This window comes from Sorangium sp. So ce385 (assembly GCF_051474135.1).
Taxonomy (GTDB): domain Bacteria; phylum Myxococcota_A; class Polyangia; order Polyangiales; family Polyangiaceae; genus Sorangium; species Sorangium cellulosum_D.
Window position 1 is genome coordinate 3,705,687 of the sequence record NZ_CP150337.1, and the last position, 115,343, is coordinate 3,821,029.

General features: G+C 72.1%; 78 protein-coding genes (2 of these 78 cut by a window edge). 37 read left to right on the top strand and 41 right to left on the bottom strand.

Annotated features, from left to right (window positions below):
• From WME83_RS13870 to WME83_RS13890, 5 genes are all read left to right on the top strand, one after another.
• A protein-coding gene (locus WME83_RS13870) for a hypothetical protein (protein ID WP_437319756.1) crosses the window boundary here: on the top strand, positions 1-1,700 show its 3' portion. The gene continues 2,275 nt to the left of window position 1, outside the view; only the last 1,700 of its 3,975 coding nucleotides appear in the window; the start codon falls outside the window, past its left edge; it ends in the stop codon at positions 1,698-1,700.
• Positions 1,701-1,825: 125 nt separating this feature from the next.
• Positions 1,826-3,526: a phage tail protein gene (locus tag WME83_RS13875; RefSeq protein ID WP_437319757.1), complete on the top strand. Its 1,701-nt coding sequence runs from the start codon at positions 1,826-1,828 to the stop codon at positions 3,524-3,526.
• A gap of 34 nt (positions 3,527-3,560) precedes the next feature.
• The gene (locus WME83_RS13880; RefSeq protein WP_437319758.1) at positions 3,561-5,642 is read left to right on the top strand and encodes a phage tail protein; all 2,082 of its coding nucleotides are present in this window, start codon (positions 3,561-3,563) and stop codon (positions 5,640-5,642) included.
• 30 nt (positions 5,643-5,672) lie between these two features.
• Positions 5,673-8,735 carry a DUF6603 domain-containing protein gene (locus tag WME83_RS13885; protein ID WP_437319759.1) on the top strand — a complete coding sequence of 1,021 codons (3,063 nt, stop codon included), beginning with the start codon at positions 5,673-5,675 and terminating at the stop codon, positions 8,733-8,735.
• Positions 8,736-8,768: 33 nt separating this feature from the next.
• The gene (locus tag WME83_RS13890; protein ID WP_437319760.1) at positions 8,769-10,766 is read left to right on the top strand and encodes a hypothetical protein; all 1,998 of its coding nucleotides are present in this window, start codon (positions 8,769-8,771) and stop codon (positions 10,764-10,766) included.
• Between the two features lie 156 nt (positions 10,767-10,922).
• Here the strand turns inward: WME83_RS13890 and WME83_RS13895 are convergent, their stop codons facing one another.
• Positions 10,923-11,537 carry a response regulator transcription factor gene (locus WME83_RS13895; protein ID WP_437319761.1) on the bottom strand — a complete coding sequence of 205 codons (615 nt, stop codon included), beginning with the start codon at positions 11,535-11,537 and terminating at the stop codon, positions 10,923-10,925.
• A gap of 109 nt (positions 11,538-11,646) precedes the next feature.
• Between WME83_RS13895 and WME83_RS13900 the strand changes: the two genes are divergently transcribed.
• The 3 genes from WME83_RS13900 to WME83_RS13910 all read left to right on the top strand — a co-directional run bounded on the left by WME83_RS13900 (position 11,647) and on the right by WME83_RS13910 (position 15,018).
• Complete coding sequence (locus tag WME83_RS13900) at positions 11,647-12,918, top strand: hybrid sensor histidine kinase/response regulator (RefSeq protein WP_437319762.1); 1,272 nt, start codon at positions 11,647-11,649, stop codon at positions 12,916-12,918.
• 52 nt (positions 12,919-12,970) lie between these two features.
• On the top strand, positions 12,971-14,341 hold the full coding sequence (locus tag WME83_RS13905) for a hybrid sensor histidine kinase/response regulator (RefSeq protein ID WP_437319763.1): 1,371 nt from the start codon (positions 12,971-12,973) through the stop codon (positions 14,339-14,341).
• Between the two features lie 272 nt (positions 14,342-14,613).
• The gene (locus WME83_RS13910; protein WP_437319764.1) at positions 14,614-15,018 is read left to right on the top strand and encodes a hypothetical protein; all 405 of its coding nucleotides are present in this window, start codon (positions 14,614-14,616) and stop codon (positions 15,016-15,018) included.
• A gap of 137 nt (positions 15,019-15,155) precedes the next feature.
• Here the strand turns inward: WME83_RS13910 and WME83_RS13915 are convergent, their stop codons facing one another.
• Positions 15,156-16,145, bottom strand: coding sequence for an STAS domain-containing protein (locus tag WME83_RS13915; protein ID WP_437319765.1), 990 nt, complete (start codon positions 16,143-16,145; stop codon positions 15,156-15,158).
• Positions 16,146-16,151: 6 nt separating this feature from the next.
• Positions 16,152-17,339 (bottom strand): FIST signal transduction protein, encoded by a 1,188-nt coding sequence (locus WME83_RS13920; RefSeq protein WP_437319766.1) that lies wholly within the window; start codon positions 17,337-17,339, stop codon positions 16,152-16,154.
• A 236-nt stretch (positions 17,340-17,575) separates the two neighbouring features.
• On the opposite strand from WME83_RS13920, the gene WME83_RS13925 reads away from it, so the two are divergent.
• Positions 17,576-18,595, top strand: a complete 1,020-nt coding sequence (locus WME83_RS13925; protein WP_437319767.1) for a Uma2 family endonuclease — start codon at positions 17,576-17,578, stop codon at positions 18,593-18,595.
• A 33-nt stretch (positions 18,596-18,628) separates the two neighbouring features.
• Here WME83_RS13925 and WME83_RS13930 read toward each other — a convergent pair whose 3' ends face one another.
• Entirely contained in the window at positions 18,629-19,030 is a 402-nt protein-coding gene (locus WME83_RS13930; RefSeq protein ID WP_437319768.1) for a hypothetical protein, read from the bottom strand.
• Positions 19,031-19,125: 95 nt separating this feature from the next.
• Here WME83_RS13930 and WME83_RS13935 point away from each other — a divergent pair, with 95 nt between their 5' ends.
• The 3 genes from WME83_RS13935 to arfB all read left to right on the top strand — a co-directional run bounded on the left by WME83_RS13935 (position 19,126) and on the right by arfB (position 24,422).
• Positions 19,126-20,646 carry a DUF1990 family protein gene (locus WME83_RS13935; RefSeq protein ID WP_437319769.1) on the top strand — a complete coding sequence of 507 codons (1,521 nt, stop codon included), beginning with the start codon at positions 19,126-19,128 and terminating at the stop codon, positions 20,644-20,646.
• 190 nt (positions 20,647-20,836) lie between these two features.
• On the top strand, positions 20,837-23,770 hold the full coding sequence (locus WME83_RS13940; protein WP_437319770.1) for a DUF2169 family type VI secretion system accessory protein: 2,934 nt from the start codon (positions 20,837-20,839) through the stop codon (positions 23,768-23,770).
• 223 nt (positions 23,771-23,993) lie between these two features.
• Positions 23,994-24,422: an alternative ribosome rescue aminoacyl-tRNA hydrolase ArfB gene (arfB, locus tag WME83_RS13945; RefSeq protein ID WP_437319771.1), complete on the top strand. Its 429-nt coding sequence runs from the start codon at positions 23,994-23,996 to the stop codon at positions 24,420-24,422.
• A gap of 6 nt (positions 24,423-24,428) precedes the next feature.
• Here arfB and WME83_RS13950 read toward each other — a convergent pair whose 3' ends face one another.
• Together WME83_RS13950 and WME83_RS13955 are read right to left on the bottom strand one after the other, a co-directional pair.
• Entirely contained in the window at positions 24,429-25,409 is a 981-nt protein-coding gene (locus WME83_RS13950; protein ID WP_437319772.1) for a Uma2 family endonuclease, read from the bottom strand.
• Positions 25,410-25,470: 61 nt separating this feature from the next.
• Positions 25,471-25,980 carry an NUDIX hydrolase gene (locus WME83_RS13955; protein WP_437319773.1) on the bottom strand — a complete coding sequence of 170 codons (510 nt, stop codon included), beginning with the start codon at positions 25,978-25,980 and terminating at the stop codon, positions 25,471-25,473.
• A gap of 293 nt (positions 25,981-26,273) precedes the next feature.
• Between WME83_RS13955 and WME83_RS13960 the strand changes: the two genes are divergently transcribed.
• Positions 26,274-27,269: an AraC family transcriptional regulator gene (locus WME83_RS13960; protein WP_437319774.1), complete on the top strand. Its 996-nt coding sequence runs from the start codon at positions 26,274-26,276 to the stop codon at positions 27,267-27,269.
• Between the two features lie 12 nt (positions 27,270-27,281).
• Here WME83_RS13960 and WME83_RS13965 read toward each other — a convergent pair whose 3' ends face one another.
• Positions 27,282-28,667: a lipase family protein gene (locus WME83_RS13965; RefSeq protein ID WP_437319775.1), complete on the bottom strand. Its 1,386-nt coding sequence runs from the start codon at positions 28,665-28,667 to the stop codon at positions 27,282-27,284.
• Positions 28,668-29,233: 566 nt separating this feature from the next.
• On the opposite strand from WME83_RS13965, the gene WME83_RS13970 reads away from it, so the two are divergent.
• Positions 29,234-30,202: a hypothetical protein gene (locus WME83_RS13970; RefSeq protein ID WP_437319776.1), complete on the top strand. Its 969-nt coding sequence runs from the start codon at positions 29,234-29,236 to the stop codon at positions 30,200-30,202.
• 6 nt (positions 30,203-30,208) lie between these two features.
• Here WME83_RS13970 and WME83_RS13975 read toward each other — a convergent pair whose 3' ends face one another.
• From WME83_RS13975 to WME83_RS13990, 4 genes are all read right to left on the bottom strand, one after another.
• Positions 30,209-31,033 (bottom strand): hypothetical protein, encoded by an 825-nt coding sequence (locus WME83_RS13975; RefSeq protein ID WP_437319777.1) that lies wholly within the window; start codon positions 31,031-31,033, stop codon positions 30,209-30,211.
• A 44-nt stretch (positions 31,034-31,077) separates the two neighbouring features.
• Positions 31,078-32,124 carry a nicotinamidase gene (locus WME83_RS13980; RefSeq protein ID WP_437319778.1) on the bottom strand — a complete coding sequence of 349 codons (1,047 nt, stop codon included), beginning with the start codon at positions 32,122-32,124 and terminating at the stop codon, positions 31,078-31,080.
• A 58-nt stretch (positions 32,125-32,182) separates the two neighbouring features.
• Positions 32,183-34,099 (bottom strand): hypothetical protein, encoded by a 1,917-nt coding sequence (locus WME83_RS13985; RefSeq protein ID WP_437319779.1) that lies wholly within the window; start codon positions 34,097-34,099, stop codon positions 32,183-32,185.
• A gap of 75 nt (positions 34,100-34,174) precedes the next feature.
• Entirely contained in the window at positions 34,175-35,038 is an 864-nt protein-coding gene (locus WME83_RS13990; protein WP_437319780.1) for a protein phosphatase 2C domain-containing protein, read from the bottom strand.
• A gap of 744 nt (positions 35,039-35,782) precedes the next feature.
• Between WME83_RS13990 and WME83_RS13995 the strand changes: the two genes are divergently transcribed.
• Together WME83_RS13995 and WME83_RS14000 are read left to right on the top strand one after the other, a co-directional pair.
• Complete coding sequence (locus tag WME83_RS13995) at positions 35,783-42,466, top strand: DNRLRE domain-containing protein (RefSeq protein WP_437319781.1); 6,684 nt, start codon at positions 35,783-35,785, stop codon at positions 42,464-42,466.
• A gap of 209 nt (positions 42,467-42,675) precedes the next feature.
• Positions 42,676-42,942 carry a hypothetical protein gene (locus WME83_RS14000; protein ID WP_437319782.1) on the top strand — a complete coding sequence of 89 codons (267 nt, stop codon included), beginning with the start codon at positions 42,676-42,678 and terminating at the stop codon, positions 42,940-42,942.
• 213 nt (positions 42,943-43,155) lie between these two features.
• Here WME83_RS14000 and WME83_RS14005 read toward each other — a convergent pair whose 3' ends face one another.
• Complete coding sequence (locus WME83_RS14005) at positions 43,156-43,845, bottom strand: NUDIX hydrolase (protein ID WP_437319783.1); 690 nt, start codon at positions 43,843-43,845, stop codon at positions 43,156-43,158.
• Between the two features lie 277 nt (positions 43,846-44,122).
• Here WME83_RS14005 and WME83_RS14010 point away from each other — a divergent pair, with 277 nt between their 5' ends.
• Positions 44,123-44,983: an STAS domain-containing protein gene (locus WME83_RS14010; protein WP_437319784.1), complete on the top strand. Its 861-nt coding sequence runs from the start codon at positions 44,123-44,125 to the stop codon at positions 44,981-44,983.
• Between the two features lie 49 nt (positions 44,984-45,032).
• On the opposite strand, the gene WME83_RS14015 is transcribed toward WME83_RS14010, so the two are convergent.
• Positions 45,033-46,538 carry a L,D-transpeptidase gene (locus WME83_RS14015; protein WP_437319785.1) on the bottom strand — a complete coding sequence of 502 codons (1,506 nt, stop codon included), beginning with the start codon at positions 46,536-46,538 and terminating at the stop codon, positions 45,033-45,035.
• A gap of 296 nt (positions 46,539-46,834) precedes the next feature.
• On the opposite strand from WME83_RS14015, the gene WME83_RS14020 reads away from it, so the two are divergent.
• Genes WME83_RS14020 through WME83_RS14030 form a run of 3 tightly spaced genes read left to right on the top strand, consistent with a single transcriptional unit; the run spans position 46,835 to position 48,059 of the window.
• Complete coding sequence (locus WME83_RS14020; protein WP_257792777.1) at positions 46,835-46,966, top strand: hypothetical protein; 132 nt, start codon at positions 46,835-46,837, stop codon at positions 46,964-46,966.
• Between the two features lie 12 nt (positions 46,967-46,978).
• Complete coding sequence (locus tag WME83_RS14025; protein WP_437319786.1) at positions 46,979-47,521, top strand: RNA polymerase sigma factor; 543 nt, start codon at positions 46,979-46,981, stop codon at positions 47,519-47,521.
• Positions 47,511-48,059 (top strand): hypothetical protein, encoded by a 549-nt coding sequence (locus WME83_RS14030; protein ID WP_437319787.1) that lies wholly within the window; start codon positions 47,511-47,513, stop codon positions 48,057-48,059. Before WME83_RS14025 ends, WME83_RS14030 begins: the two co-directional genes overlap by 11 nt.
• Positions 48,060-48,129: 70 nt before the next feature.
• Here WME83_RS14030 and mmsB read toward each other — a convergent pair whose 3' ends face one another.
• The 3 genes from mmsB to chvE all read right to left on the bottom strand — a co-directional run bounded on the left by mmsB (position 48,130) and on the right by chvE (position 52,199).
• Entirely contained in the window at positions 48,130-49,395 is a 1,266-nt protein-coding gene (mmsB, locus tag WME83_RS14035) for a multiple monosaccharide ABC transporter permease (RefSeq protein WP_437319788.1), read from the bottom strand.
• Positions 49,396-49,402: 7 nt separating this feature from the next.
• A complete protein-coding gene (mmsA, locus tag WME83_RS14040; protein WP_437319789.1) occupies positions 49,403-50,935 on the bottom strand; it encodes a multiple monosaccharide ABC transporter ATP-binding protein in 1,533 nt (510 codons plus the stop codon).
• A gap of 139 nt (positions 50,936-51,074) precedes the next feature.
• Complete coding sequence (gene chvE / locus WME83_RS14045) at positions 51,075-52,199, bottom strand: multiple monosaccharide ABC transporter substrate-binding protein (protein WP_437319790.1); 1,125 nt, start codon at positions 52,197-52,199, stop codon at positions 51,075-51,077.
• Positions 52,200-52,503: 304 nt separating this feature from the next.
• Here chvE and WME83_RS14050 point away from each other — a divergent pair, with 304 nt between their 5' ends.
• From WME83_RS14050 to WME83_RS14060, 3 genes are all read left to right on the top strand, one after another.
• Complete coding sequence (locus WME83_RS14050; protein ID WP_437319791.1) at positions 52,504-52,896, top strand: DUF2809 domain-containing protein; 393 nt, start codon at positions 52,504-52,506, stop codon at positions 52,894-52,896.
• 95 nt (positions 52,897-52,991) lie between these two features.
• The gene (locus WME83_RS14055) at positions 52,992-53,402 is read left to right on the top strand and encodes a GFA family protein (protein ID WP_437319792.1); all 411 of its coding nucleotides are present in this window, start codon (positions 52,992-52,994) and stop codon (positions 53,400-53,402) included.
• A 28-nt stretch (positions 53,403-53,430) separates the two neighbouring features.
• Entirely contained in the window at positions 53,431-54,549 is a 1,119-nt protein-coding gene (locus tag WME83_RS14060; RefSeq protein ID WP_437319793.1) for a DUF3089 domain-containing protein, read from the top strand.
• 56 nt (positions 54,550-54,605) lie between these two features.
• On the opposite strand, the gene trxA is transcribed toward WME83_RS14060, so the two are convergent.
• From trxA to WME83_RS14105, 9 genes are all read right to left on the bottom strand, one after another.
• Positions 54,606-55,007 (bottom strand): thioredoxin, encoded by a 402-nt coding sequence (trxA, locus tag WME83_RS14065; RefSeq protein WP_437319794.1) that lies wholly within the window; start codon positions 55,005-55,007, stop codon positions 54,606-54,608.
• Between the two features lie 140 nt (positions 55,008-55,147).
• Complete coding sequence (locus WME83_RS14070) at positions 55,148-55,594, bottom strand: hypothetical protein (protein WP_437319795.1); 447 nt, start codon at positions 55,592-55,594, stop codon at positions 55,148-55,150.
• A gap of 7 nt (positions 55,595-55,601) precedes the next feature.
• Entirely contained in the window at positions 55,602-55,991 is a 390-nt protein-coding gene (locus tag WME83_RS14075) for a DUF4150 domain-containing protein (protein ID WP_437319796.1), read from the bottom strand.
• Between the two features lie 12 nt (positions 55,992-56,003).
• Positions 56,004-56,627 carry a DUF3540 domain-containing protein gene (locus WME83_RS14080; RefSeq protein WP_437319797.1) on the bottom strand — a complete coding sequence of 208 codons (624 nt, stop codon included), beginning with the start codon at positions 56,625-56,627 and terminating at the stop codon, positions 56,004-56,006.
• Positions 56,628-56,689: 62 nt separating this feature from the next.
• Positions 56,690-57,733 (bottom strand): pentapeptide repeat-containing protein, encoded by a 1,044-nt coding sequence (locus WME83_RS14085; protein WP_437319798.1) that lies wholly within the window; start codon positions 57,731-57,733, stop codon positions 56,690-56,692.
• Entirely contained in the window at positions 57,730-60,408 is a 2,679-nt protein-coding gene (locus WME83_RS14090; RefSeq protein ID WP_437319799.1) for a DUF2169 domain-containing protein, read from the bottom strand. Before WME83_RS14090 ends, WME83_RS14085 begins: the two co-directional genes overlap by 4 nt.
• On the bottom strand, positions 60,405-61,649 hold the full coding sequence (locus WME83_RS14095) for a pentapeptide repeat-containing protein (RefSeq protein WP_437319800.1): 1,245 nt from the start codon (positions 61,647-61,649) through the stop codon (positions 60,405-60,407). The genes WME83_RS14090 and WME83_RS14095 overlap by 4 nt, the downstream gene beginning before the upstream one ends.
• 47 nt (positions 61,650-61,696) lie before the next feature.
• Positions 61,697-64,117, bottom strand: a complete 2,421-nt coding sequence (locus WME83_RS14100; RefSeq protein ID WP_437319801.1) for a type VI secretion system Vgr family protein — start codon at positions 64,115-64,117, stop codon at positions 61,697-61,699.
• Positions 64,118-64,212: 95 nt separating this feature from the next.
• Positions 64,213-67,056 (bottom strand): DUF2169 domain-containing protein, encoded by a 2,844-nt coding sequence (locus tag WME83_RS14105; protein WP_437319802.1) that lies wholly within the window; start codon positions 67,054-67,056, stop codon positions 64,213-64,215.
• Between the two features lie 572 nt (positions 67,057-67,628).
• Here WME83_RS14105 and WME83_RS14110 point away from each other — a divergent pair.
• The gene (locus tag WME83_RS14110; protein ID WP_437319803.1) at positions 67,629-68,330 is read left to right on the top strand and encodes a helix-turn-helix transcriptional regulator; all 702 of its coding nucleotides are present in this window, start codon (positions 67,629-67,631) and stop codon (positions 68,328-68,330) included.
• Positions 68,331-68,570: 240 nt separating this feature from the next.
• The gene (locus tag WME83_RS14115; protein WP_437319804.1) at positions 68,571-69,392 is read left to right on the top strand and encodes an NAD(P)H-binding protein; all 822 of its coding nucleotides are present in this window, start codon (positions 68,571-68,573) and stop codon (positions 69,390-69,392) included.
• Positions 69,393-69,412: 20 nt separating this feature from the next.
• Here WME83_RS14115 and WME83_RS14120 read toward each other — a convergent pair whose 3' ends face one another.
• Entirely contained in the window at positions 69,413-73,336 is a 3,924-nt protein-coding gene (locus tag WME83_RS14120) for a protein kinase domain-containing protein (RefSeq protein WP_437319805.1), read from the bottom strand.
• 385 nt (positions 73,337-73,721) lie between these two features.
• On the opposite strand from WME83_RS14120, the gene WME83_RS14125 reads away from it, so the two are divergent.
• Positions 73,722-74,156, top strand: coding sequence for a hypothetical protein (locus WME83_RS14125; RefSeq protein WP_437319806.1), 435 nt, complete (start codon positions 73,722-73,724; stop codon positions 74,154-74,156).
• 17 nt (positions 74,157-74,173) lie between these two features.
• Here WME83_RS14125 and WME83_RS14130 read toward each other — a convergent pair whose 3' ends face one another.
• Both WME83_RS14130 and WME83_RS14135 read right to left on the bottom strand, forming a co-directional pair.
• Complete coding sequence (locus tag WME83_RS14130; protein WP_437319807.1) at positions 74,174-74,614, bottom strand: hypothetical protein; 441 nt, start codon at positions 74,612-74,614, stop codon at positions 74,174-74,176.
• Between the two features lie 314 nt (positions 74,615-74,928).
• A complete protein-coding gene (locus tag WME83_RS14135) occupies positions 74,929-76,494 on the bottom strand; it encodes an AbgT family transporter (protein WP_437319808.1) in 1,566 nt (521 codons plus the stop codon).
• Positions 76,495-76,706: 212 nt separating this feature from the next.
• Between WME83_RS14135 and WME83_RS14140 the strand changes: the two genes are divergently transcribed.
• The 4 genes from WME83_RS14140 (at position 76,707) to WME83_RS14155 (ending at position 84,164) form a co-directional block, all read left to right on the top strand.
• A complete protein-coding gene (locus WME83_RS14140; RefSeq protein WP_437319809.1) occupies positions 76,707-81,725 on the top strand; it encodes an AAA family ATPase in 5,019 nt (1,672 codons plus the stop codon).
• Positions 81,726-81,838: 113 nt separating this feature from the next.
• On the top strand, positions 81,839-82,507 hold the full coding sequence (locus WME83_RS14145) for a methyltransferase (RefSeq protein ID WP_437319810.1): 669 nt from the start codon (positions 81,839-81,841) through the stop codon (positions 82,505-82,507).
• A gap of 17 nt (positions 82,508-82,524) precedes the next feature.
• Positions 82,525-83,340 (top strand): class I SAM-dependent methyltransferase, encoded by an 816-nt coding sequence (locus tag WME83_RS14150; RefSeq protein WP_437319811.1) that lies wholly within the window; start codon positions 82,525-82,527, stop codon positions 83,338-83,340.
• Positions 83,341-83,387: 47 nt separating this feature from the next.
• Positions 83,388-84,164, top strand: coding sequence for an SAM-dependent methyltransferase (locus tag WME83_RS14155; protein WP_437321998.1), 777 nt, complete (start codon positions 83,388-83,390; stop codon positions 84,162-84,164).
• A 75-nt stretch (positions 84,165-84,239) separates the two neighbouring features.
• Here the strand turns inward: WME83_RS14155 and sfnG are convergent, their stop codons facing one another.
• The 3 genes from sfnG to WME83_RS14170 all read right to left on the bottom strand — a co-directional run bounded on the left by sfnG (position 84,240) and on the right by WME83_RS14170 (position 87,954).
• Complete coding sequence (gene sfnG, locus WME83_RS14160) at positions 84,240-85,376, bottom strand: dimethylsulfone monooxygenase SfnG (protein ID WP_437319812.1); 1,137 nt, start codon at positions 85,374-85,376, stop codon at positions 84,240-84,242.
• A 32-nt stretch (positions 85,377-85,408) separates the two neighbouring features.
• Entirely contained in the window at positions 85,409-86,590 is a 1,182-nt protein-coding gene (locus WME83_RS14165; protein ID WP_437319813.1) for an acyl-CoA dehydrogenase family protein, read from the bottom strand.
• Between the two features lie 155 nt (positions 86,591-86,745).
• Positions 86,746-87,954, bottom strand: coding sequence for an acyl-CoA dehydrogenase family protein (locus tag WME83_RS14170; RefSeq protein WP_437319814.1), 1,209 nt, complete (start codon positions 87,952-87,954; stop codon positions 86,746-86,748).
• Between the two features lie 359 nt (positions 87,955-88,313).
• On the opposite strand from WME83_RS14170, the gene ssuD reads away from it, so the two are divergent.
• Complete coding sequence (gene ssuD / locus WME83_RS14175; RefSeq protein WP_437319815.1) at positions 88,314-89,453, top strand: FMNH2-dependent alkanesulfonate monooxygenase; 1,140 nt, start codon at positions 88,314-88,316, stop codon at positions 89,451-89,453.
• Positions 89,454-89,515: 62 nt separating this feature from the next.
• On the opposite strand, the gene WME83_RS14180 is transcribed toward ssuD, so the two are convergent.
• The 6 genes from WME83_RS14180 to WME83_RS14205 all read right to left on the bottom strand — a co-directional run bounded on the left by WME83_RS14180 (position 89,516) and on the right by WME83_RS14205 (position 97,154).
• Positions 89,516-90,676: a sigma 54-interacting transcriptional regulator gene (locus WME83_RS14180; protein WP_437319816.1), complete on the bottom strand. Its 1,161-nt coding sequence runs from the start codon at positions 90,674-90,676 to the stop codon at positions 89,516-89,518.
• Between the two features lie 107 nt (positions 90,677-90,783).
• Positions 90,784-91,350, bottom strand: a complete 567-nt coding sequence (gene ssuE, locus WME83_RS14185) for an NADPH-dependent FMN reductase (RefSeq protein WP_437319817.1) — start codon at positions 91,348-91,350, stop codon at positions 90,784-90,786.
• Positions 91,351-91,849: 499 nt separating this feature from the next.
• Entirely contained in the window at positions 91,850-93,766 is a 1,917-nt protein-coding gene (locus tag WME83_RS14190; RefSeq protein ID WP_437319818.1) for a hypothetical protein, read from the bottom strand.
• Between the two features lie 939 nt (positions 93,767-94,705).
• Positions 94,706-95,455, bottom strand: a complete 750-nt coding sequence (locus tag WME83_RS14195; RefSeq protein WP_437319819.1) for a hypothetical protein — start codon at positions 95,453-95,455, stop codon at positions 94,706-94,708.
• Positions 95,452-96,057 carry an RNA polymerase sigma factor gene (locus tag WME83_RS14200; protein ID WP_437319820.1) on the bottom strand — a complete coding sequence of 202 codons (606 nt, stop codon included), beginning with the start codon at positions 96,055-96,057 and terminating at the stop codon, positions 95,452-95,454. The genes WME83_RS14195 and WME83_RS14200 overlap by 4 nt, the downstream gene beginning before the upstream one ends.
• Entirely contained in the window at positions 96,057-97,154 is a 1,098-nt protein-coding gene (locus WME83_RS14205) for a hypothetical protein (protein ID WP_437319821.1), read from the bottom strand. Before WME83_RS14205 ends, WME83_RS14200 begins: the two co-directional genes overlap by 1 nt.
• 440 nt (positions 97,155-97,594) lie before the next feature.
• Between WME83_RS14205 and WME83_RS14210 the strand changes: the two genes are divergently transcribed.
• The 3 genes from WME83_RS14210 (at position 97,595) to WME83_RS14220 (ending at position 104,721) form a co-directional block, all read left to right on the top strand.
• Complete coding sequence (locus tag WME83_RS14210) at positions 97,595-99,769, top strand: substrate-binding domain-containing protein (RefSeq protein WP_437319822.1); 2,175 nt, start codon at positions 97,595-97,597, stop codon at positions 99,767-99,769.
• A 278-nt stretch (positions 99,770-100,047) separates the two neighbouring features.
• Positions 100,048-103,956 carry a protein kinase domain-containing protein gene (locus tag WME83_RS14215; RefSeq protein ID WP_437319823.1) on the top strand — a complete coding sequence of 1,303 codons (3,909 nt, stop codon included), beginning with the start codon at positions 100,048-100,050 and terminating at the stop codon, positions 103,954-103,956.
• A 39-nt stretch (positions 103,957-103,995) separates the two neighbouring features.
• Positions 103,996-104,721, top strand: coding sequence for a hypothetical protein (locus WME83_RS14220; RefSeq protein ID WP_437319824.1), 726 nt, complete (start codon positions 103,996-103,998; stop codon positions 104,719-104,721).
• 251 nt (positions 104,722-104,972) lie between these two features.
• Here WME83_RS14220 and WME83_RS14225 read toward each other — a convergent pair whose 3' ends face one another.
• The 4 genes from WME83_RS14225 to WME83_RS14240 all read right to left on the bottom strand — a co-directional run bounded on the left by WME83_RS14225 (position 104,973) and on the right by WME83_RS14240 (position 109,227).
• Positions 104,973-106,283, bottom strand: a complete 1,311-nt coding sequence (locus WME83_RS14225; RefSeq protein WP_437319825.1) for an ammonium transporter — start codon at positions 106,281-106,283, stop codon at positions 104,973-104,975.
• Positions 106,284-106,482: 199 nt separating this feature from the next.
• Positions 106,483-106,914 (bottom strand): SRPBCC family protein, encoded by a 432-nt coding sequence (locus WME83_RS14230; RefSeq protein ID WP_437319826.1) that lies wholly within the window; start codon positions 106,912-106,914, stop codon positions 106,483-106,485.
• Positions 106,907-107,227, bottom strand: coding sequence for an ArsR/SmtB family transcription factor (locus tag WME83_RS14235; protein WP_061623556.1), 321 nt, complete (start codon positions 107,225-107,227; stop codon positions 106,907-106,909). The genes WME83_RS14230 and WME83_RS14235 overlap by 8 nt, the downstream gene beginning before the upstream one ends.
• Positions 107,228-107,574: 347 nt before the next feature.
• A complete protein-coding gene (locus WME83_RS14240; RefSeq protein ID WP_437319827.1) occupies positions 107,575-109,227 on the bottom strand; it encodes a 4-alpha-glucanotransferase in 1,653 nt (550 codons plus the stop codon).
• 292 nt (positions 109,228-109,519) lie between these two features.
• Between WME83_RS14240 and glgX the strand changes: the two genes are divergently transcribed.
• The 3 genes from glgX to WME83_RS14255 form a co-directional block, all read left to right on the top strand.
• Positions 109,520-111,862 (top strand): glycogen debranching protein GlgX, encoded by a 2,343-nt coding sequence (gene glgX, locus WME83_RS14245; protein ID WP_437319828.1) that lies wholly within the window; start codon positions 109,520-109,522, stop codon positions 111,860-111,862.
• A gap of 598 nt (positions 111,863-112,460) precedes the next feature.
• Positions 112,461-114,185, top strand: a complete 1,725-nt coding sequence (locus WME83_RS14250; protein WP_437319829.1) for an Ig-like domain-containing protein — start codon at positions 112,461-112,463, stop codon at positions 114,183-114,185.
• Positions 114,186-114,188: 3 nt separating this feature from the next.
• A protein-coding gene (locus WME83_RS14255; protein ID WP_437319830.1) for a PKD domain-containing protein crosses the window boundary here: on the top strand, positions 114,189-115,343 show its 5' end (the start). Its footprint extends 1,206 nt past the window's final position; 1,155 of the gene's 2,361 nt are visible here — the first part of the coding sequence; the start codon lies at positions 114,189-114,191; its stop codon lies off the right edge, out of view.

A 115,343-nucleotide genomic window follows, 5' to 3' on the forward strand; every position in this document is an offset into this window, starting at 1 on the left:
GCTTCTCGTCGATGGTCAGCAGCTACACGGGCGTCAGCCTGCTGACGCCGTCGGCGGGCCTGGAGGTGCGCGAGCGCCTCGTCCACTACCTCGATCACGGCGTCTTGCAGGTCTACTACGAGGAGCACGACGTCCCCGACGACGAGCGAGGCAAGGGCTACCTCGAGCAGCACTTCGCCGAGATCAAGGCCTGGTACCTCGGGCAGACGACGCCGGCGCCGGGGATCGAGGACCCCGTGTTCACCGCGCTGTGGGCCTACGAGGAGCTGGAGCGGGCGCCGTGCCTGGCCCAGTCGCTCGGCAACTTCAACAAGGTGCTGCTCCTCCGCGAGCCGACGATGCAGCTCGGGATCGCCTTGCCCACGGCCCGCGACGACTCGGAGGATCTCTTCTACACGGACACGGCGCGCGACGCGATGGGCCGCAGCATCCAGCGCCGGCCGCTCGCGTTCGATCGCTTCAACCCGCTGCGCGCCGGGGCGATGTCGATCACCGGCCTCACGCTGGTGGACACGTTCGGGCAGGCGAAGGACGTGGTCGACCTCGAGTCGTCCGGCGACGCGAAGGTCATCACCACGACCGACCAGACGCCGTCCGAGGGGCTCCTCTACCACGTCCTGCTCACGCCCCGGCTCTCGCAGCCGGCGCGCCTGCGCTTCGAGTGGCTGCCGGCGGAGCCGCTGGAGGGCGCGCGCCAGCGCACGAGCGAGCACCCGGACACCAACCCGGTGTGTGGGTTCCTGCTGGTGAACACCCTCGACGGCGCGCTCGCGGTCTACGACAAGGAGGGCCGCGCGCTCGGCGCGCTCGACCGCGGCAACACGTGGCGCACCGCGCCGGAGAGCGGCGGCCGGGTGCGGATGGACGCGCGCGGCGACTTCCAGCTCCCGAACGCTCACCTCGATCGGGTCGTCAAGCACGTGCGCGCTCAGGGCCCGGACTTCCTGCGCCTCTTCCTCTCGGCGCAGCGGACGGCGCTCGACACCATCGATCCCGAGGCGAACGCCGCGAACCCGGGCCGGGCGCTGCTCGTGGCGCGGCCCGTGGCGGTGGTGCGAGCCGCGTTCGCGCTGGAGCTCCAGGGGCCGCCGGCCTTCGATCCGAGCGCGGTGGCCGACGTGACGGGCGAGGGCACGACCACGACCCGCGGGCTGGAGCAGGTGAAGATCCCCGTGCGGCTCGGCGAGTTCGCGCAGCTCGACGACGGCCTCGTGGGCTACTTCCTGGAGCAGGACGACGGGTCGTACGCGGAGGGGGTGTTCTACTCGCCGCAGCTCCGCGCGATCGGGCACGACAAGATCCATACCTACGCTGACGGATCGCTGCACATCGAGCGCACGCCCGACGGGCCGGAGCAGCGCGTGACGATGCTGCTCGACCCGGGGGGCCAGGTGCACGCGACCACGGGCGTGCTGCCGAGCTCGCAGCTCCGCCTGGCGCCGGCGCACTACCGCGAGGCGCTCGACGCGATGGAGGTCAGCTTCCTGACGGCGCCGCTGCTCACGGACCAGGGGGCGCTCCGGCTGGAGGTGCCGCGGCAGCCGGGGCACGTGTGGTCGTGGGTGACGCAGGAGGCCGGCGGCGACTGGGCCGAGACGAGCGCGCTCGCGCCGCCGAACGCCCGCGCCGCGTTCGCCGCGCCGCAGGAGCTCCGCGAGGGCTGGCTGATGCTGCGGCGCACCGAGGGATCGGGCGGCTAGGGCGATCTCGACGTCATCATCGAGCATCGACCCCACCTGGCGAACCCGAAGAGGGGCTCTGGCGGGTGCGGTTCGTGGCGAGCGAGCGAGGGGCCGCGCGGCCTTTGGTGGAGAGGGAAGACATCATGACGGAAGAGACCAATAAGAAGATGCCGTTCGGGTTCGAGGTCAGCTACGAGCTGTTCAACGCGCGCGGCGAGCGGCTACGGAACACGCTGCTCCTCGAGAACCCGGGCGCCGGCCACACGCTCCGGCTCGACATCGCCAACCTCCTGACCGACGAGGCGATCGTCCTGTGCCAGCGGCCATCCGCGGGCGAGGTGCTGGGCGCGCACCACTTCCGGCTGCGCTTCGCGGCGGGCGCGCTGGCCGCGCGGGAGACGCGCGTGGTGGGGGCGGACTGGGACATCCGGCGCGTCGACCGCGAGGACGGCTCGACGGACGTGTACGTGGCCTGGCGCAGCCCGGACGTCCGGATCGCGCCGGGAGACCGGCTGATGCTGCTGGTCCAGGGCGTGTACGCGAGCCCCGAGGCCGCCGCCGAGGTGGTCGTGGACCTCTCCTGGCCGGCGCTCGCCGTGCCGGAGGGCCCCGATGATCCCAACGTCTTCCACCTCGTCCCGCCCGAGGGCAGCGCGGGCTCGGACTGCGCCCTGGCCCAGCAACTCGCCCTCGGCGTGCGCGACCGGAGGGGGAGGCCGGACATCCCGCTTCGGGCGTGCTTCGAAGGGTCCAATCAGGTGATCAACTACCCCACGACCCCGAACACCACGCTGACCCTTCGTCTCGTCAACAGCGCTTCGCCGCAAAGCCAGGAGATCCTCCGCTTCCACCACGACCCCGATCCCGCGAAGAGCTCCCGCCTGGTCGTGGCGCTGCCCGTGGGGACCGCCGAGGCGCAGCCATGGGCGCTTGGTTCCGAGTCTTTGCTAGAACGTACGAAGATCACGCTCGCCGACTGGACGGTCTCCGGGCCCACGCTGAACGCTGACGGCGACCTGCTCGAGTGGGAGCTCACCCCCACGAAGGACGTGACGATCGCGCCGCGGGAGTCCCTCACGCTGACGCTGAGCGACATGGCGACGACGCACCCGAGCGGGACGGCGTACCTCGATCTCCGCTACAGCGCCATTCCCGGCTACTCGGACGGGGAGATCCTCTGCCCGATCGAGAAGTCGCCGCTCCGCTTCGGTCGGAGCGGCACCCACGACAACGTCGGGATCGCACATGCCGAGCCGTCCGCTGTGCTCCACCTGCACAGGGGTGACATGCTGATCGATACCGGTGAGATCCAGCATGCCCAGCCGTTGAAGTTCCGGTCCTTTCACAAGACCCTCGACGACAACCCCGTCGCGCAGTTCTTCAACAAAGAGGATGAGCTCCTGATGTCGCTGTCTTTCCTCGGAAGGTTGCGCTTGGGCTCGGTATGGGCGGAGTTCCAGAGCGCGCACTCGCTCACGTTCCGCTCCGGCCTGGCGGACGGCCAGGCCGTGGCCCGCTTCCTCAAGCAGAACGAAGCGGTTCCCCTGATGGAGCTGCTCGGCGACGGGACGTTGCGCCTCCTGCGCGGCCGGTTCAAGGACGCTTCCGGCTTCGTGGTCCCGGTGGGCACCGTCGTCGCCTACGCCGGCACCGCGCCTCCCGCCCCCGAGGGATGGCTGATGTGCGACGGGGCCGAGCATGACAGCAAGGACCACCAGGAGCTGTCTGACCTCCTCGGCACCACCTATGGCGACGCCGCGGAGGGCAAGTTCCGTGTCCCCGACCTGAGCGCGAGCGCCCAGACGCCGACGAACCAGATCCTCCACCACATCATCAAGACCTGACCCCGGCCGGCAACCCAAGGAAGAGGGAACGACGATGACGTCACAGACTGAAAAGAAGATGCCGTTCGGGTTCAAGGTCAGCTACGAGCTGTTCAACGCCCGCGGCGAGCGCCTGGAGAACGTGCTGCTCATCGAGAAGCTCGGCTCCGGCCAGGCGCTCCAGCTCGATATCCTCAACATCCTGACCGACGAGACGATCCTCCTGCGCCAGCGGCCGTCCGCGGGCGAGGGGGCGGGCGCGCACCATTTCCGGCTGTGTTTCCCGGCGGGCGCGCTGGCCTCGCGGGAGACGCGCGTGGTGGGGGCGGACTGGGACGTCCTGCGCATCGACCGCAAGGACGGCACGACGGACCTGTACCTGGCCTGGTGCAGCCCTGACGTCACGATCGCGCGGGGAGACGGGCTGGTGGTGCTGCTCCAGGGCGTGTCCGCGACGCCCGACGCCGGCGCCGAGGTGGTCCTGGACCTCTCCTGGCCGAAGATCTCCGTCGTGGAGCGCTTCGACGCTGCCAATGTGTTCCCCCTCAACCTGCGCGGTCCCGGGCAGGGCGGGGACTACCTCCTGGAAGACACGCTGCGCCTCGGGGTGCGCGACCGGCGGGGGAGGCCGGATATCCCGCTGCGGGTACGCTTCGACGGGCCGAGCCGGGTCCTCAACGTGGACAACCAGACGAACACGTTGACCCTGCGCCTCGTGAACAGCGCCTCGCCGAGGAGCCAGCAGAAGCTCCGCTTCGTCTACGACGCCAACCAGCCGGAGCGGACATCCCGCCTCGTGGTGGCGCTGCCCGTGGGGACCCCGGCGGCGCAGCCGTGGGCGCTCGGCACCAAGGACCAGGTGAACGGGGTTTCGGTCGCGCTCGCCGGCTGGACGGCCTCGGGTCCCACGGAGAGCGCCGACGGCGATCTGCTGGAGTGGGTGCTCACCCCCGGGAGCGCCGTGGAGCTCGCGCCGCAGGAGTCGCTCACGCTGACGCTGAGCAACCTCGCGACGCTGCACCCGAGCGGGACGGCGGACCTCGAGCTCCGCTACAGCGCCGTGCCCGGCTACTGGGACGGGGAGATCCTCTGCCCGATCGAGAAGGCGCCGCTCGTCTTCGGCCGGGGTGACGAGCGCGACCGCATCGGGGTCGGGGGGAACGCGCCGGACGCCAGGCTCTACGTGCGCAACGGAGACCTGCTGCTCGACAGCGGCCAGCTCCAGAACACGGGTCCGCTCAGGTTCCGGTCCGATACGGATAAGAATGGCGAAGACCAGGTCGCGCAGTTCTTCAAGCAGGAGGCGGAGGAGCCTCTGATGGAGCTGCTCAGCAATGGCAAGCTGCGCCTCGGCGTCGGCACGACGGCGCCCGGCAAGCTGACCCTCCACGGCACCAGCGGCGTCAGCAACGAGCCGGTCTTGTGGGCCGACGCCCGCACCGGATCCCAGGCCAGGGTCGAGCTCCCCGGGGACGTCCAGCTGCGCGAGCGCGCCACGAGCAACCTGGCCTATCTCCAGGCATGCGACGAGGGCTCGACGCGCGACATCGGGCTCGTCCTGCGCACCCAGAAAGGGAGCCAGCGCGTCGATGCGCTGCGCCTCACCCCCGAGGGGAGGGCCAAGGACAAGACCGGCTTCCTGGTCCCGGTGGGCACCATCGTCGCCTACGCTGGTGCCGCGGCGCCTGAAGGTTGGCTGCTTTGCAGAGGGGAGGAGAAAAAGAAGAGCGACTACCCGGAACTGTACGCAGCCATCGGCGACACGTACAAGGGATCTTCTCCCCCCCCGAGCGATAGCTTTCGACTCCCCTCCCTGGCAGCCCGGGTGCCGATCGGTGTTCATGGTGAATATTCTCTGGGAATGATGGGGGGAGAGTTCACGCATGTCCTGACCACGGAAGAGATGCCGGCTCACAGCCATACGGCGACTGATTCCGGGCATACCCATCAAATCAATACCGTTTCCGGCGAGGACAACGACGGCAGCGGTTTCTTTCCGAATGCCGATACGGGGCATGGCCAACAACAAACCACACACTCCGGCAGAGCAAACATCTCCATCGCTTCCGCCGGCGGAGGGCAGCCCCACAACAACATGCAGCCGTACACGGTTGTCAACTACATCATCAAATACTGACCCTCAGCCAGCGGACCCAGGAGGCATGCCATGGCCCTTGACATCGTGATCGGCGAAGACGAACTCGCCAGCATCCGGACGCTGCGCGAGGCGCTGCACGTCCAGTTCCAGGTGGACTTCTTCCCCGGCTTCCTGGGCACCCTCGACGAGCAGCTCCCGCTCCAGAGCGCGGAGTTCTACGCCAACCAGCAGAAGAACCAGTACGAGATCGCCTTCGCGGTCGGCATCAAGGTCTCCGAGGACAACGAGGGCGAGGCCCAGCACCTGATCCTCGGGATGAACATCGTGATCAAGCCGGACCCCATCGGAGGGAAGCGCCCCGCCGAGTACGGGGGCAAGATCGATGTCCCGGTCTCCGACGATGTCCGGCTCGTGTTCGAGGGGCAGTTCACCAGCAAGATGGGCGACATGTACGTCGCCCAGCTCAACGTCACCGGCGAGCCGGCCATCCCCCTGCACGCCCTGTTCGGCGGCGTCGCGCCGGGCCTCGCCGCGCTGATCCCGGAGGAGCTCGAGATCCCCCTCGGGGGCAACGTCGTCGCGGTCGTCACGGGGCGCGTCGGCAGCGGCCTGGGGAGCAGGATCCTCGTGGGCGTGGGCTTCCACGCCGGCGTGAACCTCGGGCAGCTGCCGCTCGTGGGCCTGTACTTCGAGGACGGGAAGGCGCAGGCCGACTTCACGCTCGAGCTGCTCGCGACGACGCACGACTGGACGCACAAGGAGCTCAAGGCGCTGAACGGGGTGCTGGAGGACCTGGAGTCTCCGTTCCTCATCCGGCCGTCGAGCTCCAGCGCGCAGGACCTCACGCGCGGGGCGCACCTCGTCGGGTACGCCGCGTTCGGGGACATCCGGCAGACGTGGTACACGCCGCTCCGGCCGCGCTCCGGCTCGTGGAACCCGTTCCTCGCGGCGGCGGGGCGGTCGGCCGGGCGCGCGCCGCGGAGCGCGCCGGACGACGCCCTCGTCACCGTCGGCCAGAACGGCGCCTGGATCGACGTGCAGCGCGCCGTCGGCCCGGTGCACTTCGCGCGGCTCGGCCTGACGTACAGCGACGGGGCCGCGGAGCTCGTCCCGGAGGTCGTCCTCTCGGTGGGCCCCCTCCGCCTGCTGCTGAACGGGGTCTCGGTGCGCCTCCCGCTGCCCGGGGGCGACCCGGAGCTCCGTCTCGACGGCTTCGGCCTCGCCTACGAGAACGACGCGCTGCGGGTCGGCGGCGCGTTCCTGCGCAGCGAGCGCGACGGGTACGAAGAGTACGCCGGCATGGCCGCGCTGGAGCTCCGCCTCAAGGCGAGCGGCGGCAAGCCGCCCGCGTCCATCGGCCTCGCGGCGATCGGGGCCTACGCCTACGTCGAGGAGCGGCCGTCGCTGTTCCTGTACGCGACCCTCAAGTACCCGCTCGGCGGTCCGCCGTTCTTCTTCGTGACCGGCCTCTCGGCCGGCTTCGGCTACGGGCGCTCGCTCGAGGACCCCCGCCTGGAGGACGTCGCGCGCTTCCCGCTGGTGGCCCAGGCGATGGACGGCTCCGGCGACGACGACACGGACGACCCCGGCGTGGTCGCCGCGGGCCAGCTCCGCGAGCTCTCCCGGTACATCAAGATCGCGCCGGACGCGGGCTTCCTGGCGATCGGGGTCAAGTTCACCTCGTTCAAGATGCTCGAGGGGTTCGCGCTGCTGACGGCGGAGCTCGGCGACCGCTTCGAGCTCGGCCTGCTCGGCCTCACGCGGCTGGAGGTGCCGTTCGGCGTCCCGGAGCCCCTCGTCGTGATGGAGACGGCGCTGCAGGCGCGCTTCGCCCCGTTCGAGGGGACCCTCCTCGTGCAGGGGCAGCTCACGGACGCGTCGTACCTGCTGTCGCCGTCGTGCCGGCTGACGGGCGGGTTCGCCTTCGCCACCTGGTTCGCGGGCGAGAGGGCCGGCGACTTCGTGTTCACGATCGGCGGCTACCACCCGTCGTTCAAGGTCCCGAAGCACTACCCCACGGTGCCGCGCGTCGGCTTCGACCTGAGGCTCGGGAGCACGCTGTCGCTCCGGGGCGAGGCCTACATGGCGCTGTGCGCCCACGCGGTGATGGCGGGCGGCAGCTTCGCGGCCGATTTCGAGGCCGGCCCCGCCTGGGCGTCCTTCCGCATGGGCGCCGACTTCCTCATCTGCTGGAAGCCGTACTGCTACGACGTGCACCTGCGCCAGCACTTCAAGTTCGGGCTGGGACCCCTCTCGGCCAGCCTGGGCGCCGAGCTGCACGTGTGGGGCCCGGACCTCGGCGGCTACGCCAAGCTCAAGGTCTTCCTGTTCTCGGTGACCGTCAGGTTCGGCAACCGGGACGCGTTCGGGCCGGTGCCCATCGAATGGCCCGAGTTCCGCGCGTCGCTCCTGCCCGCGGACGAGGAGGTCTGCAGCATCGCGGTGGCCGAGGGCCTGATGCGGCAGGTCAAGACGGTCACGGGCGATGCGCTGTGGGTGGTCAACCCGAAGGACGTCGCGCTCACGATCGACTCGGTGATCCCGATCAAGGAGGCCTACCACCCGGGGGTGAGCTCGCCGGCGAGGGGCAACGCCGCGTTCGGCGTGGCGCCCATGGGCGTGACGGCGGGCAACCTCCGGAGCGAGCTCCACGTCTCCATCTGGCGCGACGGGGTGGGCGTGGAGCGCGACAAGTTCACGCTCACCGCCCTGCAGCGGAGGGCGCCCGCCGCGGTGTGGGGGGAGCCGCGGATGAACGGCGACCGGCTGCGCTTCCCCGACGTCAACGGGACCCCGTTCGTGGAGGGCGCGCTGAGCGGCCTGCGCATCGAGCCCGCGCAGCCGCCGAAGGGCGGGGACACCGACGACGTGGCCGTGAGGCTCCTGCTGTTCGAGCCGGGCGACGCCCTCGGCGCCCACGCCTTCGCGGCGCTGCCCGCGTTCCGCGCGGCCGCGGGGGACGACGCCGCGCGCCGCGCGGCGATCCAGGGCTCGATCGCGGGTCACGCAGGCAGGGACGTGCTGCTCGCCGCGCTGGGCTTCGACCCGGCCGCGGACGTGGCGCTGGACGCGGGCGTCGCGGACACCTTCGTGTTCGCCCCGCAGGTGAAGGACACGAGCGCCGCCGCGTAGGCGGCGCCCACCACGGATGCACGAGGGAGAGCCATGCCGTCTGTCAATTTGCGCGCGTTGCGAGGGTCGGGGCTGCGCGTCCGCGGGTCGCTCCGGACGCCGAGCGAGGACGGGACGATCGAGTTCCTGGAGTTCCACCAGCCGGCGCTGGAGAGCGGGACGTACAAGGTCGAGATCCAGCAGATCCTCGAGGCCGCCGGGAAGATCCCGAGCCACGACTTCCCGAAGCGGCGGCTCATCTTCGCGGTCCTCGGGGAGCGCTTCGGCCCGCTCGGGCCGGAGGACATCGTGGCGATGTTCCCTCCGCCCGGCAGCGTGGGGGAGCACGCGAACGTGCTCCCGCACATCACGCTGAGCCGCAGCACGCTCCCCTGGGAGCGCCTGCCGGGCCTCGTGGACGAGAACCGCTCCTGGATGGCGCTGCTCCTGTTCCGCGCGTCGGACTTCGTCGACGAGGGCGTGGAGAAGCCGCGGGTGCAGACCCTCACGCTGGGCGAGCTCATCGAGACATCCGCGACGACGGCGCGTTTCCCCAAGGGGGTGGCGCTGGAGGAGGGGCAGCAGGCGTCGGACGAGGTCACGGTGATCGACGTGCAGTGGAAGACGCTGCAGCACCTCCTGCCGACCGCGGCGGAGCTCGCGCTGCTCGCGCACGCCCACCAGCGCAAGGACGGCAACGAGGTGCCCGAGGGGGACCTCGACGCGACGGTCGTCTGCAATCGCCTGCCCGAGCCGAACGGCACGAGCACCGTGCACCTCGTCTCGCTGGAGAAGTGCTACCCGAACGGGGTCTTCCATGCTCAGGGCGCCGGGCCCGACGAGTGGATCCGGCTGGTGAGCCTCGCGAGCTGGACGTTCGACAGCGTGGACCCGGAGCAGAGCTTCAGCGAGCTGCTCAAGGGGCTCGACCGGGCGCCGGCCGAGCTGCGGGCGCCTTTGCCGGAGGCGCTGCCGCCGGCGAGCCCGGCGGCGCCGTACCTCGAGCAGGGCTACTTGCCGCTGCCGCACCGGATGCGCCGGGGGAGCAAGAGCGTGTCGTTCTACCGCGGGCCGTTCGCGCCCGGGATCGGCGCGGAGGAGGTCAAACTGCCGGCGGAGTGCGCGGACGAGCTCGTGCGCTACGACCCGGACACGGGCATGTTCGACGTCTCGTACGCGGCCGCGTGGGAGCTCGGGCGGCTGCGGACGCTGGCGAACACGCGCGTGGCGCTGGAGCTGCTGCGCTGGACGCGCGAGAGCGCGCAGCAGCGGCACGCGATGCGGCAGCGGGCGGCGCGGCGGCTGCCGCTGCGGCAAACGCGGTCGGAGCCGGTGGAGATGCCGGAGGCCGTGGCCGAGTGGCTCGCCGACCTGGAGCACCTGGTGGGGCTCCCGTTCAGCTACCTGGTGCCGGACGAGCGCCTGCTGCCCGTCGAGGGGCTGCGGTTCTTCTGCGTGGACCCGGCCTGGGTGGAGTGCCTGCTCGACGGGGCGCGCAGCGTGGGCCGCGTGACGAACGCGGATCTCGAGCACGCGCGCACGGTGCGGGCGAGCCGCTCGGAGGGGCCGCAGCGGGTGAGCGGGTTCCTGATGCGGTCGAGCGTGGTCTCGGGCTGGCCGGCCCTGGTCGTGGAGGGCTACCCGGAGCGGCTGCCGGACCCGAGCGTCATCCCGCCGGCGACCGACGCGCTGACGCCGCTGCGGTTCGACCGGCTCGCCTCGGACGCGCTCCTCGTGCTCTTCGCGGGGGAGGTGAAGACGCTGGACGTGTTCCAGGCGCCGGAGGCGATGCACTACGGGCTCGACGCGCAGGAGGCCGGAGGGCAGGAGTTCACGAAGAACCTGCGGGACCCGTCGGGGGTCAGCCAGCCGGAGGCCGTCGTGGTCCCGTGGCGCCACGCGGACAGGCAGGTGGTCGACATCGCGGGGCTGGCGGAGCGGATGAAGGCGGCGCTCGCGCCGGTGCGGGCGGAGCTGCCCTTCACGGCGGCGCAGTTCGCGCTGCAGATGATCGAGGGGACGGAGCGGGTGCGATTCGTGGCCAGCAGCTGAGGCGCGGGTCGCGGTGGGGACGGGGCTCCCGGCCGTGAACGTGGGCGGCGAGGTCGTGGTCGACAGCAAGGTCGAGTCTCGCTGGATGCGCGCCCCTCGGCGGCCCGTGTGAAGTCGCCGCAGCCCGCGAACCGATCGAGCCTGTCCGCTCGCCGATCACGGCCCCTGGAGCCGATCCACGAGCCGCACGAGCTCCGCCACCGTTTCCACGCCGAGCTTCTCCATCACCCGGCCGCGGTGCACCTTGATCGTCTTCTCCGCCGCGCCGAGCTCATCGGCGATCTGCTTGTTCAGGAGCCCCTGCGCGACCCGCAGGCACACCTCGCGCTCGCGCGGGGTCAGCGCCTCGAAGCGCGTCCGCAGCGCCTGCTGCGCGCCCCGGGCGGCGCGCGCCTCGGCGTCGCGCGCGATGGCGCGCTCCACCGCCGCGAGCAGGTCGGTGTCGTCGCAGGGCTTCGCGAGGAAGTCGACCGCGCCCGCCTTCATCGCCCGCACCGAGCTCGACACGTCGCCGTGGCCGGTCAGGAACACGACCGGCAGCGGGCACCCCCGGCGCGCGAGCTCGTCCTGCAGCTCGAGCCCGCCCAGGCCGGGCATGCGCAGATCGACGACCACGCAGCCCGGCCGCTCCGAGGGGGCGCGCTCCAGGAACGCTTCGGGCGACGCGTACCCCTCCACCGCATACCCCGCCGAGCGCAGCAGCCGCTCGAGGGCGCGCAGCACCGAGGGGTCGTCGTCCACAACGAACACCGTGGGCCCGGTCACGTCCATGGCAGCGCCGCATTCACGCCGAACCCACCGAGGGCGTCAACCGCGGGCAGGCGGGCCGAGCAGCGAAGCGCTTGACGCACCCGACGGCGCGCTGGCATCTGCTCTCCCCATGGCGTCGGACCGCCGCGCGCTCGTCTTGCTGGTGGATGACGACCCCAGCAGCCTCAAGCTGCTCTCCGAGGCCCTCGCGGGCCAGCCGATCACCCTCGCCGTGGCCATCGACGGGGAGATGGCGCTGCGGCAGATCCGGCGCGAGGCGCCCGATCTCGTCCTGCTCGACGCCGTGATGCCTGGCCTCTCCGGCTTCGAGGTCTGCCGCCGGCTCAAGGAAGATCCGGCGACGCGCGCCGTCCCCGTCCTGTTCATGACCGTGCTCTCCGACACGGCGAGCCGGGTGCGCGGGCTCGAGCTCGGCGCGGTCGATTACGTGAGCAAGCCGTTCGTCCGCGAGGAGCTCGTGGCCCGCGTGCGGACGCAGCTCGCGATCCACGCCGCCGCGAGGGCGCTGTCCGAGAAGAACGAGGAGCTCGCGGCCGCCCGGGCGTCGCTGGAGCTCGACGTGGCGCGGCGGACGGAGGAGCTGCGCGCGGCCAACCAGCGCCTGGAGCGCGAGCTCGAGCTGAACCGGGCCGCCGAGCTCAAGGTGCGGAAGGCCCAGGAGGAGCTCGCCCACCTCAACCGGGTGTCGGCGATGAGCGAGCTCGCGGCCTCGATCGCGCACGAGCTGAACCAGCCGCTCGCCGCCATCCTGAGCAACGCGCAGGCGGCGCAGCGGCTCCTGGGGCAGGCCCCGCCGGACATCGCCGAGGCGCGCGCCGCGCTCGACGACATCGCGGCGGACGGCCGCCGCGCCGGGAAGGTCATCGAGCGGATGCGCGCGATGCTCCGCAAGGGCGAGCTCAGCGCGGTCGCGCTGGACCTCCGCGAGCTCGTCCGCGAGGTGGCCCGGCTCCTGGCCAGCGCGGCGCTCCTCGCGGGCGCGACCGTGCGGATCGAGCTCGCGCCGGGCCTGCCGCGCGTCCGGGGCGACGGCATCCAGCTCCAGCAGGTGCTCCTCAACCTCCTCGTCAACGCGCTCGACGCGGTCTCCCGCCGTCCGCCCGAGGCGCGCCTCCTGGTGGTGCGGGCCCGCGCGGCCGACGGCGGCGGCGTCGAGCTCTCGGTGGCAGACTCCGGTGCGGGGGTCCCCCCGGCGGACCTCGAGCGGATCTTCGAGCCGTTCTTCACGTCGAAGGTCCAGGGGCTCGGCGTCGGCCTCGCCATCAGCCGCTCGATCGTCGAGGCGCACGGTGGCCGGCTGTGGGCCGAGTGCGGCCCCGGCCAGGGGGCGACGTTCCGCTGCACGCTGCCGGAGTGGCGCGAGGGCGAGGGCGCGCCCTGAGACCAAGGTCCCATGGTCGACGGCGGGGGAAGCGTGGCACAGACTGTCTGTCATGGCAGCACCTCGATCCCGCGCTCAGGTCGCCGAGGGGGTCCAGGGCGGCGACGCGCTCGACGCGCGCGCCGACCCGCTGGCGTCGGGCTCCCGGCTGGCGCGAGCCCGACCGCCGCTCGTCCTGATCGTGGACGGCGACGTCGAGAGCCGCGGGCTGGTCGCGGCGGCCCTCTCGGGCCAGCCGTTCGACGTCGCGGAGGTCGGCGATGGGGAGGCGGCGCTCCAGCAGATCCGCTGCGAGGAGCCCGATCTGGTCCTGCTCGACGCCGCGGTGCCGGGCCTCTCCGGGTTCGAGCTCTGCCGCCGCCTCAAGGAGGATCCGGCGACGCACGAGATCCCGGTCCTCTTCATGACCGCGCTCGGCGACGCGGCGGGCCGGGCGCGGGGGATCGAGCTCGGCGCGGTCGACGGCGTGGCCAGGCCGTTCGTCCGCGAGGAGCTCGTGGCGCGCGTGCGGGCGCAGCTCGCCGCGCGCGCGGCGGCGAGGGCGCTGTCGGACATGCACGAGGAGCTCGCGCGCGCCCGGGCCTCGGTGGAGCTCGAGGTGGCGCGGCGGACGGAGGCGCTCCGCGCGGAGATCCAGCGCCTCGAGCGCACGATGGCGCTGAGCCGGGCCGCCGAGGGCGAGGCGCAGGCGGCCCGGGAGGAGCTCGCGGCCCGGAGCCGGGTGTCGGCGATGCGCGCGCTCGCGGCGTCGATCGCGCACGAGCTGAACCAGCCGCTCGCCGCGATCCTGAGCAACGCGCAGGCGGCGCAGCGGCTGCTCGCGCGGACCCCGCCGGACATCGTCGAGGTGCGCGCCGCGCTCGACGACATCGCGGCGGACGACCGCCGGGCCGCGGAGGTGATCCAGCGGATGCGCGCGAGGCTCGGCGAGGGCGAGCTCGGCGCGGCCGCGCTGGACCTGAACGAGCTCGTCCGCGAAGTGCGCCGGCTGCTGGCGGGCGCCGCGCTCCGCGCGGGCGCGACCGTGCGGAGCGAGCTCGCGCCGGGCCTGCCGCGCGTCTGGGGCGACGCCGCCGGGCTGCAGCAGGTGCTCAGCAACCTGCTGGTCAACGCGCTCGATGCGGTCTCCTGCCGCCCGCCCGAGGCGCGCCGCGTGGTGGTCCGGACGCATGCGGGCGGCGAAGGCCGCGTCGAGCTCTCGGTGACGGACTCCGGCGAGGGCGTCCCGGCCGAGGACCTCGAGCGGATCTTCGAGCCGTTCTTCACGACGAAGGCCCGGGGGCTCGGCGTGGGCCTGGCGATCAGCCGGTCGATCGTCGAGGCGCACGGCGGCCGGCTGTGGGCCGAGCGCGTCCCCGGCGAGGGGGCGACGCTCCGCTGCGCGCTGCCGGCGTGGGGCGAGGGCGCGTGCCCAGCCGGATGACCCCGGCGCGTCCCCCCGACGCGGGGACGCGTGGAGCCCACCGGGGATGCGCTGAGGCAGCTTGTCTCATCCGTGGCTGCCTGCCGCGGGGGCGCCCCCTCCAGTTGCGGGGCGACGGCGCGGCGGCGGCCCGGGCGCTGCTGTAACCATTTGCATTTACAGAATTATTTCTGCGTGCGCTCGCGTCGGCATCGTTCGTGTAACGGCCCCCCTCACGCGCCGGGCTCGGCCTCCGTGCTGGCCCCTTTCCGCGCAACCGATGGGAGGTATCCATGACGCAGGCGATCAATCCGAGGTGGTGGGATGAGCACAAGACGTCCGGCTGGGAGCGCGTGAAGGAAGCGCTGCGCCGCGACTGGGAGCAGACCAAGGCGGACTTCACGAACAACAAGGGGCAGGAGCTCAACCAGGACGTGGACGACACGGTGAAGCAGGCGCTCGGCAAGCAGCCGATCCCGCCGCGGCACGTGCCCAACAGCGACTGGGACGACGTCGAGCCGGGGCTGCGCTACGGCTGGGGCGCGGCGGGCCAGTACACCGAGCACCGCGACTGGGACGATCGGGTCGAGAGCAAGCTCCGGGAGGAGTGGAACGACCTCAAGAGCGGGCGCACGTGGGACGAGGCCAAGAGCGCCGTCCGGCGTGGCTGGGATTCGGCGCGCCGCAAGGCGTCCTGAGCGGCGCGCGCGCGTCGGCCCGGCGGTCGTGGTCAACGTTGCCCAGGGAGAGTCCACATGAAGGCGGGAAGGCGGGAAGATCATGAAGGTTTCCTTCCCGCCTTCCCGTCTTCATGTTCAAATTTGGCCACGACCCGCTATCGACGCCCGCGAGCGGAGAGCAGCGCCCGCAGCGCGTCGCGCAGGCGGCGGTACGTCGTGACGTCGCCCCACGCGACGCCCTCCCGCGCGAGCTCCCGGGCGACCTCCGGGCCGATGCCGGCGAGCACGCAGGCGCTGCCGAGGAGCCTCACCGCCGCCGCCACGCGCACGAAGAGCGTGAGCGCGTTCGCCTCCATCCGGTCGAGCCCGGTGACGTCGATGACCACCGCGCGCGCCCTGGTCGCGTTCACGGCGGCGAGGAGCCTCTCCATCAGGTGCCCGCAGCGCTCCTCGTCCATGGAGCCGATCACGGGGACGCAGAGGATCTGGCTCCACACCTCGAGGATGGGCACGGACAGGGCGCGCATCGCGGCGCGCTGGTGCTCGATGAGCGTGAGCTTCTCCTGGATCTCCCGCTCGTGGGCGAGCTCGCGCGCCCGGGCGAGCTCCTCCTCGGCGGCGGCGCGCGCGAGCGCCTGCGAGGCCGCGGGCAGGAGGCGACGGACGAGGCTGACATGGCGCGCGTCGAAGAAGGCGCGCGCGGGATGGGTGAGCACGAGCAGCGCCCGCTCCGGGCCGGCCTGAAGGGGCGCGTGGAGCGCGGAGCCGCACCGCTCCAGGACGGACGCCGGCTGGCGCTGCCACTCGGCGAGCTGGGCGAGGTCGAAGCTGGCCACCGGCCGGCCCGCGAGGGCGCGATCGAACGCGGGCCCGCGCCGCCACACGGTGGCTGACAGGCGCGGATCGGTGGAGGCGACGACGTGGCCGTCAGCGCCTTCGGCGAAGGCGATCACGAGCCCGGCGGCGGCCCCGACGGTCCGCGCGGTCGCCTCGACGATGCGCGCCAGCGTCTCCGCGAAGGTCCCCGGCTCGGTGAAGAGCAGGAGCGCCTCCGCCAGCCCCTCGGCCTCCAGGCGGAGCGCCCGCTCCTCCTCGCGCGCGCGTTGCAGCTCGGCGATGGTCTCTCGGGCAGCCTCGTCCTCCATCACATCTCACTGCCCGAGCAGGAGGACGGCGATGGAGAGGTTGGCGTGCTGGTTCCTGCCCCGCGTGAAGCACCCTTGTTCACCGAAGGTGAACCTGCCGAGGAAGGGGGTCTCCCCGAGCGACGCGATCACCCCCTGGACCACGCGGTCGAGCTCGTCGCGCACGGCGAGCATGCACCCGGCGCAGAAGATCACGAGCGCGCCCTGCGCGCGGAACGGGCGCGGCGCAGACGCGAGCGCGGCGTCGACCACGGAGCGGACCCGGCCGATCAGGCTCTCCCGCGATCCGCTCATGAGCACGAGCTCGTCTCCCTCGTGGATGTTCGCGCTGAACGTCATGGAGTTGTCCGCCTCCACGGTGCTCGGATGGATGAGCAGGAACTGGGGGACCTTGCCGATCCAGCCCGAGGGCCGCCCGAGCGGGTGCAGCGCGGTCTGCTCCAGGATGGAGCCGCCGCCCAGCTGCGCGGAGATCAGGCCGCCGGTCCATCGGTTGTAGACCTCGGCGGCCGGGAGCCCGTCGATTTCGGGCAGGCGCCTGCCCGCGGCGCGGGTCACGCGGCAGCGGTGCTCGGTGGGGACGTAGCCGCTGCTGAATGCATACGAGATCTCCCCCGACGGGTAGAGGGCGGACAGCAGCGCCGAGCCCCGGAAGGCGCGCCCGCGCTCCAGCTGCGATTGCTGCCCGTCGAGGGAGTCTGCCGCAGAGGAGCCGCCGAACACAGGCACGTTGGCGCCGACCACGTCCGCGATGCCGAGCAGGATGTCCTCCTCCGCGCCGGTCTGCGCGGTGAGCCAGAACAGGGCCGGGAGCTCGCCGGCCCGCCCGGCGTCCTCGATGGCGCGGCGCGCGGCGCGCGCGCCGGCTTCGCGCGGCGCCCCGCCGATCGGCTCGGCCGCGACTCCATAAGCACCTTGCGCGTCGGCGACCCCGAGCAGGGCGAGGCCGGGACCGGACATGCCGTGGACTCCGGCAGAGGTCATGACGGACAGGCATGAGCTCGATCCGTGGACGCGGACCGACGCCGGGAGCGCCGCGGTGGCGCGCGCGAGCTCGTCCACGTCATGACGCTCCGTGTAGCTCAGGAAGATGTGGTCGGGTGTTGCGCCGAGGCGCGCGCGGAGCGCGGACATGGCCTCGTCGAACGCCGCGCCCGCCGTCGCTGCGGTCGACGCCGAGGTCGCTATCTTCATCTGCCCTGTCCTCCCTGGTCCACGGCCCGATCCGCCGAGACCGGGCGGTCATCAGGTATCTATACACGAACGCGCGCCGTCCCTCGCCGCGATTCGGCTGCGTCCCGGGCGCTGGCCAGGTCGGGCCGCTCACCGTCGAACCGCCCGGGCTGACGGGCGCACGTGAGCGACCCCGGCGTCGGCGGCGCGAAGCCCGCTTACGTCCGCTGCCTGCGCGTCGTGCAGGGGAATCCGACATGCGCTGTCCTTTCTGCCGCCGCTACCTCGGCGAGGACGGTGCTAAGGTCCTCGGCATGGTCCTACCCGCCTCCGGAACGCCGGGGCCGCCCGCCCCCCCGCCGATCGCTCCGACGGAGGCCGAATGGCGCGCGATGACGCCGGCTGAGCGCGAGCGCCTGCTGGTGAAGATCCTCGACGCCCTGTCGGACCCGAAGAGCGCCATGGCCGAAGGTCGGCCCCACCACAAGGCCAAGGGGCGGGCGATCGACATGCTCACGTTGCACTTCGGGACGACGGGGCGCGCCATCTACCTCGCCGAGGAGTTGGCGGTCCTGTACCCGGGCGAAGAGGTGTTCGCGCCGGACATCCTCGCCGTGGTGGACGTTCCGCAGCCCGAGGATGACCCGCGGATGGCGTGGGTGGTGGCCGACGAGGGTAGGGGGCTGAGCCTGGTGCTGGAGGTGCTGCACCAGGGCGATCGGAAGAAGGATCTCGTCGCCAATGTCGAGCGCTACGCGCGCCTGGGGATCCCGGAGTACTTCGTGTACGACCGGCTCCGGCAGCAGGTCCACGGCTATCGGCTGCCCGCGCCGGATGCCGAGCGCTACCAGCGCATCGTGCCGCAGATGGGGCGTTACGCTTCGGCGGTGCTGGGCCTCGATCTGGCGGTCGTCGGCGACCGGCTGCAGTTTTTCTACGGCATGGCCGAGCTGTTCGGCTCCGCGGATCTGATCGGCCGCTTGAAGGGGATGATGGCGAGCCTGGAGTCGAGGGCCGAGCAGGCGCAGGCGCAGGCGGAGCAGGCGCAGGTGCAGGCGGAGCAGGCGCAGGCGCAGGCCCAGCAGGTGCAGGCGCAAGCCGAGGCGGCCATGGCGGGCCTGCGAGAGGCCCTCCTGGCCGCGCTCGCCATGCGCGGCATCCCGTGCCCGGACGAGGCGCGCGCGCGCCTGCTGGCTTGTCAGGACCCCGCGACGCTGCAGCGCTGGCTGCTGCGGGCGATGAGCGCCCGCTCGCTCGACGAGGTCCTCGCCGGATAGGGGTAGGCTCGGGCTCGCCCTGCGCGGGCGACGCTACCGCGCAAGCCCTTCCTCCCCGCAAAGCGCGTCGTACCAGCGCGCGTAGCTCGTGGACGCGACGAGGCGGCGGTTCTCGTCGGGCGCGCCGTCGCTCCACCACGGCGGCCCCCGCTCGCCCAGCGCGATCTTCGCCTCGTTCACGCGACGGCGGGCCGCGCGCAGCGCCCCCGCGTCGCCCGCGCGCAGCGCGCGTCCCACCTCGCGCCGCGCCGCCATGAGCTCGGAGACGAGGCGCCTCCGCGCGTCCTCCGGCAGCGCGGGGTTGGCCCGACGCCACAGGCGCCCGCGCACGATCAGGTAGCGGCCGTCGGGTGTGACGAGCGACCCCTGCGAGGCGCCTCCGGCGCGCGGCGAGGCGGTGGCGGGGCGCTGCGCGCCGGTGGTGCGCGGGCTCATGCCGCGCCTGCAAGCAAGTCCCGGGCACGCCGTGAGCTGGGGCTGGCACGGCCTTCGCCTGTCCTCGCCCATCCGATGGGTGCAAAGGAGAACGGATGATGAAGGTTCTGGTGACCGGCGGCACAGGGGTGGTGGGCCCGGAGGTGGTGCGGCGGCTCCTGCGGAGAGGGCACGGCGTCCGGCTCCTGTCGCGCCACGCGAGCGACGATCGCAAGCCGTTCGAGGGCGACGTCGAGGCGTTCGACGGCGACATCGGCGACGCCGCGTCGATCCGCGGCGCCGCCGAGGGGTGCGACGCGGTGATTCACCTGGCGGCGACCGTCGCCGAGCGGCCGCCGGAGGTCACGTTCGAGCGCGTGAACGTCGAGGGCACACGCAACATCGTCGCCGAGGCCGAGCGAGCGCGCGTCCAGCGCTTCGTCTACGTCTCGTCGCTCGGCGCCGATCGCGGCGAGTCGGGTTACCATCGCTCGAAGAAGGCCGGCGAGGAGATCGCCCGCACCTTCTCGCGCGAGTGGATCATCCTCCGCCCCGGCAACGTCTTCGGGCCGGGCGACGAGCAGATCTCGCTCCTGCTCAAGATGATGCGCACGCTGCCGGTCGTGCCGCTCGTCGGCAAGGGCGACGATCCGTTCCAGCCGATCTGGTGCGAGGACTGCGGCGAGGCGCTCGCCATCGCCGCCGAGCGCGCCGATCTGGCGGGGCGCGAGCTCGACCTGGCGGGCCAGGAGCTGACCTCGATGAACCAGGTGCTCGACCGCTTCGAGGCCATGACCGACCGGCACCCGACCCGGATCCCGCTGCCGGCGTGGATCGAGTCGACCGGGGCGAAGCTCGCGGCGAAGTTCGGCATCGAGACGCCGGTCAACGCCGACCAGATCACGATGGTGACCGAGGGGAACGTCATCCCCGAGGGCCGCGAGAACGCCCTCGACGTGCTCGGCGTGAAGGCGACGCCCCTCGACGAGAGCCTGGCCAAGCTCGGCGATTCGCTCCCGGAGCGGCTCCCGTCCGAGGGGCTCGGCCCGATGCACCGCAAGATCTACCGCGCCGTGATCCGCGGCGCGCGCCTCGACGCCGAGGGGCTCATCGCGCTCGTGCGCGACGAGTTCCCGGAGCTGACCCCGCGCAAGACGGTCGTCGTCGGCGCGGAGCCCGAGAGCCCGACGCGCATCGCGCCGGGCGCGACGCTCACGATGGCCCTGCCGCTGCGCGGGCACGTCCAGGTGCGCGTCGAGGAGGTCTCGCCCCGCGCGATCACCCTCGCCACCCTCGAGGGCCACCCGCTGGCCGGCGCCGTGCGCTTCCTGGCCGAGCCAGCGCCCGGCGACGACGGGGCGGTCCGCTTCGAGGTGCAGACGTGGAACCGCGCCTCGACGCTCGCCGACCTCCTGGTCATGGAGACGCTGGGCGGGGCGGTCCAGACGTACACGTGGACCTCGCTCGTCGAGACCGTCATCGAGCGCAGCGGCGGCCGCGCCGAGAAGGGCGTGGAGGTGATCCGCGACGACCCCGACGAGCGCGAGGGCAAGGCGTTCGAGCGCTGGCTGGAGGAGCTCATCCACCGCCGCGTCCGGCGCGACGACGCCGCCGCGCCCGCGATGGCCGCGGGCTGAGCGCGAGGCGGAACGCGGAAACGGGAGGCGATCGGCGCGGCCGGGGCCGGGGTGTGGGCTGGCCCGCGCCCGCCCCAAGCGCTCCGCAGGAAAGCGGCGCCGCGCGCTGTCGCTTCGTGCCTCGATCGGGCGCGGACCGAGGCAGCCCGCCACGCCTCGCGCTTGTGGTCCGAGGGGCGGCGGGCTTAGAGTGGACGCTCGCCCTCGCGTCTGCCTCGCCGGGCCCGATCCGCCGCACGTGACCTCGCCGTGGCCTGTCCAAGTCGTCGCGCTGAACGCCGTCTCGTGCGGCTCGGTGCTGTGGCAGGCCGGGAACGCGCATCGGGTCACGGTCATCGTGAAGGCCACGCTGGCCCTCGCGCACGATCGCCTCGCCTGGCCCATCGCGCCGCATCCGATCGTGCGCGAGGACCGTCACGGGCCCTCGGGCTCGCTCGAGGCGGCGAGCGAGGTCGCGCCGTACCTGCCGAGCGTGGGGGTGGTGCTGACCGGCCACGCATACGCGCCGGGCGGGCAGCCGGCCGCGACGATGATCGCCCGGCTGGCGATCTACCGCGGGGAGGCGCGTCTGCTCGACAAGCGGATCAAGATCGTCGGGGATCGCGCCCCCGTCCCGCCGTGGAGATCGCAGCCGTTCCAGCGGATGCCGCTCGTCTACGAGCGCGCCTTCGGCGGGCCCGGGGTGCCCGACAACCCCGTGGGGGTCGGCGCCGCCTCCAGCGCCGCGCCGGCGCTGCCGAACCTGCTCGACCCGCTTCAGCCCACGCGGCCGGCCGGGATGGGGCCGATCTCGCCGCGGTGGCCCGCGCGGCAGCGGCTGCTCGGCGGCGCGGAGCCGCGGGGGGGCGAGCCGCAGCAGGCCGGGCCGACGGCGGGCTTCGACTGGCGTTACTTTCACGCGGCGCCGCCCGATCAGCAGCTGCCGTTCCTGTACGGGGACGAGTGGCTCGTGCTCGACGGGCTGCACCCCGAGCTGCCGCGGGTGCAGACGCAGCTCCCCGCGGCACGGGCGCTGGCGCGCCGCTATCCGCCGGGCGGGGGCGGGCAGGGGCAGCCCATCGAGCTGGCCGCCGACACGCTCGTCATCGATGTGGATCGCCAGATCTGCTCCATCGTGTGGCGCGGCAGCTTCGCGCTGGAGCGCGCCGAGGAGCGGGCGTCGATCCGGGTGTGCGCCGGCCTCGAGATGCCGGGCCATCCGCTCTCGTGGCCCAGCCTGGAGCAGGCCGCGCCTTCGCCGCACGGCCGACCGAGCGCGCCGGAAGATCTCGGCATGACGCTCCCCGTCGGCGGCGCGTCGAGGTCGAGCGCGCCGGGCGATCTCGGCACGACGCTCCCCGTCGGCGGCGCGTCGAGGTCGAGCGCGCCGGTGCTGCCGTTCTCGCCGGCGAGCGCGGCAGCCCAGGCGCAGGCCGCGAGCGCCGCGCGGGAGTCGCGGCCGTCGCGGTGGTCGGGCGCCACCCTCGTGGACGAGGAGACGCGGATGCAGGACCCGGCGGAGCTGGCGATGCAGCTGCAGGCGCCGCTCGCGCCGTTCGCGCTGGCGCCGCCCGGGTCGCCCGCGCAGCCGGCCGCGCCCATCCCGGGAGCGCCGTGGGCTCCCCCGGAGCCCGCGCTGCAGCCCAGGGCCGCCGCGCTGCTCCGGCCGATGGACGAGAGCGCGACCGTGCTCATCGACCTCGATCCGCCGGACGCGCAGGAGCTCGTGCCGGAGACCGAGGACGCGCCTGCGCCGCTGCGGCCATCGGCAGCTGGGTCGGCCGGGAGCACGCGGGCCGGAGAGGGCGCTCCGTCGGCGGTGGTGGCGCCGTCGGCGGTGGTGGCGCCGGCGGCGGTGGTGGCGCCGGCGGCGGTGGTGGCGCCACCGGCGGTGGTGGCGCCACCGGCGGTGGTGGCGCCACCGGCGGTCGTGCCTCGAGCCGCCGATCCGCCGGCGGCTGGCGTCGTGGCGCCCCCGGACCCCGCGGGCGCCGCCGGCGCGACCCCGGCCGCGGGCGCCGCTGCCGTGGACCCCGCGGACGAACGCCTGCGGGCCGAGGTGATCGCGCGGCTGCGGGCCGGCGAGCTGCTCGGAGGGATCGAGCTCGCGCACGCGGACCTGAGCGGGCTCGACCTCAGCGGCGCCTCGCTGTCCGCGCTCGATCTCCAGGGCGCAAGCCTGCGCGGGAGCAAGCTCGCCGGGGCGCGCCTCGCCGACGCGAAGCTCGCGGGCGCGGATCTCGGCGGGGCAGACCTCTCGGGCGCGGATCTGACCCGCGCTGACCTGTCGCGCGCCGTGCTGGAGGGCGCGCGGCTCGACGGCGCCACGCTGCACGAGGCGATCCTCGCCTCGGCCCGCGGCGCAGGGGCGAGCCTCGCGGCCGTGACCGGCGCGCGGGCGAGCTTCGCGCGCGGCGTCTGGGACAGCGCCTCGTTCGAGGGCGCGGACCTGCTCGCCCCCGACCTCTCCGGCGCCTCGCTCGGGGCAGCGCGGTTCACGGGCGCGTCGCTCCTGGAAGCCCGCCTCGACGACGCGCGCGGCGCCGGCGCCGCGTTCGACCGGGCCAGGCTGGGGAACGCGCGCGCGCCGAGCGCGGAGCTCACGGGGTGCTCGTTCCAGGATGCGGCCGCGCCCGGATCGGTCTGGCAGGGCGCAAAGCTCGACGGTTCGCGCTTCGCCGGCGCCGACCTGACCGGCGCCGACCTGTCGCGCACGAGCTGCGCGTCGTCGGTCTTCGCGGGCGCTGACCTGACGGGCGCCAACCTGCAGCGCGCGCAGGGGAACGGCGCCGATCTCGAGGGCGCTCGCCTGACCGGCGCGGATCTGCGGCAGGCGCGGCTCGCGGAGGCGCGCTTCGACGGCGCGTCGCTCGGTCGGGTGATCGCCCACCGCGCCGATCTCGGCGGCTGCCGCCTCGTGCGCGCCGATCTCTCGGGCGCGAACCTGCGCGCCAGCCGGATGCGCGGGGCGGACCTCTCCTTCGCCCGGCTCGATGGGGCGGACCTGCGCGACGCGGAGCTCGACGGGGCGAACGTCTACGGGGCTTCGCGGCAAGGCGCGAAGCTGAGCAAGCGCGACGAGGCGCGGCTGGTCGAGGTCCCGCCCCGGTCGGGGGATCCCGGCGGCGGGGCCGCGGGGAGCTGACGCTCCAGCGGGAGCCGACGCCCGTGGGCGGCCGACGCTCCGCGGGGAGCCGGCGCTCTCGCGGCGGCGAGCCGACACCCGCGGGGAGCCGACGCTCTCGCGGCGGGCAGCGACGCTCTCGCCGCCGACAGCCTGCGCTGCCCTCTCGCCGCGGGCCCGCGCGTGCTACGCGTCAGGTGCCCCGCGCGGCGCTCGCGCCTGCCGCAGGGAGGAGCGAGCCGCCGTGTCCCACCCCCTCGTCGTCAACGATGCGCTGACCGCCCCGGCCGCGCTCCTCAGCTGGAGCGCCGTGCGCGCGTCGGGGCCCGGCGGCCAGAACGTCAACAAGGTCGCCTCCAAGGTCGAGCTGCGCTTCGACTTCACCGCGTGGCCGGAGCTCGACGAGGGCGCCAAGGCGCGGCTGCGGGCGCTGGCGCGCGGCCGCCTCGACGCCGAAGGGCGGCTGCTCATCGTGAGCCAGTTGACGCGCGATCAGCAGCGCAACCTGGACGACGCGCGCGAGAAGCTGCGCGCGCTGATCCTGCGCGCGCTCGAGGTGCCGGCGCCGCGGAGGCCGACCCGGCCGACGCGGGCGTCGAGGGCGAGGCGGCTCGACGACAAGCGTCGCACGAGCGAGAAGAAGCTCGTGCGTCGCGGCGGGGGCGCCGACTGACGAGCGTCAGCGCTTGCGCCGGGAGCCTGCGACGACCTCGGCCGCCGTCGCCGCGGTGGCCGCGCGCTTGAGCCATCGACGCAGCTTGCTCGGGTCGTCGCAGCCGGCGATCGTGCGCGCCACCTTGGCCGGCACGGCGACCCCGCGCGCCTGCAGCACCGTGGTGATGGCCTCCTGCGCCATCCGGAGCTCGCCGAGCAGCGCGCCGCGCGCTTCTCCGCGCGCTTCTCCGCGCGCCTCGCCGAGCGCCACGCCGCGCGCCTCGCCGAGCGCCACGCCGCGCGCCTCGCCGAGCGCCACGCCGCGCGCTTCGCCGCGCGCCTCGCCGCGCGCCTCGCCCTCTGCGAGCGCCGCCTCGAGCGCGGGCACGCGCTTCTGGAGCAGCGCGCGGGCCACGGCGTCGTCCGAGGACGCGGCGTCGAGCAACGCCTGGAGCGGCAGCGGGCGCACGAGGCACGGGTCCTCGATGACCGCATCCTTCGGGAGCGTCCGCCAGCCATCGGTCTCGCGCGACCATTCGAGCACCCGATGCTGCTTCACCAGGATGCAGAACACCCGCCGCACGCCTCGATCGATCAGCCGGCGCGCCTTGCTGGTCGGAACGGCGAGGGCCTGCTTGTCGCTGACCTCGAAGGCCAGCTCCTCCAGCCGCCGGTGGCCCCCCCGGTCGGGCTTCTGCGCGAAGACGCTGGCGTCGGGCGCGTAATCGCTGCCCTCGTCGACCCGGGTGAGCATGTCGACGGCGCCCCGGTAGCCGGGGGCGACGTGGGCGCCGAGGACGTAGGTCAGATCGAAATGCTGCGTCGCATGCGGCGCGTCGGCCGGGGCGGCGAAGAGCTCGGCGCCGTCGAGGTACTCCACCCGCGTCTCGGGCGGGGCCAGCCGGTCGTCGACGCGCGGGCGCGCCCTGGACGAGGGCGCCTTCAGCGTGCGACCGGAGGCGTCTGCGCCGGGAGCCAGGAGGACGTGGTCGTGCCTGCTGCGCATGCGCTCCAGCATAGCCCAGCCGGCGCCCGGCAGGGCCCGCGACGCGGGAGGCGGGCGCGGATCAGGCGTTCGCCCTCAGACAGCCCAGCTCGTAAAGCCCCATCCACCCGACCTCCGGATCCGTGCAGGCGCCCTCCCTGAGCTGCGCGACGAAATCCTCGATCGGCTTCTCGATCACGTCGATGAACTCGGTCTCGTCGAGCGCCTGCGCCCCCCCGCGCACGCAGTCCACGGCCAGGAACGCGTGGCGCTCGATGGTCGAGTAGGCGCACTCCAGCGGGCGTCCGAGCGGCAGGAGCCGTCCGGCGACATACCCGGTCTCCTCGAGCAGCTCGCGCGCGGCCGCGTCCTCCGGGGTCTCGCCCGGCTCGACGCCGCCGCCGGGGAGCTCGTCGAGGATCCGATCGGGGCCAGGCCTGTACTGGCGCGCCAGGATCACCCGCCCCTCGCGGGAGATGGCGAGGACGCAGACGACCCGCCCCTCCTTCTTGAGCGAGAACGTGCGGATCTGCCCGTCCGGGAGCTCGAAGGTGACGTCCTCGATCCTCCGCCACGGCGAGTGCTGAATCACGCGCCGCTCCAACGCTCTCCACCGCATGACCGCCATCGGAAACCACCTCGGAGCCCCGCGCGCGCCGGCGCCGCCGCGAGGCGACGGGCGCGCGGAGGCCGCAGGAGGGGCACGGCTACCAGGCGTCGCCGCGGACAGCAAGGGGAGGGGGAGACCCGGAAAAAGCGAGTGGAGGGGGAGACCCGGAAAAGCAAATAGCGGGGGAGAGCTTCCGCGCGCCGGCCTCGCCCCGGCGCGACGGCGCGCCGTCGTGATGGCGGGCGCAAGATCGGATACGACAGGGAGCGAGCGCCATGGGCCCCACCGGCTGCATCAAGGCCATCCGACTCTGCGTCCTCACCGCGTCGCGCGCCGGCGTCGACCCGCGCGAGGCCCTCGCGGTCGCCGGCGTCGACCCCGCCCTGCTCGAGGATCCCACCGCCCGCGTCCCCCACGACACGGTCGTCCGCGCGTGGACCCGCGTCCCCGAGCTGGCGCGCGACCCGGCGTTCGGCCTGCACGCGGCCGAGCTGCTCGTCGGCCAGCTCTTCGACGTCGTCGATTTCGTCACCGACCAGTGCGCCACCGTGCGCGAGGCGATCGGCTGCATGCTGCGCTACCAGCGCCTGATCCACGACGCCTTGGACGTGCGGCTCACCGTGGACGGCGCGCGCGCCCGCGTCGCGCAGCGCTTCTCGTCCGCCGTCGCGCCGCCGCAGCTCTCGAGCTTCATCGTGGGCCTGTGGGTCCTGCGCGCCCGCGCCCTCACCGGCCTGTCCTTCACGCCGCACCGGATCACGCTCGCCCATCCCGCCCCGGCGGAGCGCGGCGAGTACGACCGCCTCCTCGCCGCGCCGCTCGCCTTCGGCGCGGACGAGAACGCGATCCTCTTCGACGCCGCGTTCCTCGACGCCCCCACGCTGCGGTCGGACCCGGCGCTCGGCGCGGTCCTCCGCCGGCACGCCGACGAGCTGCTCGCCCGCTTGCCGGCCGAGCCGGGCGTGCGGGGCGCCCTCGAGCGCCACCTCCTCGAGGCGCTCGGGCGCGGCGTCCCCGACGTCGCCGCCGCCGCGCGCGCCCTCGGCATGAGCGCGCGGACGCTGCAGCGGAGGCTCGGCGACGAGGGCGAGAGCTACAAGAGCGTCCTCGACGAGGCGCGCCGCAAGCTCGCGATCGCCCACATGCGCGAGCGGGGCCGCACCATCTCCGAGGTGGCGTTCCTGCTGGGCTTCTCCGAGGTGAGCGCCTTCTCGCGCGCCTTCCGCCGCTGGACCGGGCACAGCCCCGCCGCGTACCGCCGCTCCGCCTGACGGCGCGCTCGGTCAGTCGAACTCGGTCACCGAGTCCCTCCGCTGGGAAACGCGCAGGTAGGTGAGCGGCGAGTGGTCGGCCAGCGAGAAGCGCAGCTTGATCCAGTGGAGGAACGGCAGCTGCTCGATGACGAAGGCCGCAACCCCGAGCGCGAGGCCCAGGGTGGCGGACCAGGTCTGGTTCACCTTCCCGGCGTGCTCGCCCCAGCCGGCCCCGTTGGCGCGCAGCTCCTGGCCGAAATGCGAGAACGCCCCCGCCGAGATCGGCGGGAGCGACGGCACCACGTCCACCCCGTAGACATGACGGAACAGCCTGTCTCCGAAGCATCGGCCGAGCTTGTCGGCGAACACCTTGTTGCCGACCATCGGCTGCCCGAAGGTGTAGACGCCGCGCAGGCACCCCTGCAGCGCCTGGAGGTCCTCCACCGCGTCTTCCGGAGCCTCGTTGGCCATGAAGAGCTGCGACGCGGCGAGGACCGCCAGCGCGCCGCCCAGGCTGTGGCCGGTGATGTAGAGCGCCTTCAGCTCGGGCTTCTCTGCGCGCTTCGGCCCGGCCTCGCGCGCGCGCAGGTGTCCAGCAGCCGCGTGGGGCGCCAGGGCCGCCGACGGCGCGGACGAGGTGCTCTCGTCACACCCGGGCGTCGCGGGGGCGTCCTCCGGCCGTCCTCTGCCAGCGCTCTCCGGAGCGACCTTGTCCAGCAGCCGCTCCTTGGCGTCCTGCACGATGAGCTTCTTGACCGCGCGCACCTCCTCGAGGACCTTGTCGAGCCGCGCCTCGTCGACGCTGCGCACGAGCCCGTCGAGCGTCACCGAGCGGACGGCGGTCCTCTCGATCTCCCGCGAGAGCTCGTCGTCGACGCGGCGCCCGTGGAGGGCGCCCCTCAGCATCACCAGGAGGGGCGACCACACGGCCCGGGCGGCGCGGTAGAAGCCGCCATGCACCGTTCCCGCCGCGTGGAACGGCTCCGGCTTCACGGCCGCGTCCGTCAGCCAGGTGATCACGTTCCTCAGCCTCGTCCCTCGGAAGCAGAGGATCGCCAGCTGTTTGCACGGGCTCTGGACGAGGTATGCGCTTGTGTCGACGAAGAGCTCCTCGTTGGTGAGCGAGACCTCGACGCACGTCGCCCCCTGGAGGCCCCGGCGGCCCATGATCCTGGTGAAGGTGTCGATATCCGAGTACGCCCACGCCGACGCGGTGGCGAGGAGCTGCGCGGCCCGGCTGTCGTACTCCCCCGGCTTGCTCTTGAGCAGGTGCTCGACGATCCCGCGAGCGCTCGGGGCCTCCTGACCGTCCAGCATCGCCTGTTCTCCGGCGCTGCCCCGGGTCGCCGTGATGACCCGGGGTCGTCGAGGGACCGCGAACGGCACATCGCTGCTGTCCGCGCGGTCGGCGCTCACCGTCTCTGCGCGTCCAAGCTCGCGATCGATCTCGGGATTATCACGGTTCGTACAAGCGACCTGAAATCTCATGGCCACCCCCCCTCGTCTCTCCTGTTGATTGCCGGCTGTCGCGGCGTAGGCGCACGTCGCCACCCGTTTGCGCGATCGAGGCCCTCCGTCGATCCGCGCTCCGCGATCTGCGAGGCACGAGCGCGGCCCAGCAGCGGCGGAGGAGCGACGCCCACCGTACCACGGCCGCCCCGCGCGCGGTGAGTCGCAATCTGGCTACCGCGCGTCCACGGGTCGTGGTCAAGTTTGACCATGAAGGCGGGAAGAAAACATGAAGGATCTTCCCGCCTTCCTGCCTTCATGGGGACTCTCCCTGGGCAGAGTTGACCACGACCCGTCCACGACGCAAAGCTGCGCGGCGGGCGCATGCTCCCGGGACAGAACAACGGGACAGCGGGGTGGAGAGAGACCCTCCAGGCGCCGCTGCCTGCGCGCCGTCCTGGCGGCGCGCCCGGTCAACACATTGGCGCCGCCGGTCAAGGACGGGACGCGCCCCCGTCCTCATCCTCTCCGGCATGACCTACCTCATCCCGAGCCAAGAGCAGGCGCACGCGGGTCTGCGTGCCATCAAGGGCGTCCTCACCTCGGCCGGTCCCCTCGACGGGCCGCGGCGGGACGCGATCGCCGCGGTGCAGCGGCACCTCCTCCACACGGCGCACGACATCGACGCGCTCGCCCCGATCGCGCCCGAGGAGCTCGCGGCCGCCGTCCGCGAGCCCGCGCTCCGCGAGCAGCTCGTGAGCGGCCTCTGCGCGATGACCCTGTGCGGCGAGCGCATCGACGAGCGCGAGCTGCTCGAGGTCGAGCGCTTCGCCGCGGCGCTCGGGGCGCGGCCGCCCGCGGTCCGCCAGCTCCAGCGCCTGTACGAGAGGCGGCTGCTCCTCCTGCGCATCGACATCAGCCGCAACGCGCTGCTCGGCAAGAGCGTGCGGCGCATGCTCGACGAGGGCGGCGTCTACGGGCTCGCCAAGAACCTCGCGAGCTTCGCCGGCCTCCTGGAGAACGAGCCCGTGGCCGCGCGCTACCGCTCCCTCGAGGGGTACCCGGAGGGCACCCTCGGCAAGGCGCTCTTCACCTTCTATCGAGAGAACGGCTTCTCCTTTCCGGGCGAGAAGCGCGGCGTGCCCGAGGGCGTGCTCACCCACGATCTCAGCCACCTCCTCGCCGGCTACGGCACCGACCTCCGCAGCGAGGCGCTGACGATCGCCTTCCAGGCGGGGTATCGCCGCGAGAACCCGTTCGGCATCCTCGTGTTCCTGCTGGTCCAGCTCCAGCAAGGCATCCAGCTCACGGTGCTCGCGCCGTCGCAGCAGGGGATGCTGGCGACGCCGGGGCTCGCCGACGATCTCGTGCGCTCGTTCGTTCGAGGTACGAAGATGAACATCGACCTGATGGACGACTGGGATTTCTGGTCGGTCATGGACGTGGACGTCGAGGAGCTGCGCCGCCGTTACGGCGTCCTTCCCTGGGCGGCCGCGGCCTGACGCGGCTCACGCGCCGAAGCCGCCGGCGGCCGTCTTCGAGAACGACGCGCCGCCCTGACTGGCGCGCACCGCCGACTGCGAGAACAGCGCGAACGCCTTGCGGATGTCGGCCGCGTCGCTCTTCGGCGTCAGGATCCAGCGATCCTCGATCCCCATGTCGCGGAAGACGGCACGGAAGTCGGTGTTCTTGTCGTCGATGCCGATCGCCGCCACGATGTGGGACTCGGCGCGGCGCATGTCGCGGACGAGCGCGCACACGTCCTTGGCCTTGGCCCACGTCGATCCCGCGTCGGCGCCGTCCGAGATGATCAGCGTGACCGTGCGCGCCGGGACGCCGCTCAGCGCGAACTCCTGCGCCTTCGCGATCACCGTCCCCAGGAGCACCACCGTCTGGTCGTAGAGCGGCGTGCCGAGCTGGGGGTCGTAGTTCTTCGTATCCATCTTCACCGCCTGGGCGATCGGGCAATACGGATACAGCACGGTCCCGTTCAGGTAGCGGTTGTGCGCCAGGATGGAGTCGCGCTGCTTGGAGTCGGCGAGGGCGCTCACCACCAGGTTGTGCCCGTCCCGCACCGCCCGCGCGTTGCCGGCGAACTTGATGGATCCCGAGTCGTCGGGCATCACGGTGACCAGCACCACCTCCGACGACGCGACGTCGTCCACCTGCACGCCGAAGCCCGCCTGGATCTGCGCGCCCAGGTCGGTGATGTGCAGCGCCTGCATCGCCTCGGGCGAGAGCGCGCCCTCGTCCCGCGCGGCCTCGAACAGCTGCTCGATGTCGAGCGAGCCACCGCCATTCATCGTCTTACCGTCGTCTTTGCTCATGTTCATCGCCTCTCCTCTCTTCTTCGCTTCTCCGGGCGGCCAGCGCCGCGCTAGGCGAGCCAGCGCGCGATCGGGTCGGTGCTCTTCACGAGGTTCATCCCGGCGGCGGCGAACCGGCTCAGCGCCTTGTCCGCCTCGGCCGTGAAGTCGGCGACGAACCCCCCCTTGCCGTCGGGCACCGTGACCGGCGACATGCAGTCCGTCATCACGTAGATCTTCTTCGCGAGCGCGCGATCGGTGAGCGCGATCTCGGTCAGGATGTCCTCGATCGAGCTGCGCACGCAGTGGCTCGCCGCCTGGCCGGCGATGAGCACCGCGTCCGCGTGGAGCAGCGTCTTCAGGAAGAGCGTGCTCCGCTGCGCCAGCGGCTGGCCGTCGTGGCGCGTCAAGACCTCGGGCTGCATCACCGAGTAGTTCTCGGTGAGCGGGTTGCCGCCCTTGACCTCCACCCACGACTGCACCCCGCGCGCGAACGCGTGGAACATCCGCGCCTCGTGCACGACGCCCGCGAGCGCGTGGCCGTCGCTGCCGAGGATGCAGTGCGGCGGCCACAAGTACAGCTTGTATTTGCCCGCCTTCTCGAGCTCCTCGCAGTAGTACCGGACCTGCTTCATCAGCCACGGATAGCTCCCGCCGCAGAGCCACCTCGCCACGGCCGGGTTCGGCCGCACCTCCCCCGCGTCGATCTGCGCCGTCGTGATCTCGCGGTGCGCCGAGAGCGGCCGGTCCTCGCGATCCACCCAGAAGGACGGGAAGAAGATCTGGTACGCGAAATGGGTGTCCATCGTGACCGTGATGTTCGTGATGGACGCGAGGTTCTTGTAGATGAACTCGGCGATGCGGCGGCTGTCGTCGACCGCGCCCGTGCCGCTCCTGCCGGCGACGTAGAGCGACCCCTGCGGGAAGCAGAAGTCCTTCTGCACGTCGATGAGCAAGAGGTGCACGTTCCGCGCGTCCGCGGCCGACGGCTTGACGCCGTGCGCCTTCCGCCACGCGGCGGCGGCGCCGTGGAGCGCCGTCTCGTCGGGGTGGTAACCCCACCGCTCGGCGTTCCTCGGATCGTAGAAGGCGGGCAGCGGGAGCTCTGTGGTTGTCATGGTCTATCTCTCCTCTCGTGCGGCCCGCGGAGGCGGGCCGATCAGGTCAGCGTTGGATTCACGCAATACGAAGCAAAGTGATCGCCTGCGCGTCGACGACGAACAGGCCCTCTGGCCCGACGAGCAGCCGGGAAGCCTGGGTGACGAACGGCTCGGTGCCGGGGAACTGCCGCGTCTCGATGAGCGCTCCCCCTCGGACCTCGACGCGGACGACGCCGCCGTCGGTCGCCGAGAGCAGGAACCCGGACGCCGCGCACTTGCCCGTGAGCGCCCCGAGCCACGAGCCGTCGCCCGCCTCGCCGTCGGCGACCGCCTCGACCGCGCCGTCCTCGCCCACGACGATGCACCGGTGCACGGTCCGGCCTGCCTGCTCGGCCGCGAGGAAGAGCCACGCGCGCCCGCGGCCGGCCCGCGGCGCGGCCCCGTCGAACACGCACGTGGCCGAGGTGAGCTTGCCGCCGGGGAAAGGCAGCTTGACCGTGTCCTTGAGCCCCGGCCGCTCGGCGTCGAAGACGAACGCGATCGAGACGTTCCCGGCGCGGTAGAAGCCGAGCCCGAAGCGAGGACCGACCCAGAACACCGTTTGCCCGGCGAGGACATCGCCCATCGGGACGGCGCCCGCCTCGCCCGACAGCGCGGCGGCGCCCGGCCTGCCGCTGCGCAGGAGCTTGCCGCCGCAGGTCCAGTAGCGGGCGCGCTCGCTCACGCCGAAGGCGGGGCTCGTCCCCAGGCAATCCACCGGGATCCGCTCGGGCGCCGCCCCCGGCGAGAGCACCACGAGCTCGCCGCCGCGGCCGATCAGCGTCGCCCGCCCTTGCACCGCGAACCGCATCGCGGGGTGGGGCGCGCCGGACAGGACGACCGACCCGTCCTCCCGCAGGAATCGCCCGCCCTCGTGCACGAGATAAGCGAGCCCGCCCGGCCCGACGGAGGCGGCGAGGATCACCCCGCGCGTGCAGAGGAGCCGCGTCGCGAGCACCTCGCCGTGGACCACCGTCGACGCCTTGACGGCCGCCGGCGCCGCGCCCGCGCAGGTCGGGCAGGCAGGGCGCGCGTGCTCGACGCCGCACGACGCGCACCGCGTCCACGCGAGGTCGTCGAGCAGCCGGCGCGGGAAGACGCCGCGCTGATCCTCGACGAAGACGCGGTACAGCGCGTCGAGGAGATCGTCGGGCAGCACGCGGTACGGGATCGCCGGCTTCGGATACCGCACCTCGCGGTCGAACACGGTGATGCGGCGGAGCGGCCTCGCGCACTCGGGCACGCGCGCCGCCGCGGACCGCGGCCGGTAGACGCCGCCATAAGGCCCCACGCAGAGCAGGCTCTGCATGACCATCACGGCGAACGCGTACCAGTCGGAGTCCGGCGAATACGGCCTCCCCAGCGCCGGTCGGGGCAGGGAAGGGTCGCAGAGCAGCGGATCGACGAAGCGCTCGGTGAACACCTGGCAGAGGAACGGGCCGAACTGGAAGCTGTCGGCGTCGATGACGAACGCCTCGCCGCCGGCGACGAGGACGTTGAGATCGTTGAAGTCGCCGATCACCACGCCCCGGCCGTGGATCGCCTCCACGGTGCGGTGGAGCCCCGCGAGCACCTCGGAGACGGCGGCCGACGAGAGCCCGCCGTGGCGCATCGACGGCTCGCCGTACCGCAGGAGCGGCTCGGCGCCGCGCACGAGGCGCATGGCGTAGCCCACGATGCGCTTCTTCGATTTGTCGGTCGCGAGCGCGACGGGCGCGATCACCTGGGCGGGCAGCGCGACGGGGAAGGCGCGCAGCTTGTCCTGGTGGCGCTCGATGCGGTCCTGCGCGGCGCGCTGCTCGGCGTCCTGTCCGGCGTAATCCGGGTGATCGGGCGTCTTCCAGACCTTGAGCGCGCGGCCGTCGCCGAGGTCGAACACGTCGGCCTCTCCGCCCTTGCCGATCGAGGCCCGAGGGTCGAGCCGAACCCGCTTTGCACCGAGATAAACGTCCACCTTCGCCTCCTCCGGGCGTACCAAGAGCCTCGTTGTCCACCCCGCGACTCGCGCGAACTCGCGCAGGGCCGCGGGTCAATCGCGCGCGCTCTGCGCCCTCCGCACGACGACGAGCGTCGTGTCGTCGCGCAGCAGCCCGCCCTCGCGCTCCATCCGCTCTTCCTTCCACACGGGCCGCGTCACCGCGCGGTTGATGAGCGCGAGCCGCCGCCTCACCGCGTCCGGGTTGGCGAACATGCGGTCGTCCTCCCAGAACCTGGAGAGCGGGCCGACCGCGCCGCCGCCGCCCGGGATCCGCCGGGACGACGACTCCAGCAGATCGATCGCGCCGTCGGTGCCGAGCAGGGCAGTCCGGAGGGCGCTCGACGGGAAGGCGCGGTGCACGGTGAAGCGCGGCGCCTCGCCGCCCGGAGGGCGCTCGAGCAGGCCGTACGCGAGGTACGGGGGCTCGTTCCGCGGGAAAGGGCCGAGCCGCAGGAGCTCGTCGCCGAGGGCGATCAGGCCGTCGCCGAGGGAGAACGCGCACGCCCTGTCCCCGGAGACGGCGAGGCCGACCACGGTGAAGAGGAAGTAGGTCGACACGACCTCGGCGAGGCTCCCGCCCATGCCGGCTGCCATCGTCCTGAGCGGTGCGAGCGCCCCGCGCCGGACCTCTTCCCACGTCTCCGGCGACTCGAGATCTGCGCCCCGCCGGAGCGCGCCGAGGACCTGCTCGGTCACGAGCCGCGCCCCGAGCGCCGCGCCGACCTCGCTGCGCGCGCCGCTGCCGCAGCCGTCGCAGACCACCGCCGCAAGGCAGCCGCCCTCGGCCCGGAAGGCATAGGCGTCCTGGTTGGGCCGCCCCACCGCGAGGTGGTCCGTCCCCGTCACGGTGCCGCCGGCGATCTCGAGGCGTGGTCCCGCCCCCAGGTCAGCAAAGAAAGCGGCCTCGCGAGACATGAACATCCCTTCTGCGCCCGGCGAGGGCGCGCTGAGAGCCCGAGCGCGAGCGACGCTTCCGGGCGCGCGGCCGCGGAGACCCGCTCGCGATCGAAGGCGAGCGCCGACGTGTCGCCCGCGGCTCCGCGAGCGCCGGCCGGGAGCTCGGCCCTTCGTGTGACTGATACACGAAGCATGGTGTCGTTTGGACACTATGTCAACCCCCGGGCGCGCCAGCCTGCTCGCCCTCGCGGTCCCGTGGGTTTCAGGGCATGGAAGGGTGCGCGACCGTCGCCCCGTCCCGCGCTGGCACGCTGGCACGCTGGCACGCTGGTACGCGGATACGCTGGCACGCTGGCACGCGCGCTCGTGAACTTCTATCGTGGTAACGGTCGTCTGCTGAGCGCGTCCTCGGCACGAAGGACGATCGAGCGTCGCCGATGCCGAGCGAGGGAAGGGTCGCTGGCTGGAACGGGGGTTGCCTGGTCGCCGCGCCGGATGTTCTCAGGGCGCTCGTGTGCCCTTCGCGCGTCAATGCGGCTAGGCGTGATTGACGGAGGCGACGGCGCGCGCGAGCGAAGCCGGCGCGCGCATGTCGCCTTGCTGTGACCACGCGCTCCGGACTGCGGAGGTGCAATGACGTTCGGAAATGCGGCTGGATTGCTCGCGAGACGACATCGACGAGCATCCCTTCAAGCGCTCGAGATCTTCGGGCCGCGGAACCGGTACCGGCGAAGGTACCCCCTCCTCGCGAACGGCGTCCTCTTGGGCGCCGTCGCGTTCGGCGCCGGCTGCGGATCGGGCTCGCCGAACGAGGAGCTGCACGGCACCGCGAAGCTCGCGCTGGAGGACCCGACCTGCGTGACCATCCAGCGCGGGACGGCCGGCGCGGTGGAGGACGCGACCATCTGGGAGACCTTCCCGACCTGGAGCGACTCGACCGTGCTCCTCCGCACGGGCACCTTGGCGGGGTTCGGCGTGCGGCACGCCGTCCTCCGCTTCGATCTCTCGCCGGTGCCGGCCGGGGCGAACGTCGTCTCCGCGACGCTGCGGCTCGAGCAGATCTTCCGGGACACCACGAGCTCGAGCACCATCAACATCCACCGGATCCTCTCGCCGTGGACCGAGTCGACGGTGACCTGGCAGAGCCTCGGCAACGGGAGCGACTTCGACCCGGCGATCGCGGCGTCGTTCCAGTCGCTGCCCGGCGTCGGGATCCGCTCGGCGGATCTGACCTCGCTCACCGCGGCGTGGCTCGCGGGCACCGTCCCGAACCACGGCGTGCTCCTGGAGGAGGCGCCGGTCCTCACCACGAGCTTCCCGAGCAGCGAGGAGCCGACGGTCAGCCGGCGGCCGAGCCTCGAGGTCTGTTACACGACCGGGGCGACCTGCACCGGCACGATCGACGACGGCGACGCGTGCACGACCGATACGTGCGATCCGGTGCTGGGCATCGTGCATACCCCCATCTCGACAGACGACAGCGACCCGAGCACGATCGACACGTGTGACCCGGCCACCGGCGCGGTGACGCACGTGGCCTGTCCGGCGCTGGATCCGACCGTGGCCACCCGGCTCATCGACGCCGTGGGGTGCATCTACCAGGGGCCGAGCGCGCCGCAGACGGGCGTGACCGCGACGTTCGATCCGGGCACGGTCGCGGTCGTCAAGGGCAAGGTCGCGACGAGGGCGGGTGTCCCGATCTCGGGCGTAGAGGTGAGCGTGCTGGGGCACGACGTGGAGGACGCCGAGAGCTTCGGTCGGGTGCTCACGCGCGCCGACGGGGCGTTCGAGCTGGTCGTGCGCGGCGGCAAGCCGATCACGATCAGCTATGAGAAGACCGGATATCTGCCGTCCCAGCGGCAAGTGGCCACCTCCTGGCAACGCTGGTCCGATGCGCCCGACGTCGTGCTGATCGAGCGCGATCCGGTGGTGACGCCCGTCGAGCTGGGCAGCGCGACGGAGATCCAGGTGGCGCGGGGGAGCGTGCAAACCGACGAGAGCGGCACGCGCCAGGCGACGTTGCTCTTCCCCCCCGGCACCTCGGGGACCATGACCGTGCCAGACCCGAACGGCCCGCCGGGCGCCACGACGACCGTGGCGTTGCCGGCCGAGGTGCACGTGCGCGCCACCGAGTACACGGTCGGCCCGAACGGCCCCGAGGCCATGCCGGGTACGCTGCCAGCCGCCAGCGCGTACACGTATGCGGTGGAGCTCGGGCTCGACGAGGCCGTCGCCGCGGGCGCGACGAACGTCGAGTTCACGCAGCCCGTCCCGTTCTACGTCGAGAACTTCCTGAACTTCCCTGTCGGGACGCCCGTCCCGATCGGGTACTACGACGCGCAGCAAGGGATATGGGTGCCGTCGGAGGACGGGATCGTCCTCCGGATCCTCGACGTGAGCGGCGGCGTGGCGTCGCTCGATGTCGACGGCGACGACGTGGCGGACGACGCGAGCGCGCTCGACGAGCTGGGCATCACCGCCGAGGAGCTCGAGCAGCTCGGCGCGCTGTACACGGCGGGGACGAGCCTCTGGCGATCCCAGGTCACGCACTTCACCCCGTGGGACTGCAACTGGCCGTTCGGGCCGCCGGAGGACGCGGTCGCGCCGCCCGACGGCGCCGGCGTGGCGACCGGTCTTCCGGACAACGTCTGCAAGGCGGCCGGCTCGATCATCGAGTGCGAGAGCCAGGTCCTCGGCGAGCGGCTGCCCGTGAGCGGCACGCCCTTCAGCCTGCATTACCAGAGCGACCGGACGCTGGGGCGAAGGGACCTGTACCGCCTCCCGATCCCGCTGACCAAGGCGACCGTCCACTCGAAGCTCCTGCGGATCGGCGTCGGCGTGACCGTCGCCGGGCGCAGCTTCGGGTACGCCCAGTCGTGCCCCTGCGCGCCCAACCAGGAGTATGTCTTCGAGTGGGACGGCAAGGACGCTCTCGGCCGCGACGTCGCGGGGAAGCAGCCGGTCGTGGTGGATATCGGCTACACCTACGAGGGGGAGTACAAGAAGCCCATGAGCAACGCCATGGTCGGGGGCTCGGGGTCGGGAGGAGGGTCGTTCGGCCGCCTCGGCGGCGACCGGATCACGGGAAACAGGGCGCGGCAGGACGTCACGCTGCACCGGACGTGGGAGAGCATCCTGGGCGCCTGGCACAACGACGCCGACGCGCTCGGCGGGCTGAGCCTCAGCGAGCACCATGCGTACGATCCCGTCACCTCGATCCTCTATCGAGGCGACGGCGAGCGGCGCACCGGTCGCGACTTGCCGATCACCCTTCGCCGGGTGGCGGGCGAGATCCCCTCGAGCAGCGCGGCCGCTGCCGACGGCATCAACGCCGCGGTCGCGTACATCGGCCTGCCGAGAGGCGTCGCTGTCGGGTCCGATGGCAGTGTCTATTTCCCCGACACGGGGACGCATCGCGTCCGGAAGATCGGCCCCGACGGGCTCATCAGCACCATCGCCGGTGTCTATAACCAGGCCGGATACAACGGAGACGATCGGCCCGCCACGACCGCGCTCCTGGGGAGCCTGGAGCTCATGACGATCGGGGCTGACGGAAGCATCTACTTCAAAGACGGCTGCCGCATCCGGCGCATCGCCCCGGACGGCATGATCCGGAGCGTCGCCGGGAACGGCAGCTGCAGCTGGGTCCCCACGTTGCCCGAGAACGTGCCAGCGACCTCCGTCCCCCTCGGGAACAGCGTCAACGCCATCTCGGTCGCGCCGGACGGCAGCCTGTACATGGCCATGAGCCAAGTTGTCCGAATGGTGACCCCGGACGGGATTATCAGCACGGTGGCGGGCACGGGAGAGACAGGCAACTCCGTCGATGGCGTCCGGGCCACGGAAGCTCGCTTCACCTGGATCACCGCCGTCGCCGCGGCGCCAGACGGCGGCTTCTACCTCGCCGAATCCGCCGGTGCGATCGGCTCTGCTGGCAACTTCATCCGGCGCGTCGATCTCAACGGAGTCCTCACCACGGTCGGGGGCACCACCGGCAACGGCGCAGCGCAGACGGGCGACGGGGGCCCGGCGACGTCAGCGCTCCTCGGATCGCCGCATACGCTCGCGCTCGGGCCCGACGGCAGCATCTACTTCATCACCCGGAGGCTCGGGGACTCCGACTACCCCACCTTGCGCCGCATCTCGCCGGACGGCATCATCACCACGATCGCGGGCAACCGCGCAGTCTATCCGACGCTGTGCACGTCCCAGCATTGCGGGCTCGACGGGCCGGCGACCAAGGCCTGGTTCATCCGGCCGTGGGGCCTCACCGTCACGCCTGGCGGCGAGATCCTCATCGCCGACGGGAACGCGGCGGCCGATGCGCTCATCGTCCGCTTGAAGGCGCCCCTCCCGGGCGTGGCGCCCGGCAACATCACGGTGCCGAGCGAGGACGGCACGGAATACTACGTGTTCAACGAGCGGGGGCGTCACCTCGTCACGAAGGACGCGCTGCTCGGGGTCACGCGCTACCAGTTCGGCTACGACCCCGAAGGCCGACTCACGACGGTCACCGACGTGGACGGCCGGGTGACGACGATCCAGCGCGACGCGAACGGCGTCGCGACGGCGATCGTCGCGCCCACCTCGCAGACCACGTCGCTCGCGATGAACGCCGAGGGCTACCTGTGGACGCTGACGAACCCCGCGAACGAGACGACTACGCTGGAGTACTACCCGGGCACGGGCCTCCTCATGTCGATGCTCGAGCCGCTCGGCCTGCACGAGTTCGAGTACGACGAGGGGCGCCTCATCCGGGACGATGATCCGGCGGACGGCTTCCAGACGCTCAGCCGGACGGACACCAGCTCGGGCTACTCGGTCACGCTCACCACGGCGGAGGGCCGGACGCGCACGCACGCGATCGAGAAGCTCGCCGCCGGCGGCGAGCAGCGCACGCACACCGGATGGAACGGCCTCTCGACCGTCGTGCAGATCGACCCGAGCGGAGCGGGGTCGGTCACGACGCCGGACGGCATGGTGGCCTCCATGGAGCTGACGGGCGATCCGCGCTTCGGCCTGCAGTCGCCCGCCCTCAGCAAGGAGACCTACACCACGCCGCTCGGGAAGCAGATGCAGATCACCCGAGCGCGATCGGTGCTCCCGCCCAACGATCTCGACATCACCTCGCTCACCGACACCGTGACCGTCAACAACAAGACGTTCACGAGCGTGTTCAACAAGGCCTCGAGCACCATCGTCTCCACGACGCCGAGCGGGCGGCAGGTCACGGCGACCCTGAACGCGCAGGGGCGGGTGGCTGAGATCGCGATCCCGGGCATCCTTCCCGTCGAGGTGACGTATCATCCTGACGGCCGGCTCCACACGCTCGCTCAGGGCTCCAGGACGTGGACGTACGCCTACGACGACAACGGCTGGCTCACCACGATGACCCAGCCGCTGAACCACACCACATCCCTGGTGCACGATCCGGTCGGCCGGGTCACGCAGGTGACGAGGCCAGACGATGAGATCTTCGGGATGGGCTACCACGCCGGCGGGCTCCTTCACACCGTGACGCCGCCGGATCGGCCGGAGCACTCGTTCGATTCCACGCCGACCGGCCTGCTGGACGAGTACCTGGCGCCGGAGGTTGGAGGCATCGCCCGGACGACGTCGTGGTCTTATGATCGGGATCGCCTGCTCACCAGCTCGACCCGGCCGGGCGAGCCCGCCACGGTGTACACGCCGGATCCGGTCACCGGTCGGCGCGGGCTCGTGACCTTGCCGCTGGGGATGGGCACCATCCAGTATGTTTATCACCCCACGACGGGCAATCTCCAGCACGTCATCGGCCCCTCCGGGATCTCGCTCGAGGTCGGTTACGACGGCGCGCTCCCGACCAGCCGGACGTGGACGGTCACCGGGTCCGGGGCCGGCGTGGGATCGGTGCAGTGGATCTACAACAACGACTTCCGCATCGTCAGCGAGACGGTCAACGGCGGAGCAGCGACGTCCTTCGGCTACGACGTCGACGGCGTCGTCAACCAGGCCGGCGGCCTCACGCTGAGCCGGCACCCGCAGAGCGGGCAGTACGCGGGGAGCAGCATCGGCGTCGTCAGCGATACCGTCACCCCCGACGCCTACGGCGGCGTGCAAACGTACGTCGCGCAGGCGAGCGGGTCGACGGTGTACGAGGTGAGCGTCACCCCGGACGCGCTGGGGCGCATCGATCAGCGGACGGAGACCATCCTGGGAGAGACGCACTCGTACGACTATGAGTACGACCTCGCCGGCCGGCTGACCGACGTGGTTCGAGACGGCGCGCTCGTGGCGCACTACGACTACGATGCGAACGGGAACCGCCTCGGGCGCACGTCGTCGGCAGGGACGGAGGGTGGCACCTACGACGATCAGGACCGGCTCCTGACGTACGGGACCAAGACCTACGCGACCAGCCCGGCGGGCGACCGGACGAGCGTGACCGACACGGCCACGGGCGAGACGACGACCTTCACGTACGACGCCTACGGCGCCCTGCGGCACGTCGGGCTGCCGGACGCCACGTCGATCGACTATCTGGTGGACGGCGAGGGCCATCGCATCTGGAAGCAGCGGAACGGGGTCAAGGTCCAGGGCTTCCTGTACCGGAGCGCGCTCCAGCCGGCGGCGGAGCTCGACGGCGCGGGGAACGTGGTGGCGCGCTTCGTCTACGGGCGAGGGCAGCACGTGCCGGACCTGATGATCAAGGGCGGCGCGACGTACCGCATCCTCACGGATCACGTCGGCAGCCCCCGGCTCGTGGTGAACTCCGCGACCGGCGCTGTGGCACAGCGCATGGACTTCGACGAGTTCGGCCGCGTGCTGCTCGACACGAACCCGGGCTTCACGCCCTTCGGCTTCGCCGGCGGGCTGTACGATCCGGAGACGAAGCTTGTGCGCTTCGGGGCCCGGGACTACGATTCGGAGGTGGGAAGGTGGTTGAACAAGGATCCGATCGGGTTCGGGGGTGGGGATACGAACCTGTATGCGTATGTCGGCGGTGATCCGGTGAATCGGATCGATCCAAATGGGATGGATCCCGGCGATCGTTACGAGTCCCCTCTGGATGCTGCGCTGCACGCGTTCGAGGACTACAACTTCCAGTCGATCGCTATCGATCGCGAGTTTGCCGGGCTCATCTATAGAATGGCGGGTGGAGGCTACTCCTACACTCCTGCCGCAATTGGAGGATCGAGCACCTCAAACCCGACGAAAACTGCGAAGCACCTACAGCCCGGAGATGAGGTCGTCGGAGACTACCACACCCATGCCTGCTACCACGCACCGACCGACGAGCAGTTTTCGCCTAGGGACCTGATGACGGCCGACGCGCTAGGCTCATCGAGTTTTGGGTATCGCGACTACACGTCGTTCTTGGCGACGCCTCACGGACGTATCGGCATATACAGGGGCGACCAGAAGCCGTGGTACTCCCCTCCAAGCTCTCGCTACGGAGTGCCGTGATGTCTCGTCATGTGACTCCGATCCCGGTGTTGCTCGCCATTGCGGTCGCTGGTTGTGGAGCGGACCCAAATCGTGCCGCGTCCAGGTCGCCGAGCCCAGGGTGCTCCTTCGGAACGCCGGATCCGACCGCCGTCGCCACAGACCTCGACCAGGTGCTTGCCGATCCCGAGAGGTTTGCTGGGCGACGTGTGCGGCTTCGCGCCTTCTTGATGAACGAGTTTGAAGATCACGGGCTCTATATCAGCGATGTGAGCACAAAGAAGCCAGCCCTCGACGGCAAGCGTGCGCCGCGTTGTGACGTGCGTGCCCTCGTACCGCCCATGAAGGCGTTGTGGTGGGACGCCGCCGGAGCGCCGGGGGCCGGGTGTAATCGCCGTCTTGTGACGATCGAGGGCATCTTCGACCCTTGCGAAGGTGGGCACATGTCGTTGTTCTCCGGCGGGCTGCACGATGTGAGCTCTATTCATTCGGAGTAGAACGATCCCGACCCCGGTCGGTGATGGCCGCGACGCCCGAGCGGGGCTCAACGTTTGAAGCGACCCATTGGGGGCGTTGAGCCTCGCCATCCCCACGCCCTACAAGCACCCCGAATCCGTGCATGCAGACAGCCGCCCGGAGCGCTTGCGCGCCGCGCGCCGGCGCGTATGCAACGTCGCACGCGGGGCTGTGCGCTTCGCTAGGGACGGGCCTTAGATCTCGAAGCTGAACCCGTCCTTCTCGAGCCGCTCGTACTTCCGCCGGTCGAACCGGTAGAGCCGCGCGGCGCGGTGGGCGACGTCCTGCTCGACCTCGTCGAGCTCCACGAGCAGCCCGGTGCCGAGGGCCTTCTTGCGGAAATTGCGCTTGTCGAGCGGGCGCTCGAGGATCTTCTCGTAGAGCCGCTGGAGCTGCGACAGCGTGAACTTCGGCGGCAGGAGCTCGAACCCGATCGGCCGATACCGCACCTTGCCCTTCAGCCGCTCCAGCGCGGTCGAGAAGATCTCCTCGTGATCGAAGGCGAGCGCCGGCGTGTCGTCCACCGAGAACCACGCGGCCTCGCGGGCGTCGGTCGCCGCCTTGACCCGGTGGTCCCCGAGCTTCACGAGCGCGTAGTACGCCACCGACACGACGCGCTCGCGCGGGTCGCGCCCGAGCGCGCCGAAGGTGTAGAGCTGCTCCAGGTACACCCCCGAGAGCCCCGTCTCCTCGGCGAGCTCCCGCCGCGCGGCGTCGTCCAGCGACTCGTCGACGCGCACGAAGCCGCCCGGGAGCGCCCACCGGCCGCGGAACGGCTCGAGCTCCCGCCGGATGAGGAGGACCTTCAGATCCTCCTCGTCGAGGCCGAACACGACGCAATCCACCGTCAATGCCGGCCGTGGGTGCTCGTATGCGACGGACATCCGGACCTCCGTGTGACCTGGACACGAAGCTTTGTGTGTTTCGGACACCATGTCAACCCGCACCGCGCCGCGCCGCGCCGCGCCCGGCCTCGCGGCGCGGCGCGGCGTGGCGGCACGGCGACTGCGGGCCTCGATAGCTTCATCGGGACATCGCGTCTGCGAGGACCAAGCGGGCTCAGCAAACGGTGCGATGTTTCCCCCGATGGGTTCACGAAACTTGCCGTCCACCGTCGACAAACGCTCGACGGCCAGCGCGCGCGCGGGGTAAAAAGCTCTCATGGCGGGGGACGAGGCGTCGGCCGCGGCGGGTGCGGAGATCCAGAACGAGCCCGAGGCGGAGATCGGAGAGGCGGAGCTGCTCCTCCGGGCCGTGCTCGAGAATCTCCCGGTCGCCGTGTGCAGGTACGATCGCGAGGGGATCTTCAGGTTCCACGACGGCAGAGGGCTGGAGACCTCCGGCGTGCGGCCGGGGGAGCACCTCGGCAAGAGCGTCTACGAGCTCTATGCGGGGGCGCCGGAGGGGGTGGAGGCCATACGGCAGGCGATCGAGGGGAAACGGTCGCACACGGTCACCGAGGCGCACGGCCTCACCTGGGAGACATGGTACGTCCCCGTGCGCCACGGCGGGGAGCCCGGCGCCGTCAGCATCACCATGGACGCCACCCCGGCGAGGCAGCGAGAGCAGGAGCTCCGGAACAAGCTCGAGCTGATCGAGAAGCAGCAGAGGGTCATCCGCGATCTGTCGACGCCGATCATCGAGGTCTGGGACAAGGTGCTGACCCTGCCCATGGTGGGCGTGGTGGACAGCCTGCGGATCGCCGAGGTGATGGACAACCTGCTCACGGCGATCGTGAACAAGGACGCTCGCTACGCGATCCTCGACCTCACGGGCGTCGACGCGGTCGACACGCGGACGGCCGGGTACATCATCGAGATGATCAAGGCGATCCGGCTGCTGGGCGCGGAGGGGATCGTCACCGGGATCCGGTCGAACGTGGCCCAGACGATGATCGCGCTCGGGCTCGACCTGTCCGGCGTCACGACCGTCGGCAACCTCCGCGCCGGCCTCAAGCTCTGCATGCGGCGCATGGCCGCGGCGGGCGACGCGGGCGCCGCCGGCTGTGTCCCGGTGAAATAGCCGCCTTCGCGCGCGCGGCGCGCGCGCGCCTCGCGCTCGGCCGCGGCGATCAGCGGTGGATCACGAGGCGCGTCGACGGGTCCTTGCGCGTGACCTGGACCGCATACCACCCCTCCGGCACGGGGGGCTCGGTCCAGTGGAACAGCCATTTGGCGTCGACCGGCGAGAGGTTCACGCAACCGCCGCTCTGCCCGTCGCCCCAGTTGTTGTGCCAGTACGCCGCGTGGAGGAGGTATTTGCTGAAGAAGTGCTGGCTCCACGGCACCTCCGCCTCGATCCAGTCGTCCTCGTCGACGTGAGGGGTGATGAGCGTCTTCGTCACCCACTTGCGGTTGATGCGGTACTGACCGAGCGGGGTTGTGGAGGGCGGCACGAACGGCTCGGCCCTCTCCGGCTCCTCCGCCCCGTTGCGCCCGGCCGAGATGAGCGTCGCGAAGACGGGCCGGTCGTCCTCGTAGGCGATGAGCCAGCCTTCGAGCGCCGCGATCTCGATCCACGTGTTCCTCGGCCCCTCGGCCGGCGCCGCGGGCGCCGCGCCGCCGAGCTGGATGCGGCGCCCCCACGGGTTCTTCGACTTCCGCGGTTTGATCACCACCGCGTCTCGCTCGAGCACCCAGTGCCCGTCGTCGCGGGTCTCGAGGTACGTCAGCTCGCCGACCCGCCGCGATTTGCCCGTCAGCCCGACCCGGTCGAGGCGCTCCCACACGGCGTCCGTCTTCGCGAGCTGGTTCTCCTCGGTGAGGCGGTACTTGGGGCGCGGCTTGCGGCGAAAGAAAGCGATCGGGAGCCGCTCGTCGGCGCCGAGGTGGACCCCCTGGAAGGTGGCGGGCTCATACGGCTTCACCTTGTCCTTCGGCACGAACGTCAGATCCGAGGCCCAGAGCCACGTCGCCCCGCCGGCCTCGACCTCCTTCGTCCATGCGACCGACGAGCGCGGGCGGACCTGCATGTGCCGCAGGTCGTGCATCCCCTCGGGCCACGCCGGCGCGTCGACGCCCTCGACGTTCAAGAGGCGCTTGAGGCCGAGCGACTCGCCGTAGCGGTACGGCAGGGGCTGATCGACGAGCGGGGCGTGCGCGCTCAGCGTCTTCAGCATGGGATCGGCCGCGTCGAGGGTGGCGCGCTCGCCGTCGACGCAGACGTACCCGCGGGGCTCCACGGCGTAGAACGCCGGGCAATCGCCGGCGGCCCGGACGGGCTCGGGGCTCTTCAGGCGGACCGAGCCGCCGATCGAGAGATAGCCGATCCACTGGGCCTTCGGCCTCGGCGCAGACCGGATCCACACCTCGCGGGTCTTCGCGTACACGCGGGAGGGGACCTCCGGCGCCGCCTCGGCCGCGGCGAGCGAGGCCGCGGCGGCCGGAGCCTTCGGCGGCTCGGGGGTGACGATCGGCCCGGCGGCGCCGGGATCGGCTGCCGGGCGCTCGCTGGAGGGCTCTGCGACCGCGACGCCCGCGGGCCCGGCCGGGTCGGCGCCCGAGCCGGCGTCGTGCCGCGACGGCGTGCAAGCGAGGCAGAGCACGCCGACGGCGGCGAACCACGAGCGGCCGGACATAGGCGCGCCACCCTAGCACGCCGAGCCTGCTCGGCGGAATGATCTGCCAAGTGCGGAGGCGGTGGCCGGCGATGCCCCGGCAGGGAGCAGATCCGCGGCCGCTCGCACGCCAGATCGGGCACGGCCGCGGCGGCCGGCGCGCGCGTCGGCCCGGTCGTGTCCGGTCGCCACGATTTTCGGTCGTGTCCGGTCGCCGCGATTTTCGATCGCGCGGGTGTCACGCTCGGCCCCGCTCGCGCCTAGAGCCGAGGAAGGCCGGTGAGGACCGCCGGCCGGAGAAGACAAGGAGACCTCCCATGCGTCGTTGGCTCAAGGTGACCCTGTTCGCGGCCGTCCTCGGCATCCCGGCGATGGCCTATGCTGGAACGCAGCTCGCCGGCGGCTGTCCGTGCGCGGATTGCCCGTGCCCGGACTGCCCCTGCGGCTGAGGCCCCAGCCCCTTGGAACCGCGCGCGCGATCGCTGCTCAACGCCTCGATGAGGCGCCTCGCCGACGGCGATCGCGCGGCGTTCGACCCCGTCTATGCCGCCCTCTGGCCGGCGATCAGCGCGTTCTGCCGCCGCATGCTCGGGGGCGACGCGGACGCGGAGGACGCGGCGCAGCAGGCGCTCCTCAAGGTGTTCGACCGCGCCAGCTCGTTCGATCCCGAGGCGGACGCGCTCACCTGGGCGCTCGCCATCGCGGCGTGGGAGTGCCGCACGGCGCGGCGGCGGCGGACCCGATCGCGGGAGGCGCCGGACGAGCACCTCCCGTCGCTCGCGGCCGACACGCCCACGCCGGAAGACGCGGCGATCGCCCGGGATCTGGACGACGCGGCGCGCGAGGTGCTCGGCGCGCTGGGCGAGGCGGATCGCGAGACGCTGAGGGCGACGCTGCTGGAGGGGGATCGCGATCCATCGGTGTCGGGCGCGGCGTTCCGCAAGCGCCGCGAGCGCGCATTTGCCCGCCTCCGGGAGGCGTGGAGGAGGATCTATGGAACCTGAGGCGCTCGCCGGCCTGAAGGAGAGGGCCTATCGAGCCTACGAGCGCGGGAGGGCGCGACAGGCGGCGTGGGCGGCGACCCCGACGCTCGCCGTGGCGCTCGTCGCCGCGCTGATGAGCGACCGCCCGCTCACCACCGCGATCATCGGCGCGGCGCTCTACGTCGCCGCGGCGCTGCTCTCGTGGCGGGGGCGGGAGCTCGGGCGGGGCGTGCTCCCGGGCGTCGCGGCGGGGCTCGTGCCCTTCGCGGCGGCGCACGCCGCGCGCGTCTACGGTCACCTCTGCACGCCGGAGGGGTGCGTCTCCATCTGCGTCCCGGCCTGCATGGCGGGCGGGGTCGCCGCCGGCGTGCTGCTCTCGCGCGCGCTCCGCCGGTCGGACCGGCTCGGGGCCTCCTGGGCCTCGGCGTGCGGCGTCGCCGCGCTGACGGGCGCCCTCGGCTGCGCCTGCGTCGGCTTCGGCGGCGTGGTCGCCCTCGCGGCGGGGCTGCTCGCCGGCACCGCACCGCTCGCGCTCCGCCCCGCGCGCGGCGGCGCGTGAGGTGCCATATCGCCTCGGCGGGCGCGACGTGCCGTGTCGTACTGGGGTTGATGGAGCGGGGCGCGGGCGGTCAGCGGGTCGCCCCGGCGCGTCGCTTCGACCACACGTCGAAGGCCACCGCGGCGAGCAGCACCAGGCCCTTGACGAGCATCACCCGCTCGGACGGGGAGCCGATCAGCGACATGCCGTTGTTGATCACCCCCATGATCAGACCGCCGGTGATCGCGCCGGCCACCTTGCCGACGCCGCCCTGCACGGCGGCGCCGCCGATGAAGGCCGCGGCGATCGCGTCCAACTCGAAGTTGATCCCCGCGGTCGGGCCCGCCTGGTTCAGCCGGCCGGCGAAGATGATCCCCGCGACCGCGGCGAGCACGCCCATGTTCACGAAGATCCAGAAGGTGACCCAACTGACCTTGATCCCGGACAGCATCGCGGCGTGCACGTTGCCGCCCACCGCGTAGATGTGGCGGCCGAAGACCGTCCGGTTGGTCAGCAGCGTGTAGCCCAGCGCGAGGGCCGTCAGCAGGATCAGCACCCAGGGCAGGTTCTTGAACCGGGCCAGCTGCACGAGGATGAACATCACCACGGCCGACGCGGCGGCGAGCTTCGCGACGAACACCGGCAGCGCGTCCACCTGCTGCTTGTAGCCGAGCCGCGCGGCCCGGGCGCGCCACTGGGTGGCCACGATGCCGGCCACGCCGGCCGCCCCGACGAGCAGCGTGACCACGTCGGCCCCGCCGAGCGCCCCGAGGCGAACGTTGCCCAGGTACCCCTCGGTGAAGCCGTTGGCCAGCGTCCGCACCTCGTCCGGGAACGGGCCGATGCCCTGGTTGCCCAGGATCGTGAGGGTCACGGCGCGGAACAGGAGCATTCCGGCGAGCGTCACGATGAACGCCGGGATGCGGAAGTAGGCGACCCAGAAGCCCTGCCAGGCGCCGATCAGGGCGCCCACGACGACGGTGATGCCGGCCGCCAGCGGCCAGGGCACGTGGTTCTCGACCATCAGCACGGCCGCGACCGCGCCCGTCGCCGCCACGACCGAGCCGGCCGACAGGTCGACGTGGCCGGCGATGATGATCAAGATCATCCCGATGGCCAGAATCAGGATGTACGAGTTCTGGACCATGATGTTCGAGATGTTCTGGGGCGCCAGCAGCTGACCGCCGGTAAGGCCCGTGAACAGCGCGACGATCAGCGCGAAAGCGACGTAGATGCCGCTCTGCCGCAGGTTGATCGAGAACCGGTGGTTCAGCGGCCGCTCGGGAGGTGACTGCATGTCGGCGGGCAGGGCTTTGCTGGTGGGCGCCGTGCTGCCGGTGGGCGCGAGGCTGGCCATCTCGCCGCTACTCCTTTGCCTTGGTCATGTATTGCATCAGCCGTTCCGGTGTGGCGTCGGCGCGGTCGAGCTGACCGGTGATCCGTCCGGCCGACATGGCGTAGATCCGGTCGCAGATGCCGAGCAGCTCGGGCAGCTCCGACGAGATGACCAGGATCGCCTTGCCCTGGTCGGCGAGCGCGTTGATGAACGTGTAGATCTCGTATTTGGCGCCGACGTCGATGCCGCGGGTGGGCTCGTCCAGGATCAGCACGTCGGGGTCCGCGAACATCCACTTGGCCAGGACGACCTTCTGCTGGTTGCCGCCGCTCAGCGTGCCTGTGACCGTGAGCACGCTGGGGGCCTTGATGTTCAGCCGCCTCCGGTACTCGTCGGCGACGCGGTACTCCTCGTTGTCGTCGACCCAGCCCAGCTCGGCGAGCTTCCGCAGGGCGGCGGCCGAGACGTTGCGCTTGATGTCCTCGATCAGGTTCAGGCCATAGGCCTTCCGGTCTTCGGTCGCGTACGCGATGCCCTGGTCGATCGCGTCGCTCACCGATCGCAGGCGGATCTCGCGGCCGTCCTTGAACATCCGCCCGCCGGCGCGGACGCCGTAGCTGCCCCCGAACACGCTCATCGCCAGCTCGGTGCGGCCCGCGCCCATCAGGCCGGCCAGCCCGACGATCTCACCGGCGCGCAGCGTGAGGTTCGCGCCCGACACGACCACCCGCCCGCGCCGGAGCGGGTCGTGCACGGTCCAGTCCTCGATCCGCAGCACCTCGGGGCCGATCTTGGGCTCGTGCGGCGGGAAGCGGTGCTCCAGGTCCCGGCCGACCATGCCGGCGATGATCCGGTCCTCGGTCACCCGACCGCTCTTCATGTCCAGCGTCTCGATCGTCCGCCCGTCGCGCAGGATCGTCGTCGAATCGGCGATGGCCTCGATCTCGTTCAGCTTGTGGGAGATGATCACGCTGGTGATGCCGTCGTCGCGCAGCCCCCGGATCAGGTCGAGCAGATGCGCGGAGTCGTCGTCGTTGAGGGCGGCGGTCGGCTCGTCCAGGATGAGCAGCCGGACTCGCTTCGACAGCGCCTTGGCGATCTCGACCAGCTGCTGCTTGCCCACGCCGATGTCCATCACGGGGGTCACCGGGTTCTCCCGCAGCCCGACCCGGGCGAGGAGGGCTTCGGCCTCCGCGTTGGTGCGGTTCCAGTCGATCAGCCCGCGGTGGACCCGCTCGTTGCCGAGGAAGATGTTCTCGGCGATGGACAGGTGGGGGCTCAGCGCGAACTCCTGGTGAATGATCACGATGCCGCGCTTCTCGCTGTCCCGCACGCTGGAGAACTTGCAGAGCTCGCCGCCGAAGTAGATCTCACCCGCGTACGAGCCGTGCGGGTAGACGCCCGAGAGCACCTTCATCAGGGTGGACTTGCCGGCGCCGTTCTCGCCGCAGATCGCGTGGATCTCGCCGCGGCGCACCGACAGGCTGACGTCTTTCAACGCCTTGACGCCCGGGAACGTCTTGGTGATTCCGTGCATCTCGAGGATCGCGTCGTCGGCCATCCCGGTCTGCCTCCTTGAGGGGGTCGCACGCGCGAGCCGGGCGGCGCCGGCCCGGCTGCGGTCCCAGGCGGCGCGGCGGCCGGCGTCGCGCGGCGCGATGCCCGCCGGCCGGCCCCGCGCGGCCGGCGCTGCGGCGCGGCTACTTGAGCTCGTCCTCCTTGTAGTAACCGCTGTCGACCAGCACCTTCTTGTAGTTGCTCTTGTACACGATGACCGGCTCGAGCAGGTACGACGGCACCACCTTCTTGCCGTTGTCGTAGTCCTTGGTGTTGTTCACCTCGGGCTTGCCGGCCTTGAGCACGGCGTCGGCCATCTTCACGGTGACCTCTGCCAGGTGCCGAGTGTCCTTGAAGATGGTGGCGAACTGCTCGCCGGCGATGATCGACTTGACCGACGCCTTCTCGGCGTCCTGCCCGGTGACGATCGGGTACTTCTGCCCGCCGGCGCCGTAGCCGTTGCTCTTCAGCGCCGACAGGATGCCGATGGACAGCCCGTCGTAGGGCGACAGCACGCCGTCGACCTTCGCGCCGCCGGTGTACGTCGCGGTGAGCAGATCCTCCATGCGCTTCTGCGCGGTCGCCGGGTCCCACCGGAGGATGGCCACGGTCTTGAAGTCCTTCTGACCGCTCTTGACGACGAGCGTGCCCTTGTCGATGTAGGGCTTGAGCGTGTCCATGGCGCCGTTGAAGAAGAAGGTCGCGTTGTTGTCGTCGGGCGAGCCGGCGAACAGCTCGATGTTGAACGGACCCTGGGCGGCGCCGTCGGAGCCGTCCTCCTTCTTCAACCCGAGGCCCACGAGGAGCGAAGTGGCCTGCTGCACGCCCACCTTGTAGTTGTCGAAGGTGGCGTAGTAGTCGACGTTCGGCGAGTTGCGGATGAGCCGGTCGTACGCGATGACCGGGATCTTCTTGTCCGCCGCCTGCTGCAGCTGCGTGGTGATCGCCGTGCCGTCGATGGAGGCGACGATGAGCAGCTTGGCGTCCTTGGTGATCTGGGTCTCGATCTGGTTGACCTGAGTCGGGATGTCGTTCTCCGCGTACTGCAGGTGGACCTGATACCCCAGCTTCTCCAGCGCCGCCTTGACGTGGTTGCCGTCGGAGATCCACCGCTCCGACGATTTGGTCGGCATGCTGACGCCGACGAGGACGCCCGCCTTGGCGCCGGACGCACCCTTGTCGGCCGTCTTCTCGCTGGAGTCGCAGGCGCTCGTGCCCGCGGCCAGGGCCATGGCCACCGCGGCGGCGGCAAACCTCGCAAGCTTCATCGTCGCTCCTGCTGCAAACGGTGCAGATCCGAGCCGGTCGAACCGGCCAGTGAGGTAAGGAACTCGGCCCATGGCTCGCGCTGCGCCGGACATCGGGCGAGCTTCTGCGTCGGTGAGGCATCCTCCTGCCACGACCGTGGCAAAGCATGGATGCCCTTGAGGAAGGCATTGTGAGCGTTCACATTTTGCTTGTCAATTCCAATCGGACGGCCGGCGACTCTCCTGCAGCGCGCACGGCGAGCTCGGGGTCCTGACCGGTTGCCGGAAGCTGCACTGGCGGAGAGGCTGCGGTTAGGCTCGGTGCATGCCGGAAGCCGCCCGCAAGCGCCTCGCGCTGGCCCTCCTCATCGTCGCCGTCGTTCCCGTCGGCCTGGCCGCGCGGTTCCACGGCGGTCCGGTCTGGCTGCGCAACAGCGCCGGCGCCGTGCTCTATGAGGTCGTATGGATCGCCGCGGCGCAGCTCGTGTGGATCTCCGCCCGCACCCACCGGCTTGCGCTCGCGGTCTTCGCCGCGACGTGCGCGATCGAGCTGCTCCAGCTGAGCGAGCTGCCCTGGCTGTGGGCCGCGCGCAGCACCACCCCGGGGCGGCTCCTGCTCGGCGCGAACGGCGGGTTCGATCCCGCCGACTTCGCGCTGTACGCCGTCGGCTGCGCCCTCGGTGTTGCGCTCTGCCGGCCGCTCCGGGCCGCGGCGTGACGCGCCGCCGCGCCGCGTCCGCGCGCCGGTTGCGCGGCGCGCCGGCCGGGGCCAGGCTGGCGAGCGCGAGTTCCAGGAGCAAGGAGGCGACGTCCATGACCGAGGCTCACCACACCGGCGGCTGTCTGTGCGGCGCGATCCGCTACCGCGCCCGCGGCGCCCCGGCGAGCGTCAACGTTTGCTACTGCAGCCAGTGCCGGCGCCAGACCGGCGCGCCGATGCCGTCGTTCGCCACCTATCCCGACGAGCAGTTCGAGCTGCTCTCCGGCGCCCCCGCGACGTACCGGTCGTCCAGCTTCGCCATCCGCCAGTTCTGCGCGATCTGCGGCTCGTCGCTCTTCTGGCGCCGCGACGGGGCCCGGGAGCTCGACATCTTCCTCGGCACGCTGGACCGGCCGGGCGACCTGCCGCCGCCGTCGTTCCAGCTCTGGACCGTGCACCGCGTGCCCTGGCTGCCCGCCATCCCCGGGGCCACCGACTACCGCGGCGCCAAGACCACCACGTAGTCCAGAGGCCCCGAGGCGAGGTATCCCCATGAAGAGATCGGTGAAGATCGCGCTCCGGGTCGCGCTGGGCATCGTCGCCTGCGGGGCGATCGCGGCGCTGAACGTCGGCGCGGTGGCCCGACGCGCGCTGACGCCGGGGGCTCCCTTCGACGCGGCGGCGCTGCCGCCCGCGCCCGACTACGCGGATCCGCGGAGCTGGAGCGCGCTCCCGGAGCGCGACGACGCCGGCGACGCGGCGCCTCCCTCCGCGCCGGCGGTCGACCAGCGCCGCGCCGCCGCCGACGTCTTCTACGTCCACTCGACCTCCTACGTGGGCCGCTCCTGGAACGCCGACACGAGCGACGCCGCGGTCAACGACGCCACCGATCGGGGCGCGACAGGGATCCAGGCGACGGCGTTCAACGGCTGCTGCGCGGTGTACGCGCCCCGGTACCGGCAGGCGAACGGCATGGCGTTCACGCGCTCCTCCGCCGACGGGGATCGCGCGATCGACGTGGCCTACGGCGACGTCCGGCGCGCGTTCGACGCCTTCAACGCGAGGCGCGGCGCCGGCCGCCCGTTCCTCCTCGCCGCCCACAGCCAGGGGACCGTCATGGCCGAGCGGCTGCTGCGCGAGGCCATCTCCGGCACCGCGCTCCGGGAGCAGCTCGTGGCGGCCTACCTCATCGGCGGCGCCGTCACCGTCGACGGGCTGCGCGAGCGCGCGCCCGACGTTCCACCATGCCGGGCGGCCGACGACGTCCACTGTGCCGTCGCGTGGAACGCGCGCGGGGCAGCGTACGTGCCGACCGATTTCGAGATGCACCGACCGGACCCACGGGAGCGGCTCTGCACCAACCCGCTGTCCTGGCGAACGGACGGAGCCCGCGCGCCCGCGGACCTGAACCCGGGCGCGGTGTTCCTCGAGAGCGACGACAGGGCGCCGCGCGCGGGGCTCGCGGGCGACGCCCAGTGCGTGGACGGCACGCTCATCGTGCACGACGTCGGCGCCACGCCCCGGGACCTGCCGAGCCGCATCCTCGACCGCGTGCTCGGCGAGGAGAACTACCACGCGATCGAGTTCCAGCTCTTCTTCATGAACCTCCGGGAGAACGCCGCGTCGCGGCTCGCCGCGTTCCTCGCGGCGTCAGCGCGCCAATCCCGGTAGGAGGACACCGGCGCTCCCCCCGGTGCGCCCGCCGCTCCCTCGCGCCCGTCTGTGCCTCAAGCCCCCTCGGCGGCCTGGCCTCCGTCGGCGGCGCCCTTCGCCTCCTCCTCGGCGATCTTCGCGCGCACCTCGTCCATGTCGAGCGAGCGCACCTTCTCGATCACCTGATCGAGCGCCGACGCGGGCAAGGAGCCCGCCTCCGCGAACAGGAGGACCTTCTCGCGGAAGATGAACAGCGTCGGGATCGAGCGGATGCCGAACGCCTGGGCCAGCTCCTGCTGCTCGTCGGTGTTGATCTTCCCGAACACGATGTCCGTGTGCTTCTCGGAGGCCTTCTCGAAGACGGGAGCGAAGACCCGGCAGGGGCCGCACCAGGGCGCCCACCAGTCGATGAGGACGATGTCGTTCGACTCGACCGTCTGCTCGAAGTTCGCCGCGCTGAGCTCTTGGGTACTCATCCGCGGAGCATAGCCCCGAAACCCACCCCTGTCGCTGAACGGCCGGCCCTTGACTCCGCGCCTCCGCTTCCGCGCCGAGCTCTGCCCGCCGCCGCCTCCGGCGGACTCCGTTCCTGCTGACTCCGCTGCTCCGGCCCCGCTCAGGGCGCGTTGCACACCATGATCTGCTCGATCGCCTCGACGAGGAGCTGCTCGACGCGGTCCGGACCGACGTCCGCGGCGCGGGCGAACCGCTCCAGATCGAACGGCGTGGGGTTGACCTCGAGGTAGGCGAGGATCTGGAGCGGGTAGCCGGCCCAGCGGATGACGCAGAAGCCGACCACGTTGCGGCTCGCCTTGGCCTCGCGCAGGCCGAGGGCGAGCTCGATGCTCGGCGTGTCGTGCCCCTCGTCGATCACGATGCGCGGCGCGTGGCCCGCCCTCCTCAGCTCGGCGGCGAACTCCTCCATCGCAGGGCGGAGCACGCGCTCGCGCAAGTCATCGAATTCGCGGAGGAAATCGGCTTCCGCGGGCGCGCGCGCCTCCTCGATGCGCCGCGCGTAGCGGGCCGTGAGGCGCTCGATGCGGAGCCGGTTGTGCTCTTTCATGGGCGGGCTACGGGGCGAGGAGCAGCACCTTGACCTGGCTCGGGACGAGGCTGACCCCGACCGCGTTGACGGAGTTCTGCGTCGTGATGCTCGTCATCCGCGTCGCGGGCGCGCCGCCGATGAGCACCGTGAACGCCGCGGTGACGTGCCGCGAGGGGCCCATCACCGTGTGCGAGACCAGGCCCATCTCCAGGCCGGCGTTGTCGCCGTTCGTCAGCGGCACCTGCGTCATCATGTTGTGCGCCGGCGCGCACGTGAGCAGCACGTTGTAGACCGCCGGTACCCCCATCGGCTGCGCCGACAGGTTGGGGTAGGGCACCGGCAGGTGCGCCGGAGGCGTCAGGCACACGTCCGGCCCCCCGAGGGCCATGCCTCCCATCTGCGAATTCGCGAACATCGGTGCCTCCTGTCAGCCGAGGTGGATCTGCCCACCGTCAATCTTGGTGAGCTCGCCGCTGGAGACGAGCGTCGCCTCCGCCTTGATGTTCACCGCCGCCTTGGCCTTGACCTCATAGTACTGCGTCCGCACCTGCTCCGACTCGGCGATGAAGCGGTACGCCCGGTCGAGGCGCTGCACCCAGCGGTCCGCGACCGACTCGACCGACCGCGCGACCGTCTTCACCCGGCTCACCTGCGCGACGAGCTGCTCGCCGACGTAGGTCAGCGCCCCGAGGGCGAGCGAGCCCTCGTCGGCGGCGACCCGCACCTTGCCCGCGGCCACGGCCGCCTCGGCCGGCGTGACGATCCTCACGCCCTCCTCCGCGGTGATCGTGAACCGCCCGCCCGGGGTGCTCACCTGCAGATCCCCCTCGGCCACGAGGCGCGTCGGCGCCTCGCGCTCGCGGTCGAGCACGGCGAGCACGTGGCACCCCCCGTCGTGCAGCGCGACGAGGACGCGATCGCCGAGCTCCGGCTCGACGAGGCAGCTCACCGCGCGCTTCGCCGCGTAGTCGCCCGACCCGACGCGCACCTGGAAGGTCCGGCCCATCGCCCCGATGACCGCGCCGACCTCCTGAGTCGCGAGGGTCTCCATCCGTTGTCTCGCCAGATTGTCTCGCATCGTCTGTCTCCCGCTGTCGATAAAGGAGGATCCCCTCACGGCGTCCAGCGCTCGGCCTCCAGGAGCTCCTGGTCGTCGCCGAGCGCCGCGGCTCGGCTCGTGAAGACCGCGCCCGCGTCCCGCGCCTGGTGGAAGCGAGCGCGAAAGAGCTTCGCGTGCGAAAAATCGGCCTTCTCGACGCTCGCGTGCGAGAAGTCTGCGTAGGTGAGATCCGCGCCGCGGAGGCTCGCCAGCGGGCACTTCGCCCGCTGAAAGATGGCCTGGTAGAGGTCGGCGTCGCCGAGGTTCGCCGCCTCGAGATCGGCCTCCATGAAGATGGCCTGGCGCGCCCGGAGCGCCGCGGCCGACGCGCCCGCGAGCCGCGCGCCGAAGAAGATGGCCCGTTCGGCGCTCGCGCCGTCGAGCTTCGCCGCCGTGAGATCTGCGCCCTTGAAATTCGCCTGGATCAGCGTGGCGCTCCGCAGGTCGCACCCGGCGAGATCGGCGTCCGTGAGCTGCGCCAGCGTCAGGTTCATGCCCGAGAGGTCCTGCCCGCGCAGGCGCGCCCCGGCGAGCACCGTCATGTGCATCGAGGCGCCGCGCAGCCGCGCCGTGGACAGGTCGGCGTTGAGCAGGCACGCCTGATGGAGCCTCGCCTCCTCGAGCACGATCCCTGCCACCTCGGTGTCCACGAACGCGAAGCGGTCGAGGTTCGCCGCGCGGAAGCTCGCCCGGTCGGCGCGCCCCTTCACCATGTTCCCGAGCGTCAGCCCGGCGCCGTCGAACGAGGCGCCCGACGCGTCGCACTCCACGAAGTCGGCGGACTGGAGATCGGCGCGGGAAAACGAGGCGCCGAGCAGCGCGCACTGGGTCCATGCGCTGTGGCGCGCCCTGGCGCCGGCGAGGTCGACGCCGGCGAGGTCGCACGCGCTGAGCACCGACTCCTCCAGGTTGGCCTCCGCGAGCGTCGCGCCCCGGAACGAGACCTTCTCGAAGAGGACCCCCGACAGGTCGAGCCCGGAGAGGTCGAGCCCGGCGAGGCTCTCCTCGATGATCGGCTCGCCTGCCTCGACCCTCTCGGTCAATTCGTCGCGGTTCATCCGTCCTGCCTCGTGAAGAGCACGCGCTTGATGTGGGCGTCGGCGAAGGTCGTCCGCTCGTCCCCCTTGGCCTGGAGGAGGTTCGCGGCGAAGAGGTTCGTCCGGGTGAGGTTCGCCCCGGCGAGCTTGGCCTTCTGCAGCATGGCGTCCATGAGGTTGGCGCTCGAGAGGTCCGCGTCGGTCAGATCGGCCCGGATGAACCGCGCTCCCTTGCCGCGGAGCGACGCGAGGCGCGCGCCGCGCAGGTTCGCCTCGCTGAAATCCGCCTCGTCGGCCGCGGCCCCCTCGAAGCTGGCGCCCGCGAGGTCGGCGCCGCGCAGGTGCGCCGCGGCGAGCTCGGCCTCCGAGAAGTCGGCGCCCGGCAGCGCGGAGGCGGGCACGACCCGCAGGTTCGCCGCGCGGGCCCGCCGGAAAGACGCGCCTTCCACGCGCATCTGCACGAAGGTCGCCTGCTCGAGCAGCGCGTCGCTGAAATCGATCGTCCGGCCCGTGCACTGGAAGAAGGTCGCCTTCCGGAGCTTCGCGCCCGCGAAGCGCGCCTCCGAGAGATCGACCCGGAAAAAGAGCACGTCGTCCGCGTGCGCGCCGCGGAGATCCGCGCCCGAGAGGACCGTCTCGTAGAGATCGGCGCCCTCGAGGTCGGCGTTCGACAAGAGCGCCCCCGCGAGCCGGGCCTTGTGGAGGTTGGCCCTGGACAGCCTGGCGCCCTCGAAGATCGCGCCGGCCAGCTCGGCCTCGCCGAGGTTCGCCTCGACGAGCCGGGCGCCGGTCAGCGCCGCGCGCTCGAGCCGCGCGCGCGCGAGCACCGCGCCCGACAGCTCGGCCCCCGCGAGATCGCACGCCGTGAGATCGGCGCCCTCGAGCAGCGCCTCGCGGAGGTCCGCGCCCGCGAGGCGCAGGCCCCGCAGATCGGCGCCGGTCAGATCGCGCCGCGCCAGCGACGCGCCCTCGGCGAGGGCGCGCTCGACGTCCGCGCGCAGGGCGGACTGGGCCGCCTCGCCCCGCGGCGCGGCGGGCGCGAGCAGGTGGGCGGAGGCGCGGTACGACGTGAGCAGCGCCGCCTCGGTGCGGTGCAGGCCGTCGAGGAAGGCCGGATCCGCGAGCTTCGCCTCGAGGTCCTCCATCGGAACGCCCCCCACGCGGCCCGCCTCCGCGAGCTCGCGGAGGCGCGCGATCTCCTCCGCTGCGCGGAACGTCGGCGGGCCGCCCCCTTCGCGCCGGCCCTTCTCGACCATCGCGTCGAAGTCGATGCCCTGGTCGGCGCACGCCCTCCGCGCCTGCTCCTCGGCCGAGAGCCTCTCCGCCTCCGCCGCGTTCGCGAGCGCGCCCGCCTCGGCCTCCATGCGCTCCACGAACTCGGCCATCTCGTCGAGCCCGGGCGGCTCCGGGGCGGCTGGCAGCTCCGCCGGCAGCGCCTCGTCCGGCTCCTGGCCGAGCAGCACCGCCGCCGCGCGCGCTCGATCGAGCTCGCGCTGCGCGCGCGCGCGCGATCGCCGCTCCATGTGCCCGCGCCGCGCGAGCAGCTCGTCCATGTCGCTCAGGCGGTCGTCCGGGAAGGAGACGGCCGGCGCGCCCGGATCGGCCTGCGGCAGCAGATCCTTGTCGCGCAGGGAGTGGACATGGCCCCTCTCCTTGTCGAGCCGCCGCGCGAGCACCTCGCGGTAGTGCTCGACCGGCCTCGGGGCGTCGGCGCGATCGAGGGCGATGAGGAGCACGGCCAGGTCCGCCGCGTCGTCTTCGGCGACGTCGATCACGCCGCGGAAGATCGCGACGCCCCGCTCCACGTTGGGGAGGAGGATCACGGTCTCCAGGCGCGTCGCGACCTCCTCCAGGGGCGCATCCCCGCGCGCCGCGGCGTCCCCTTCACGCTGGATGAAGCAGCGCGCGCGGACGCTGGGCACCCTGGCCTGAAGGCGCGCCTTCGTGGGGTGCATGTTCTCCAGCACGAGGGGCTCTCCCCCCTCGAAATAGCCGGGCAGCCGCTGATCTTCGGGGGCCACCTGGAAGTACTCGGGATCGAGGTCCCGAGCGAAGCCGGGGAAGTCCTGCTCGACCCATTTCGATCCGTAGGTCCCCATCTTGGCCATGCGCCCGGCGAGCGTCGGGTCGAGCGCCCCGAAGCACGCGGGCGGCGGCCGATCGCCGGGCGACGTCACGAGGTGCTGCGGGTGCTCGAGGCGCGGGAGCAGGTGCACCCGGGCCCCGTCTTCGTCGACGGGAGCGAGCCCCATGCCCTTCGGGTTGGGCGGGTAGTCGGGCCCGCCGAAGGCGTTCTCCCAGGCGAGGTCCATCTCGGTGATGGGCTCGGGCTCGGTCGGGCCGCCGCGCTGCCAGCGCCGCTTGCCGATGACATAGAGGCTCTTGTCGACGAGGGGGGCTTCGTCGCGACCCACCTGGAGCCGCGCCGAGAACGCCGGCTGCGGCCGCCCGCCGGGGGCGTACGCCCGGCCGAAGACGAGGACCTCGCCCCGCGGCTTGGGCAACCCCTCGTCGAGGATCGCGTCCTTGCCCAGCGCCCTGGCGACCTGCTGCCACATCCCGACCTCGGGCAAGGCCACCTCCGGCGCCTCGAGGGGGAAGTACATGATCAGGCCCACGCTGAGGTGGTTCGCGCGCCGGATCGTGACGACGCGCTGGTTGAGCGAGAGGCGAATGGGCCGCACGACGCGCGTCACGGTCGGCCTCCGTCCAGGCTCGCGTGGCCGGCGAGGCCGGTGAGGCTCGCGTCGCGCAGGCGCGATCCCCGCAGGTCGGCGCCGTCCGCCGAGGCCCCGTCGAGGCGCGCGCCTTCCAGGTCGATCCCGCGGAGGCGCGCCCCATCGAGCGCCGCCTCGGAGAGGTCGGCGCCGCGAAGCGTGGTCGCCGGATCCACCCGGAGCGCGCGCGCCCGGGCCTTGCGGAAGCTGGCGCGCTCGGCGCGGACGCCGGTGAGCGTGGCGCCCTCGAGCAGCGACTCGGCGAAGTCCGCCCCTGCCGCCTCGCACCGGAAGAAGACCGCTCCTTCGAGGTTCGCGCGCGGCAAGCGCGCCCCGGTGAGGTCGACGTGCGAGAAGAGCAAAGCGTCCGCGCGGGCGCCGTCGAGGTCGGCGCCCCGCGCGATCGCGCCGAAGAGATCGGCGCCGCGCAGATCGGCGCCGGACAGGCGCGCCCCCTCGAGCCACGCCCTCTGGAGCACCGCGCCCCGGAGATCGGCGCCGCTCAGCACCGCGCCGCTGGCCTGGGCCTCCGCGAGCCGCGCTCCACGCAGGCTGGCGTTCGGGAGCCGGGCGCCCTCCAGCCGGGCGCGGGTGAGATCGGCCCCGGCGAGGTTCGCCCCGGAGAGATCACAGCCGGACAGGTCCGCGCCCTCGAGCGAAGCCTCGCTCAGGTCGACCCCCGCCAGGACCAGGCCGCGCAGGTCGGCGCCCTGGAGATCCCGGCGGGCGAGCGACTCGCCAGCAGCGGCGGCCCGCTCCACCGCGGCGCGCAGGGACGGCTCGGCCCGCGGCGCGCGCGCCTCCAGCACCTCCGCGGGGACGAGCCGCTCCGTCAAGGCGGGCGCGGCGGAGAGGGCCGCCTGCGCGCGGCGCCCCCTGGCCACGCTCTCTGGATCTGCCGGCTCCTCGGTCGCCCGGTGCGCCGCCGCGAGCGCCGCGCCTGCGGCGATCTCGCGCAGGAGGGCGCCGCCGGCGCCGGCTGCGGGCGCGCCGCCGCCCAGGCCCGAGGGCCCGTTCTGCGCAGGGTTCGCGGCCTGCCGCAGCGCCCGGACGGCGTCCGCGAGCGCCGCGCGGGGATCGGCCGGCCCCTCGGACAGGGCCCGCTGGAGCGTCGCTTCCAGCTCCACGTCGGCGCCGCGCAGCGCCTCCCGCGCCCCTGTCAGGTCGGGCATCGCTCCCACCGACGGGCCGTCCCCGGCGCCGGATCGCTTGCTCATCATGTCTCGTGTCGCTCCCTGCTCCGCCTCGGCGCCCGTCACCGCGCCCGTCAGATAACAGTGAATCCGGATTTTTGCAGCGACAGCGCCCGCGAACGGATGGATGTGGGCAGGGACTCGATGGTGACGTTCCGCTTGATGAGCCGCGCGTTCTCCATCACGAGCTCTGCGCCCGCCTTGGCCGTCACCGTGGTGCCGTACTTCATGTCGAGCGTCACGCCCGCGTTCGTCGATACCTTGGTCCCGAGGGTGTTCTCGTTCGAGCCCGCCGCGTTCACCGTCAGCTTGAAGCCGAGCGTCGTCTCCATGTTCCACGCCGCCTTCAGCTCGAACGCCCCGCCGAGGGACATGTTGATGTTCGCGGTGGCCTTCACGTCGAAGACGAAGCCGGCCGCGACCGAGATGAACATGCCGAACTTGGTGTCGACCGTCGAACCGACGGTCTGCGAGACGACGGAGCCCTTCGTGGTCGTCTTGAAATTGCCGTGCTTCTCGTCGTTCGTGTTCCCGTGGACGACGCTCTTGAAATTGCCCTGCTTGGTCTCCTCGGTGTTGGAGTAGTTCACCGTCTTCACGTTGCCGACCGTGTAGGTCGTGCTGTCGCCGTACGTCGCCGCGGTCACCGTTCCGCCGGTCCAGACCAGGAACTCGCCCATGCGCAGGACGGTGTGGTTGCCCTTGATCAGATCGGTCTTGTCTCCCAGGATGGCCTTGCCCTCGCCGGCGCTCTCCCAGGTCACCTTCTGCGCCGCGTAGAACTCCATGCCCCCCGCGTTCGCCTTGGCCATGTAGTTGCCGGCCTCGATGTCCATCGTGACGTGGTCGCGGACGTTGACCGACCAGTTGCCGCCGCCCTGCTTGCCGACGTTCACGTCGAAGTTGCTCCCGGAGTCCCACACGCTGTTGGCGTCGGTCTTGGCGATGAGCTCGTGGCTGTCGTTGGGGGCGCCCATGCGCAGGTACGTGTTCGAGTACGGCGTCGAGAGCGTGATGCGCTGCGCCCCGGCCTGGTCCTCCAGCTCGAGGCGGTTCCGGCCGCCGGTCTGGATGACGTTCTTCGTGTGGTTGCCGCTCGTGACCGGGCTCGGCGTGAGCACGTTGGGCACCACGCCGGAGATCACCGGCCGATCCGGGTCGCCGCCGAGGAAGCTCAGCACGACCTCGGTCCCCCGGCGCAGCGGGAAGTGGAACCCTTCGACGCCGCCGCCGTGCGGCTGCATCATGCGCACGTACGTGGAGCCGCTGCCGTCGCGCGGGCTCGCCTCGTCGAACTTGAACTTGACGAGGTAGCGCCCGTGCTCGTCGATCTGCGCGTACTCGCTCGCCGCGGAGCCGTCGACCGTGCCGTTCTCGTAACCGTAGATGCGCGGCCACGGCGCCCGCGACTCCGCCCGGAACTGCGTCGACGCCGGGATGGCCGCGACCTCGACGAAATAGACCTCCTCGTGCGTGAGCCCGACGAGCTCCTCGAAGTCGCTGTGCCCCGCGGATTGGTTGCCGTGGTGGCGCAGCTCGACCGCGAGGTACTTCGTGTTGAACCGCGCGCGCGGGTGGTCCTCGAGCTCGAACGTGTACCCGGAGCGCAGGTGGAGCCGCGAGCCGGTGGCCTGATAGACCGCCTCGCGGGCGAGGTATTCCTCCGCGCGCAGCTGGGCGAGCCGCTTGCCGGCGTCGGCGCTGAAGAAGCGCTCGCCATAGAGGCTGATCTCGCCGGTGCCGTACTGGGACACCGGCGCCGCGCCCGAGAGCGGGAACTGCGGCCGGACGTAGTCGTAGTCCTTGAGCTTCACCCGCGACGGCAGCGCCCCGTGCTGGCAGGAGAAGGTGCGGAACGAGGCCGAGGCGCTCCGGTCCTCGCCGGTCTGCGGGTGGTAGCGGACCGGCGCGCTGAGCGGCCCTGCGGGGTAGCTCTTGTCGTCGCAGAGGACGAGCTTCTCGCCGTCCTCGGTGTGCTCGAAGTAGTAAAAAATGCCTTCCCGCTCCATCCAGCGCGAGATGAAGTCGAAGTCGCTCTCGCGGTACTGGCAGATGTGCTCCTCGGTCTCGTAGCTGCCGAGGTTGAGCTCGACGTCGCTCCCCGTGATGCCGTTCTCCTCGAGCACCAGCTTGATCACCTCGGGCACGGTCTTCTTCGTGAAGATGCGGCTGTGCTTCGAGAGGGTGAGCCCCCAGAGCCGCGGCACGAGCACCGCCCGCAGGAGGGCGCGGCCGCCGAACTCGTGCACGAGGTCGACGCCGGCGAGCACGCCGGTGAACACGTAAGGCGGATTCTTATCGTCCTGGCGGTCGATCGAGAGCCGGGCCTTGGCCCCGACCATCTCGGCGAAGTCCGTGTCGTCCTCGCCCTCGCTCGGGATCGACAGGAAGATCTCGAACCGATACGGGCGCGAGATCGCCTCCACGCCGCGAAAGCCGACGACGCGCGTCGGGCCTTGCAGGATGCTCGAGGAGAACGTGATGAGGTCGCTCATGGTCGTGTCTCTTCCAGGGTGCGAGGAGGTGAATGCTCCGCCTTCGTTCCCGAGGGAGCGCGTTCTATGGAGCTAGACGTAAAGGAGTCCGCGCGTCAACCTTGTGAAGAAACGTTAATGTCGTCTCCCTCCGGCGGTATCTCGACGATGGACCGCAGGATCGCGCCGCTCGACTTCGTGTTTGCGAGCTTGACTCCATAGAGGTTGGCGCCCGCGAGGTCCGCTTCGCGCAGATCGGCGCCATCGACGTTGGCGCGGGGGAGGCTCGCCTCCTTGAGCTTCGCCGCGCGGAGGATGGCGCCGGCGAGGCTCGCGTTCGCGAAGCTCGATCGGGAGAGGTCCGCCTTGCTCGCGTTGACGTCGGCGAGGCTGGCGCCGTCGAAGATCGCGTCGGTGAGGCGCGCCTGCCGCAGGTCGGCGCCGTCCAGCGACGCGCCGTCGAAGCGCGCGTGCGCGCCTCTCGTCGAGGTGAGGTCTGCGCTCCTGAGGCTCGCCGAGGAGAGCTGCGCGCGGTCGAGCGTGGCGCGGGAGAGATCGGCGCGGGTGAGGTCGGCGGCGGTGAGGCGCGCGTCGGTGAGGTCGGCGCCGCTCAGGTTCGCCCTGGCGAGGCGCGCGGAGGTGAAGTTGCACCGGGCGAGCGTCGCGCCGGCGAGGTTGACGCGCTCGAGGGAGGCGCCGCTCCAGTCGATGCCCTCGAGCTCGGCGCCCGCGAGCTCGAGGTCGTAGAGCGGCTGGCCGCTCTTGAGGCGGGCGAGCACCGCCGCGCGCAGGCCGCGCGCTTCCGGCTCGGGCGAGGGCGGCTCGGGCGAGGGCGGCTCGGGCGAGGGCGGCTCGGGCGAGGGCGGCTCGGCGGGGGAGGCGTCCGAAGGCGCGGGGGCCGAGGGAGAGGCGTCCGCGGGGGCGTCGGGGGGCGCGACGTCGGCGGGTGCCGCGTCGACCGGCGCGGTGGCGCTGGCGGGCGCGGGCATCTCGGCCGCGGGCGCCGCGGCGTCCGGAGAGCGCGTCTCGCCCGCTGCGGGGCCGGTTTCGTGGACCGGAGCGGGCCACGGCGGCGCTTGCGAGGGCGGCGGTCCGGCGACGGCGCCCGCCTCGTCGGGCGGCGGTTGGGTCTGCGAGGGCGGCGGCCCGGCGACAGCGCCTGCCTCGTCGGGCGGCGGTTGTGTCTGCGAGGGCGGCGGCCCGGCGACGGCGCCTGCCTCGTCGGGCGGCGGTTGTGTCTGCGAGGGCGGCGGCCTGGCGACGGCGCCCGCCTCGTCGGGCGGCGGTTGGGTCTGCGAAGGCGGCAGTTCGGCGACGGCGCCCGCCCCGCCGCCCGGCGGGGGCGCCGGCTGCGCCTGCGCAGGCGGCGGGTCGATCACGGGGTGCGTCTCGTCGAGCCCGTCCAGCGGCGGCTGCACCGGCGGCGGCAGCGCGGGCGGCGCGGCGTGGGCCCCCGAAGCGGCGAAGGGCATCGCGAACGGCACGGAGCCCGGGGCAGGCTCGGGGCGCGGCGGCGGCTCGGGCGCGGGCGCGAAGGGCAAGGGAGGCGGCGGCTGCAGCGGCGCCACCTGCTGCGTGACGGCGCTCCAGTGCGGCTCGGGCGCGGGCGCGAAGGGCAGGGGAGGCGGCGGCTGCAGCGGCGCCACCTGCTGCGTGACGGCGCTCCAGTGCGGCTCCTGCCGCTGCGAGAACGGCAGCGGTGGCAGCGGCGCATGCAGCCGCGTCACCTGCTGCGTGACGGCGCTCCAGTGCCCCGCCGGCAGCTCCGCCCCCCGGGGGGCGAGCGCGCCCCCCGGATCCATGATCGCGACGGGCGCGAGCCGCAGATCGACGCCCGTCGCCGGGCCGCGCGCGCCGGCCGCGGGCCTGCCCTCGCCGTCGGGCGCTGGCCGCCGCTCGGCCCCCCTCCCGTCCCCGGCGAGGGCGGGCGCCGGACACGCCGGCCCGGCCGCCGGGGGCCACGGGCGCGACGAGGCGGGATCCGCCGCCGCGGCCGAAGGCCAGGCGAGGGGCCGCCCGGGCATCTCGACGCCTGCGACCACCCGCATCCGGGCCGGCTGGTCGCCCGGCAGGAGGGCGACGTTCCCCCGCCAGATCAGCGAGCAGAGCAGGCGATCCGCGTCGATCGTCAGCGTGTCGGCGACGAGCTCGACCGGCTGCCCCGGGTCGTCGCCCGCCGGCCCGGTCCGATGCAGCCGCGCGAGCGCGCGCGCCGACGGCAGCCTGGACCGGAGCCACGGCGCGTGCGGGTGCAGCCCCTGGAGGAAGATCCACTCGTCGCCGCGGAGGCGCTCGATCTGCTGGTCCGCGGGGGCGGCGTGGAAGTAGCGAAAGTCGAAGCTGGCATCGAGGTCCGGCGCCAGGGGATCGGGCGCCTCGCCGCGCGAGAGGAGCGCTCTCCGCGGCGCCCAGTGCCCCGCGATCGGCCCGAAGCCCGCGGGCCGCGTCGGGTCGACCGGATCGAAGATGCTCGGCAGCGCAGCCCCTGGGGGCACGCCCACGGGGTTCGCGTCGAGGTGCGGGCCGCCGTAGGCGCGCTCGTACACGAGCGGCACGAGGCTGAAGGGGCGCGGGCTCGGCGCATGCCGCGTGAACTCGCCGTAGACGTGGAGCTCCTTGTTGAGGACCCAGCGATCGTCGCGGAAGAGCGCGACCCGCACCGAGAGCGCCGTCGCGGTCGTCCCCGCGGGCGCGGCCGCGTGTCCGCGCACGAGGACCCCGGCGCCCGGCAGGTAGGGCGCCGTCTCACACGCCTCCTCCAGGCTGCCGCGCCCCTCTCGCAGCTGGTCGGAGCGGATCAGCGGCGCCGGGGCGGCGAGCTCCGCGTGCCGGTCGTGGACGAGGGCGAACGTGGCCTTGACGATGACGGTGAGCCGCTCTGCGCCCTGCATGCGCCACAGCAGGGCCCCGCAGGAGGCCGGCGTCAGCGCGACGATCGGGAGGGGCCAGGGCGATTGCACGGCGTGATCTCGGCTGGCCCGCGCGCCTTCACCGCCGCGGAGGGCTCTCGAACCGACGAAGATACGCGGCGCGTCTCTCGGACGCAAGCGCGGGAGTCCGCGGTGAGGACATCGCGTGTCGAGCGCTCGCGATCACGGGACCATGTCGCTGTGAAGATCGGCGGAGCCGCTGAATTTGTGGTGCATGGTAGGCAAATCCCTGCGGGCTCGCCGGCGCGTCGCGGCCCGCGCGGCGGGCATCGATGGTTTGCTGGATCGCTTGATGTGTTTTGCTGGGCTGAAAACTTCGATCTCGTGGGGGAGAGTTCAACGCAAAAGCGTGAAGGCGCAAAGGCGCAACAAGGAAAGATAAAAAGGTGTGAGAGGACGGCGCGCTCTCTCCTCGATGTCCTCTGTGCGTCTGTGGTTCCCTGTCTCCTTCAACCACGAACGAGCCCGGGCGACGCGGCACGACTTCGAACCTCGCCACGGGGGAGGTCGCCGGGGCGTCGCGGTCCTCCAGGCGCGCCCGGAGGCGGGAGCGGCGCGCCGTCGCTCGACACGGGCGGCGCGCCCTGCGATCGTCGGCGGCGATGGACAGGACCGAGCGCCTCTTCGCGCTCATGGACGCGCTCCGGCGCCACCGGCGTCCGGTCACCGCGGCGCAGCTCGCGGAGGAGCAGGGCGTCTCGGTGCGCACGATTTACCGCGACGTACAGACGCTGATCCGGCTCGGCGCGCCGGTCGACGGCGAGGCGGGCGTCGGCTACGTGCTGCGGCCCGGGTTCTTCCTGCCGCCGCTGATGTTCACCGCGGAGGAGCTCGAGGCGCTCGTCCTCGGCGCGCGCTGGGTCGGCGCGCAGGCCGACGAGGGCCTCGCGGGCGCCGCGGAGAACGCGGTGGCCAAGATCGCGGCCGCCTCGCCGGACGACCTCCGCGGCCGCATCGACGACACGGGGCTCTGGCCCGTCGTCCTCCACGGGCCCGGCGCCGCGCCGCCGCCCGTGCTCGGCCTCGTGCGCCAGGCGATGCGCAAGGAGCGCGCGCTCGCGATGCGCTACCAGAGCGAGTCCGGGAGCACCACCGAGCGCGACATCTGGCCGGTGCAGATCGCGTACCACGACGGCAAGCAGATCGTCGCCGCGTGGTGCTGCCTGCGCGCGTCGTTCCGGCATTTCCGCGCCGATCGCATCGAGCGCGTCGCGCTCACCGCGCAGCCCTACGGCAAGCCGCGCCGGACGCTGACGAAGGAGTGGCGCGAGGCCTGGGAGCGCGAGGGCAGCGCCCCGGCGTGACGCCGGCGCGGGCGCGGCGCGCGATCACCCCGCGCGCGCTGCTGCCACGGGCTGTCAGGAGGGGTGGCGCAGGCTCTCGGGTGCGCGCCGGTGGCAAGGCGCCCGCGGCGAGCCGGACGCCGTTCGCCCGCTCCGGGCACGGGATCCCGGCTTCGAGACCCCGCGCGCGACGCGCACGACGCGCATGACATCGACAAGCCGCCGGAACCCCGGTGGCATTTCCAGAGGTACAGGAAAAATATGAGAATCCTCGTCACAGGCGCGACCGGAACCGTCGGCCGCGAGATCGTGAAGCAGCTCGCCGAGGGCGGTCACCACGTCCGCGCCTTGAGCCGCAATCCGGGCAGGGCGAAGCTCCCCGCCGGCGTCGAGGCCGTGGCCGGCGATCTGGCCGCGTCCGAGACGTTCGCGGCGGCCCTTTCGGGCGTCGAGGCGCTCCACCTCATCAACTTCGGCGGCGACGATTACGCGCCGCTGCAGACCGGGGAGCCGATCGTCGCGCTCGCCAGGCAGGCCGGGGTGCGGCGGATCACGGTGCTGCTCGGCGGCTCGCCCGCCCCGCTCGACGCGGCGGTCGCCGCGGGCGGCATCGACTGGACGTTCCTGCAGCCGGTGGAGTTCATGGCCAATCACCTCGAATGGGCGGCGTCGATCCGCGGCGAGGGGGTGGTGCGCGAGCCGTTCTGCGACCGGCTCAGCGCGGTGGTCCACGAGGCCGACATCGCTGCGGTCGCGGTCGCGGCGCTGACCCAGGAGGGCCACGCGCGCAAGACGTACACCATCACCGGGCCCGAGGTGCTCAGCCTGCGCCAGGTGATCGAGACGCTCGCCGCCGCCATCGGGCGCGAGATCCGGCTCGTCGAGCTGACGGAGCAGCAGGCGCGCGAGCGGTGGGCGGCGGCGGGGTTCCCGCCCGAGGCCATCGAGTTCTTCGTGGAAATCTACGGAAATACACCGAAAATTGGCTATACGGTCGACCCGACCGTCGAGCGCGTGACCGGGCGGCCGGCCCGCACGTTCGCGCAATGGGCGAGGGAGCACGCGGCGGCGTTCGTGGCCTAGCTCCGCGTGTGGCGCGGCGCCTACCCGGGCGGCGCGCCGTCCTGCTCGCCCAGCCACGCGCGGGCGAGCGCGAGCGTGCGTGCGTTCTCGGGTACGTTGTCCAGGAAGCTCGCCCGCCACGCGGGGTTCGCGATCCGCGACGCGCGCTCCAGCAGCCGGGCGCGGGCGATCGAGATGGTGGCGCGGGCCTCCTCGCCCGCCCCGCACGCCGCGAGGGCCTCCGCGCGCACCAGGTAGATCTGCGACTCGCCCTCCTCGAGGTGACCCTGCGCGGCGACGATCGGGGCGGCGAGCTCCGCGGCCCGGTTCGCGGCCTCGAGCGCCTCGGCCGCGCGCCCCGCGGCGAGCAGCACCCCCGCGAGCGTGCCCAGGGCGCAGGGGATGAGCGGCGGACAGTCGGCGAGCAGCTCGCACCCGCGGCGCGCCTCCGCCTCCGCGCGGGCGAGGTCCCTCGCGCGGAGCGACACCTCCGCCAGGTACACGTAGGTGCCTCCTTCCATCCGCCGATCGCCGGACGCCACGAACGTGCGGAGCGCGTCGTCGAGCTGCGCGCGCGCCTCGTCGAGCTCGCCGAGCTGGAAGAGCGTGCGGCCGAGGTTCTCCTTCGCATAGGCCGCCATGTACGGCAGGCCGAGCCGCTCGGTGTCGGCCAGCACGGCGCGGAGCAGGCGCGCGGCGTCGGCGTACGCGCCGAGCTCGTTGCAGTAGTGGCCCGCGTTGCTGCGCGCGTTGCAGACGCCGCGCGCGTCGCCCGCCGCCTCGTAGCAGCGCTCCGACGCCGCGCAGAGCTCTCGGGCGTCGCCGACGTCCCCGGCCAGGATCGCGCGGAGCGTGCGCAGCCGCAGGATCGCCGCGGTCACGGTCGGGTCGTCCCGGAAGCGCTCGGAGGACGCGTCGATCCGCGACGTCAGCGCCTCCGTCTCCTCGCTCTTGCCCGCCGCGTAGAGCAGGAGCTGCGCCGCCAGCGACATGGCGACGAGCTCGGGCCCGGTCACCCCCTGCTCCGACCACCGCGCGCACAGCGCCCTGGCGAGCGCGACGACCGCCTCCCTGCGCCCCCCGAGGGCGCAGGCCCAGAGCGCCACGCCCGCCGCGCGGCACCAGAAGGCGCTCCCCTCCGGCAGCATCGGCATCGCCGCGAGCGCGTGCCCCTCGGCCGCCGCGCTCTCGCCCAGCAGCCGGCACGCCTCCGCCTGGAGGGTCTCGAGCTCGCCGAACGCCTCGCCGGCCGCGCCGCAGGCGATCGCGCGCTCGGCGCGCTCCAGCGCCGCCCGGCAGTCGCTCGCCCCGAGCGCCTGCTCGGCCGCCCGCCGGTAGCACCCGATCGCGCGCTCCAGCTCGCCCCCGCGCTCGAAGTGCGTGGCCAGGACCATCGCGTCGGTCTCGCCGGCCCGCTCGAGCCACGCGCCCGCGAGCCGGTGGCCGAGCCGCCGGTCCTCCTCGGTCAGCATCTCGTAGGCCGCCTCGCGCACGAGCGCGTGCCGGAAGGCGTACTCCACCTCGCCCTGGAGCGTCGACTCGTGCAGCCGGGAGATGAGCTCGCTGCGCGCGAGCTCCGCCAGGCAGTCGTCGAGCAGCGCCTCGCCCGCGTCGGGGCCGAGCAGCGCGCGCGCCGCGCCGCGCCAGAACGCGCCCCCGAACACGCTGCCGGCGCGCAGCACCCGCCGCGCGTCCGGCGCGAGCCCCTCCAGGCGCGACTGCATCATCGCGAGCACCGTCTCCGGGACGCCGCCGCCGTGGCCCTCCGCCGCGGCGCGCACGAGCTCCTCCAGGAAGAACGCGTTGCCCCCGGAGCGGTCGACGATCCGCGCGACGGCCTCGGCGTCGAGCCCCCCGAGCGCCTCGGTGACGAGCTTCTCGCACGTCCTCCGCGGCAGCGCCGTGAGCCGCAGATCCGTCAGCGCCCGCTTGCTCCACAGGGCCGGGAAGGCCTCGCGCACCTGGGGGCGCGCGAGCGCCAGGACCATCAGCCGCTCGCCCTCGAGGAGCCGGAGCGCCGCGTCGACGTACTCGACCGTGGGCCGGTCGCCCCAGTGCAGGTCCTCCAGCACGAGCAGGAGCGGCCGCGCGCGACACTCGGCGCGCACGAGCTCCACCCACGCCGCCTGCATCTGATCGCCCATGAGCTTGGCGTCCTGCCGCGCCGCCCGGAGCAGCACGCTGTCGTCCGCCGGAAAGGGCGTGCCCGCCATCTCGCCCAGGAACTCGGCGACCTGCCGCCGCAGCGGCTCGGCGACGGTCACCGCGACGCGCGCGGCGAGCTTCTGCCGCCGCGCGTCGAGCGGCTCGCCGTCGAGCAGCCGCGCGGCGCGCCGCACGACCTGGCCGAGCATGCCGAACGGCGCCCCCTCCCGCATCGGGTCGCCGCGCGCGATCCACAGCTCGAACGGCTCGCCGCGGGCGGCGAGGCGCCGCACCAGCTCGTGGCGCAGGCGCGACTTGCCCACCCCGGCCTCGGCCGTTACCAGCACCGCGCGGGCCTCGGACTCGGCCACGCACTCGTCGAACGTCGCCTGGAGGAGGAGCAGCTCGCGCTCGCGCCCGGCGCACCGCGTCGGCTTGCCGAGCAGCTTGCGCGCCTCGTCCGCGGGCTCGAGCTCGCCGACGAGCGCGAGCCCCGCGCCGTCGACGGACACGTCGAAGCGGTCGCCGAGGAGATCCGCGGTCATCCGGTCGAGGAGGACGGGGGCCGCGCCGGCCGAGCTCGCCGCGAGCAGCGCGCTCGCGCGGTCGATGACCTGCCCCATCGGCTGCGTCTTCTCGAGCTCGTCCCAGCCGGTCGTGAGCGCCACGCGCGCGTGCGGCAGGAGGTCGCGGAGGGCGAGGGCGCAGCGCGCGGCGTTCACGGCGAGATCCGTCGGCGAGCCCGAGCCGGCGAGGACGGTCGCGAGGGAGCCGTCCCGGAGCAGCTCGAGCTGCGCGCCGTGCCGGGCGGCGACCTGCCGGAGCGCCTGCGAGGTGTTGAAGAGCGTGCTGAGCAGCGGGGAGTCGCTGAGCGAGGCGGTGCGCTCGCAGGAGTCGGCGCTCGCGGGAAGCTGGCCGCCGCCGGGCGCCTCGGACGCGAGGATGACGCTGACGAGGCGCCGCTCGCGGCGCGTCAGGCCGGCGACCGAGGCGGGCGTGATCGCGGACGACTCGGCGACGAGCTCCGCGAGCGCGCGCAGCTCGTCGACGGCGGCCCGCGCGGCGGGGCGATCGCCCGGCCGCTTGGCGAGCAGCCGCGTCGCGAAGGCGTCGAGCTCCCGCGGCAGCCCGGCCACCAGCGCGCTCGGGCGCGGGGCCTCCTCGAAGACGACCCTGGCCAGCAGGGCGAGCGGGTGCGGCGCGGCGAAGGGCGGCCGGCCGGTCAGGCAGGCGAACAGGACGCACCCGAGCGAGTAGAGGTCCGCGCGGGCGTCGACCTCGCCGTCGCCGATGATCTGCTCGGGCGCCATGAACGACGGCGTCCCCACCGTCGCCCCGGTGCGCGTCAGCGACGACGTCGCGTCCTCGAGGCGCGCGAGGCCGAAGTCGACGATCGTCGCCCGCTCGATCTCGCCGCCCGGGAGGAAGATGTTCTGGGGCTTGATGTCGCGGTGGACGATGCCCTGCGCGTGCGCGAACGCGAGCCCGTCGGCCACCCGGAGGAGGAGCCTGAGCGCGGCGGTCGGCTCCAGCCGGCCCCGGGAGATCCGCGCCCCCAGGTCTTCCCCCTCGAGCCATTCCATCACGAGGTAGAGCTCGCCGTCCGGCGTCGTCCCGTGGGCGACGTACCGGACGATGCTCGGGTGCGACAGGGCGGCGAGCGCGCGCGCCTCGCGGGCGAACCGGCTGCGCTTCTCCTCGGTCGGCTCCCGCAGCACCTTGATCGCCACCGGCGCGCCGCTCTCGACGTCGCGCGCGCGGTAGACGGTCCCGAGGCCGCCCTTGCCGGCCTGCCGCTCGATCGTGTAGCGCGCCCCCAAGCGCTCCCCCGGTATCATGCGCGCTCGAGTATCTCACGGAACGAGGGCGTGTCCGCCAGCGGCGTGCGGCGCCGGCGTCAGCGCGGCCGATCCTCGCCGGGGCCGCGGCGAGGCCTGATGGCCGTGCTCGAATTTGCCCGGAGAGAGCTCCCATGAAGGCGGGAAGGCAGGAAGATCATTGGTCTTTTCTTCCCGCCTCCCCGCCTTCATGTTCGATTTTGAGCGCTGCCCGCCTGTCGGCGGCCATCGCTCTCCGAAGCTCGATGAAATCGTGTCGCGCCGCCGTTGCGCGCGCCTCGCGAGGGGGCCGTGCGGCTCACGCCCGGTGGCCGAGCGGGCGCTGTGCTACAACGTAAGCAAAGCCTGCCGTCAAGGAGCGTGCGCCATGGGGAACGCGTGTGTTCAAGCCCTCGCCGATGCGATGGATCTCGGTTCGCTGCTGCAGGAGGTCCGGGATCGACATGGCGAGTTCGAGCTCCTGGCGCACTGGACGCAGGGCGAGTTCCACCACGACGTGGTCCTCCGGATCCATCGCTTCGCGCCGCTGCCGGGTCCGGTGCTCGTCGTGAGCACGAACTGCAACGGCGGGGTCAAGGAGGTGCTGTGCTTCGGCGAGGTCCCGGACCGCTATGCGCTCTGGCACCATCGCTGCCCCGAGGTCCCGGAGTTCTCCGGCGCGCTGCCGCCCATCGCCGCGCAGGCCCGGACGTCGCATTACTTCGACCCGTGCGAGCTGCTCGCGGCCGACGCGCGCAGCGAGCTGCGCCCCGAGTTCCGCGAGCGCGACGTCGGGGGCGGCTGGCGCCCGCGCTGCGGATAGCCGGCGGGGGCGGCCGCTCAGCGGCGCTCTGCGTCAGCGTCCGCCGCGGGCTGCCCCGCCGCGCGGGCGGCGCGGAAGGCCGCGTCGCGCCGCCACGCCTCGCGCGCCGCCTCGCCGGCCGTCAGCCCGCGGGCCCCCGCGGCCGCGGCGATCGCCTTCCGGAACCGCGCCCCGGCGCGGCGGTACTCGAGCGTGACGAGCGTCAAGCAGAGCGCGACGAGCAGGACGTCGCGCGTGTTCGGCGCGGGCAGCGACCAGGCGAGCCACCCGGTGGCGATGGCGAGCAGCGCGCCGCACAGCTCCCAGGATTCGGAGCGCTCAGCGCCCTGCGCCTCCGCGGCGGCGGTCAGCGCGCGCGCGACCGAGGGTGGCGGCTCGTCATCCTTGTCGGCGGGCGCACACCCGGTTGCGTTAGGAACGACCGACCCGCCGCCGGTCAGGAGGGGTGTCGGGGACACCACGACAGCGTTCGTTGCCGCACCGCGATGCATTGAGCTCATACAAACACCCTCCTCGCCTTGCCGTCCGGCCCTGCATACCGTCCGCGCTTGCACGCCGCGCGCCGTCGGCTAAATACGCGAGCCCACGTCGTTCTTGCGGCTGAGGCCGCATCGCGTGCGCATCTGTCGCGCCGGGCACGCAATCGATGCGCGTTCGTCGAAATGTCGGCCGCGCCGAGGCGCACCGAGGGCGCAGAGGTGGGTGCGCGCGGCGGCTCCCTCTCCGCCGCGCGCGCGGCGGAGAGGGCCGCGCGGCCCGGGGGCGCTGGCGCTCAGGGGTAGACGTAGGGGGCGTCGAGCCCGAGGGGGAGCCCGAGCTGCCAGTAGGCGAGGAGGAACAGGCTCCACGCGACGAGGAACGTCATGGAGTAGGGCAGCATCAGCGCCATGAGCGTGCCGATCCCGGTGCCTTTGACGTATTTCTGGCAGTAAACCACCACCAGGGGGAAATACACCATGAGCGGCGTGATGATGTTGGTCGTCGAGTCGCCGACGCGGTAGGCCGCCTGGGTGAGCTCCGGCGAGATGCCGAGCGACATGAGCATGGGCACGAAGATCGGCGCGAGCAGCGCCCATTTCGCCGACGCGGAGCCGATGAAGAGGTTCACCGTCGCGGTGAGGGCGATGATGCCCCCGATGGTCACGGTGCTCGGGAGCGCCATGGCCTGCAGCGCCGCAGCGCCCTTGAGCGCCACGAGCGCGCCCAGGTTCGACTTGTTGAACAGGTAGATGAACTGCGCGGCGAAGAAGGCCATCACCAGGTAATAGGCCATCGTTCCCATCGTCTTGCTCATCCCGCCGATCACGTCGCGGTGGCTCGTGAACGTGCCGGCCGTGTAGCCGTAGACGATCCCGGGGATCAAGAAGAACAGGAAGATGAGCGGCACGATCGCGTTCATGAGCGGCGCCGCGCTGATCGTCAGTTGACCGCCGGGCGCGCGCAGGGGCGACGACGCCGGCGCGCTCGCGGCCACGAGCAGGGCGACGCACAGCGCCATCGCCGCGAGCCCCGCCCAGAGCGCGCGCGCCTCGCGCGGCGTGAGGCCCGCCGCGCGAGGCTCCTGCTCCGGCGCGGCGTCGACGGGCGTGCGGGCGATGCGCGGCTCGATCACGCGGTCGGTGATGAACCAGCCGAGCCCGACGATCAGCAAGCACGAGGCGCTGCAGAAGAACCAGTTGCAGAGCGGGTTGACGGTGCGCTTCGGATCGAGGATGCCGGCGCCGGCCTGGGTCAGGCCCTGCAGCAGCGGGTCGAGGCTGGAAGGGATGAAGTTGGCGCTGAAGCCCCCCGAGACGCCCGCGAACGCCGCGGAGATGCCCGCGAGCGGGTGCCGGCCCGCGGCCTGGAAGATGACGGCGCCGAGCGGGATGACGAGCACATAGCCCGCGTCGGCCGCCGTGTGGCTGACGATGGCCACGAGGATCAGCATCGGCGTGAGCAGCGCCCTCGGCGTCACCGCGAGGAGCTTCTTCAGGCCGGCGTCGATGAACCCCGAGCGCTCGGCGACCCCGACGCCGAGCAGGGCGACGAGCACCACGCCGAGCGGGTGGAACCCCGTGAAGGTCGGGACCATGCTCGCCAGAAATTCGGTAATGGCCTTGCCCGAGAGCTGGCTCTGGACGACGAGCGGCTGCTTCGTCCTCGGGTCGATCTCGCTGAACTGGAGCGGCGCGAGCGCCGCGGACAGGGCCATGACCGCGGCGGCGAGCACGACGAAGAGCAGGGCGGGATCCGGGAGCTTGTTGCCCGCCCGCTCGAGCGCGTCGAGGGCGCGGCTCGCCCGTCCCGCCCTGATTTCGGGCGGGACCGGGGCGAGCTCGGGTTGCTGGTTGGACATGCCGCGCATGGTAAGGCGATTCACGCTGCGCGTCGCCAGTTTCGTAGCGGACGGCTCCAGGCCGTCGCAGGCGAACGCGATCGCGCGTGCGCCGGAGCGACGCGGCCCGACTCCACACCTCATTCCGTCGTCTCTTCACACAGGCCTGTTCAACAGGGCAGGTGGAACTCAAGCGTTCGACTGCTGTACGATGGCCCAGAGGGGCTCATTACATGCTGATTCTCCAGGACTACACTGCCACGGAAAAGATCTACGAGGGCATCACGTCCGTTCTTTACCGTGGTCACCGCAACGCGGATCGGCTGCCTGTCGCGGTGAAGCTCCTCAAGAGCGAGTACCCGGATCCGCGAGAGCTCGCCAAGATACGGCACGAGCACGCGCTCATGCGGGACCTACGCGTCCCGGGCATCCCCGTGGTGATCGAGGTGGGGAAGCACGGGAACGGCCTCGCGCTGATCATGGAGGACAGCGGCGGGCGGTCGCTGAGCGACATGATGCGGTCGCAGCGGCTCAGCCTCGCGTCGGCGCTGCGGATCGCGGCGTCGGTGGCCGATATCATCGACTCGGTCCACCAGCGCCACGTCATTCACAAGGACATCAAGCCGCACAACATCCTCGTCGACCCCGAGACGATGCAGGTCAAGCTGATCGACTTCGGCATCGCCACGCGGCTGTCGCGCGAGAGCCAGGCCGCGCTGGCGCCGGAGGCGCTGGAGGGGACGCTCGCGTACATGTCGCCCGAGCAGACGGGGCGGATGAACCGCGTCGTCGATCACCGCAGCGATCTCTACTCGCTCGGCGTCACCCTCTACGAGATGCTCACCGGCGTGCTCCCGTTCCAGGCGAACGACGCGATGGAGCTCGTGCACCACCACATCGCGAGGAGGCCGGCGCCGCCGGCGGAGGTGAGCCCGCAGCTCCCCCAGATCGTCTCCGATATCGTGATGAAGCTCCTCGCCAAGACCGCCGAGGCGCGTTACCAGAGCGGCGCCGGGCTCAAGGCCGATCTCGAAGAGTGCCTGAGCCAGCTGGAGGCGACCGGCGAGATCCAGCCGTTCGCGCTCGGGCGCTCCGACCGCGTCGGCGAGCTCCGGATCGTCCAGAAGCTCTACGGTCGAGAAGAGCAGACGGCCACGCTCCTCGCGGCGTTCGACCGCGCGAGCCGGGGCGCGGTCGAGCTCCTCCTGGTCTCGGGCGAGGCGGGCGTGGGCAAATCCGCGCTGGTGCAGGAGCTCCACAAGGCGATCGCGCACCGCCGCGCGTACTTCATCGAGGGCGCGTTCGAGCAGAGCGGCCGCAGCACCCCGTATGCCTCGGTGGCGAGCGCGCTCCGGAGCCTCGTCCGGAGCCTCCTGGCCGAGCGCACGAGCGCCCTCGAGCTCTGCAAGGCGAGCCTGCTCGAGGCGCTCGGCCCGAACGGCCAGGTGCTCCTCGACCTCGTCCCCGAGCTCGCGCTCGTCATCGGCCCCCAGCCGGCCGTGGCCGAGCTCGGACCTACCGAGTCCCAGAACCGGTTCAACCTGGTGTTCCAGAACTTCCTCCGCGTCTTCGCGACGCGGGAGCACCCGGTCGTGCTCGCGCTCGAGGACCTCCAGTGGGCGGACGCGGCCTCGCTCAAGCTCATCCACGCGCTGATGACCGGGCCGGGCGCCGCGCATCTGCTGGTCATCGGCGTCATCGGCACGACCCGGGAGGGCGAGCTCGCCGCGGCCCACCCGCTGCGCCTGCTGGTCGACGCGCTGCGGAGCGCGAGCGTCGCCGTCCACACGATCGCCGTCGAGCCGCTCCCGCGGCCCGCCGTCGCCCAGCTCGTCGCCGAGGCGCTGGACTGCGCGGCGGAGCAGGCGGCGCCGCTCTCGGAGGTCGTCTTCGACAAGACCCGCGGCAACCCGTTCTTCGTGGGCCAGTTCCTGAGGTCGCTCCGCCAGGAGGAGCTCCTGCGCTTCGACGCGCGCTCCCGCTCCTGGACCTGGGATCTCGCCCCGATCCAGGCGATGCAGATGACGGACAACGTGGTGGCGCTCATGGCGGGCAAGCTCCAGAGGCTCGCGCCGGACACCCAGCGCGCCCTGATGCTCGCGGCGTGCCTCGGCCACGAGTTCGAGCTGGAGGTGCTCTCGGCGATCTGCGATCGATCGCGCCGGGATACGGCCGGCGATCTCTGGGAGGCCCTGCGGGACGGGCTCATCCAGCCCACGGGCACCGAGTACCGCTTCGTCCACGCCTCTCCGCGCGGCGACGCGGCGGACGACGTGCCCTCGACAAGGTTCAACGTGTCCTACCGGTTCTTGCACGATCGCGTCCAGCAGGCCGCGTACTCGCTGCTCGACGACGAGCGCCGGAAGGCGGCGCACCTCCGCATCGGCAGGCTGCTCCTCTCGAACGCCGGCGCGAGCCCGCGCGACGACGCCCTGTTCGCCGTCGTCCACCAGCTGAACCTCGCCGCCGACCTGATCTCCGATCCGGGCGAGCGCGCGGAGCTCGCCAGGCTGAACCTGGCCGCGGGGAGGCGGGCGAAGGCGGCGAACGCCCACCAGGCGGCCGCCGACTACCTGGCGGTCGGGGCGTCGCTGCTCGGCGAAGAGGCGTGGGCCCGCGACGGCGAGCTGATGTTCGCGCTCTCCGTGGCGCTCGCCGAGTGCGAGTACATGTGCGGTCACTTCGATCGCGCCGAGTCGCTCTTCGATCTCCTGCTGTCCCGCGCGAGCTCCACCCTGGAGCGAGCGCAGGTCCACGACCTGCGGATCGTCCTCTACCTCACCCTGTTCAAGGTCGCGGACTGCATCAGCGTCGGGCGCGCGGGCCTCGCGCTGTTCGGGATCGAGCTGCCTCGCTCCGCGGAGCACTACCAGGCGGCGCTCGACGCGGAGCTCGCGGAGGTGCCTGTCAACCTGGGGGGCCGGCGGATCGAGGACCTGGCCTTCGGCCCGGCGCTCCGCGACCGAGAGACGCTGATCGTCCTGAAGCTCCTGACGAACCTCTCCTCGCCGGCGTACCTCACCGACGCGAGGCTCGCGGCGCTGGTCACGGCGAAGCAGGTCAACCTCTCGCTCCGGCACGGGCACTCGGAGGTGTCCGCGTTCGGCTTCGTGCTGTACGGCCTCTACATGGCGGTGCTGCGCGATCGGTACGACGAGGCGCGGAGGTTCGGGCGGCTCGGCATCGAGCTCAATGGGAGGTTCGACAACGTCGAGCTGGCCTGCAAGATCCACTTCACGTTCGGCGTCTACGCGCATTTTTTCTCCCCGCTGCGCGAGACGGTCGAGCACCTCCGGAGCGCGCTCGAGGCAGGGATGGTGTCCGCGGACTTCGCCTACCTCTCGTACACGTGCAACGCGATCGTCATGGCCCGCCTCGGCCTCGGCGATGAGCTCGCGTCGGTCAGGAAGGAGATCGACCGCTTCCTGGGCCTGATGGCGCGGACGAAGAACGCCCTGTCGACGGCCTTCCTCTCCATCGCGCGGCAGATGGTCGCCTGCCTCGAGGGCCGCACCGACGGCGGGGCCTCGCTCAGCGACGACGAGCTCGACGAGGCCGAGCTCGCGGCGACGCTCGGCGCGCCGAGCGCGATGTTCACGGCCTTCTGGTACCACGTGGTCAAGCTGGAGCTCCTGTTCCTCGACGAGGACTACGCCGCCGCGCTCTCGGAGGCGCTCGCGGCCGAGCGCGCGCTCGCGAGCAGCATGGGGTATTTCTCCACCACCGAGCTGTCGTTCTACATCTGCTTGACGCTGCTCGCCCTCGGCGAAGCCGCCCCGGAGTGGCCGGCGCGAGGCGCGTCGATGCTCGAGGAGCACCACGCGCGGCTCGCGCGCTGGGCGGAGAGCTGCCCGGAGAACTACCGGCACAAGCACCTCCTCGTCGCCGCCGAGCGCTCCCGCGCGTCCGGCGACGAGCTCGGGGCGATGGCGCGCTACGAAGAGGCGATCGAGGCCGCGCGAGAGAGCGGGTTCGTCCGGGACGAGGCGCTCGCGAGCGAGCTTTGCGCGAAGCTCCACCTCGCGAAGGGCAGGCGCACGACGGCGCGGTTCTACCTGGCGAGCGCGTGTTACGGGTATGTCCGCTGGGGGGCCACGGCCAAGGCGCAGGCCCTCGTGGACAGGTATCCAGCGCTCGCCCTCCAACCCGCGGTCGGCTCGGGCCGCGCGGACTCGCCGGTGTCGTTCACGGTGTCGAGCTCCTCGACCGCGAGCACCGGGCGCAAAGGGGTGCTCGACGTGACGGCGATGATCCGCGCGGCGCAGGTGATCGCCGGCGAGGTCGAGCTCGACAACGTGCTCGAGCAGCTGATGCGGATCGCCGTGGAGAACGCGGGGGCGCAGCGGGGCGCGCTCGTCCTCGATCGCGGCGAGCGGCTCGTGGTCGAGGCGCTCGCGACCGTCGATCCCGACGCGGTCCGCACGGGCATGACGACGCCCGTCGAGGAGAGCGCCGAGATCGCCGTCTCGGTCGTGCAGTATGTCGCCCGGACCCGGGAGCCGGTCGTCCTGGGCGACGCGACCGAGGACGCGCGCTTCGCGGCCGACCCGTACATCGCCGCGAGCCGCCCGCGGTCGGTCCTCTGCATGTCGATGATCCACCGGGGCCGGCTCACGGGCGTGCTTTACCTGGAGAACAACGCCATCAGCAACGCCTTCACGGCGGCGCGGATCGAGCTCCTCGGGCTGCTCCTGTCGCAGGCGGCCATCGCCGTGGAGAACGCGCTGCTCTACGCGCACGTGCAGCACCGCACCGAGGAGCTGCGCGTGGCCGGCGAGCGGCTGGAGCTCGAGCTCGCGGAGCGCGCGCGCTCCGAGCAGACCCGGGCGTCGCTCCAGGAGGAGATCATCCGGGTCCAGAACGACAGGCTGGCCGAGCTGTCCACGCCGCTCATCCCGATCACCGATCGCATCATGGTCATGCCGCTCATCGGGACGATGGACGCGGCGCGCGCCCAGCAGGTGCTGCACACGGCGCTGCAAGGGGTCGACGCGAACAGCACGCAGGTCGTGATCATCGACATCACCGGCGTCAAATCGATCGACACCAGCGTCGCTGCCTCGCTCATCCGCACGGCGAACGCCCTCCGGCTGCTCGGCGCGCAGGCGGTGATCACGGGCGTCCGCGGCGACGTGGCGCAGACGCTTGTCGCGCTGGACATCGATTTCGGGGCGATCGTGACCAAGGGGACCTTGCAGAGCGGGATCGCTTACGCGCTGGAGCAGAGCAGGAGGACTCGCCGTCTGTCCTGAGGGACCGACCAGGACACGACGGCGCGTCCCGCCATCTACAATCGCACTCGCGCAGGCACGAAGTCGCGCCTCCACTCTTGTTGCGGCGCGACTCGTACTTATATGGATGAGGCATGTTGTCGAGCGAGCACACTCGACGCGACGCCGAGCTCCGCGCGATCCGCCGCCGGCAGCCGTACGCGATCGACGTCGACGGACTTCGGATCTGCGTCGCGGAAGACGTCTTTCCTCCCGATCTGGGCTACTCGCCGCGTCGGCTCGCGGCCGTCCTCGGGCGGTATACGCCTCGTCGCGCCCTCGATATGGGCTGCGGCTCGGGGTACCTCGCCCTGGTGTTGAGCAAGAACGGAGCCGGAGAGGTCTGGGCGGTGGACAAGCATCCACCGGCGATCGCGTGCACGATGGCGAACGTGGCGAGGAACCCGCCGCTCCGGGTCCGCGCGGTGGAGAGCGATCTGTTCGCGTCGCTCGATCCTTCCACGACGTTCGATCTCATCGTGTTCAATCAGCCCTTCTATCCGAGCACGACCCCGCGAGGCGTGTTCGGCATGAGGCGTGACGGCGGCCGCGCCATCATCGAGAGGTTCTTGATCCAGGCGCGGGGCTTCGTCGCGCGCGACTCCGTCATTCTCATGCCCTTCTCGCGGATGGCGGGAGCAGAGAACGATCCGGGCGCGATCGCGGCGCGGCTCGGGTACACGTCCCGGATCGTGCGCCGCGACGACGACGGGCCGCACGCGCACGTCATCTACGAGATCCGAGCGCGAGGCCGCGCGTCCTGACGCCGGCAGGAGAGGCCATGATCGGGTTCGACGTCAGCCGCTATCCTCTCTGCGGTGCGCCGGAGGCGATGCCCGCGCGCCTCCGCCGGCCGCATCGGCTGACCCACCACGCCTGGGCCCTCGCGTCGCGCCGGTTCGTCCGCAACGACATCCCGCCCCTCCTCGACCGGCTGGAGGGCTGCACGAGGATCCTGGATATCGGCGGGGGAACCGGGGTGGTCGTGCGGCGCATCGCGGAGGCGCTCGGCGGGTGCACGACCGTCGAGCCCGACGCGGCGAGCGCCTCCGCGATCGAGGAGGCGCGCGCGGGCCACAGGATCTGCGTGCTGCGCGGCAGGGCCGAGCGCCTGCCGATCGAGGACGACACGTTCGATGGGGTCGTGTCGACCTGGGTGCTTCACTACGTCGATGACGTCGTGACGGCCGTGGAGGAGATGATCCGGGTGTGCGACAGGCGCGGGGCGCGGATCTTGATCGTGCAAGGGGCCCCCGACAACGAGATGATCGGCCTGCTGAACAGGAACTGCTGCGCCGTGGCGGGCGACGCGGCCGACCATCAGGGATCCCTGCTCGCGACGGCCGCGGAGGTGCTCTTCGGCCGCGGCTTCAGGAGCATCGAGATGACGAGGGTGAACGTCGAGCTCCGCTGCGAGGAGGCCGATCTCGAGGAGAGGATAGCGAGCGCCGCGGAGGTCCTTCAGCGGTTCTGGTACGACCGGCACCCGGCGGCGGAGCTCATGAAGATGCGGCTCGCAGGCGAGCTGAGGGTCCATTTCGCGAGGAAGCCGAGCGCGATCGGCAACGATGGCGTCCTTTTGGTCGCGCGCCGATGAGGTGCCCCGCCGGGGCCGACCGGCGCGCGGCGCGGAGAGAGCAGATGATGAGCGGTTCAGCATCCGTGGGACGGTTCGCTCACGCGAACGCGGCGCGTATGATCGATTACTGGCTCGGCGGCATTCACTACCTGCCGGTCGACGTCGAGGCGGCGAAGGAATACGAGGCCGCTTACGGCGATTTCCGCGGCATCTTCCGCGTCCTGCGCGCGTACATCGGGCGCGCCGCGAGGGCGATCCGCGCGGAGGGGATCGATCAGCTCCTCGTCTTCGGCGCCGGGCTGCCGACCTCCGGGAACGTCCACGAGGCGGTGCCGGACGCGCGGGTGCTCTACACCGACGTGGATCCCATCAACATCGCGATGGGGCAGCGGATCCTGGCCGGCCAGCCGAACGTCGGGTATGCCTACTGCGACGCTTCGGACCTGACCACGCTGGATCGGGCGCCGGTCGAGCGGGTGCTCGGGCCGATCCGGCGGCTCGGGATCGTGTTCGTCGGGGTCGCCGCCTTCATCGCCGACGACAAGCTGGCGGCGACGTTCGCGTCGCTCTACGACCTGGCGCCGGTCGGCAGCTTGATGGCGCTCGATTTCGACAGCGAGATGTGCCGCCGGTACCCGCGGATCGTCGAGCTGCTCGAGGCGCCGGGGCTCCGGTTCCACATGCGCGCCCCGGAGGCCATCCGACCGCTGCTCGGCCCGTGGCGGCTGACGAGCGAGGGTATCACCCCCGTCGGCGCCTGGCGCAATCGCGGAGAGGACGCCGATTATCCGCCGTTCATGTACGGGTGCATGGTGCGCCGTCCGGGCGACGAGGAGGGCTGATCCCGGGTCGACCACCCGCGGGGCGCCCGCGCCGCCCGGACCGAGCTCGCCGGAAGGCGCCGGCGCCGGCCGCCCTCAGGCCGCCTTGCGCGCCTCGTCGGCCTCGAGCTCGCGGACGATCGGCAGGACCTTCTTCCCGAACTGCTCCACGTCCTCGAGGTAGTGCAGGAACCCGCCCAGCACCAGATCGACCCCGGCCGCCTGATAGGCCACGATCCGCCGCGCGATCTGCTCGGGGGTGCCGATGAGGCCCGTGCGGAAGCCGTCGTTGTACTGCACGAGATCCTCGAAATTGGAGTTGGCCCACATGCCCTCGCGCTCGGGCGACGCGCGGCCGGCTTGCCGCACGGCGTCGCCGAAGCCGTTCACCGCCTCGACGTCCGCGTGCGCGATGATCTCGCGCAGGACCTGCCGCGCCTCCTCCTCCGTGTCGCGGGCGATGATGAAGGCGTTCAGGCCGAACTTCACGCGGCGCCCCGCCCGCGCGGCGAGCTCCTGGATCTCGCTCACCTGCGCGCGGACGCCCTCGATGGAGTTGCCGTTCATGAAGTACCAGTCGGACACGCGGGCGGCCATCTGCCGCGCCGCCTTCGAGTTCCCCCCCTGGAAGATCTCGGGGTGCGGCTTCTGCACCGGCTTCGGCTTCAACGTGAAATCGTTGATCCGGTAGAAGTCGCCCCGCAGCGAGAAGTGGTCCTCGGTCCAGATGCCGCGGAGCGCCCGGATGAACTCCTCCGAGCGCCGGTATCGCTCGTCGTGCTCGAGCCACGGCTCGCCGAGGGCGGTGAACTCCCCCTTGAACCAGCCGCTGACGACGTTGACGGCGAACCGCCCGCCCGACAGGTCGTCGGCGGTCGCGCCGAGCTTCGCGAGCACCCCGGGGTGCCACAGCCCCGGGTGGACCGCCGCGATCACCTTGAGCCGCTCGGTCGCGAGCAAGAGCGCCAGGCTGAACGACGTCGACTCGTGCTGGTATTCGGCGCCGTAGCTCGCCATGTACCGGACCTGGCTGAGCGCGTACTCGAAGCCGCTGCTCTCGGCGAGCCGGGCGAGCTTGCGGTTATAGTCGAAGCCCCAGTGCGTCCGCTGCTCGATCTTGCTCACCACGAGCCCGCCGCTGACGTTCGGCACCCAGTACGCGAACTTCACGGGGCCGCGCGAGGGCGTCGTCGAGGTCAGCGCGGTCAGCGCATTATTTCCGTGATCACTCATGATTGTATTCCTCCAAGCGTGCCCGCGGGGGCTCACTCTCCGCCGGCCTCGAAGAGCTCGAGCGGCAAGCCGACGAGGGATTTGCCGATCCACTCGCGCGCGATGTTGTTGGACGGCCCCATGCCGATCGCGGCGCGCGCGTCGCGGAAGGCGCGCTCGAGCGGCCCGCGGCGGTAGCCGTAGCCGCCGCTCACGTCGAGCGCGAGGCGCGCCACCTTGTTGGCCACCTCGGCGGCGTGGACCTTGAACTCCGTGAGCGGCATGAGCAGCTCGCCCTGCGGCCTGCCCGCCGCCTGGAGCTCGTCGAGCTGCTCGGCGAGCGCCGCCTGCCAGGGGCGGAGGCTCTCGACGAGGACCTTCGCCTCCCCGAGCTGCTGGCGGAGGACCTGGTAATCGGCGAGCCGGCGATCGAAGTCGCGGTGCACCGTGCCGAGCGCGTACTGGGTCACGGTCGCGAGCGCGCCGCGGGCGACGCCGTGCCACGCGGCGCCGAGCCCGATGAGGTACACCGGCGAGACGCCGTGATAGATGATGTCCTTGCCCTGACCCTCCGCGCCGAGCCGATCGCGGCGCGGCACGGGCACGTTCGTGTAGCGGATCGGCCCGCTGTGGTTGCCGTGCACCCCGAGGGCGTCCCAGCGGCCCGCCTCGATGCCGGGCTGCTTCCCGTCGACGATGAAGAAGGTGATGTCGGTCGGCCCCTTCGCGCCCGGCGTGCGCGTCTGGAGGACGTAATAGTCGGCCTTCCCCGCGCTGGTCGTGAACGACTTCTCGGCGGAGATCAGGTAATCGTCCCCGTCGCGCGCCGCCTCGCTGAAGTTGAACCACCAGTGGCCGCCCGACGCCTTCTCGCTCGTCGAGTAGGTGCCGACGAGCCCTCGCCGGGCAGGCCTGAGCCACCGCTCCTTCTGATCGTCGTTGCCGAAGAGCGCGATCGTCTGCACCGCGCCGATGTGCATGACGTAGACGAGCGCGGTCGACGCGCAGGCGCGCCCGATCTCCTCGGCCGCGATGGCGAACGCCGTGTGGCCCAGCCCGAGGCCGCCGAGCTCCTCGGGCAGGAGCACCCCATTCCACCCCTCGCGCGCGAGCGCGTCGAGGTTCTCGCGCGGGAACACCCCCTCGCGATCGATCCGCTCGGCGTTCGGCGCGATCACGGCGGCGACAATTGCCCCCACGCGCTCGCGGACCCCTGCATCATCTCGTCTCGCCATGTCTCTCTCCTCATGACGGCGCACGCGCGCCGATCGCTCTTGCCAAGATCCGGTCCGGCGAGCTCCCGTCACGGCGCCCGCCCCGCCGTGCGCGCCGCGCCTCGACGTCGCCATCCCGGAGGGGTCGCTGCCCGGACCGGTCGTGTCGCGCTCCCTTACGAGTAGAAGCTCGGCTCCGGGATCGCGCCGTTCAGCGCATAGGCCCCGAGCTCGCGCGATTTGTAATCGACCGGGTCGTGCAGCGTGTGCGTGCGCAGGTTCCGCCAGAACCGATCCATCCCGGCGCTGGCGGCCGTCGCGCTCGCCCCCATCACCTCGAACATGTCGTTCGTGATCTCGAGCCCCGCGCGCGAGGTCGCCACCTTCGCCGCGGCGACGGCGATCGCGCACCCGCCGCGCTGCTCGGGGCTCAACCGATCTCCCTGCTCCCACGCCGCCTGGAACGCCGCCCCGGCGCGATCGGCGAGCAGCCGCGCGCCCTCGAGGGCGAGCCACAGGTCGCCGTACCGCAGGAGGACGTACGGGTCCTCGGTCGCGGGCGTCCCCTTGGCGGCGATCCAGGGGCGCCGCCGCGTGCGCGTGTACCGCCGCGCCTCCTCGAAGGCCCCCTCGGCGAGGCCGAGGTACACGTTCACCAGCACGAGCTGGGCGAGGCAGGGGCGCAGCGAGGCGAACGGCGAGCCGAGCGGCCCCGGCGTGGTGAGCAGCTCGTCCGCCCGCACCTCGACGTCGTCGAGCTCGACGGTGCCGCTGTCGGTCTGCCGCTGTCCCATGTTGTCCCAGTCGTCGAGCACCCGGATCCCCGGCCGACGGGTGGGAATGGCGGCGACCACGAGCTTGGATGTCGCGTCGTCGAGCGCCGATACGATGAGCATGTCCGAGTCGCTCGCCCCGGAGCAGAAGCTCTTCGCGCCGCGCACGGCGAGGCCGTCGCCGCGGCGCACGAGGCGCGCGCGCGTGTCGAGCGGGTTCAGCGCGTTTCCCCAGAACCAGCGCTCCGCGACGGTCGCGGCCTGGAGCCGGCTCGCCTGGTCCGCGCTCCCGAAGAGCCGCAGCGTCGCGAGCATCAGGTGATGAAAGCCGAACACGTGGGCGACGGCGCTGTCGGCGCGGGCGACGCGCCGGACCGCCTCGAGCACGACGGTCCAGGGCGCCCCCCAGCCGCCCAGGGACGCCGGCACCGAGAGCGACAGGAGCCCGCTCCGCCGCAGCCGATCGCGCTCCTCCTTGGGCGTCCCGCCCCGCTTGTCCCGCTCGACGGCCGTCGCGGCGAAGGCGCGCGCGAGGTCGTCGGCGACATCGAGCGCGCTGCCCGGCGCCGGAGGCGACTGTCCATTGCTTGCGTGAGCCACTTCGCCCTGCATGCCTCGGCCTCGGTGGACATGCGATGTCGCGACGTCGCGCGCCATGGGCACATCACTGGCTAAAGTCGGAAATTGCCTTATAAATAGGCATGCGCCGTGCCATCGAGCCGCCCGCGCGGACTCGGTCGTTGCGCCATGAAGCCTGTCCGGCATTGCTGCTCCAGCAGCAGTCGCTGCGCGTGCGCTGCTGCTCCAGCAGCAGCTGCTGCTCCGGCAGCAGCGGCGGCGCCGCGGTGCGCGCAGGCGCCCCCGGACGGCGGCCGGCGCTCGCGCGGAAGCCCCTCACCTCGCGGCTGCGGCGCGAAACGTGCCTCCGGGCCGCAGGCCCGATGATCCACGGGCGAGGAGCCCACGATTTCATGAACATCTTCTGGTTTCTCCCGACGCACGGCGATGGCCGCTATCTCGGCACCGCCGAGGGGGCGCGCCCCGTCTCTCTCGCCTACCTTCGCCAGATCGCGCAGGCCGCCGACGACCTCGGCTATTACGGCGTGCTGCTCCCCACGGGGAGGTCTTGCGAGGATGCCTGGGCGGTCGCGTCGGCGATGATCCCGCTCACGCAGCGGCTGCGGTTCCTTGTCGCGCTGCGGCCGGGCATCGTCTCGCCCACGTGGGCTGCCCGTATGGCGGCCACGGTCGACCGGCTCTCCGACGGCCGCCTGATCCTCAACGTGGTGACCGGCGGCGATCCCGCGGAGGCCGAGGGCGACGGCGTCTTCCTCGGCCACGACGAGCGGTATGCCGTGACCGACGAGTTCCTCACCATCTGGCGCCGCGTTATGGCCGGCGAGACGGTCGACTTCGAGGGCAAGCACCTGCGCGTCAAGGGGGCGAAGCTCCTGTATCCGCCGATCCAGGCGCCGCACCCGCCGCTCTACATCGGCGGATCGTCGCCCGCGGGGCACGCGCTGGCCGCGCGCCACCACGACGTCTACCTGACGTGGGGCGAGCCCCCGGCCGCCGTGGCCGAGAAGATCGCGGACGTGCGCCGCCGCGCGGCCGCGGAGGGGCGCGAGGTGCGCTTCGGGATCCGCCTGCACGTCATCGTGCGCGAGACGGCCGAGGCCGCGTGGGCCGCGGCGAACGACCTCATCCGGCACCTCGACGACCGCGCCATCGCCGCGGCGCAGCAGGCGTTCGCGCGCTTCGACTCCGAGGGCCAGCGGCGCATGGCGGCGCTGCACAACGGGCGTCGCGAGGCGCTCGAGATCAGCCCGAACCTCTGGGCCGGGGTCGGGCTCGTCCGCGGCGGCGCCGGCACCGCGCTCGTGGGCGACCCGGAGACGGTCGCGCTCCGCATGCGGGAGTACGCCGAGCTCGGGATCGACACGTTCATCCTGTCGGGCTATCCGCACCTCGAGGAGGCCTATCGCGTCGCCGAGCTGCTCTTCCCGCGGCTCTCCCTCGCGCGGAAGGGGCCTGACGTCCGCACCAACCTCACGGGGCCGTTCGGCGAGGTGATCGCCAACGACATCCTCCCCCAGCGGTCGCAGAGCTGAGCCGGCCGGAGCGCCGCGTCGCGCGCGCCGCCGGGCGGCTCCGCGCGGCGCGCGGCGCGCGGTCAGGGCTCGGGGGCGAGGAGCTCTCGCACCGCCGCGCGCGCCTCCCCGGCCCTCGACAGCGAAGCTGGGGACTCCGACGTGGGGGGCGCCGCGAGCTCGCCGGATTGCAAGAGGCGCGCGCGCACGAGATCGCGGCTGACGCCGAGCCGGTTCGCGGTGTGCCCCAGGTTGCGCTCGCAGCGGCGGTAGGCGGCGCGGATCACGAGCTCCTCGACGCGCTCGTGCACGTTGGGAAAGTCGCCCTCGAACAGGGCGGTGATGGCGCTCTCGAGCGTGGCCATCCACGCGTCGACGCCGCTCGACGCGCCGGGGAGCGCGGGCGGGGGCGCCTTCGGGGGGAGGCTCGCGAGCCGCAGATCGCTGCCTGTCACGCGGCCGGCGCGGCAGACGAGGAGCGCCTGTTGAATGACGTGCTCCAGCTCGCGGATGTTGCCCGGCCACGGGTGCGCGAGCAGGCGATCCATCGCCGACGACGCGAGCACGCACGGCGCGGGGCCGAGGCGGCGCCCGTACACGGCGAGGAAATGCCGGGCGAGCGGGAGGATGTCGCCCGGCCGCTCGCGCAGGGCCGGCACCGCGATCGCCGCGCCGGAGAGCCGGGAGAGCAGGTCCTCACGGAACCTGTCGACGGCGACCATGTCCTCGAGCGGGACGCTCGTGGCGGCGATGACGCGCACGTCGGCGGGCGCCGGCTGCCGCGCGCCGAGCCGGACGACCTCGCGCTCCTGCAGCAAGCGCAGCAGCCTGTCCTGCGCGCCGACCGGCAGATACCCGATCTCGTCGAGGTAGAGCGTGCCGCCCTCGGCGGCCTCGACCAGGCTGCGCTTCGGGGCGGGGCCCCTCGCGCCGCTCCCTTGCTCGACGCGCTCGACGCGCTCGACGCCGAAAATCGCGCTCTCCGCGAGCGCGGGCGACAGCGCCGCGCAGCTCACGGCGACGAAGGGCCGGCTGCGGCGCGCGCCGAGCTCGTGCACGTAGCGCGCGAGGATCTCCTTTCCCGTCCCGGTCTCGCCGGCGAGGAGCACGGCCGCGTCGCCCGCGGCCGCCTGCTTCACGCGCTGGAGCAGCTGGTGCGATCGGCGGTCCTCGAAGGCGAGCGCCGTGGCGCGCTCGGTCGGGGCCGTGGTCGATTCCGGGGTGGGGAGGGTGAGCAAGCGCATGGTTTACCTCGAAGCACCGGGAACTGTTGGCAGGTGTCTTTCGCTTCCGTGGGATCGAGCGATCGAACCGGAGGGCGGCCTGCGCCGCCCTCCTCCCCGGCCGGACCTCAGGCGGCCACGTCGCGCGCCGGGAGCGGGAGGCCTTCGCGGAGCACGCTGTCGATGAAGGGCCTCACGACCTCTTCCAGCTTGCTTCCGAGCTCGTCATCGATCTCGAGCGCGCCGTCCTCGCCGAGCCGGAGCGCCTTGTCGAGGAGGAAGAGCCCGGCGAGCACGTGCCGAGCGCCGAGCGACTGGAGGACCGGGCGCAGCCCGTAATCGATGGCGAGCACGTGCGCGAGCGTCCCCCCCGTCGCGAGCGGCAGCACGGCCTTCCCCGCGAGCCCGAACTGCGGCAGGAGGTCGAGGAACGCCTTGAGCGCGCCCGTGTACGAGGCCTTGTAGATGGGCGTCGCGATGACGACCCCGGACGCCTCCGCGACGATCCGCACCGCGTCCGCGACGGCGGGCGAATCGACGCGGCCGAAGAGGACGTCCTCGGCGGGGAGATCGCGGACGTTGACGGTGGTGACGCGAAACCCCTCGCGCCCGAGCCGCGCCGCGATCCGGGCCGCCAGCGCGGCGGTCTTCGAACGGGCGGAAACGCTTCCAGTGATGATGGCAATGCCTGACATGAGCGCGTCATAACAAAGCCAACGGCCTTTGTCCACTATAGCGGATATGTTATCCGTCTTGACGGATCGTGCCCGACGGATTGCTGCTGCGGCCCTCCGGAGCGTGAGCCTGCGGAAACGGCGGCTGTCATGGCGTTCCCTGGCGCCTACATGCGCCTGCACGGCCCCCCATTGTGCCTTGGCGCCGCATCTGCCCTCTCCTGCCATGCCGTTCCGGTCGTCGCTCATGCCACCTGATCCCTGGATGGTGAGACGGCGGCTGTCCTTCATCCGATCGGCAGGCAGCACGGATCTTCCGCGCCCTGTTCACCGGGAAGCGAAATCCTGCGCGAAGCTTCTTGGGTGAGCGAGCGCCCCGCGCCGTGGCCGGACGCGGGCGAGCGTGGCGAGGGTCGAGGGTTGGGCCACAAAAGAAAAAGGAAGAGGACGCCGGCCGGGGGGGGAGAGCACCGGCGCCTCTTCCTGAGCGCGCGCTCGCCTTCGCGAGCGCCCGCCCGCGCTAGTTCTCGAACCGGACGTTATCCAGGTAGTACGGCCCCGAGTTGCTGGTCACGTTGAAGTTGAACTGCAGCTTCACGTCGGTGGGCCGCGGCGTCGCGCTCAGCGCGTTCTTGGTCGCCGTCGACAGCGCGGCGAACTGGATCCTCTGGAACGACCCTCGCGTGATCGGCGTGAGCGGCACGTTCCCGGCCCACTGGTTGTTGATGCCGGCCGACGGGATCGAGATCAGCACCTCGACGTTTCCGACCCAGCTCGGGTTCGGCTGCGCGGGGGACACGAAGAGGTCGACCGTGATCTTGTTGCCGATCGTGAGCCCCGCGGTGCTGAAATTCGGGCTGACGACCGCGTGGAACGTGCCCGGCGTCAGGACCTGGAGCGAGGAGATGCCCTCCACCGCGCGGCCCGTGTGGAGCGACAGCTGGGCCTGCGTCGACGTCCACGCGCCCGGCTTCTCGAACCCGAGGATCGGGTTGTTGAGGAGGAAGTCCGCCATCACGTTCTCCCGGAACGGGATGAACACCTCGGTGAGCGCCTCCGAGATGACGAAGCGCTGCCCGCCCTCGATGGGGTCGCTCTCGAGCTGCTCGGTCGTCTGGACGAACGGGGCGCTCTTGGCCAGCGTATCCGTCGTACCGAGATCGAGCTCGACGGTGGGCGAGCCCGTGGCGTCGCCGATGGGCTCATGGCACCCGCTGCACGACAGCGAGAACGCGCGCCCGACGATCTGGTCCGGCGTGAGCGTGCTGCCCATGGCGGTGAGCTTGTTCTGGATGCTGGTCCTGAGCGCCGAGGGCCCGCTGCCGAACGGGGCGAAGTAGTTGTTCTGGAGCCCGATCATCTGGCTCTCCCCGGCGTTCATGGTCGTCGGGTAGCCCGGCTCGAACGCGAAGCGGTTGATGTCGTCCGCCGCGGCGAGCCGCTCCACCAGGCTCGGGAACGACGTGTTCCGGAAGGTGACGGCGCGCGCGTCGGTCGACGCGGGATCGAAGAGCGGCGCGGCCGGGGTGTCCTTCACGAACGACGGGGTCGCGACCAGCGTGGCGCTCGTCCCGGAGCCGCTGTGCAGGAGCCTGAACTCCCGCAGGTTCCACGTCGTGAAGGGCACGGGCGGATCCCCGACGACCTCGGGGGCGAAGAGGAACTCGTTGGTCCGGATCTGGCCGCCGAACGGCCCTGTGTTCTGACCGTAATGATCGATGTGGATGACGGGCTCGAACCCGGGCAGCCCCTCGAAGTAGAAGTCGTGCAGCGCGTCCCGCCGGTCCGCGAGGGTCTCCAACGGGTCCGACAGGCCGTACCAGAAATCGACGATCGGGCGGCAGCCTTCCCGGCCCAGGCTCGGCGTCGGGTTGGGCAGCCGGGCCTCGAAGATGATGAAGTTGCGCAGCTGGAACGCCCCCGGGGTCATGCCCGAGCGCCTCGCGAAGACCACGCGGTACTCACCGCAGTTGGCGCCGTCCGGCGGGGCGAGGTCGAAGCGGTTCGACAGCGTCGTGGCGACGTACGCGTTGTCGGCGGTCTCGTCGGCGAAGGGATCCCGTTCGGCCTCGAAGCCCACGGCGCGGGGGCAGTCGATCGGCCAGCCGTTGATCGACCCGTCCGAGCCGGGGATCACCACGTCATCGCAGTTCGGGCCGAGCCCGAGCCCGTCCGCGGCCTTCCGGTTCGTGTCCATGAGCTGCTGGAACAGCTGGAGGGGCGTCAGGCTGACGCCCGCCTGATCGATGAGCTGCTGGAGCACGTCCTTCAGCGTGAACGCGCTGAGGATATCGGCGTTCGTGACGACGAGCGACTTGCGCCCCTCGATCGGGAACGCCAGGGAGAGCTCCTGTGCGGCGGACGCGGTGTCGCCCTCCGCGAGATCGGCCGGACCGCCGTCCGTCGGCGAGAGATCCGCGCAGGAAACGGGCAGCATCGCGAGCGAGATCAGCGCGGCGCGCCGCGCCCGCCGGAGCGCTCCGGCGGGGGCAGAACCAACAGGAGAGCGCACCGGACTGCTCGAACTCGACGGCTTAGAGAACATGAAACCTCCTGAGAACGACGACGACGAACGACGGAGCCCGCGCTGCAGTGCGCGCGCTCCCGGGTGATGGATGAACGTGCGGACGGAGCCCGACGACCGCGGGCGATCGCGCGTCGGCCTGCGAAGACACGAATCGAGCGCGCGCCCGAGCGGGACACGACGCGCATGGATAGCGTCGGGCCTACGGCTCTGCGATGAGGCGATGAGACGCCGTCATCTCCCGGAGCGGCAGCCCGTGAACGCGGGCTGAACAATAGTGGTATTTACGTCCCGAGCAAGCCTTATCCGATGTCTTGTTCGTGACATGCCAGGCGCCGCGCGCGGCTCCTGTCGGCCGGCGATGGACACCCGGAGAACATCGTTGCTGGCGTGGACGAGGGATTCGCCGTTCATGTGCTCGAGCGTCGTAGGGAGCTCGTGCGTGAAGGCGCGGTTGCGCGCGACCCTCGCGGCCCGAGCCGCGGTCGTCGATAGGGAAGAGCGCCTTGTCCAGGAAGATGCCTGTCCAGCGAACGCTCATGTTCATGGGGCGGTGTACGGATCTCGCCGCCATGGCCGTCGGCGGCGGGGCTCAGCTCCCCGACCGATGACGGCGGCGCCGCGCGTGTATGCGGCGGGCGGGCGCGCGGAGGCCGCCGGGAGGACGACGGCCTCCGCCGGGGGGCCAGCCCGGGCGCCGGGCCCGGCGTGCCGGCCCAACCTCGTCGACGATCGCCGCATGCCCCGTGAATGCTGCCGAGCTCGCTGGCCCTTCACGAAATCGTGAGGGGCGCGTCCGCTCTTCAGCCCGTCACGGCGCCGCGGCCTCACGGCCCTCGGCCCGTCAGGGGGTCACGGCGCCGCGCTGACGATCCGGCGCACCGGCTCGGCGAAGGAGCTCGACGGGTAGCGCGCCATGAACACGGCCGCGCGCGCCCGCGCCTCGTCGGCGCGCCCAAGGCGCATCAGCGCGCGGATCGCGATGAACTCCCGCTCCTCCGCGAGCCGTCCCTTGGGGAAATCGGCCTCGTGCTGGGCCAGCGCGGCGAGGGCGGCCGCCGGGTCCTGCGCGAGCGCGGCCCGCGACTTGTCGACGAGGTTGGACTCCCGGACCAGGTCGTCGTTGTCCTCCGCGGCGATCGCGTCGGGCGCCGGCGCGGCCGGCCGGGTGTTCCGCGGCGCCTCCCGGCGGGCGACGGGCGCGGGCGCCGGCTCGGGCGCCGGCTCCGCCGCCGGCGCGGGCGCCGGCTCGGGCGCGGGCGGCGCGGCGGCGGGCAGGCCGCCCCGCGCGCTCGAGAACAGCTGCTCCAGCGGCAGGTCCGTGAGCGGCGCGACCGGCGCGGCGGCGCTCCGGCCGTCGTCGAGGGCGGCGTAGAGCCCGGCCCCGCCGGCGCCGAGGCCCACCGCGAGGAAGATCCCCTTGATCCACATCGGCACCGTCGCCCCGGCGCCCGCGCTCGTCGCGAGCGGCGCCACCCGGGCCGCGGTGCGCGCGAGCTCGGCGGAGGTCATCGGGCGCGGGCGCGAGGCGGCGAGGAGGAGCTCACGCGCTCCCAGCGGGGCGCCGCCACCTTCCAGCTTCCATCGCTTCGGATCGCTCATTGGAGCCCCCTGCGCGCGCGCTCGGCCTCGCTCTTCTTCAACAGCGTCGCGAACTCTTTCCGTGCCGCGTGGAGGCGCGAGTATACGGTGCCGACGGGGACGCCGACCAGGCTCGCGATCTCGTTGCAGGGCATCTCTTCGATCTCGAACATGACGAACACGGCTCTTCGGTCGAGATCCATGGCCTCGAGGATGCCATCGAGCTTCAATCTCGCCTGATGTTGGGAGGTGATCTCTTCGGGGCCGCGCGCGGAGTCCGGCACGTCGTCCACCACCTCGCCGAGGCGCTCCCGCCGCGTGTGGGCGCGGCGGCGGTGCGACGCGGCGACGCGGCGGCAGATGGCGAAGAGCCACGTCGTGATGGGGCAGGCCCAGTCGAAGGACGGGAGCCGCCGCTGGACGACGATGAAGACGTCCTGGAAGGCATCTTCCAGGTCCGGATGCTGGATGCCGAACCGCTGCAGGGTGGCCCAGACGAATCCGCCGTGCTCGGCGTGTAGGGCGACGAGGCTCCGCGGCGACTGCTTGGCGTCGCCCAGGACCTCTGCTCGTAAAGCTTGCTCCACGGTCTGGTGGATGCCGCCAGCCGGGGGATCCTTCATCAAAAGGTGACCCCGACCCCCGCGAACGCCGCGCCGCCGATGGCCGGCTGCTCGAAGCCCGCCGGCTGCCCGTCCTGCAGCTGGAAGCTGTACCGTGTCATTGGAACGAAGAGATCGATCCCGGTCTCGAGCCGGAGCGGCCCGACGATGCGGACGCCGAGCCGGGTGCCGGCCCCGAGGCTGAGCCAGGCCCGCGAGCCGACGTCGGTGGGCAGGATCGTCGGGGTGATCTGCTCGTCCCCGTAGACGACCGCGTAGATGGCACCCGCCACCACGCGGCCGCAGAGCCCGAAGGCGAGCGATCGGCTCCGGACCGCCTCCAGGCAGCCGCCGAGCCAGCCCGCGGTGAGGCCGAAGGCGAACGTCCGCTGGGTCGCGTGCTGCTCCGGGAGCCAGAGCGCCCCCGTCTCGAGGGTCCACCGCGGCAGGACCGCCCACTCGCCCGAGAGGGCGACGCCGGCGCCGGGCGAGGGGACGAGGCCCACCGAGGCGAACCCGCGCCAGGCGACCGAGAGCCCGGCGGGCGCGGGATCTTCGGCCGGCGGCGGCGCGGCCCGGGTCTCGGCCGGCCAGGGGAACGGCGGCTCCGGCGACCGCACGGCCGCCGGCGGGCTCGGCGGCCGCACGGCGGCCGGCGGCGGCGGAGGGGGCGGCGCTGGCTCGGCGGCCGGCGGCGGGGGGGCCTCGGCCGGGGCGGAGAGGGCGGCCTCGGGATCGGTGGTGAGCATGATGTGCACCGCCGCGGCGGCCACGATCCCGTCGCAGCTCTGGCCGTGGTCGGAGAACTCGCGGACGGTCGGCGGGGCGCCGTCGCACAGCTGGGTGCGGATCGTGGTCGACCAGGCGCCGGGCTGCCCCTGCACCACGGCCTCGATCGAGGCGACCTTGCCCGTGGTGACGAGATCGCGCCCGAGCCGCCGCGAGATCTCGGCGCGGAACTGGGCCGCGCTGGGGCACTGCGCCTCCGCGCCCGCGAGGCGCACCCACGACACGTCGGCGGCCCCGCGGTCGCACTCCTCCGCCCGCGCCCCGGCCGGGGCGAGCGCGACGCAGGCGCCGAGGACCGACATCAGCGTACGTACGGCCGGATCGCTCACCGCCGCCCCCTTCGCGCCGGCGGACCGGGCTCGCGGCGGGGGAGGGGGCGACTTCGTATGGTGCGGCGCGTCATGCGGAGAGAATGTTAGCTCAGTCGCCAAATTGTAGGGGGCCTGTGTACACGCGGGTGGATCACAAGTCACACGGGATTTACGGGCGCCGATGCTGGTTCGCTTCCATCGCGTGTACACGAGGCGACCCGGGTGGGGAAGGCTCGCGGGCCGCGCGCCGACGCTGGCGAGGCGGCGAATGCCCCGGCGTTCCGCGCGGGTCGGCGCGCTTCGCGCCGCGGCGGGCTGCACGATTCGCGCTCATCGCGCGCGGCGATCTCGCCGCCGGGGCGTTCCTCCGGTGGTGCGATGTCCGGTAGGATGAGCACCGACGATGCCGACGCCCGGACCGCGACGATGCGGACGCCCGGAGCGCGCGCGCACCCCCCATGCCCTCCCGCCCGACCACCATCGGCGTCCTCACGCCCTTCCTCGACGGCTTCTACTTCAGCGCCATCCTCAAAGGCGTCCACCAGGCGGCGCAGCAGCGCGGCCACCGCGTCCTGGTGATCTGCGGCACCCCCGACTTCGTCCAGGCTCCCTCGCTCGCCCGGGACCAGGTGGATGGGTGGATCGTCGTGCTCGCCACCGACGGCATCGAGCGGCTCGCGGCGGCGCGCGTCCCGCTCGTCACGATCAGCACCAGCGCCCCCGAGGCGGGCTGCCCGACCGTGATGCCGGACAACCGCAAGGGCATGCGCGCCGCGGTGCGCCACCTCGTCGAGCACGGGCACCGGCGCATCGCCTACGTCGGCTTCATGGACCAGGACGACATCCGCGAGCGCTTCGAGAGCTACAAGGAGACGCTCGCCGAGAGCGGCATCCCCTTCGACCCCGGGCTCGTCTTCGAGGCCGAGAACAACTGGCAATCCGGCGGCGCCAAGGCCGCAGAGGCCATGCTCGCGCGCCGGGGCGAGTTCACCGCCGCGGTCGTCGCCACGGACAAGAACGCGCTCGGCATGATGTCCGTCCTCCAGGCCGCGGGGTGCCGCATCCCCGACGATCTCGCGATCGTCGGCTTCGACGACATCACCGAGGCCCAGTGGTCCACCCCGCCCCTGACCACCGTGCGCCAGCGGTTCGACGGCCTCGGGAAGATCGCGTGCGATCTCGTGCTGGCGCAGCTCGCCGGCGAGGCCGTCCCGCCCGGGCCCGTGCTCGCGCCGACCTCGTTCGTCCCGCGGCGGACCTGCGGGTGCAACATGCTCCAGGGCTTCCTCCACCGGCGGGGCGGCGCGCCCGGCGAGGTCGCCGGCGGCGTCCTCGCCCGGCAGATGGTCGAGCTGCTCATCGGCCATCCGCTCCCGTCCGATACGCCCCCCGCCGCCGTGTGGCCCGGCGTCGCCACGGTGATCGAGGGGCACCTCGCGGCGCTCGAGGGCGCGAGCCCCCCTCCGTCGGACGCGATCGACGAGGCCTGCCAGCAGGCCGTCCGCCTCACGCCCGACGTGGAGAGCCTGATGGGGATCGCCCGCCTCCTCGGCCGGCACCGCCGCCCGCGCGCGGGGTGGACCGCCGAAGCTGCGGAGTCGGCCGAGGCGCGCGTCGAGGAGTTCCTGGAGCGACTGCGCCTCTCGCTCACCCTGGCCCGGATCGAGGCCGAGCGGCAGTTCGTCGAGGAGCTCGGCGTGGTCGTGCGGTCCGATCACGAGGTGAGCCTCGCGCTGCTCGGCGGCACCCAGGAAGAGTCCCGCTCGCTCTCCTGGCTCGACTCGACCACCGCCGTCTGGGGGTGCCTCGGGCTCTGGGAAGACCCGATGACCCGCGAGCGACTCGTCGTCACCGGCGCGTACAGCCGCGATGGCACCCCGACTCCCGCCCTCGGCGACGTCTACGCGCGAGAGGCCTTCCCGCCCGCCGAGCTGCTGCCGCCCTCGACCGCCGGCGGCCCCTTCATGGTGACCCTCCAGCCGATTCGCACGCTCCACCGCGACTGGGGGGTGCTCGCGATCGTGGGCCCGGGCTCGATCGAGAGCGCCGGCGACGAGGGCACCGTCGCGATCTGGGGCGCGCTCCTCAGCGCGGCCCTCGAGCGCGACGCGCTGATGCAGTCGCTCTCGGAGCAGCACGCGAGCCTGGAGGAGGCCTATCTGCGCGAGCGCGCGCTCTCGGCGGCCGTGCGCGAGCTCGGCTGCCCGCTCATCCCGCTCCTGCGCGGCGTGCTGCTCGTCCCGCTCATCGGCGAGCTCGACACCGGCCGCGCCCGGGAGGTGCTCGAGCGCGTGGTCGAGGGCGTGAACCAGCACCGGGCGCGCTGCGTGCTGCTCGACATCACCGGCGTCCCGCGCCTCGAGGCCCCGGGCGCCCACGCGCTGGAGCAGATCCACCGCGCGGCTGCCCTGCTCGGCGCCCGTGTCATCCTGGTCGGCGTGCGCCCGGAGATCGCGATGAGCCTGGTCGCCCTCGATATCGATCTCGGCGATCTGTCCACACATCAGTCGCTGTCGTCCGCGCTCGAGGACCTCGCGCCGGAGGGGCTCCGCGCGCTCCGCACGAGACGTAACGCCGAGGCGCCGCCGCGCGCCGCGCAGCCCGATCCGCGCCGTCGCCGAGGATCGGAGTGACCTTCCACGGCCCGCGCTGAGCGCGCGCGCAGCGCTGTGGACTCCCACGCTCGCTCGGCGTGGACACGCCTGGACATAAGCACGTCATGAACGTGCATGTCGGCTGCCAGCGTGATTGTCGAGCACGAGAGACGTAGAGCGAGAAATCGTACGAGGATCGCAAGCAGAGCCGCGAGCCGCCAGCCGCGAGCCGCGAGCCGCGCGAGGAATCGTACGCGGGACCGACTCTCCTTCTCGCGCGCTGGACATCGCATCGGCGGCCGGGCAATACTTCTTTCATGCGCGTCGGCGACGTCGTCGGGCAGCGGTTCGAGCTCCTCACGCTCGCTGGCTCCGGCGGCATGGGGGAGGTGTTCCGGGCCCGCGATCGGGCGACCGGCGAGACGGTCGCCCTCAAGGTGGTGCTCGGCGAGGGCGCGCACGAGGCGCGGTTCGAGCGGGAGGCAAGGCTCCTGTCGGAGCTCTCGCACCCGGGTATCGTGCGGCACGTGGCCCACGGGAGGGCCTCGTCCGGCAAGTCCTATCTCGCCATGGAGTGGCTCGAAGGCGAGGATCTCGCGCGGCGCCTCCTGCGCGGCCGGCTCAGCATCGAAGAGACGCTGACGCTCGGGGTGAAGGCCGGCGAGGCGCTCGCGGCCGCGCACGCCCACGACGTCGTCCACCGCGATCTCAAGCCGAGCAACCTGTTCCTCGTCGACGGGCAGATAGACCAGGTGAAGATCCTCGACTTCGGGATCGCGCGGCGGCTCGACGCGACGCCGATGACCCTGACGGGGGTCGCCCTCGGGACGCCGGCCTACATGGCCCCGGAGCAGGCGCGCGTCGGGTACAACGCGCTCACGCCGCGCGCCGACGTGTTCGCCCTCGGCTGCGTGCTCTTCGAGTGCCTCACGGGCAGCCCGGTGTTCGTCGGCGAGAACATCCCCGCGATCCTCGCGAAGATCCTGTTCGGCGAGGTCCCCGCGGTCCGCTCGCTCCGCCCCGAGGTCCCCCCGCAGCTCGACGCGGTGATCCACCTGATGCTCGCGAAGGAGCCGGACGAGCGCCTCAGCGACGGCGCGACCGTCGCCGTGATCCTGAACACCCTGTGGTCCGCCGGCTGCGGGCCCCCGCGCGTGGCCGCGTCGGAGCGCCCCGAGGCGCTCACCTCGAGCGAGCTGCGGCTCTTGTCCGTGCTGCTCGTGGGGAAGGAGCCCGCGCAGGTCGAGGCCGACACCGCGCCGCTCGACCAGACGCTCCAGGTGACCGTGGACGCGCAGCTGCGGCAGGTCGTGCAGGCGCACGGCGGGCACATGGAGGCGCTCGCCGACGGCTCGGCGGTGATCGCCATCGTCGCGAGCCGGGACGCGACCGATCAGGCGGCGCACGCGGCGCGCTGCGCGCTGGCGCTGCGGAAGCTGGCCCCGACCCGGCCGATGGCGCTCTCCACGGGCCGGGCGCACATGGCGCGGCAGCTGCCGATGGGGGAGGCGATCGATCGGGCCGCGCGGCTGCTCGGCGCCTGCGAGGCGCGGCGGGCGGTCCAGCGGCAGCCCGACACACGCGCGCCGCCGATCGCGATCGACGACGTGACGGCCCGGCTCCTCGGCGCGCGGTTCGAGGTGTCCGGCGAGGGCGAGCGGCGGGAGCTCCACGGCGAGCGCGACCTCGCGGGCGGCGCGCAGACGCTGCTCGGCAAGGCGAGCGCGTGCGTCGGCCGGGATCGCGAGCTGCTCACGCTGCAGACGATCTTCGCCGAGTGCGTCGAGATGCCGGTCGCCCGCGCCGTGCTCGTGACGGCGCCCCCCGGCGTCGGCAAGTCCCGGATCGCCCACGAGTTCACGCGCGCGCTCCGCGCCGAGGGCGGCCCGGTCGAGATCTGGACCGGGTGCGGCGACGCGCTGCGCGTGGGCTCGGCGTTCGGCCTGCTCGGGCAGGCGATCCGCGGCGCGTGCGGCATCCACGGCGGCGAGGCGGCCGCCGCCCGCCAGCAGAAGATCGCCGCGCGGGTCGCGCGGCACGTCCCCGGCCCCGACCGCGAGCGCGTCGCCGTGTTCCTCGGGGAGATCGCCGGCGTCCCGTTCCCGGGTGCCGAGAGCGCGCTCCTGCGCGCGGCCCGCGACGACGCGGAGACCATGAGCAAGCAGATGCGCCGCGCGTGGGAGGACTTCCTCGCCGCCGAGACGTCGGCGCGCCCCGTCCTGCTCGTGCTCGAGGACCTGCACTGGGGCGATCTGCCGACCGTGCGCTTCGTCGACGCGGTGCTCGGCGCGCTCGGCGAGCAGCCGTTCATGGTGCTCGGGCTGGCGCGCCCCGAGGTCCACGAGCTGTTCCCGTCGCTCTGGAGCGGGCGCGCGCTCAGCGTGATCCACCTCGCGAAGCTGCCGAAGAAGGCGTGCGAGCGCCTGGTGCGCCACGCGCTCGGCGAGGAGCTGGACGCGGCGACGGTGGCGCGCCTCGTGGCGCACGCGGACGGCCACGCGTTCTACCTGGAGGAGCTGATCCGGGCCGTGGCCGAGGGCAAGGGCGACGTGCTGCCGGAGACGGTGCTGGCGATGGTCCAGGCGCGGCTCGCCGCGCTCGACGGCGAGGCGCGCAAGGTGCTGCGCGCGGCGAGCGTCTTCGGCGACGTCTTCTGGCGGGGCGGGGTCGAGGCGCTGCTCGGGAGCGCGGAGCCGTGGGCCGCGCCGCACGACGTGCTCTCGGAGCTCTGCGACGGGGAGGTGCTCGTCCGCCGCAAGGAGAGCCGGTTCCCCGAGGACGAGGAGTTCATGTTCCGGCACGCGCTTCTGCGGGAGGGGGCCTACGAGATGCTCACGGACACCGATCGCGTCCTCGGGCACCGGCTCGCCGCGGCGTTCCTGGAGCAGAACGGCGCCAGCGATCCGACGATGCTCGCCGAGCACTACGAGCGGGGGCTCGACCTCCTGCGCGCGGGGAGCTTCTACCTGCGCGCGGCCGAGCAGGCGCTGCGGGGGAGCGACGCGGACGCGGCGATCGCGCGCGCCCGGCGCGGGCTCGAGTGCGGCGTGCCGGATGCGGTGCAGCTGAGCCTCCTCGGGGTGCTCTCGGAGGTGCACGCGTGGCGCAGCGAGTGGGACTACGCGCTGCTCTACCTCGAGCAGGCGCAGCGCTTCCTGACGCCCGGGAGCATGCCGTGGGTGCGGACGGTGCCCGCGAAGATCACCGCCGACATCCACCTCGGGCGGATGGACGAGTTCACGGCGACGGTGCGGGCGCTGCAGGCGGTGGAGCTCGCGCCGGAGGCGACGGGGGTGGCGGCGTTCGCGCTCGCGGTGGGGAGCTACTACGCGGCCCAGATGGGCGAGTTCCGGCTCGCCGAGGCGCTGACGCGGCGGGTGCGCGCGGTGGCGGAGCCGGTCGCCGATCGCGAGCCGGTGGTGCGCGGGTGGCTGCAGATCGCGCAGGCGTTCCACGAGGCGTGGCGGGACGGGGATCTGTGGGCGGGGCTGTGCCAGGCCGAGGCGGCGCGCGCGAGCTTCGTGCAGGCGGGCTACTGGCGCGGGTCGATCGTGTCGCAGGTGGCGATCGGGATGAACGCGCGGCTGCTCGGCGATCTCCACCGGGCGGAGCGCGAGCTGTTCGAGACGATGTCCGCGGGCGAGGAGCTCGGCCCGGTGTCGTGGCTGCGGACGTTCCTGCGCATCGAGATGCTGATCGATCGCGGCGCGCTCGACGGGGCGCGGGCCGAGACGGGGGCGATGCTCGGGATGGGGCTGGAGCGGCGCAACCCGCTGCAGCAGGGGTTCGCGCGCTGGGCGCTCGCGAGCCTGCTCCGCCGCGAGGGCGACCTCGAGGCGGCGGAGCGCGAGGCGCTGACCGCGATCGATCTGCTCGCGTTCCTGCCGCTGGAGCAGGCGGGCGCGCGGGCGCTGCTCGCCTCGATCCAGCTCGCCGCGGGCCGCGTCGAGGGCGCGCTGGCCACGGCGACGGAGGTGGTGTCGGCGCACGATCGCTGGGGCGCGCCCGGCTACAAGGGCACGTTCGCCCGCCTCGTGTACGCGGAGGCGCTCCACGCGGCGGGCGAGCGGGAGGCCGCGTGCGCGGTGATCGCCGGCGTGGGCGAGCGGCTGCGCGCGCGGGCGGAGCGGCTGCCCGCGGCGCACCGACGGAGCTTCCTCGGGGAGATCCCCGAGAACGCGCGCGTGCTCGAGCTGTCGCGGCAGTGGCTGCGCGCCGCGAGCTGAGGCGGCGCGCCGGGCGGCCGGCGCGTGGTAGAACGGCGCGTGCTCTCTTCCATCCCGGTGGGCGCCGCGCGGCGCGATCCTGTCGCGGCGGGGGCGTGGCTGTGGCTTTGCGGAGCGCTGGCCGGCGCGTGCGGCGCCGGGGCGATCGGCTGCGCGGAGAGCGCGCCCGCCGCGCCGGCGAGGGGGGCGCGGGTCGCCTCGACGGCGCGCGCGGCGTCGGTCGCCTCGACGGCGCCGCCGGCGGGCTCCGCGCCCGCTGGGACGCCGCCGACGTCTCCGCCGGTGGAGAAGGAGCGATCTGGCGATGCGTCACCGCGCGAGCGCTGGGTCGGGACGCTGGAGCTGACGAAGGGCGCGCAGCCCCTCATCGGCGGGAGGATCATGTCGCGGGAGGACGCCGAGCGCTGGCTCGGTCCCGACTGGCGTTCGCTGACCGGTCAGCGCGTTCGCGTGACGGCGGTGCTGCGGGACCACGTCTGTGAGCCGCACGCGCAGTGCATGACGGGAGGACGCATCCCGCTGCTCGAGCAGGTCGCGTCCGTCGAGGTGTGCAGCGGCGCTGAGGCCGCTGGACGGACGGATGTCGTCGACTGCGCGCCGTCGCCTGCTCAGGTCGAGCGCTGCGAGGCCGAGTGCGGCAGCCTCAGCGACGGCTGCGATCGGCACGCCGGCGACCGCGGGGCGCTGCGCCGCTGCGGGTGCGCCAAGATCTCGTGCGAGCGGGGCTGCGAGGAGACCGGCGAGCCGCTGTTCGCGTGCAGGTGAGGCGCTCGCGCAGCGCGGCGCTCGTGCCAGCGAGAGAATTTGAACCACAGAGGCACAGAGGGCACAGAGGGATGAAGAAGAGATTCTGAGCTTTCTCTTCTCTCTTCCTCTGTGCCCTCTGTGCCTCTGTGGTTCAATCTCTCGAGCTCAAACGACGGCCTCGGCGCTCCGGAGCGAGGGGGGGACAAAGCGGCGAAGGCCGCCCGGCGCTCGCCAGGCGGCCCTCGCGGGCGCGCTTCCGCTGCGCTGGATCAGGCGCCTTCGCGCGCCAGGACCGGCGACGGAGCGGGCGCGGAGGAGGTCGGGGGGATCGACTCGACCGCGTGCGCGCTGCCCTCGCCGAGCGCGTAGGCCTCCTCGCCGTGGAGGACGCCGTCGAGGCCCTCGTCTTCCGTCTCGGTGTCGACCCGGAAGCCCATCACCGCGTTGATGCCCTTCACGAGCACGAAGGTGACCAGCGCCGCGTAGCCGGCCGCGACCGCGGCGGCGATCACCTGCTCGGTGAGCAGCGCCGAGTTGCCCTTGATGAGGCCGTCCTGGCCGGCCGAGTTCCACACCTTGGAGGCGAACACGCCGGTGAGCAGGGCGCCGAGCAGGCCGCCCACGCCGTGGATGCCGAACGCGTCGAGGCTGTCGTCATAGCCCAGCTTGCCCTTCAGCATCACCGCGCCGTAGCACACCGCGCCCGCCGCGAGCCCGATCGCGACGGACGCCATCGGCCCGACGAAGCCCGCGGCCGGCGTGATGGCGACGAGGCCCGCCACGAGGCCCGACGCCACGCCGAGGAGCGACGGCTTGCCGAAGCGCACGGCCTCGATGAGCGCCCAGGCGAGCGCGCCGATGGCGGCCGCGATGTGCGTGTTCACGAACGCGACGGTCGCGAGGCCGTTCGCGGCGAGCGAGGAGCCGCCGTTGAAGCCGAACCAGCCGAACCACAGCAGGCCCGCGCCGAGCAGCGTCATGGTGAGGTTGTGCGGCACGATCTTGCGCGTCGGGTACCCCTTGCGCTTGCCGATCACGATCGCCATCACGAGCGCGCTCGCGCCCGAGGCGAGGTGCACGACGGTGCCGCCGGCGAAGTCGAGCGCGCCGCGCGCGAGGAGCCAGCCGCCCGGGTTCCAGACCCAGTGGCAGATGGGGCTGTAGACCGCGAGCGACCAGAGCAGCGTGAACACCACATACGACGAGAACTTGATGCGCTCGGCATAGGCGCCCGAGATCAGCGCCGGCGTGATGATGGCGAACATCATCTGGAACGCCATGAAGAGGAGGTGAGGCACGGTCGTCCCGGCGCGCGGCTCGGTGCCGACGCCGTTCAGGAACGCGTAATCGAGGCCGCCAATCAACCCGCCCTTGGATTCGGCGAACGCCATCGAGTACCCGATGGTCACCCACGCCAGGGTCACGATGCCCATGGCGAAGAAACTGTGCATGAATGTGCTGAGCGTGTTCTTGGTTCGGACCATGCCCCCGTAAAACAGGGCCAGCGCTGGCGTCATCAGCAGGACCATTGCCGACGAGACCAGGAGCCAGGTGGTGTCCGAGGCGTTGATTTCGTTCACTGGTGGCCTCCTCGACGGCGAAGGTAAGAGGAGGCAGTTTTCCGGAATGTTTCGCCGGCATGTACTTCACGACCTCGTGAATCATGCCACCACGACGCAGCGAGTCAGGTCGCGTGGGCTCCCCAACCGCCGGCGCGCGGGGCGGACCGGCGTTTCCAGCGGGTCGATGGATTTGCAGTGCGGCCACCTGCCGGCGGGGTCACCGCCACTCGGGGTAGAGGGCCTTCCCGGTCTCGAGGAGGCTCTTCATGCTCGACAGGATCGCGGGCCAGCCGTTGCTGATGGCGGGGAGCACCTTGCTGTTCTCCGCGAACTGGTCGTGGGTGAGGGTGAGCTTCACGTGCGCGCCGAACTGGGCGAGCTCGAAGGTGACGCGCGACGGGCGTTCTCCGAGCACGTTGCCGAAGGTGTAGGCGAGGAGCTTCGGCGGCTCGGCCTTGAGGACCTCGCCTTCCCAGTCGAACGAGCCGTCTTCCTTGATGTGTCTCACGGCGGACCCGGGCTTCCACTCGGACTGGATGGTCCTGCCGCCCCAGTATTGCCGGGTGAACTCTCCGGTGGTCAGCGCCTCCCACACCTTGTCCAGGGTCGAGGCGATGTACGTGACGTAGACGAACTCGGGCTTACTCATCGTTGCTCTCTCCCTCCAGCGCGCGCTTGAGCGCGTCGAGCGCCCGCACGCGCTGGCGCTCGTATTTGCCGATCCATCGCTCGTAGATCTCGCCGATCGGCGCCGGGTTCAGGTAGTGGAGCTTCTCCCGCCCCTGCCAGACGACGGCGACGAGGTTCGCGTCCTCGAGCACGGCCAGGTGCTTGCTCACCGCCTGGCGTGTCATGTCCAGCCCTTCGCAGAGCTGTCCCAGCGTCTGCCCGTTCTCGGCGTGCAGCCGATCGAGCAGCTTCCTGCGGCTCCGATCCGCGAGCGCCTTGAAGACCTTGTCCATCGAGCCGCTCACCGGCTCCATCATGCAACCGATCGGTTGCCTGTCAATATGCAACCAAACGGTTGCCTGTCAAGCAAGTCCGCGATCGCTCCGCGCGACGGCCGAGCGTCCGTGCTCTCGAGGGGCCCGCTGTTCGCCGCCCCTCTGCACATCGGCAGGCCCGAGGGGGGTGAGCTCGTGCGGGTGCGGGGTGGGGGATGGGCCGATGTTTGAGCCTGAGCCCTGGGTTAGCCGGCGAAGCCGGCTGGCCCAGGGCTCAGGCGAGTTCGGCGGGGCCCCCACCCCGCACCCGCACGAGCTCACCCCCCCTCGGGCCGGGCGTTTCAGCTCACCCGCCCTGGCGAGTCCTAGCCGCGCCCGCTGGCCTCGATGCTCTCCCGCACCCGATCGAGCGCCCCCCGCACCTCGGGATCCCGGTCCATCTCCGCCGGCGGCGCCGGCAGCCGCAGCGACCAGTTCTCCGGCCCCACGGTCCCCGGCGTGTTGACCCGATCCCGCGTCGCGAGCACGTCCTGCACGAGCAGCAGCACGAGCTCGCTCTTCGACCCGTGGATCAGGTCGAGCAGCGCCCGGTGCGTCTCCTTCGTGAACTCCCGCCCGAACTCCTGCCGCCGCGGCGCGAGCTGCGGCAGATCGAGCACCCCCGCGCGCTCCCGGTCGTCCCGCGACTCCCACCACGCCACCACCGAGTCGGTGTCGTGCGTCCCGAAGCACGCGACCGACAGCGGCGGGTATTCCGCCGGATTGCGGAACACCACGTCGTCCTTCTCCCAGATCAGCACCTTGTACCCCGGCACCCCGAGCGCCGTCAGCGACGCCCGCACCCACGGCGGCACCGCGCCGAGATCCTCGGCCACGAGCTTCGCCCCGGTCTCCGCCGCCCCCTCGATCATCGCCCGCACCACGCGCTCGCCGTGCTCGCGCTGCTCCGGCTCCTCCGCAGGGTCGAACGTCGCCCTGGGCCGCTCGCCCCCCTGCCCCTGGCTCTTGCGCTCCGGGAAGATGTACGTCCGGTAGAAGCCGACCAGGTGATCGATCCGGAACCGGTCGCAGAGCAGCCCCGTGTAGCGGCAGCGCCGCCTCAGCCACGCGAAGCCGTTCTCCCGCATCCGGGCCCAGTAGTACGGCGGGAGCCCCCAGTTCTGCCCCTCCGTGTCGAACTGATCGGGCGGGGCGCCGACCGACATGTCGTGCCGGAACTCGCCCTGGTGCGCCCACACGTCGGCGCTGTCGCGCGACACCATGAACGGGAGGTCGCCCATGATCTCGACCCCCTTCTCCCGGAGATCCGCGCGCGCCGCCTCCCACTGCGCGTGCGCGAGCCACTGGACGTACTCGTAGTAAAGGATGTCCCGCGCGCGCTCCTGCCGCAGCCTCTCGAGCGCCTCCGGCCTCCGCTCGCGGATCTCCTCGGGCCAGTCCCACCACGCGACGCCGCCGAAGCCGTCCTTGAACGCGCGGAACTGCGCGTAGTCGGGCAGCCAGTCCGACTGCCGCTTCACGAACTCGGCCAGCTCGGCCGCGCGCGGCGTCTGCTTCGCGTGGTGCTCCCGCTCGAACCGGTCGAAGGCGAAGCGCAGCGCCCGCCCCTTCACGCGGCGCACGAGATCGTAGTCGACGCGCGCGCTCTGCTTCGCGCGATCGAGCGCCGCCATGTCGTCGCCGAGCGCCTCGCCGTAGAGCTCCGGCGGGAGCTCGGGCACGGCCGAGAGCGAGATGTACGTCGGGTCGATGCCGAACGCGGAGAGCGCCATGTACGGCGACGTCTCGCCGCCCGACACCTCGCCGAGCGGCAGGAGCTGCACGAGGCGGAGCCCCGCGCCGCGCATCCACGCGGCGAACTCGGGGAGATCACCGATCTCGCCGATGCCCCACGAGCGTTCGCTGCGGAGCGAGAAGAGCGGCACCGTCACGCCGGAGATGCGACGGCGCGCGCCGGACGGAGGAGGCGAGCTCTGGGACGAGCCCTGGGACTGGTTTTCGGCAGAGGGGGAAGACATGGGCGTTTTTCGCTTGGCTCCAGGCGTTCGGGGCGGAGTCTATCCCGGCTCGCGCGCTTGGCGATGCCCCATCTGCTCGTCGGGCCGCCCCGGCGCCGCCGCGTCATCGCCCTGCCTGCGCGCGTCGGCGCGGGACCGGGCAGGCGCGGAGGCGGCGCCTGATCCCGGCGGCGGGCGGCGCCCGATCCCGGGGGCGATCCGGGCCCTCGAGGGCGAAAAATCGCGCCGGCCGCGCTTGTGTCTCGACAGCGGCGCCGATTTCGCGAATAGGGCGGCTCCACAGGTTTTTCCGATGACCAGACGCATATGGCCCGGCACGCCGACCCCCCTCGGCGCCGTCTATGACGGCGAGGGGGTCAACTTCACGCTGTTCTCTCAGTCCGCCACGAAGGTCGAGCTCTGCCTCTTCGAGGCCGTCGACGACGTCGTGGAGCGCGAGCGCATCGAGCTCCCGGAGCGAACGGCGCACGTCTTCCACGGGTACGTGCCGGGGCTCAAGCCCGGCCAGCTCTACGGCTACCGGGTGCACGGGCCGTACGATCCGCGCTCCGGGCACCGCTTCAACCCGGCGAAGCTCCTCGTCGATCCGTACGCGTACGCGCTCTCCAGCGAGCCGAACTGGAAGGCGCCGCTCTTCGCCTACGACCGCGGCGGGCCCTCCGAGCGCGGCGACGGCGGCGGCGCGGGCCGGCCCAAGGAGGCGGGGCGCGACGGCGCGGCGGCCGAGAAGGGCGAGGGCGGCCGCGCGGGCAAGGCGGGCGAGCGCCGCGCCGCCGAGCCGCGCGTGAAGCAGGGCGCGTCGACGCCGCCGCCGCCGCCGACGGCGCTCGACGACCTCGAGATCTGCCACCGCGACAGCGCGTGGGGCGCGCCGAAGTCCGTGGTCGTCGACCACCGCTTCGCGTGGGACGGCGACCGGCCGCCGGCGACCCGCTGGCAGGACACGATCATCTACGAGGTGCACGTCAAGGGGTTCACCCAGCGGCACCCCGGCGTCCCCGCGCACCTGCGCGGCAGCTACGCGGGGCTCGCCTCCGAGGCGGCGATCGCCCACTTCAAGAAGCTCGGCGTCACCGCGCTCGAGCTGCTCCCCGTGCACGAGATGGCGAGCGAGCGCGAGATCTGGGAGCGCGGGCACATCAACTACTGGGGCTACAACACGCTCTCGTACTTCGCGCCCGCGGGCCGCTACGCGTCGAGCGGGCGGCTCGGCCAGCAGGTGACCGAGTTCAAGGCGATGGTGAAGGCGCTCCACGCCGCCGGCATCGAGGTGATCCTCGACGTCGTCTACAACCACACCGCCGAGGGCAACCACCTCGGCCCGACGCTCTCCCTGAAGGGGATCGACAACTGGGCCTATTACCGGCTCGTGCCGCACAACCCGCGCTACTACATGGACTTCACGGGCTGCGGGAACACGGTGAACACGCGCCATTACCAGACGCTGAAGCTGGTGATGGACAGCCTGCGGTACTGGGTGACCGAGATGCACGTCGACGGCTTCCGCTTCGACCTCGCGTCGGCCCTGGCCCGCGGCCACCACGACTTCGACCGCCTGAGCTCGTTCTTCGACATCATCCACCAGGACCCGGTCCTCTCGCGGGTCAAGCTCATCGCCGAGCCGTGGGACGTGGGCGAGGGCGGGTATCAGGTCGCCAACTTCCCCGTCCTCTGGACGGAGTGGAACGATCGCTACCGCGACTCGGTCCGCCGCTTCTGGAAGGGGGATCTGCTCGCGGCCGACCTCGGCTACCGGCTCACCGGGTCGAGCGACCTGTACGCGTCGAGCGGGCGCCGGCCGTACGCGAGCGTCAACTTCGTGACGGCGCACGACGGCTTCACGCTGAACGATCTCGTCTCGTACAACGAGAAGCACAACGAGGCGAACGGCGAGGGCAACCGGGACGGCACGAACAACAACCACAGCTACAACCACGGGGTCGAGGGCCCCTCGAACGACCCGGCGGTCGTCGAGCTGCGCGAGCGCCAGAAGCGCAACCTCCTCGCGACGCTGCTCCTCTCGCAGGGGGTGCCGATGATCAACGCCGGCGACGAGATCGGCAAGACGCAGCTCGGCAACAACAACGCCTACTGCCAGGACAACGAGATCTCGTGGCACGACTGGGATCTCGACGAGCGGCGGCGGCAGCTGTTCGAGTTCACCTGCCGGCTCATCGCCCTCCGGCGCAGCCAGCCGGTGCTGCGCCGGCGGATGTTCTTCTCGGGCGGCTACGTGCATGGGAGCGGGCTCAAGGACATCGTGTGGTTCCGCCCCGACGGCGGCGAGATGACGCCGGAGGACTGGACCCACCCGAACGCGCGGGCGATCGGCTACCTGCTCGGCGGCGACGCCATCTGGTCGTGCGGCCCGCGCGGCGAGCCGATCACGGGCGACACGCTGCTCGTGCTCATCAACGCGAACCACTCGCCGCTGGAGTTCGTGCTGCCCGCGATCGAGTTCGGCGAGCGGTGGGAGGTGCTCATCGACACCCGCACCGCCGCGGAGCCGGCGCGCACGGTGCCGGCGAGGGCAGGGGGCGAGCGCTACCTGCTCGTCGACAGGTCCGTGGCGGTGCTGCGGCTCCTGGAGCGCAAGGAGAAGAAGAAGGTCAAGCGCGTGAAGGCGCGGACGTAGCCGACTGGCCACGACGCCCCCGCGCCCCGCGCGGCCGGTGATCCGGCCGCCGGGGTGGGCTTCGACGACCGGGCGCAGCGCCGCCTGCGGCAACCCAAGAGAGCGCCTGCCAACGCTCGCCCTCGCCGCGGTGGACGTGGATGCACCGGGGGAGAGCCCCGAGCGCAGCCCCGAGATCTCAATATCACTCCAATTTTCTGATGTCGCCCCGGGAGCCGGGGTGAAATATCAATATTGGTTAAATTTTCTCATGCTCGCCCCAGGAGCCAGGGACGAGCGCGGGCCGCGTGGCGCCACCGGCGTCGCGGCTCGGCCTACGCGCGTGTTCGCGACGCGGGCCAGCTCTCCGCGACATGCGGGCATGCCGCTTTGCGTCGTTTTGTTAACGTTAACACGGAAAACGTGCTCAAATATGGCGGATATCGATCGTTGTTGACATGTGAAATGTTAGCGTTCACAATGCTCGTCAACGGATCGCCTCGCGTGTCCACGCGCCCGGCGTGTCCGCTGCGACAGCGGTGGATACCGTCGGCTCCGGGTTTCCGCGGGCTGGCCATCCATCATTACTCATTACTTACGCCTACTCAAGAGGATAGGGATGCGTACGAAGACGATTCGGATGCGTTGGCGCGGCTTTCCTTCGTTCGCCGCCCTGCTCGCGGCGTGCTCCGGCGGCGCCGACCTCGGCCCGACGCCGGAAGGAGACGGCGGCAGCTCCGCCGATACAACCTCCGTGGTGACGGGCACTGGCGGCGGGGCGCCGATGGCCACGGTGGGAGCCACGAGCAGCAGCTCGATGAGCAGCAGCTCCACGAGCGCCGGCGCCACGAGCGGCTCGGGCGGAGACGCCACGGCCGGCAGCGGCGCCGGCCCGGGCGGCGTCGAGCCGGACATGATCACCGCGCCGGAGGGCACGATCCCGAACACGCCGATGCCGGCGAACAAGATCAACCTGCCGCGCGACAAGTGGCGAGATGGCCTGGTGTCGCCGACGCTCGAGGCGGGCCACCACCAGAACCAGCCGATCGTCGTCAACGGCTACGTTCAAGGCGCCGGCAACGCCGAGATCGTCTTCTACGACATCGTCGATCCGGCCAATCCGAAGATGCTCTCGCGCATCCAGAGCCCTGGCTTCGATCCCAGGGGCGGGCCCAAGGGCGTCGGCGAGGCGGAGTCGCACCAGACCTCGCTGGGCCGCTATGGCGACAAGTTCTACCAGGTCACCACCTCGGGCACCGGCGTCGACATCTGGGACGTCACCGACGCCCGCGCGCCTCGTCACGTGAGGCTCGTCAAGCTCGACGGCATCAACTACGGAGACTTCACCGACGCCGTCTGGGGCATGTACTGGCAGGGCAGCGTCATCTACGTCGGCGGCACCAACACCGGCCTGCACATCCTGGACGCCGCGGATCCCGAGGACGTGAAGTTCGTCAAGAAGATCCCGATCTCGCAGTTCGGCGGCGTGAGCGCCGGTCCGCTGTGGGCCGTGGGCAATACGCTGGTCATCACGACGCCCAAGGACAACGGCGGCATCGCGACGATGGACATCAGCGATCCGATGAACCCGGTCGCGCTCGACTTCATCACCCCGAGCAAGAGCTACATCTGCGGCCTGTACGGCAAGTACGTCTACGTGCAGTCGCCGCTGCGCGTGTGGGACGTGCTGACCGACCCCACCGACATCGGCTCGGCCAACTCCCCCATCGCCACGCTGCCCGACTCGGCGTTCAGGGCCAAGGGCTACCCCGCCGGGTCCGAGTACATGAGCTTCTCCGATGGCACTCTGTTCCTCGGTCACCTGCGGCCGGACGCGGGCGTCTCCAAGATCGACGTGCGCGACATCCACAAGATGTCGATCATGAGCCGCGTCTGGGGCCGGCTCGAGTTCACGAACGGCGACGACCAGTTCTCGATCCCGGTCGGCAGCCTGCTGGTGCTGGCCGACGACGAGCTACCCTACCGCGGCATGGTCATCGCCGCGCACTCCACCGAGCCGGACACCACGCCCCCGGCGGTCGACACGGTGCTGCCGAAGAACGGGGCGACGGGGCTGTCCAGGAAGTCGCGCATCGGCCTCAGCCTCACCGACAACGTCGAGCTCGCGACGGTCCACCACGGCAGCTTCATCGTGAGGCCGGTCGGCGGGCAGCAGGTGAAGGGCAAGTTCGGCCTGTACATGGGCATCGTCAACTTCGATCCCGACGAGGACCTGATGCCGAACACGACCTACGAGATCGTCCTGCCGAAGGACGGTATGAAAGATCTCGTCGGCAACGGCATCGCGGCCGAGTTCAAGTCGACGTTCACGACCGGTCCCTGAGTCATGCGCTCGCTCCCGAAGCTCCTCGGCCTGCTCGGAGGCATCTGCTCGGTCGCGGCCTGGCCGGCCGAGGCGCTGGCCATCACGGCCAGCATCGCCGACCGCGCGTCCTCGGTCGCCGGCGAGGCCGTCACGTTCGACCTGACGATCGTCGACGCGGTCGGCCCCGTGCAGGTGCGCTGGGACATGGGAGACGAGACACGCACCGAGTTCACGGTCGACGACGTGCAGCAGGTGCACACCTACGCCGCTCCCGGCCACTACCCGGTGCTGGCGACGGTCAAAGACGATGTCGGGTTCACCAGCGTCTCGTTCGTGCACACGGTGCATCGGCCGCTCGTCACGGGCAGCGCGGCGGGCTCGACGGACCTCGTGTACGACCCGCCGAACGCGAAGGTCTACACGGCCAATTACGAGAACGACAGCGTGAGCGTGCTCGACGCGAGCGCGCTGACCAAGGTCGCGGAGGTGCCGGTGGCGCGCGGCCCGGTCGGGCTCGCGCTCACCGCGCAAGGCAAGCTGTGGGTGCTGCACCGCGACGCGCACTCGGTCTCCATCGTCGACGCCGCGTCGCTCTCGGTGGAGCGCGAGATCGCGCTGCCGTACGCGTCACAGCCGATGGGCCTCGCGATCAGCCCGACCGGGGACGCCGCGTACGTGACGCTGATGGCGGTCGGCAAGGTGCTGAAGCTGGACGTGGCGAGCGGCGCCGTCGTGGCCGAGCTCGCGCTCGGCGGTACGCCGCGGGGCGTCTCGGTGTCGCACGACGGCTCGCAGGTCTACGTCACGCGCTTCCTCTCCGAGGACAGCCACGGGGAGGTGGCGCGCATCGACGCGGCGACCTTCCAGGTGAGCACGCGCTTCGCGCTCGCCGCGGACACCACGACGGAGGACACGGATCAACAAGGGCGCGGCCTGCCGAACTACCTGTTCTCGGTGGGGCTCTCGCCCGACGGCGCGTTCGCGTGGGTGCCGGGCAAGAAGGACAACATCTTTCGTGGTCCATTCCGCGATGGGCTCGACCTCACCGACGACAACACGGTGCGCCCGCTCGTGGCGCTGCTGAACCTCGCGGAGGGCGTCGAGGACGTCGCGCGGCGCATCGATCTGGACGATCGCAACCTGCCGAACCAGGTCGTGTTCACGCCGCTCGGCGAC

Excerpts from the sequence above, each read along its gene's own strand:
- WME83_RS13875 (WP_437319757.1), top strand. The coding sequence starts at position 1,826 with ATGACGGAAGAGACCAATAAGAAGATGCCGTTCGGGTTCGAGGTCAGC.
- WME83_RS13880 (WP_437319758.1), top strand. The coding sequence starts at position 3,561 with ATGACGTCACAGACTGAAAAGAAGATGCCGTTCGGGTTCAAGGTCAGC.
- WME83_RS13885 (WP_437319759.1), top strand. The coding sequence starts at position 5,673 with ATGGCCCTTGACATCGTGATCGGCGAAGACGAACTCGCCAGCATCCGG.
- WME83_RS13890 (WP_437319760.1), top strand. The coding sequence starts at position 8,769 with ATGCCGTCTGTCAATTTGCGCGCGTTGCGAGGGTCGGGGCTGCGCGTC.
- WME83_RS13895 (WP_437319761.1), bottom strand. The coding sequence starts at position 11,537 with ATGGACGTGACCGGGCCCACGGTGTTCGTTGTGGACGACGACCCCTCG.
- WME83_RS13900 (WP_437319762.1), top strand. The coding sequence starts at position 11,647 with ATGGCGTCGGACCGCCGCGCGCTCGTCTTGCTGGTGGATGACGACCCC.
- WME83_RS13905 (WP_437319763.1), top strand. The coding sequence starts at position 12,971 with ATGGCAGCACCTCGATCCCGCGCTCAGGTCGCCGAGGGGGTCCAGGGC.
- WME83_RS13910 (WP_437319764.1), top strand. The coding sequence starts at position 14,614 with ATGACGCAGGCGATCAATCCGAGGTGGTGGGATGAGCACAAGACGTCC.
- WME83_RS13915 (WP_437319765.1), bottom strand. The coding sequence starts at position 16,145 with ATGGAGGACGAGGCTGCCCGAGAGACCATCGCCGAGCTGCAACGCGCG.
- WME83_RS13920 (WP_437319766.1), bottom strand. The coding sequence starts at position 17,339 with ATGAAGATAGCGACCTCGGCGTCGACCGCAGCGACGGCGGGCGCGGCG.
- WME83_RS13925 (WP_437319767.1), top strand. The coding sequence starts at position 17,576 with ATGCGCTGTCCTTTCTGCCGCCGCTACCTCGGCGAGGACGGTGCTAAG.
- WME83_RS13930 (WP_437319768.1), bottom strand. The coding sequence starts at position 19,030 with ATGAGCCCGCGCACCACCGGCGCGCAGCGCCCCGCCACCGCCTCGCCG.
- WME83_RS13935 (WP_437319769.1), top strand. The coding sequence starts at position 19,126 with ATGATGAAGGTTCTGGTGACCGGCGGCACAGGGGTGGTGGGCCCGGAG.
- WME83_RS13950 (WP_437319772.1), bottom strand. The coding sequence starts at position 25,409 with ATGCGCAGCAGGCACGACCACGTCCTCCTGGCTCCCGGCGCAGACGCC.
- WME83_RS13960 (WP_437319774.1), top strand. The coding sequence starts at position 26,274 with ATGGGCCCCACCGGCTGCATCAAGGCCATCCGACTCTGCGTCCTCACC.
- WME83_RS13970 (WP_437319776.1), top strand. The coding sequence starts at position 29,234 with ATGACCTACCTCATCCCGAGCCAAGAGCAGGCGCACGCGGGTCTGCGT.
- WME83_RS13975 (WP_437319777.1), bottom strand. The coding sequence starts at position 31,033 with ATGAACATGAGCAAAGACGACGGTAAGACGATGAATGGCGGTGGCTCG.
- WME83_RS13980 (WP_437319778.1), bottom strand. The coding sequence starts at position 32,124 with ATGACAACCACAGAGCTCCCGCTGCCCGCCTTCTACGATCCGAGGAAC.
- WME83_RS13990 (WP_437319780.1), bottom strand. The coding sequence starts at position 35,038 with ATGTCTCGCGAGGCCGCTTTCTTTGCTGACCTGGGGGCGGGACCACGC.
- WME83_RS14000 (WP_437319782.1), top strand. The coding sequence starts at position 42,676 with ATGAACGAGTTTGAAGATCACGGGCTCTATATCAGCGATGTGAGCACA.
- WME83_RS14005 (WP_437319783.1), bottom strand. The coding sequence starts at position 43,845 with ATGTCCGTCGCATACGAGCACCCACGGCCGGCATTGACGGTGGATTGC.
- WME83_RS14010 (WP_437319784.1), top strand. The coding sequence starts at position 44,123 with ATGGCGGGGGACGAGGCGTCGGCCGCGGCGGGTGCGGAGATCCAGAAC.
- WME83_RS14015 (WP_437319785.1), bottom strand. The coding sequence starts at position 46,538 with ATGTCCGGCCGCTCGTGGTTCGCCGCCGTCGGCGTGCTCTGCCTCGCT.
- WME83_RS14020 (WP_257792777.1), top strand. The coding sequence starts at position 46,835 with ATGCGTCGTTGGCTCAAGGTGACCCTGTTCGCGGCCGTCCTCGGCATC.
- WME83_RS14030 (WP_437319787.1), top strand. The coding sequence starts at position 47,511 with ATGGAACCTGAGGCGCTCGCCGGCCTGAAGGAGAGGGCCTATCGAGCC.
- mmsB (WP_437319788.1), bottom strand. The coding sequence starts at position 49,395 with ATGGCCAGCCTCGCGCCCACCGGCAGCACGGCGCCCACCAGCAAAGCC.
- mmsA (WP_437319789.1), bottom strand. The coding sequence starts at position 50,935 with ATGGCCGACGACGCGATCCTCGAGATGCACGGAATCACCAAGACGTTC.
- chvE (WP_437319790.1), bottom strand. The coding sequence starts at position 52,199 with ATGAAGCTTGCGAGGTTTGCCGCCGCCGCGGTGGCCATGGCCCTGGCC.
- WME83_RS14050 (WP_437319791.1), top strand. The coding sequence starts at position 52,504 with ATGCCGGAAGCCGCCCGCAAGCGCCTCGCGCTGGCCCTCCTCATCGTC.
- WME83_RS14055 (WP_437319792.1), top strand. The coding sequence starts at position 52,992 with ATGACCGAGGCTCACCACACCGGCGGCTGTCTGTGCGGCGCGATCCGC.
- WME83_RS14060 (WP_437319793.1), top strand. The coding sequence starts at position 53,431 with ATGAAGAGATCGGTGAAGATCGCGCTCCGGGTCGCGCTGGGCATCGTC.
- trxA (WP_437319794.1), bottom strand. The coding sequence starts at position 55,007 with ATGAGTACCCAAGAGCTCAGCGCGGCGAACTTCGAGCAGACGGTCGAG.
- WME83_RS14070 (WP_437319795.1), bottom strand. The coding sequence starts at position 55,594 with ATGAAAGAGCACAACCGGCTCCGCATCGAGCGCCTCACGGCCCGCTAC.
- WME83_RS14075 (WP_437319796.1), bottom strand. The coding sequence starts at position 55,991 with ATGTTCGCGAATTCGCAGATGGGAGGCATGGCCCTCGGGGGGCCGGAC.
- WME83_RS14080 (WP_437319797.1), bottom strand. The coding sequence starts at position 56,627 with ATGGAGACCCTCGCGACTCAGGAGGTCGGCGCGGTCATCGGGGCGATG.
- WME83_RS14085 (WP_437319798.1), bottom strand. The coding sequence starts at position 57,733 with ATGAACCGCGACGAATTGACCGAGAGGGTCGAGGCAGGCGAGCCGATC.
- WME83_RS14095 (WP_437319800.1), bottom strand. The coding sequence starts at position 61,649 with ATGATGAGCAAGCGATCCGGCGCCGGGGACGGCCCGTCGGTGGGAGCG.
- WME83_RS14100 (WP_437319801.1), bottom strand. The coding sequence starts at position 64,117 with ATGAGCGACCTCATCACGTTCTCCTCGAGCATCCTGCAAGGCCCGACG.
- WME83_RS14110 (WP_437319803.1), top strand. The coding sequence starts at position 67,629 with ATGGACAGGACCGAGCGCCTCTTCGCGCTCATGGACGCGCTCCGGCGC.
- WME83_RS14115 (WP_437319804.1), top strand. The coding sequence starts at position 68,571 with ATGAGAATCCTCGTCACAGGCGCGACCGGAACCGTCGGCCGCGAGATC.
- WME83_RS14125 (WP_437319806.1), top strand. The coding sequence starts at position 73,722 with ATGGGGAACGCGTGTGTTCAAGCCCTCGCCGATGCGATGGATCTCGGT.
- WME83_RS14135 (WP_437319808.1), bottom strand. The coding sequence starts at position 76,494 with ATGTCCAACCAGCAACCCGAGCTCGCCCCGGTCCCGCCCGAAATCAGG.
- WME83_RS14140 (WP_437319809.1), top strand. The coding sequence starts at position 76,707 with ATGCTGATTCTCCAGGACTACACTGCCACGGAAAAGATCTACGAGGGC.
- WME83_RS14145 (WP_437319810.1), top strand. The coding sequence starts at position 81,839 with ATGTTGTCGAGCGAGCACACTCGACGCGACGCCGAGCTCCGCGCGATC.
- WME83_RS14150 (WP_437319811.1), top strand. The coding sequence starts at position 82,525 with ATGATCGGGTTCGACGTCAGCCGCTATCCTCTCTGCGGTGCGCCGGAG.
- WME83_RS14155 (WP_437321998.1), top strand. The coding sequence starts at position 83,388 with ATGAGCGGTTCAGCATCCGTGGGACGGTTCGCTCACGCGAACGCGGCG.
- sfnG (WP_437319812.1), bottom strand. The coding sequence starts at position 85,376 with ATGAGTGATCACGGAAATAATGCGCTGACCGCGCTGACCTCGACGACG.
- WME83_RS14165 (WP_437319813.1), bottom strand. The coding sequence starts at position 86,590 with ATGGCGAGACGAGATGATGCAGGGGTCCGCGAGCGCGTGGGGGCAATT.
- WME83_RS14170 (WP_437319814.1), bottom strand. The coding sequence starts at position 87,954 with ATGCAGGGCGAAGTGGCTCACGCAAGCAATGGACAGTCGCCTCCGGCG.
- ssuD (WP_437319815.1), top strand. The coding sequence starts at position 88,314 with ATGAACATCTTCTGGTTTCTCCCGACGCACGGCGATGGCCGCTATCTC.
- WME83_RS14180 (WP_437319816.1), bottom strand. The coding sequence starts at position 90,676 with ATGCGCTTGCTCACCCTCCCCACCCCGGAATCGACCACGGCCCCGACC.
- ssuE (WP_437319817.1), bottom strand. The coding sequence starts at position 91,350 with ATGTCAGGCATTGCCATCATCACTGGAAGCGTTTCCGCCCGTTCGAAG.
- WME83_RS14190 (WP_437319818.1), bottom strand. The coding sequence starts at position 93,766 with ATGCTGCCCGTTTCCTGCGCGGATCTCTCGCCGACGGACGGCGGTCCG.
- WME83_RS14195 (WP_437319819.1), bottom strand. The coding sequence starts at position 95,455 with ATGAGCGATCCGAAGCGATGGAAGCTGGAAGGTGGCGGCGCCCCGCTG.
- WME83_RS14200 (WP_437319820.1), bottom strand. The coding sequence starts at position 96,057 with ATGAAGGATCCCCCGGCTGGCGGCATCCACCAGACCGTGGAGCAAGCT.
- WME83_RS14210 (WP_437319822.1), top strand. The coding sequence starts at position 97,595 with ATGCCCTCCCGCCCGACCACCATCGGCGTCCTCACGCCCTTCCTCGAC.
- WME83_RS14215 (WP_437319823.1), top strand. The coding sequence starts at position 100,048 with ATGCGCGTCGGCGACGTCGTCGGGCAGCGGTTCGAGCTCCTCACGCTC.
- WME83_RS14230 (WP_437319826.1), bottom strand. The coding sequence starts at position 106,914 with ATGAGTAAGCCCGAGTTCGTCTACGTCACGTACATCGCCTCGACCCTG.
- WME83_RS14235 (WP_061623556.1), bottom strand. The coding sequence starts at position 107,227 with ATGGACAAGGTCTTCAAGGCGCTCGCGGATCGGAGCCGCAGGAAGCTG.
- WME83_RS14240 (WP_437319827.1), bottom strand. The coding sequence starts at position 109,227 with ATGTCTTCCCCCTCTGCCGAAAACCAGTCCCAGGGCTCGTCCCAGAGC.
- glgX (WP_437319828.1), top strand. The coding sequence starts at position 109,520 with ATGACCAGACGCATATGGCCCGGCACGCCGACCCCCCTCGGCGCCGTC.
- WME83_RS14250 (WP_437319829.1), top strand. The coding sequence starts at position 112,461 with ATGCGTACGAAGACGATTCGGATGCGTTGGCGCGGCTTTCCTTCGTTC.